This window comes from Neorhizobium puerariae, from assembly GCF_042429745.1.
In the GTDB taxonomy this organism is placed as follows: Bacteria; Pseudomonadota; Alphaproteobacteria; order Rhizobiales; family Rhizobiaceae; genus Neorhizobium; species Neorhizobium puerariae.
In genome coordinates this window covers 1-113,962 of record NZ_JBHMAA010000008.1, presented here as the reverse complement: position 1 = coordinate 113,962, position 113,962 = coordinate 1, and the positions used below count along the sequence as shown (strand labels likewise).

General features: G+C 62.8%; 102 protein-coding genes (1 of these 102 cut by a window edge). 65 read left to right on the top strand and 37 right to left on the bottom strand.

Annotation, left to right across the window (positions count from 1 at the left end; all coding sequences use genetic code 11):
- Both ACFFP0_RS05910 and ACFFP0_RS05905 read left to right on the top strand, forming a co-directional pair.
- Positions 1 to 17 carry the end of a LysR family transcriptional regulator gene (locus ACFFP0_RS05910; protein ID WP_377257594.1) on the top strand. The gene continues 877 nt to the left of window position 1, outside the view, so 17 of the gene's 894 nt are visible here — the last part of the coding sequence; the start codon falls outside the window, past its left edge; its stop codon occupies positions 15 to 17.
- Positions 18 to 91: 74 nt separating this feature from the next.
- A complete protein-coding gene (locus ACFFP0_RS05905) occupies positions 92 to 754 on the top strand; it encodes a TetR/AcrR family transcriptional regulator (protein ID WP_377257592.1) in 663 nt (220 codons plus the stop codon).
- Positions 755 to 815: 61 nt separating this feature from the next.
- On the opposite strand, the gene ACFFP0_RS05900 is transcribed toward ACFFP0_RS05905, so the two are convergent.
- Positions 816 to 1,571: a FadR/GntR family transcriptional regulator gene (locus ACFFP0_RS05900; RefSeq protein ID WP_377257590.1), complete on the bottom strand. Its 756-nt coding sequence runs from the start codon at positions 1,569 to 1,571 to the stop codon at positions 816 to 818.
- Positions 1,572 to 2,055: 484 nt separating this feature from the next.
- On the opposite strand from ACFFP0_RS05900, the gene ACFFP0_RS05895 reads away from it, so the two are divergent.
- From ACFFP0_RS05895 to ACFFP0_RS05860, 8 genes are all read left to right on the top strand, one after another.
- Positions 2,056 to 2,529, top strand: coding sequence for a RidA family protein (locus ACFFP0_RS05895; RefSeq protein WP_377257588.1), 474 nt, complete (start codon positions 2,056 to 2,058; stop codon positions 2,527 to 2,529).
- Positions 2,530 to 2,556: 27 nt separating this feature from the next.
- Positions 2,557 to 3,312: an amino acid ABC transporter ATP-binding protein gene (locus ACFFP0_RS05890; protein ID WP_377257586.1), complete on the top strand. Its 756-nt coding sequence runs from the start codon at positions 2,557 to 2,559 to the stop codon at positions 3,310 to 3,312.
- Between the two features lie 14 nt (positions 3,313 to 3,326).
- A complete protein-coding gene (locus ACFFP0_RS05885; protein ID WP_377257584.1) occupies positions 3,327 to 3,995 on the top strand; it encodes an amino acid ABC transporter permease in 669 nt (222 codons plus the stop codon).
- A gap of 9 nt (positions 3,996 to 4,004) precedes the next feature.
- Positions 4,005 to 4,655: an amino acid ABC transporter permease gene (locus ACFFP0_RS05880; RefSeq protein ID WP_377257582.1), complete on the top strand. Its 651-nt coding sequence runs from the start codon at positions 4,005 to 4,007 to the stop codon at positions 4,653 to 4,655.
- Between the two features lie 39 nt (positions 4,656 to 4,694).
- Complete coding sequence (locus ACFFP0_RS05875; protein ID WP_377257580.1) at positions 4,695 to 5,540, top strand: transporter substrate-binding domain-containing protein; 846 nt, start codon at positions 4,695 to 4,697, stop codon at positions 5,538 to 5,540.
- Between the two features lie 176 nt (positions 5,541 to 5,716).
- Positions 5,717 to 7,807: a hydantoinase/oxoprolinase family protein gene (locus ACFFP0_RS05870; RefSeq protein ID WP_377257578.1), complete on the top strand. Its 2,091-nt coding sequence runs from the start codon at positions 5,717 to 5,719 to the stop codon at positions 7,805 to 7,807.
- A gap of 14 nt (positions 7,808 to 7,821) precedes the next feature.
- A complete protein-coding gene (locus ACFFP0_RS05865; RefSeq protein ID WP_377257576.1) occupies positions 7,822 to 9,459 on the top strand; it encodes a hydantoinase B/oxoprolinase family protein in 1,638 nt (545 codons plus the stop codon).
- A gap of 75 nt (positions 9,460 to 9,534) precedes the next feature.
- On the top strand, positions 9,535 to 10,740 hold the full coding sequence (locus ACFFP0_RS05860; RefSeq protein ID WP_377257574.1) for a pyridoxal phosphate-dependent aminotransferase: 1,206 nt from the start codon (positions 9,535 to 9,537) through the stop codon (positions 10,738 to 10,740).
- A gap of 37 nt (positions 10,741 to 10,777) precedes the next feature.
- On the opposite strand, the gene ACFFP0_RS05855 is transcribed toward ACFFP0_RS05860, so the two are convergent.
- Complete coding sequence (locus ACFFP0_RS05855; protein WP_377257572.1) at positions 10,778 to 11,857, bottom strand: mandelate racemase/muconate lactonizing enzyme family protein; 1,080 nt, start codon at positions 11,855 to 11,857, stop codon at positions 10,778 to 10,780.
- An 8-nt stretch (positions 11,858 to 11,865) separates the two neighbouring features.
- Positions 11,866 to 12,684 carry an NAD-dependent epimerase/dehydratase family protein gene (locus tag ACFFP0_RS05850; RefSeq protein ID WP_377257570.1) on the bottom strand — a complete coding sequence of 273 codons (819 nt, stop codon included), beginning with the start codon at positions 12,682 to 12,684 and terminating at the stop codon, positions 11,866 to 11,868.
- Positions 12,685 to 12,951: 267 nt separating this feature from the next.
- On the opposite strand from ACFFP0_RS05850, the gene ACFFP0_RS05845 reads away from it, so the two are divergent.
- A complete protein-coding gene (locus ACFFP0_RS05845) occupies positions 12,952 to 14,538 on the top strand; it encodes an ABC transporter substrate-binding protein (RefSeq protein ID WP_377258718.1) in 1,587 nt (528 codons plus the stop codon).
- A gap of 185 nt (positions 14,539 to 14,723) precedes the next feature.
- Here the strand turns inward: ACFFP0_RS05845 and kdgD are convergent, their stop codons facing one another.
- Both kdgD and ACFFP0_RS05835 read right to left on the bottom strand, forming a co-directional pair.
- Positions 14,724 to 15,656: a 5-dehydro-4-deoxyglucarate dehydratase gene (kdgD, locus tag ACFFP0_RS05840; RefSeq protein ID WP_377258716.1), complete on the bottom strand. Its 933-nt coding sequence runs from the start codon at positions 15,654 to 15,656 to the stop codon at positions 14,724 to 14,726.
- Positions 15,657 to 15,748: 92 nt separating this feature from the next.
- Complete coding sequence (locus tag ACFFP0_RS05835; RefSeq protein WP_377257568.1) at positions 15,749 to 16,486, bottom strand: FadR/GntR family transcriptional regulator; 738 nt, start codon at positions 16,484 to 16,486, stop codon at positions 15,749 to 15,751.
- Between the two features lie 186 nt (positions 16,487 to 16,672).
- Here ACFFP0_RS05835 and ACFFP0_RS05830 point away from each other — a divergent pair, with 186 nt between their 5' ends.
- On the top strand, positions 16,673 to 17,473 hold the full coding sequence (locus ACFFP0_RS05830) for an NAD-dependent epimerase/dehydratase family protein (protein ID WP_377257566.1): 801 nt from the start codon (positions 16,673 to 16,675) through the stop codon (positions 17,471 to 17,473).
- 105 nt (positions 17,474 to 17,578) lie between these two features.
- Entirely contained in the window at positions 17,579 to 18,727 is a 1,149-nt protein-coding gene (locus tag ACFFP0_RS05825) for a mandelate racemase family protein (protein WP_377257564.1), read from the top strand.
- Between the two features lie 94 nt (positions 18,728 to 18,821).
- On the opposite strand, the gene ACFFP0_RS05820 is transcribed toward ACFFP0_RS05825, so the two are convergent.
- The 7 genes from ACFFP0_RS05820 to ACFFP0_RS05790 all read right to left on the bottom strand — a co-directional run bounded on the left by ACFFP0_RS05820 (position 18,822) and on the right by ACFFP0_RS05790 (position 25,856).
- Complete coding sequence (locus ACFFP0_RS05820) at positions 18,822 to 19,877, bottom strand: dienelactone hydrolase family protein (RefSeq protein WP_377257562.1); 1,056 nt, start codon at positions 19,875 to 19,877, stop codon at positions 18,822 to 18,824.
- Complete coding sequence (locus ACFFP0_RS05815; RefSeq protein WP_377257560.1) at positions 19,874 to 20,623, bottom strand: FadR/GntR family transcriptional regulator; 750 nt, start codon at positions 20,621 to 20,623, stop codon at positions 19,874 to 19,876. Before ACFFP0_RS05815 ends, ACFFP0_RS05820 begins: the two co-directional genes overlap by 4 nt.
- A gap of 33 nt (positions 20,624 to 20,656) precedes the next feature.
- Positions 20,657 to 21,415: an ABC transporter ATP-binding protein gene (locus ACFFP0_RS05810; protein WP_377257558.1), complete on the bottom strand. Its 759-nt coding sequence runs from the start codon at positions 21,413 to 21,415 to the stop codon at positions 20,657 to 20,659.
- Positions 21,412 to 22,254: an ABC transporter ATP-binding protein gene (locus ACFFP0_RS05805; protein WP_377257556.1), complete on the bottom strand. Its 843-nt coding sequence runs from the start codon at positions 22,252 to 22,254 to the stop codon at positions 21,412 to 21,414. The genes ACFFP0_RS05810 and ACFFP0_RS05805 overlap by 4 nt, the downstream gene beginning before the upstream one ends.
- Positions 22,255 to 22,265: 11 nt before the next feature.
- Positions 22,266 to 23,135: an ABC transporter permease gene (locus tag ACFFP0_RS05800; RefSeq protein WP_377258713.1), complete on the bottom strand. Its 870-nt coding sequence runs from the start codon at positions 23,133 to 23,135 to the stop codon at positions 22,266 to 22,268.
- Between the two features lie 37 nt (positions 23,136 to 23,172).
- Positions 23,173 to 24,189 (bottom strand): ABC transporter permease, encoded by a 1,017-nt coding sequence (locus ACFFP0_RS05795; RefSeq protein ID WP_377257554.1) that lies wholly within the window; start codon positions 24,187 to 24,189, stop codon positions 23,173 to 23,175.
- 62 nt (positions 24,190 to 24,251) lie between these two features.
- A complete protein-coding gene (locus ACFFP0_RS05790; protein ID WP_377257552.1) occupies positions 24,252 to 25,856 on the bottom strand; it encodes an ABC transporter substrate-binding protein in 1,605 nt (534 codons plus the stop codon).
- A gap of 341 nt (positions 25,857 to 26,197) precedes the next feature.
- Between ACFFP0_RS05790 and ACFFP0_RS05785 the strand changes: the two genes are divergently transcribed.
- From ACFFP0_RS05785 to ACFFP0_RS05720, 14 genes are all read left to right on the top strand, one after another.
- Positions 26,198 to 27,151, top strand: coding sequence for a helix-turn-helix domain-containing protein (locus tag ACFFP0_RS05785; protein ID WP_377257550.1), 954 nt, complete (start codon positions 26,198 to 26,200; stop codon positions 27,149 to 27,151).
- A 138-nt stretch (positions 27,152 to 27,289) separates the two neighbouring features.
- Entirely contained in the window at positions 27,290 to 28,798 is a 1,509-nt protein-coding gene (gene adh / locus ACFFP0_RS05780) for an aldehyde dehydrogenase (protein ID WP_377257548.1), read from the top strand.
- Between the two features lie 76 nt (positions 28,799 to 28,874).
- The gene (locus ACFFP0_RS05775; protein WP_377257546.1) at positions 28,875 to 29,252 is read left to right on the top strand and encodes a DUF779 domain-containing protein; all 378 of its coding nucleotides are present in this window, start codon (positions 28,875 to 28,877) and stop codon (positions 29,250 to 29,252) included.
- A gap of 295 nt (positions 29,253 to 29,547) precedes the next feature.
- Positions 29,548 to 30,321: an HpcH/HpaI aldolase family protein gene (locus ACFFP0_RS05770; protein WP_377257544.1), complete on the top strand. Its 774-nt coding sequence runs from the start codon at positions 29,548 to 29,550 to the stop codon at positions 30,319 to 30,321.
- 165 nt (positions 30,322 to 30,486) lie between these two features.
- The gene (locus ACFFP0_RS05765; protein ID WP_377257542.1) at positions 30,487 to 31,269 is read left to right on the top strand and encodes an SDR family oxidoreductase; all 783 of its coding nucleotides are present in this window, start codon (positions 30,487 to 30,489) and stop codon (positions 31,267 to 31,269) included.
- Complete coding sequence (locus ACFFP0_RS05760; protein ID WP_377257540.1) at positions 31,266 to 31,973, top strand: amino acid ABC transporter permease; 708 nt, start codon at positions 31,266 to 31,268, stop codon at positions 31,971 to 31,973. The genes ACFFP0_RS05765 and ACFFP0_RS05760 overlap by 4 nt, the downstream gene beginning before the upstream one ends.
- Positions 31,970 to 32,728 carry an amino acid ABC transporter permease gene (locus ACFFP0_RS05755; protein WP_377257538.1) on the top strand — a complete coding sequence of 253 codons (759 nt, stop codon included), beginning with the start codon at positions 31,970 to 31,972 and terminating at the stop codon, positions 32,726 to 32,728. The genes ACFFP0_RS05760 and ACFFP0_RS05755 overlap by 4 nt, the downstream gene beginning before the upstream one ends.
- Positions 32,725 to 33,492, top strand: a complete 768-nt coding sequence (locus ACFFP0_RS05750) for an amino acid ABC transporter ATP-binding protein (protein ID WP_377257536.1) — start codon at positions 32,725 to 32,727, stop codon at positions 33,490 to 33,492. The genes ACFFP0_RS05755 and ACFFP0_RS05750 overlap by 4 nt, the downstream gene beginning before the upstream one ends.
- Before the next feature lie 31 nt (positions 33,493 to 33,523).
- Entirely contained in the window at positions 33,524 to 34,357 is an 834-nt protein-coding gene (locus tag ACFFP0_RS05745; RefSeq protein ID WP_377257534.1) for an ABC transporter substrate-binding protein, read from the top strand.
- Positions 34,358 to 34,456: 99 nt separating this feature from the next.
- Complete coding sequence (locus ACFFP0_RS05740) at positions 34,457 to 35,131, top strand: 4-carboxy-4-hydroxy-2-oxoadipate aldolase/oxaloacetate decarboxylase (protein WP_377257532.1); 675 nt, start codon at positions 34,457 to 34,459, stop codon at positions 35,129 to 35,131.
- Positions 35,132 to 35,190: 59 nt separating this feature from the next.
- Positions 35,191 to 35,958 carry an SDR family oxidoreductase gene (locus ACFFP0_RS05735; protein WP_377257530.1) on the top strand — a complete coding sequence of 256 codons (768 nt, stop codon included), beginning with the start codon at positions 35,191 to 35,193 and terminating at the stop codon, positions 35,956 to 35,958.
- Position 35,959: 1 nt separating this feature from the next.
- Entirely contained in the window at positions 35,960 to 36,529 is a 570-nt protein-coding gene (locus tag ACFFP0_RS05730; protein ID WP_377257528.1) for a gluconokinase, read from the top strand.
- A gap of 18 nt (positions 36,530 to 36,547) precedes the next feature.
- A complete protein-coding gene (locus ACFFP0_RS05725) occupies positions 36,548 to 37,495 on the top strand; it encodes a 2-hydroxyacid dehydrogenase (RefSeq protein WP_377257526.1) in 948 nt (315 codons plus the stop codon).
- 9 nt (positions 37,496 to 37,504) lie between these two features.
- On the top strand, positions 37,505 to 38,536 hold the full coding sequence (locus tag ACFFP0_RS05720) for an L-idonate 5-dehydrogenase (protein ID WP_377257524.1): 1,032 nt from the start codon (positions 37,505 to 37,507) through the stop codon (positions 38,534 to 38,536).
- Between the two features lie 53 nt (positions 38,537 to 38,589).
- Here the strand turns inward: ACFFP0_RS05720 and ACFFP0_RS05715 are convergent, their stop codons facing one another.
- From ACFFP0_RS05715 to ACFFP0_RS05690, 6 genes are read right to left on the bottom strand one after another with little or no spacing between them, the layout of a single operon-like run.
- Positions 38,590 to 39,174, bottom strand: a complete 585-nt coding sequence (locus tag ACFFP0_RS05715; protein WP_377257522.1) for a TetR/AcrR family transcriptional regulator — start codon at positions 39,172 to 39,174, stop codon at positions 38,590 to 38,592.
- 28 nt (positions 39,175 to 39,202) lie between these two features.
- On the bottom strand, positions 39,203 to 40,261 hold the full coding sequence (locus ACFFP0_RS05710) for a ketopantoate reductase family protein (protein WP_377257520.1): 1,059 nt from the start codon (positions 40,259 to 40,261) through the stop codon (positions 39,203 to 39,205).
- A gap of 53 nt (positions 40,262 to 40,314) precedes the next feature.
- A complete protein-coding gene (locus ACFFP0_RS05705; RefSeq protein WP_377257518.1) occupies positions 40,315 to 41,634 on the bottom strand; it encodes an NtaA/DmoA family FMN-dependent monooxygenase in 1,320 nt (439 codons plus the stop codon).
- 20 nt (positions 41,635 to 41,654) lie between these two features.
- Positions 41,655 to 42,518, bottom strand: a complete 864-nt coding sequence (locus tag ACFFP0_RS05700; RefSeq protein WP_377257516.1) for an ABC transporter ATP-binding protein — start codon at positions 42,516 to 42,518, stop codon at positions 41,655 to 41,657.
- Positions 42,515 to 43,624 carry a FecCD family ABC transporter permease gene (locus ACFFP0_RS05695; RefSeq protein WP_377257514.1) on the bottom strand — a complete coding sequence of 370 codons (1,110 nt, stop codon included), beginning with the start codon at positions 43,622 to 43,624 and terminating at the stop codon, positions 42,515 to 42,517. Before ACFFP0_RS05695 ends, ACFFP0_RS05700 begins: the two co-directional genes overlap by 4 nt.
- A gap of 41 nt (positions 43,625 to 43,665) precedes the next feature.
- Complete coding sequence (locus ACFFP0_RS05690; protein WP_377257512.1) at positions 43,666 to 44,799, bottom strand: ABC transporter substrate-binding protein; 1,134 nt, start codon at positions 44,797 to 44,799, stop codon at positions 43,666 to 43,668.
- A 467-nt stretch (positions 44,800 to 45,266) separates the two neighbouring features.
- Here ACFFP0_RS05690 and ACFFP0_RS05685 point away from each other — a divergent pair, with 467 nt between their 5' ends.
- The 11 genes from ACFFP0_RS05685 (at position 45,267) to ACFFP0_RS05635 (ending at position 55,256) form a co-directional block, all read left to right on the top strand.
- Positions 45,267 to 46,187: a transporter substrate-binding domain-containing protein gene (locus ACFFP0_RS05685; RefSeq protein WP_377257510.1), complete on the top strand. Its 921-nt coding sequence runs from the start codon at positions 45,267 to 45,269 to the stop codon at positions 46,185 to 46,187.
- Positions 46,188 to 46,279: 92 nt separating this feature from the next.
- Complete coding sequence (locus ACFFP0_RS05680) at positions 46,280 to 47,428, top strand: CaiB/BaiF CoA transferase family protein (RefSeq protein WP_377257508.1); 1,149 nt, start codon at positions 46,280 to 46,282, stop codon at positions 47,426 to 47,428.
- Entirely contained in the window at positions 47,425 to 48,192 is a 768-nt protein-coding gene (locus ACFFP0_RS05675; protein ID WP_377257506.1) for an enoyl-CoA hydratase/isomerase family protein, read from the top strand. The genes ACFFP0_RS05680 and ACFFP0_RS05675 overlap by 4 nt, the downstream gene beginning before the upstream one ends.
- Positions 48,185 to 49,303: an aminotransferase class V-fold PLP-dependent enzyme gene (locus ACFFP0_RS05670; RefSeq protein WP_377257504.1), complete on the top strand. Its 1,119-nt coding sequence runs from the start codon at positions 48,185 to 48,187 to the stop codon at positions 49,301 to 49,303. The genes ACFFP0_RS05675 and ACFFP0_RS05670 overlap by 8 nt, the downstream gene beginning before the upstream one ends.
- Complete coding sequence (locus ACFFP0_RS05665; RefSeq protein WP_377257502.1) at positions 49,300 to 49,695, top strand: PaaI family thioesterase; 396 nt, start codon at positions 49,300 to 49,302, stop codon at positions 49,693 to 49,695. The genes ACFFP0_RS05670 and ACFFP0_RS05665 overlap by 4 nt, the downstream gene beginning before the upstream one ends.
- Before the next feature lie 29 nt (positions 49,696 to 49,724).
- A complete protein-coding gene (locus ACFFP0_RS05660; RefSeq protein ID WP_377257500.1) occupies positions 49,725 to 50,456 on the top strand; it encodes a helix-turn-helix transcriptional regulator in 732 nt (243 codons plus the stop codon).
- A 73-nt stretch (positions 50,457 to 50,529) separates the two neighbouring features.
- The gene (locus tag ACFFP0_RS05655) at positions 50,530 to 51,468 is read left to right on the top strand and encodes an amino acid ABC transporter permease (protein ID WP_377257497.1); all 939 of its coding nucleotides are present in this window, start codon (positions 50,530 to 50,532) and stop codon (positions 51,466 to 51,468) included.
- 1 nt (position 51,469) lies between these two features.
- Positions 51,470 to 52,270, top strand: a complete 801-nt coding sequence (locus ACFFP0_RS05650; protein WP_377257495.1) for an amino acid ABC transporter ATP-binding protein — start codon at positions 51,470 to 51,472, stop codon at positions 52,268 to 52,270.
- A gap of 3 nt (positions 52,271 to 52,273) precedes the next feature.
- Positions 52,274 to 53,272 (top strand): ABC transporter substrate-binding protein, encoded by a 999-nt coding sequence (locus ACFFP0_RS05645; protein WP_377257493.1) that lies wholly within the window; start codon positions 52,274 to 52,276, stop codon positions 53,270 to 53,272.
- Positions 53,273 to 53,297: 25 nt separating this feature from the next.
- A complete protein-coding gene (locus ACFFP0_RS05640) occupies positions 53,298 to 54,164 on the top strand; it encodes an ABC transporter substrate-binding protein (RefSeq protein WP_377257491.1) in 867 nt (288 codons plus the stop codon).
- A gap of 360 nt (positions 54,165 to 54,524) precedes the next feature.
- Complete coding sequence (locus ACFFP0_RS05635; RefSeq protein ID WP_377257489.1) at positions 54,525 to 55,256, top strand: hypothetical protein; 732 nt, start codon at positions 54,525 to 54,527, stop codon at positions 55,254 to 55,256.
- Positions 55,257 to 55,320: 64 nt separating this feature from the next.
- Here the strand turns inward: ACFFP0_RS05635 and ACFFP0_RS05630 are convergent, their stop codons facing one another.
- Positions 55,321 to 56,403, bottom strand: a complete 1,083-nt coding sequence (locus ACFFP0_RS05630) for a glycosyltransferase family 4 protein (protein ID WP_377257487.1) — start codon at positions 56,401 to 56,403, stop codon at positions 55,321 to 55,323.
- Between the two features lie 91 nt (positions 56,404 to 56,494).
- On the bottom strand, positions 56,495 to 57,835 hold the full coding sequence (locus ACFFP0_RS05625; RefSeq protein ID WP_377257485.1) for an NAD(P)-binding protein: 1,341 nt from the start codon (positions 57,833 to 57,835) through the stop codon (positions 56,495 to 56,497).
- 316 nt (positions 57,836 to 58,151) lie between these two features.
- On the opposite strand from ACFFP0_RS05625, the gene ACFFP0_RS05620 reads away from it, so the two are divergent.
- Positions 58,152 to 60,116 carry an HAD family hydrolase gene (locus ACFFP0_RS05620; protein ID WP_377257483.1) on the top strand — a complete coding sequence of 655 codons (1,965 nt, stop codon included), beginning with the start codon at positions 58,152 to 58,154 and terminating at the stop codon, positions 60,114 to 60,116.
- A gap of 225 nt (positions 60,117 to 60,341) precedes the next feature.
- Positions 60,342 to 61,781 carry a lipopolysaccharide biosynthesis protein gene (locus ACFFP0_RS05615; RefSeq protein WP_377257481.1) on the top strand — a complete coding sequence of 480 codons (1,440 nt, stop codon included), beginning with the start codon at positions 60,342 to 60,344 and terminating at the stop codon, positions 61,779 to 61,781.
- A gap of 10 nt (positions 61,782 to 61,791) precedes the next feature.
- On the opposite strand, the gene ACFFP0_RS05610 is transcribed toward ACFFP0_RS05615, so the two are convergent.
- The 4 genes from ACFFP0_RS05610 to ACFFP0_RS05595 all read right to left on the bottom strand — a co-directional run bounded on the left by ACFFP0_RS05610 (position 61,792) and on the right by ACFFP0_RS05595 (position 67,717).
- Positions 61,792 to 62,886 carry a glycosyltransferase family 2 protein gene (locus tag ACFFP0_RS05610; protein WP_377257479.1) on the bottom strand — a complete coding sequence of 365 codons (1,095 nt, stop codon included), beginning with the start codon at positions 62,884 to 62,886 and terminating at the stop codon, positions 61,792 to 61,794.
- On the bottom strand, positions 62,883 to 64,559 hold the full coding sequence (locus ACFFP0_RS05605; protein WP_377257477.1) for a Wzz/FepE/Etk N-terminal domain-containing protein: 1,677 nt from the start codon (positions 64,557 to 64,559) through the stop codon (positions 62,883 to 62,885). The genes ACFFP0_RS05610 and ACFFP0_RS05605 overlap by 4 nt, the downstream gene beginning before the upstream one ends.
- Positions 64,556 to 66,586 (bottom strand): glycosyltransferase, encoded by a 2,031-nt coding sequence (locus tag ACFFP0_RS05600; protein WP_377257475.1) that lies wholly within the window; start codon positions 66,584 to 66,586, stop codon positions 64,556 to 64,558. Before ACFFP0_RS05600 ends, ACFFP0_RS05605 begins: the two co-directional genes overlap by 4 nt.
- A gap of 408 nt (positions 66,587 to 66,994) precedes the next feature.
- The gene (locus ACFFP0_RS05595) at positions 66,995 to 67,717 is read right to left on the bottom strand and encodes a sugar transferase (protein ID WP_377257473.1); all 723 of its coding nucleotides are present in this window, start codon (positions 67,715 to 67,717) and stop codon (positions 66,995 to 66,997) included.
- Between the two features lie 322 nt (positions 67,718 to 68,039).
- Between ACFFP0_RS05595 and ACFFP0_RS05590 the strand changes: the two genes are divergently transcribed.
- From ACFFP0_RS05590 to ACFFP0_RS05570, 5 genes are all read left to right on the top strand, one after another.
- Complete coding sequence (locus ACFFP0_RS05590; protein ID WP_377258709.1) at positions 68,040 to 69,131, top strand: glycosyltransferase; 1,092 nt, start codon at positions 68,040 to 68,042, stop codon at positions 69,129 to 69,131.
- Positions 69,132 to 69,185: 54 nt separating this feature from the next.
- Positions 69,186 to 70,532 (top strand): polysaccharide biosynthesis/export family protein, encoded by a 1,347-nt coding sequence (locus ACFFP0_RS05585; protein ID WP_377257471.1) that lies wholly within the window; start codon positions 69,186 to 69,188, stop codon positions 70,530 to 70,532.
- A gap of 762 nt (positions 70,533 to 71,294) precedes the next feature.
- Complete coding sequence (locus tag ACFFP0_RS05580) at positions 71,295 to 71,987, top strand: class I SAM-dependent methyltransferase (RefSeq protein ID WP_377257469.1); 693 nt, start codon at positions 71,295 to 71,297, stop codon at positions 71,985 to 71,987.
- Between the two features lie 89 nt (positions 71,988 to 72,076).
- On the top strand, positions 72,077 to 73,204 hold the full coding sequence (locus tag ACFFP0_RS05575) for a glycosyltransferase (protein WP_377257467.1): 1,128 nt from the start codon (positions 72,077 to 72,079) through the stop codon (positions 73,202 to 73,204).
- Positions 73,205 to 73,393: 189 nt separating this feature from the next.
- On the top strand, positions 73,394 to 74,323 hold the full coding sequence (locus tag ACFFP0_RS05570) for a glycoside hydrolase family 16 protein (RefSeq protein ID WP_377257465.1): 930 nt from the start codon (positions 73,394 to 73,396) through the stop codon (positions 74,321 to 74,323).
- A gap of 4 nt (positions 74,324 to 74,327) precedes the next feature.
- On the opposite strand, the gene ACFFP0_RS05565 is transcribed toward ACFFP0_RS05570, so the two are convergent.
- Entirely contained in the window at positions 74,328 to 75,725 is a 1,398-nt protein-coding gene (locus tag ACFFP0_RS05565) for a hypothetical protein (RefSeq protein ID WP_377257463.1), read from the bottom strand.
- 394 nt (positions 75,726 to 76,119) lie between these two features.
- Between ACFFP0_RS05565 and panC the strand changes: the two genes are divergently transcribed.
- The 6 genes from panC (at position 76,120) to iolG (ending at position 82,371) form a co-directional block, all read left to right on the top strand.
- Positions 76,120 to 76,977, top strand: coding sequence for a pantoate--beta-alanine ligase (gene panC / locus ACFFP0_RS05560; protein WP_377257461.1), 858 nt, complete (start codon positions 76,120 to 76,122; stop codon positions 76,975 to 76,977).
- 13 nt (positions 76,978 to 76,990) lie between these two features.
- Positions 76,991 to 77,812, top strand: coding sequence for a 3-methyl-2-oxobutanoate hydroxymethyltransferase (panB, locus tag ACFFP0_RS05555; protein WP_377257459.1), 822 nt, complete (start codon positions 76,991 to 76,993; stop codon positions 77,810 to 77,812).
- 445 nt (positions 77,813 to 78,257) lie between these two features.
- Positions 78,258 to 79,205 carry a sugar ABC transporter substrate-binding protein gene (locus tag ACFFP0_RS05550; RefSeq protein WP_377257457.1) on the top strand — a complete coding sequence of 316 codons (948 nt, stop codon included), beginning with the start codon at positions 78,258 to 78,260 and terminating at the stop codon, positions 79,203 to 79,205.
- 108 nt (positions 79,206 to 79,313) lie between these two features.
- Complete coding sequence (locus ACFFP0_RS05545) at positions 79,314 to 80,459, top strand: ABC transporter permease (protein WP_377257455.1); 1,146 nt, start codon at positions 79,314 to 79,316, stop codon at positions 80,457 to 80,459.
- 3 nt (positions 80,460 to 80,462) lie between these two features.
- Positions 80,463 to 81,257, top strand: a complete 795-nt coding sequence (locus ACFFP0_RS05540) for an ATP-binding cassette domain-containing protein (protein WP_377257453.1) — start codon at positions 80,463 to 80,465, stop codon at positions 81,255 to 81,257.
- Positions 81,258 to 81,378: 121 nt separating this feature from the next.
- Positions 81,379 to 82,371, top strand: coding sequence for an inositol 2-dehydrogenase (gene iolG / locus ACFFP0_RS05535; RefSeq protein ID WP_377257451.1), 993 nt, complete (start codon positions 81,379 to 81,381; stop codon positions 82,369 to 82,371).
- 72 nt (positions 82,372 to 82,443) lie between these two features.
- Here iolG and ACFFP0_RS05530 read toward each other — a convergent pair whose 3' ends face one another.
- From ACFFP0_RS05530 to ACFFP0_RS05505, 6 genes are all read right to left on the bottom strand, one after another.
- Entirely contained in the window at positions 82,444 to 83,571 is a 1,128-nt protein-coding gene (locus ACFFP0_RS05530; protein ID WP_377257449.1) for a Gfo/Idh/MocA family protein, read from the bottom strand.
- A 48-nt stretch (positions 83,572 to 83,619) separates the two neighbouring features.
- The gene (gene iolB, locus ACFFP0_RS05525) at positions 83,620 to 84,429 is read right to left on the bottom strand and encodes a 5-deoxy-glucuronate isomerase (RefSeq protein ID WP_377257447.1); all 810 of its coding nucleotides are present in this window, start codon (positions 84,427 to 84,429) and stop codon (positions 83,620 to 83,622) included.
- Between the two features lie 37 nt (positions 84,430 to 84,466).
- On the bottom strand, positions 84,467 to 85,366 hold the full coding sequence (gene iolE / locus ACFFP0_RS05520; protein WP_377257445.1) for a myo-inosose-2 dehydratase: 900 nt from the start codon (positions 85,364 to 85,366) through the stop codon (positions 84,467 to 84,469).
- A 1-nt stretch (position 85,367) separates the two neighbouring features.
- The gene (gene iolD, locus ACFFP0_RS05515) at positions 85,368 to 87,191 is read right to left on the bottom strand and encodes a 3D-(3,5/4)-trihydroxycyclohexane-1,2-dione acylhydrolase (decyclizing) (RefSeq protein ID WP_377257443.1); all 1,824 of its coding nucleotides are present in this window, start codon (positions 87,189 to 87,191) and stop codon (positions 85,368 to 85,370) included.
- Positions 87,188 to 89,104 (bottom strand): bifunctional 5-dehydro-2-deoxygluconokinase/5-dehydro-2-deoxyphosphogluconate aldolase, encoded by a 1,917-nt coding sequence (locus ACFFP0_RS05510; RefSeq protein ID WP_377257441.1) that lies wholly within the window; start codon positions 89,102 to 89,104, stop codon positions 87,188 to 87,190. Before ACFFP0_RS05510 ends, iolD begins: the two co-directional genes overlap by 4 nt.
- 126 nt (positions 89,105 to 89,230) lie before the next feature.
- The gene (locus ACFFP0_RS05505) at positions 89,231 to 90,049 is read right to left on the bottom strand and encodes a MurR/RpiR family transcriptional regulator (protein ID WP_377257439.1); all 819 of its coding nucleotides are present in this window, start codon (positions 90,047 to 90,049) and stop codon (positions 89,231 to 89,233) included.
- A 257-nt stretch (positions 90,050 to 90,306) separates the two neighbouring features.
- On the opposite strand from ACFFP0_RS05505, the gene ACFFP0_RS05500 reads away from it, so the two are divergent.
- The gene (locus ACFFP0_RS05500) at positions 90,307 to 90,561 is read left to right on the top strand and encodes a DUF982 domain-containing protein (protein ID WP_377257437.1); all 255 of its coding nucleotides are present in this window, start codon (positions 90,307 to 90,309) and stop codon (positions 90,559 to 90,561) included.
- A gap of 256 nt (positions 90,562 to 90,817) precedes the next feature.
- Here ACFFP0_RS05500 and ACFFP0_RS05495 read toward each other — a convergent pair whose 3' ends face one another.
- Entirely contained in the window at positions 90,818 to 91,111 is a 294-nt protein-coding gene (locus ACFFP0_RS05495) for a hypothetical protein (protein WP_377257435.1), read from the bottom strand.
- Between the two features lie 173 nt (positions 91,112 to 91,284).
- A complete protein-coding gene (locus ACFFP0_RS05490) occupies positions 91,285 to 92,370 on the bottom strand; it encodes an EAL domain-containing protein (protein ID WP_377257433.1) in 1,086 nt (361 codons plus the stop codon).
- Between the two features lie 683 nt (positions 92,371 to 93,053).
- Between ACFFP0_RS05490 and ACFFP0_RS05485 the strand changes: the two genes are divergently transcribed.
- The 5 genes from ACFFP0_RS05485 (at position 93,054) to ACFFP0_RS05465 (ending at position 99,166) form a co-directional block, all read left to right on the top strand.
- A complete protein-coding gene (locus tag ACFFP0_RS05485) occupies positions 93,054 to 93,668 on the top strand; it encodes an outer membrane protein (RefSeq protein ID WP_377257431.1) in 615 nt (204 codons plus the stop codon).
- Positions 93,669 to 93,700: 32 nt separating this feature from the next.
- On the top strand, positions 93,701 to 94,888 hold the full coding sequence (locus ACFFP0_RS05480; RefSeq protein ID WP_377257429.1) for a Hint domain-containing protein: 1,188 nt from the start codon (positions 93,701 to 93,703) through the stop codon (positions 94,886 to 94,888).
- Between the two features lie 159 nt (positions 94,889 to 95,047).
- Positions 95,048 to 97,369, top strand: a complete 2,322-nt coding sequence (locus ACFFP0_RS05475) for a glycosyltransferase family 4 protein (protein WP_377257427.1) — start codon at positions 95,048 to 95,050, stop codon at positions 97,367 to 97,369.
- A gap of 55 nt (positions 97,370 to 97,424) precedes the next feature.
- A complete protein-coding gene (locus tag ACFFP0_RS05470; RefSeq protein ID WP_377257425.1) occupies positions 97,425 to 98,324 on the top strand; it encodes a hypothetical protein in 900 nt (299 codons plus the stop codon).
- Positions 98,324 to 99,166: a tetratricopeptide repeat protein gene (locus tag ACFFP0_RS05465; RefSeq protein ID WP_377257423.1), complete on the top strand. Its 843-nt coding sequence runs from the start codon at positions 98,324 to 98,326 to the stop codon at positions 99,164 to 99,166. Before ACFFP0_RS05470 ends, ACFFP0_RS05465 begins: the two co-directional genes overlap by 1 nt.
- Positions 99,167 to 99,205: 39 nt before the next feature.
- On the opposite strand, the gene ACFFP0_RS05460 is transcribed toward ACFFP0_RS05465, so the two are convergent.
- Entirely contained in the window at positions 99,206 to 100,399 is a 1,194-nt protein-coding gene (locus ACFFP0_RS05460; protein ID WP_377257421.1) for a KpsE/RkpR family capsule polysaccharide export protein, read from the bottom strand.
- A 175-nt stretch (positions 100,400 to 100,574) separates the two neighbouring features.
- Between ACFFP0_RS05460 and ACFFP0_RS05455 the strand changes: the two genes are divergently transcribed.
- Entirely contained in the window at positions 100,575 to 101,384 is an 810-nt protein-coding gene (locus tag ACFFP0_RS05455; protein WP_377257419.1) for an ABC transporter permease, read from the top strand.
- Between the two features lie 28 nt (positions 101,385 to 101,412).
- Here the strand turns inward: ACFFP0_RS05455 and ACFFP0_RS05450 are convergent, their stop codons facing one another.
- From ACFFP0_RS05450 to ACFFP0_RS05440, 3 genes are all read right to left on the bottom strand, one after another.
- Positions 101,413 to 102,513: a DUF6270 domain-containing protein gene (locus ACFFP0_RS05450; RefSeq protein WP_377257417.1), complete on the bottom strand. Its 1,101-nt coding sequence runs from the start codon at positions 102,511 to 102,513 to the stop codon at positions 101,413 to 101,415.
- An 82-nt stretch (positions 102,514 to 102,595) separates the two neighbouring features.
- The gene (locus ACFFP0_RS05445; RefSeq protein ID WP_377257415.1) at positions 102,596 to 103,648 is read right to left on the bottom strand and encodes an FkbM family methyltransferase; all 1,053 of its coding nucleotides are present in this window, start codon (positions 103,646 to 103,648) and stop codon (positions 102,596 to 102,598) included.
- A gap of 69 nt (positions 103,649 to 103,717) precedes the next feature.
- Positions 103,718 to 105,067 carry a glycosyltransferase family 4 protein gene (locus ACFFP0_RS05440; protein ID WP_377257413.1) on the bottom strand — a complete coding sequence of 450 codons (1,350 nt, stop codon included), beginning with the start codon at positions 105,065 to 105,067 and terminating at the stop codon, positions 103,718 to 103,720.
- Between the two features lie 489 nt (positions 105,068 to 105,556).
- Here ACFFP0_RS05440 and ACFFP0_RS05435 point away from each other — a divergent pair, with 489 nt between their 5' ends.
- The 7 genes from ACFFP0_RS05435 to ACFFP0_RS05405 all read left to right on the top strand — a co-directional run bounded on the left by ACFFP0_RS05435 (position 105,557) and on the right by ACFFP0_RS05405 (position 113,809).
- Positions 105,557 to 106,762 (top strand): KpsE/RkpR family capsule polysaccharide export protein, encoded by a 1,206-nt coding sequence (locus ACFFP0_RS05435; protein ID WP_377257411.1) that lies wholly within the window; start codon positions 105,557 to 105,559, stop codon positions 106,760 to 106,762.
- The gene (locus tag ACFFP0_RS05430; protein ID WP_377257409.1) at positions 106,759 to 107,490 is read left to right on the top strand and encodes an ABC transporter ATP-binding protein; all 732 of its coding nucleotides are present in this window, start codon (positions 106,759 to 106,761) and stop codon (positions 107,488 to 107,490) included. The genes ACFFP0_RS05435 and ACFFP0_RS05430 overlap by 4 nt, the downstream gene beginning before the upstream one ends.
- Before the next feature lie 726 nt (positions 107,491 to 108,216).
- Complete coding sequence (locus ACFFP0_RS05425) at positions 108,217 to 109,116, top strand: helix-turn-helix transcriptional regulator (protein WP_377257407.1); 900 nt, start codon at positions 108,217 to 108,219, stop codon at positions 109,114 to 109,116.
- Between the two features lie 115 nt (positions 109,117 to 109,231).
- Positions 109,232 to 110,356 (top strand): polysaccharide biosynthesis/export family protein, encoded by a 1,125-nt coding sequence (locus ACFFP0_RS05420; protein WP_377257405.1) that lies wholly within the window; start codon positions 109,232 to 109,234, stop codon positions 110,354 to 110,356.
- Positions 110,357 to 110,488: 132 nt separating this feature from the next.
- Complete coding sequence (locus ACFFP0_RS05415) at positions 110,489 to 111,352, top strand: FkbM family methyltransferase (protein WP_377257403.1); 864 nt, start codon at positions 110,489 to 110,491, stop codon at positions 111,350 to 111,352.
- Positions 111,353 to 111,391: 39 nt separating this feature from the next.
- Positions 111,392 to 112,726, top strand: coding sequence for a glycosyltransferase family 4 protein (locus ACFFP0_RS05410; RefSeq protein ID WP_377257401.1), 1,335 nt, complete (start codon positions 111,392 to 111,394; stop codon positions 112,724 to 112,726).
- Positions 112,727 to 112,750: 24 nt separating this feature from the next.
- Positions 112,751 to 113,809, top strand: coding sequence for a hypothetical protein (locus tag ACFFP0_RS05405; RefSeq protein WP_377257399.1), 1,059 nt, complete (start codon positions 112,751 to 112,753; stop codon positions 113,807 to 113,809).
- The last annotated feature ends 153 nt before the right edge of the window (positions 113,810 to 113,962 follow it).

Sequence of the window (113,962 nt, the reverse complement as noted above, 5' to 3'; positions counted from 1 at the left end):
CTCGCAAACAGGCGTAAGTGGAAACTGAGGCTTTACATATCTGGCACTCGGCGACACAATACCATTCACTAAGTGCCGAAGCGGTATTCTGATGAAGTTAGCACAGGACGATGCCCGTCTGGCGGTGTCCCGCCAGGCCGCCAAGCTCTTTCTGGAACGTGGTGTCGGCGGCACCAGCGGGGACGATATCGCTGAAGCCTCCGGCCTCTCCAAGAGGACGGTATGGCGGTATTTCCGCACCAAGGAAAGCTGTGTCGCGCCGCTCTTCGCCCTGTCGTGGAAACGGTTCGTCTCGGAATTGCAGCGCTGGCCGCGCGAGGTGTCGCTCGAGGCGCATCTCGTGGACGGTTTCGACCTCGGGAAGCAGTCGGAGGAGCAGATTGCCGACGCGATCCTGATCGTCAGACTGATCGCCGCTTTGCCCGATGAGCCCGATCTTCGCTCAATCTGGCTGCTGTCATACCACGATGGCGAAGAGCAGTTGATGACGGTCATCGCGGATCGGCTGGATCGTTCGCACAACGATTTCGACGTCCGCCTGTGCGCCGCCGCCGTGATGAGCGCGGTACGCACGATCGATGAGACGATCAGCCTTGCGGCGGTGCGCTACGGCCAGACCTTTACCAGCGAGGAAGTGCTTGCGCAGCTGTCGCGGGCCATCCGGTCGGTCAGCAACCTGCCTTTCTGCGATCCGGTCGTGCCGAAACCCTTCGGCGACGACATGTCCGCCGCCGGCGATCGGCATCCGTCATGACCGAAGGTCATCCGGCGCCATCGGACGGCTGACGATCCAGCTCGCGGCCAAGGCCGGCTCCTCACTCGTCCTTGGCGACGTTGCTGAGCGGCGATGCGCTGTCGTCCGAGAAGCCACGGTATCTCAGATGGCTTCGGTTCAGGTGGGCGCGCATGGCTTCCCTTGCCTGTTCGGAGTTTCCGGCGCTGATCGCCTCGCAGATGGCGCGGTGTTCCATGACGGTGTTCTGGATGTAGCCCGGCGTGATGAGAGCCGGATTGAGTTCCTTCGAAAACGCCGGCTGCGGCATGATCTTCAGGCTCATGAGGCTGAAGAACTCGATGAAGGCGCCGTTGTTCGTCGCTTCCGCGATCGAGCGATGGAAAACGAAATCCAGGTGGTCGAGCTTGCCCTCGTCGTCGAGCGAGGCCTCGAATTGCCGCGCGGCGTTCCAGATGTTCGATTCCTGGGCCCAGGACCGGCGTGTCGCCGCAAGCCCGGCCGCGTGCACCTCGAAGGCCATCCGCAGTTCGAGCAGGTCCATGAACGACGTCTTCAGCCTGGCGAGCGGCGCAAGCGCTGCCTCCGCCAGCTCGGATTCGTCCGTCCCGTCGACGGCCGGCCGGGGCAGTTCCCTGACGAACACGCCCACGCCATGGCGAGCCTCCACGATCCCGTCCGATCGCAGCGCGGACACGGCCTCCCGAATGACGGTGCGGCTCACGCCGAATTGCTGGGCGAGTTCGTTGAGCGAGCCGAGCTTGTGGCCGTCGGCCAGCTGGCCCTCGGCGATATGCGTCTTTAGGGCCTGTATCGTCCGGCCCGTCAATGTGTCCAAGGGTCACCCGTTCAACTAGCGCCGCCTTATCTCACTCCAGCGGTGTCTCATTGATAGGGATTCGCGGAGAGCATGACAAGATAGCATGACTTAAGCATGAGATGCTACCACTTGGTCGGAAATGGAAGATAGGAGAGTGTGCACTCCGGTAGTATCACTTGCGAGGAAAGCGGCTGCCGGCCTCTCCGAAATCGTCATTCCGGGCAGAAAATTTTTCGCAAACAACCGGGATTTTCTCTGATTTCCTTCATGCGATATTCGGATAAGTAGCTGAAATATATTAAGTAATCCTCCATTTTAGCTTCGTCTCCCGCCAAGAGGTACCATCTCTAATTTTCTTATTGACAAGAGATACTATTTCAATAATCTTTAGCCTCAGAAAAGTGAGGCAGGCGGGTTTCCGAGACGTAAATCGGATCTGGCAAATGGCTCCGGGAACAGTATTCGCGCGGGATTCCGCGCTCAAAATCAGGTGGATAACTCAATGGGTGTCGTCTCCGCGCGTCTCGCCGAGCTGGGCGTTGTCTTGCCGTCGGTCGCTGTGCCGTCGGGCAATTACGTTCCCTTCCGGCTTGTCGGGAATCTTCTCTACGTTTCCGGGCAGATTCCGAGGGTCGACGGCGTCGACCATTTCTTCGGCGTGGTGGGCGCGGACATATCGCCGGAGGACGGCTACAGGGCCGCGCGCCTCTGCGCACTCAATCTGGTGGCGCGGGTCCATGCCGCGCTCGAAGGCGATCTCGATCGCGTCGTCGCCTGCGTCCAGCTGCGCGGTTTCGTCAATGCGCCGCCGGACTTCCAGCGCCATCCCGCCGTGATCGACGGCGCATCCGATCTTCTGGTGGAGATTTTCGGCGAGAAGGGACGCCACGTCCGCACGGCGCTGGGGGTCGGCTCTCTTCCTCGCGGCGCATCGGTCGAGGTCGATGCCATTTTCGAAGTCGAACGGCAATTCTGACGTAACGCACGGCAGGGGAACTTAGAGATGAACGAGAACAACGTGCCGGAAAAAGCCATCGAGATGGTCGATGTCAACAAGTGGTATGGCCCGCTGCAGGTCCTCAAGGGTATCAATCTGAGCGTCGACCGCGGCGAACATATCGTCCTTTGCGGTCCGTCCGGCTCCGGCAAATCGACGCTGATACGCTGCATCAACCATCTGGAGGAGATCCAGCAGGGCGCGATCAACGTGAACGGGACGCGGCTCGGCCACAAGGGCGCCAATGCCGATCATGTCCGCCGCGATGTCGGCATGGTCTTCCAGCAGTTCAACCTCTTCCCGCATCTCACCGTCCTGGAGAACTGCATGCTCGCCCAGCGCAGGGTGCGCAAGGCCTCGGTCGCCGAGGCCAGGGAAAAGGCCATGCGGCATCTGCAGCGCGTGCACATCGCCGAGCAGGCGTCGAAATATCCGGCGCAGCTTTCCGGCGGCCAGCAGCAGCGCGTGGCGATCGCCCGCGCGCTCTGCATGGACCCGAAGATCATGCTCTTCGACGAGCCCACCTCGGCGCTCGACCCGGAAATGGTCAAGGAGGTCCTCGACACGATGATCTCGCTCGCCAACGACGGCATCACGATGATCTGCGTGACGCATGAGATGGGTTTCGCGCGGGCGGTCGCGCACCGCGTGATCTTCATGGATCGCGGGGAGATCATCGAAAGCGGCACTCCGGAAGCGTTTTTCGGAAACCCGAGCCACGAGCGCACCAGGGCTTTCCTCAGCCAGATTCTCAATCACTGAGGGGAGGGCGACCGATGCAATACACATTCGATTTCGGCCCGGTCGTCGCCGCCTGGCCGATGCTGCTCAGCGGCGCGGTCCAGACGCTGAAGATGTCGGCCGTCTCCATGGTCTTCGGCCTGTCGCTCGGCATCCTCTTCATGATGATGCGGATGAGCCGGATGAAGCCGCTTCGCATGCTGGCGATCGGCTATATCGAGCTGATCCGCAACACGCCCTTCCTGGTGCAGGTCTTCTTCATCTATTTCGGCATGCCGTCGCTCGGCATCCGGCTCGGCGGCGAGGAGGCGGCCGTCCTGGCCATGACGCTCAACTGCGCGGCCTACGCGGCCGAGATCGTCAGGGGCGGCGTCCAGTCTATCCGCCCGGGCCAGATCGAGGCGGGCAGGGCGCTCGGGCTGAACACGATCGACATCTATCGCTTCATCGTCTTCCGTCCGGCGATCCGGGCCGTTTATCCGGCGCTCTGCAGCCAGTTCATACTGATGATGCTCAATTCGAGCCTCGTCGCGTCCGTCTCGGCCGAGGAACTGACCTATGTCGCGCAGACGCTCGATGCGCAGACCTTCCGGAGCTTCGAAATCTACTTCGTGCTGGGAGCCATCTATCTCCTCCTGTCGCAGTTCTTCTCCATCGTCCTGCAGTTTGTCGGCAGGACATACTTCTCCTATCCGGCCAAGTGAGGCGATGCGATGATCCGTGAATTTGGTTTCGCAGAATTCCTCTTCCTGCTGGAAGGCGCGCGCTGGACGATCGTCCTGTCGCTGCTTGCATTCGTCTGCGGCGGCGCGCTGGGTCTTGCCGTGGCGCTGGGGCGCACGAGCAAGTGGCCCGTCCTGCGCGCGCTCCTGGCCGCCTATATCCAGGTGTTCCAGGGAACGCCGCTGCTGGTGCAGCTCTTCTTCGTCTATTTCGGCCTGCCGCTGCTCGGCATCCGCGTGGATATCTGGATCGCGCTGACCGTCGGCCTGTCGCTTCACACCAGCGCGTTCCTGGGCGAGATCTGGCGCGGCAGCATAGAGGCCGTGCCGCCGGGGCAGAGCGAGGCGGCGCGCGCGCTCGGCATCGGGTATTTCCACCGGATGATCGACGTGGTCCTGCCGCAGGCGTTCCGGATCGGCCTTCCCGCGACCATCGGCTTCCTGGTCAACCTGATAAAGGGCACGGCGCTGGCGGCCCTGCTCGGCCTCACCGAGCTTACCCGCTCGGGCCAACTGATGGCGAACATCACCTTTCAACCCCTGCAAGTCTACGGGGCGGTCGGGCTCGTATACTTCTTCATCTGCCTACCCCTGACCTACTTCAGCGCAAGAATCGAAAAGCGCCTCGGCGCCGGCCGATAAACACAAGAACGCATGACAAGACCAACCAGAGGTATAGACATGTTCAATTCGACATTGGCGAATTCCCGTTCGAAAATCCTGTCCGGGGTCACCGCAATACTGCTTGCCGCAACCGTTTTCGCCGGCGCGGCGCAAGCCGCCAGCCCCGGGGAGGTCAAGGCCAGGGGAAGCGCGGTCATCGGCGTGCAGATGGACCAGTTTCCGTGGGGTTTCATCGACCAGAACGGCAAGAATGACGGCTTCGACATCGAGATCGCCAGGCTGATCGCCTCCGAGCTCGGCGTCGAACCGAAGTTCGAGCGGATCACCGGCCAGAACCGCATCCCGCTTCTGGTCAACGGCAACGTCGATTTCCTGGTGCCGTCGATGACGATCACCGAGGAACGCGCCAAGGTCATCCAGTACGTCATTCCCTACTCCTCGAACGACATCACCGTCTGGGGAAAGAAGGAGGCTGCCATCAAGGGCAATGATGATCTCAACAAATACGTGATTGGTGTGAACCGCGGCAGTGCCTTTGAACCGTTGCTGGTCAAGGTCGCCCCGCCGAACACCCAGATCAAGCGCTTCGACGATGACGCGACGACGGTTCAGGCACTGCTGTCCGGGCAGGTCGACGCCATCCTGGGCAGCGTCACCTATGGCCTGGTGATCGACAAGACGGGGCATGGCGCCGAATACGAGCGCAAGTACAAGGTCGCGGACAATTTCCAGGGCATGGCCGTTCGCAAGGGCGACAAGGAAATGCTGGAATTCCTGACCGATTTCGTGAACCGCCGCACGGCGGACGGCACGCTGGATGCCATCTACAAGAAGTGGATCGGCGTCGACCGTCCGAAACTTCCCACGACGCTGCCGGGCGTCGATTTCACCGGCAAGCAATAACGCTGCCGCCCTGCGCGGCCGCTCAGGGCCGCCGCGCAGGGCACCAGGAACATCAACAACCGAAGAGCTTTTGCCTCCGCCCGGTCACGCGGGCGGAGACCGGCGGCGCACGTCGAAATGAAACCTTTCCCGGCGCAGTGCGACAACAGCTCGCTTATGGAGCATGAGTTAAGAAAATGGCGAAAGATGGCAAGCAAATCAGGGTAGGTGTCGATATCGGCGGGACCTTCACCGACGTTGCGATGGAGGTAGGCGTCACGCTCCATTCGATCAAAGTGCTGACCGATTATTCCTTTCCCGAAAACGCAATCGTCAAAGGGGTTCGCCAGGTCGCGGAGGTCGCGGGCGTCGACCTTTCCGAGATCGACACGATCATCCACGGCACCACGCTTGCCACCAATGCGCTGATCGAGCGCCGTGGTGCGAAGACCGCCTTCATCACCACCAGGGGCTTTCGCGACGTCATCGAGATGCGCACCGAAAGCCGTTTCGAGCAATACGATCTCGATATCGTCCTGCCGACCCCGCTCGTGCCGCGGGACGAGCGGTTCGTGCTCGACGAGCGCATCGGCGCCGACGGCTCGGTTCTGAAGGCGCTGGACCTTGCCGAGGTGGACGCGCTCTGCGACCGGATCGTCGCCGCCGGCTACGAAAGCGTCGCGATCGGCCTTATCCATTCCTATCTCAACGGCGCGCATGAAAAGACCGTCCGCCAGCGCCTGCTGGCGAAGAACCCGGATATCTCCGTTTCCATCTCGTCGGAAGTCTCACCGCAGATGCGCGAGTTCCAGCGGTTCAACACGGTTTGCGCCAATGCCTTCGTCAAGCCGCTGATGGCTTCGTATCTCAACCGTCTTGTCGGCCGGCTGGCGGACGAGGGGACGCGGTGCCCGGTCTTCATGATCCATTCCGGCGGCGGCATCATCAGCGTCGAAAGCGCAGTCGAGTTTCCGGTGCGCCTGCTTGAATCCGGCCCGGCGGGCGGCGCGATCTTCGCCGCCCACATCGCCAGCAGCTACGGGCTCGGCCAGGTCCTCTCCTACGACATGGGCGGAACCACGGCCAAGATCTGCCTGATCGAGGACCAGACCCCGAAGACCTCGAAAACGTTCGAAGTCGCCCGCACCTACCGGTTCAAGAAGGGCAGCGGCATGCCCATTTCCATTCCGGTCATCGAAATGGTGGAGATCGGCGCGGGCGGCGGCTCGATCGCCACCGTCGACAGCATGCGGCAGATCCGCGTCGGGCCGCATAGCGCGGGCTCCGAACCCGGACCGGCCTGCTACGGACGCGGCGGCCCGAACCCCACGGTCACGGACGCGGACCTCATCCTCGGGCGCCTCGACGCCGATGAATTCGCCGGCGGCGCCATGAAGCTCGATCGTCCGGCCTCCGACCGGGCCATGCAGCAGGATATCGCAGGCAGGCTCGATACGGATGTCGCGACGGCGGCCTATGGCCTCAGCGAGGTCGTGGACGAGAACATGAGCAACGCGGCCCGCATGCATGCCGTGGAGAATGGCAAGGAACTGTCCGAATTCACCATGATCGCCTTCGGCGGCGCGGCGCCCATCCATGCCGCGCGCCTTTGCGAAAAACTCGGCATGTCCGAACTTCTCATTCCGCCCGGCGCGGGCGTCGGCTCCGCCATTGGCTTCCTGCGGGCGCCTTTCGGCTTCGAGTCGGTGCGCAGCGCTTACAGCCGCCTCAGCCGGTTCGACGCGAAGGCGATCAACAGGACGATCGCCGATCTCATCGAGGAGGCCACGTCGTTCGTGCGGTCCGGAGCGCCGGATGCCCGCCCCGCGCTGGAATGCACCGCCTACATGCGTTACGTCGGCCAGGGCTGGGAAGTCCCCGTCGCCATCGACGTCCGCGAGTATGCGGATGCGGACGGGGCGCTGTTCCGCAGGCTGTTCGACGAGCGTTACGAGAACTTCTTCGGAAGGGTGATCGATGGCCTGGACGTCGAGATCGTGAGCTGGTCGCTGCGGGCGACGTCGAAGGTCGCCCCGCCGCGGAAGATCGGCAAGACGGGCAAGGGGGCTGTCGCCGCGATCCGCGGCAATCGCCAGATCTTCGACGTTCAGGAAGGGCGCTTCCAGAATGCGTCGGTCGTTTCGCGCCACGACATGAAGCCGGGCGACTGGATCGCCGGCCCCGCCGTCATCACCGAACGCGAGACCTCGACCATCATCACCGCGAGCCGCGAAGTCATCATGCAGGCCGACGGCTGCCTGCTCGTGCGTCTCAAGCAGGCCGCTTGAACGGAGGATTATCCATGAAAACCAATGCACTTTCCGACGTCCACATGCAGATCATGTGGAACCGGCTGATCTCCGTCGTGGAGGAACAGGCGGTAACGCTCATCCGCACCGCCTTCAGCACCAGCGTGCGCGAGTCGGGCGACCTATCGGCCGGGGTGTTCAACCGTGGCGGGAAGATGATCGCCCAGGCCGTGACGGGCACGCCCGGCCACGTCAACGCCATGGCCGAAGCCGTCGGGCACTTCATCCGCGACATCGGGCCGGAGAACATCTTCGAGGGCGATGTCTACATCACCAACGACCCCTGGAAGGGAACGGGCCATCTGCACGACTTCACCGTCGTGTCGCCGAGCTTTCGTGGCGGCGCGCTGATCGGTTACTTCGCCTGCACGGCGCATGTGGTCGATGTCGGCGGGCGCGGCTTCGGGCCTGACGCCAACGAGGTCTATGAGGAGGGCATCTTCGTCCCGATCATGAAGTTCGCCGAGCGCGGCAAGGTCAACAAGGATCTCGTCAACATCCTTCGCAACAACGTGCGGGAAAGCCATCAGGTCGTCGGCGACGTCTATTCGCTTGCCGCCTGCAACGAGATCGGCCACCGCCGGCTGATGGACATGATGGACGAGTTCGCCCTCTCCGACCTGGAGGCGCTGGCCGATTTCATCTTCAAGCGCAGCTACGACGCCACGCTGGAACGGCTGGCGGCGCTGCCCAAAGGCTCCTATTCCAATGTGATGCGCGTGGACGGCTATGGATCGCCGATCGACATCGCGGTGCGCCTCGATGTCGAGAGCGACCATATCCTGGCCGATTTCGAGGGAACCTCTCCGCCGAGCCCGAAGGGGATCAACTGCCCGCTGATCTATTCGGCGGCCTATGCCTGCTACGGCCTCAAGTGCTCGATTGCGCCTGAAATCCCCAACAACCACGCTTCGCTGCTGCCGTTCAGGGTCGTGGCGCCCGAGGACTGCATCCTGAACGCCCAGCATCCGGCTCCGGTTTCCGTCCGGCATGTGCTCGGCCATCTGGTTCCCGACGCGGTCCTAGGAGCCGTTCACAAGATGCTGCCCGGCCGGGTGCCTGCGGAAGGGGCCGGTGCGCTCTGGAACCTGCATGTCAGCGTGCGGCCGTTGCAGGGCGAAAAGGCCCCGGCGGACGGTGGCCAGCGCGCCGAGGTGCTGCTGTTCAACAGCGGCGGGGCCGGGGCTCGCTCCCATCTCGACGGCCTCAATGCCACGGCCTTCCCGAGCGGCGTGCACTCCATGTCCATCGAGGCGACCGAACATGTCGGCCCCGTCATCTACTGGCGGAAGGAGCTGCGGGACGGTTCCGGCGGGGCGGGCGAGTTCCGCGGCGGCCTTGGCCAGGTGGTGGAGATCTCGCCGACCGAAGGGCACGAGATGCATTTCAACGCGATGTTCGACCGGGTCCAGCATCCGGCGAGAGGCCGCAACGGCGGTGGCGACGGTGCGCCGGGCAGGGTGCTGCTCGATGACGGCACGGTCCTGTCGGCCAAGGGGCGCCAGCACGTTCCGGCCGGTCGCCGGCTCATCCTGGAGCTTCCGGGTGGCGGAGGCTACGGACCGGCGGAGAAACGGGACCCCGCCGCCGCGCAGCGCGACCGGGACTACGACTACGTCACGCAGAAATGATGCGCGAGGGCGGCGAGGCGACCTTGTCTCGCCCCGCCGTCCGCCGTGCCGGAAACAGCGTCGGGGAAGACCAGGATGAAGTTTGAGAACGTCAGGGCCGCGGGCATCAAGTCCTCGCCCAGCATGGCGATCGCCATGGCCGCCAGGAAACTGATGTCCGAAGGGAGGGACGTCATCGATCTCTCGCTCGGCGAGCCGGATTTCGAGCCACCGGCCCATGTCGCGGACGCCGCATGTGCGGCGATCCGCGCCGGCGGCATCCGCTACGGCGCGCCGGCGGGCATGGAAAGCCTGCGGCAGGCGATCGTGAAGAAGTTCAGGACGGAAAACCATCTGGACTACGGGCTCGACGAGGTGATGATCGCCAACGGTGCGAAGCAGATCCTGTTCGACGTCTTTCTTGCGACGCTCGAACCGGGCGACGACGTGATCGTCCCCACGCCGTGCTGGGTTTCCTACGGCGATATCGTGTCCCTGCATGGCGGCGTGCCCGTCTACGTCTCCTGCGGCCCGGAAACGGGCTTCAAGATCACGGCGGAACGGCTGGAAGCCGCGATCACGCCGAAAACCCGCTGGCTGATGCTGAATTCCCCGTCCAATCCCACCGGGGCGATCTACACGCGGGAGGAATACCGGGCGCTCGCCGCCGTGCTCGCCCGGCATCCGCAGGTGCTGGTCATCTCCGACGAGATCTACGAGCACATCCTTCTTCGCGACGTGCCGTTCATATCCTTCGCCGAGGCGTGCCCGGAACTGCGCGACCGCACGATGATCGTCAACGGCGTCTCGAAGGCATATGCCATGACGGGCTGGCGCGTCGGTTATGCGGCGGGTCCGAAAGCGCTGATCGCCGCGCTCAACAAGATGCAGTCGCAGAGCGTCACCTCGGTATCGCCGGTGGCGCAGGCGGCGGCGCTTGCCGCGCTGAGCGGGGATCAGGGCTTCGTGGGAGAGGCCGCGCGCACGTTCGCCCATCGCGCCAGGCTCGTCGTCGAAAGGCTGTCCCCGGTTCCCGACCTGGAGTTCACGGCGCCTGACGGTGCATTCTACGCGTTCATCGGCGTCAGCCGCCTGATCGGCAGGAAGACGCCGGCCGGTGCGGCACTGGCGGACGACAACGAGCTTGCGGCCTATCTGCTGAACGAATTCGGATTGTCGAGCGTTCCCGGCATGGCTTTCGCAGCCCCCGGCTTCATCAGGCTTTCGATTGCCGCTTCCGACCGGGCGCTGGAAGGAGCGTGCGAGAGACTGTCGGGGATGGTGCGGTCGATCCGGCCGTAGCGCCCGTTTCCGGGAGGCACCTCCGGGTGCGGCAGGATCAGAGCGCGTATTTCCGGATGGCCTGCCTGTCCAGGGCCATCCCCCAGCCGGGACGGTCGGGGATCGCGGCCTTGCCCTGCCGCAGCTCGATCCTCTCCTCGTAAAGCGGCGTGAACCACTCCAGGTATTCAAGGGAATGGGCGGTGGGCACATGCCCGAGAAGCTGAAGGCTCATTTCCGGAAAGAGGTGGGAGGAGACCGGCAGGTCGAAACTTGCCGCCAGGGCGCCGACCCGGGCGAATTCGGTGACACCGCCCACCCTCTGCAGGTCCGGCATCAGGATCGAGGCCGCGCCGGTTTCGATCATCCGCCGGAAGCCGTAGCGGGTATATTCGTTTTCGCCCGAGGCGACCGGCATCTTCAGCGCCTTTGCGACGCGGGCGGAATCCTCCAGCGCATGGGCCGGCACGGGCTCCTCGAACCAGGCGATGTCGTAGGGCGCAAGAGCCTCGCCGAGCCGGATGGCCTCGTCGACGCCGAGGACCTGGTTGGCGTCGACCATCAGGGCGATCTCGTTGCCGATCGCCGCCCGCACCGCCTGAACGCGGGGAACGTCGATATCGGCCTTGCCGGCGAGGCGCAGCTTCATCGCCTTGAATCCCTGTCCGGCGAAACCTTCCGCCTGCCGGGCCAGCGAGGCGATATCCTGCGTCAGCCACAGGCCGCCGCTGGCATAGGCGGGAATGCGCTCGCGGCATCTGCCGAGCATCGCGGATATGGAGGTCCCGGCACGGCGGCCCTTCAAATCCCACATCGCGCCGTCGACTGCGGAAATCCCCATGATCGAGACGCCGGTGAAGCCGATGAAGTTGATCCTGCGCCAGGCATCCTGCCAGAAGGCGCCGGTATCGTCGGGATCGCGTCCGACGACCGCATCGCGCAGGACATGCACCATGGCATCCAGCAGCTTCAGCTGCTCCGGGCGGATGGTGAATATCAGGTTCTCGCCGCAAAGGCCGTCGTCGGTCAGGAGGTCGACCACGAGGCAGGAGAAATTGTGAATGGTCGCGGTCGCATTGCCGAGCGGTTCTGCAAGGGGCAGGCTGACGGGGGTCGTGCGCAGATCGGTGATTTTCATGGGTGCCATTACCGGTTGATCGAGACGGAAAGCTGGTCGGTGTAGATCGGGTCGTCGACGAAACCGCCGCCCTGCCACTGCGCCTGCGACGAATCCCTGGCGGGAATGCCCGGATCGCGCTCCAGTTCCGCGCGGTAGATTTCCGCGCTGTCCTTCGGCGCCCATCCGAGATAGGCGGACGCTGAATTGTCCCACCATTTCGGCTGGTTGTCCGAGACACCCCAGATCGTCGGGCAGCCGAGATACGGCGCCTTGAAGACCCGTTCGGCAAGCGACGCCATGTCGTCGAAGCTCAGCCAGATCGACAGCATGCGCACCGTCGTGGGCTTCGGCCAGCAGGCGCCGACCCTGACGATCGCCGTCTCCTGCCCGAACTTGTGGAAATACATGCGGGCGAGACCTTCGCCGAAGCATTTCGAGACGCCATAGAGCCCGTCCGGCTTCACCGGATCGCCGACGCCGATGAACTGGTCCTGCCGGTAGAAGCCGATGGTGTGATTGGTGCTTGCGAAGAGGATGCGCGGCTTGCCGTGGCTGCGGGCCGCCTCGTAGAGATTGTGAAGGCCCTTGATGTTGCTTTCGAGAATGCGGGCGAAGGTGTTTTCCGAGGGAACCCCGCCGAGATGGATGATGCCGTCGCATCCTTCCACCATGCGCATGACGCCGTCCGTGTCGGCGAGGTCGCAGGGCCATGGCTCCTCGCGGGCGGCGGTCTCTCCCATGCCGGCGATGTCGGAGATGCGGACGATCTCCGCCAGATGGCCGAGCCGCTGCCGCAAGGCGGTTCCCATGTTACCGGCAGCGCCGGTGATCAGAAGCCGCTTCATCCGATTGTCCTCCCTGGCATGCAACGCTTGCGGCGTCATTTAGAGGGCATTGTTGACAGCAGTCAACTTATAATATGACAAGCTGCCTGAAATACGATGCCACCTCTCGCGACGAGTCCAATGTCGGAAGTAAATTGAAGCCGGAAGCCCAATGGCGTCGCTTGAATCGGTTGACGAAGATTGGGATTTAGGTCTTCATACAAGGCGACAGCTCATGTGACGTCATATGCACATGGCTGCTTTGATGGAGGAACCCCTATGAAATGGATGAAGCATGTGGCTCTGGCCACAGCGCTGACGCTGTCCGCGCCGATCGGCGTGCTCGCGGATACGCCTGCCGATCAGCTCGTGGTCGGGCTGAGCATGAACAATATCCTGACGCTGGACCCTGCGGCGATTTCCGGCCGCGAGGCGACCGGCGTCATCGCCAATCTCTACGACACGCTGGTCGAGCTCGATGCCATCGACAAGACCAAGGTCAATCCCGGCCTGGCGGGTTCCTGGACCGTCGCGGACGACGGCGCCGTGACCTTCACCCTGCGGGACGGTGCGAAGTTCTCGTCCGGCAATCCCGTGACCGCGGACGATGTCGTCTGGTCGATCAAGCGCAATATCGGCCTCGGCCTGGTCGGCGCCGGCGTATGGTCGTCGTTCGGCTACAAGGCCAACAATATCGATCAGTTCCTGAGCGCGGACGGCAACAGGATCACCATCAAGCCCGCCCAGCCGACGGACCCGCAACTGACGCTGGCGATCTTCGGCAAGCCTGACGCGAGCGCCATCATCGACAAGAAGACCGCGCTTGGCCACGAGGCCAACGGCGACCAGGGCGCGGCCTGGCTAAAGATCAATGCCGCCGGCTCCGGTGCCTTCAGCCTGACGCGCTGGTCCTCCAATGAAATGCTCATCCTGACCCGTTTCGACGATTATTGGGGCGAAAAGCCCAGGATGAAGCGGGTGATCTATCGCCACATGCCGGAATCGCAGACCAAGCGGCTGATGCTGGAAAAGGGCGACGTCGACGTGGCGATCGGCCTTTCCGTCCCGGACATCGCCGCGCTGAGCAAGAATCCCGAAGTCGAGGTCCAGAGCACGCCGAGCTCCGGCTTCTACTTCCTCGCCATGAGCATGAAGGACGAAAAGTTCAAGAACCCGGACGTCCGCCTCGCGGTCCGTTACCTCGTCGACTATGACGGCATCAACAAGACCATCATGCCGAACTACGGCACCAGGCGCCTGCGCCCGGTTGCCGAAGGCGTCATCGGAAGCCTGCCCGATCCGGACTACAAGGTCGATGTGGCCAAGGCCAAGGAGCTTCTCGCCAAGGCGGGGTATCCGGACGGTTTCCCGGTCAGGCTGCTGACGCTGAACGAGCCGCCCTTCACGGATACCGCAACCGCGATCCAGGCGACGCTCGCGCAGGCCGGCATCAAGGCCGAGATCGTGCAAGGGGCGGGCGACCAGATCTACGGCCCGATGCGCGAACGCAAGTTCGAGATGATCGTCGGCCGCGGCGGCGGCGGGCAGGAGCCGCATCCGCACTCCAACCTCCGCGCGCTCGTCATCAACCCGAACAATGCCGACGACGCCAAGCTCAGCGGCATCATCGGATGGCGCACGTCCTTCTATGACGCGCAGCTGAACGACATGTCCGGCAAGGCCCTGGTCGAGCGGGACAAGGCCAGGCAGAAGGCGATGTACGAGGACATCCAGCGGCGCTACGAGGAACTGGTGCCCGCCCTGCAGCCGATCTCGGCCGTGGTCGACAGCGTCGTCTACCGCGCGGATATCAAGGGATATCAGAACCACTACGGCTGGACCGTCCGCCTGCGCAGCGTGTCCAAGCAGCGATAAGCCGAACGAGGCTTGCCGCGATCGGGCGATATCCGCCCCATGTCGGTTCAGGCATATCCGTCAGGAAGAGCGCCCGCGACAGTGTCGCGGGCGTTTTGCCTGAAAGGCCGGGCAGGCCGATGCCATGAAAAAAGCCGGCAGGGCGACCTGCCGGCTTTCGTGGTTTGCGTGGCCGGACGGCCAGCCTATTCGGCGGCCTGCGACCTCGGGGCGTCGGCGCGATAGGGCTCGCAGAGGGCCGCGAGCATCCGGACCTCGTCGGCGGTCAGGTCGGTCAAGGGCGCGCGGACCTGGCCTGCGTCGAAGCCCATCAGCCGGACGCCGGCCTTGACGGCGGAGACGGCATAACCCTTCTGACGGTTGCGGATTTCCATGAACGGATAGAAGAAATCGATCAGGATACGGTTCGTGGTGGCCGTGTCGCCCGCGCGCAGCGCCTTGTAGAACGTCTGGGCAAGCGCGGGGACGAAGTTGAAGACGGCGGAGGAATAGGTCGTCACGCCGGCTCCCAGATAGGCGTCGGCGAACAGTTCGGCCGTCGGCATGCCGCCGAGATAGGTGAGGCGGTCGCCCATCGTCGCGGTGATCTTGCGCACGAGGGCGATGTCGCCGGAGCCGTCCTTGAAGCCCACCAGATTGGGGCAGGCGTCGCACAGGCGGGCGAGCGTCTCGGCGGAAAGGATCGAATTGTCGCGGTTGTAGACCATGACGCCGATGGAGACGGACTGGCAGACCGTCTTGATATGCTGGTAAAGCCCTTCCTGGCTGGCGTCCATCAGATAGTGCGGCAGCAGCAGCAAGCCGTCGGCGCCGGCCTTCTCGGCCGATTTCGCGATCGAAACGGCGATACGCGTGCCGTAGCCGCAGCCGGATACGATCGGCGTGCTGCCGGCCGCGGCCTTGGCGGCCGCGACGATTTCGGGAACCTCCGACGGCTCGAGCGAGAAGAATTCCCCGGTGCCGCCCGCCGCGAAGAGGACCGAGGCGTCGAAGCCGGCCAGCCAGCCGACATGCGCTTCATAGGCCTTGCGGTTGAAGAGGCCATCCTTGCCGAACGGGGTCACGGGGAAAGACAAGAGGCCGGCGCCGAGCGCGCGCTTCAGTTCATTTGGGTCCATAGACACGGGCATTCCTCCAGGTTGATCTTCCCGGAGGATAGGATGTCATATTATGACAGTCAATACTTATATTATCTCTTCGCCGGAAAAGCTCACGAGCGCCGCATGAGCGCCCGGTATCGCTGCTGGCTTCCCTTCAGGTGGGTCCGCATCGCCTCGCGTGCCGCCGAATCATCTCCTTCGGCGATCGCCCTGGCGATATCGGCGTGTTCCCTCTGGATCTGCGCCAGGTATTCCGCGGGGGAGATGTCCACGTCGTCGTCCTGCAGGAGCGAGCGCGGGATCATCTGCTGGCCGATGGCTTCGAGGAGTTCCCGGAAGCGGGGATTGTTGGTGGCGTCGGCTATAGCCAGATGGAAAGCGCGATCGTTTTCGACCGTCGACGACCCGGCCGCGATCTGCCGGTTCATGGTGTCGAGACATTCGAAGATCAGCTCCTGCTGCGCGGGAGAGGAGCGGCCCGCGGCCAGCCCGGCCGCCTCGATCTCGATGGCGGCGCGCACTTCCAGCATCTCGATAATCGAGGACACGCGGTTGGAATCGACGCTGCGGAAGCCTTTCTGCAGTCCGGCCTGGGGCGCCAGAACGAAGACGCCGACGCCGTGGCGCACCTCCACGAGCCCGTCCGCGCGAAGCGACGCGATCGCCTCGCGGATGACGGTGCGGCTGACCTGATATTGCTGGGTCAGGCCGCTCTCGCTGGCGAGCTTGTCGCCCGGCTTCAGATCACCCCTTGCGATGGCGCTGCGCAGGCGTTGGCCGACCGTGTCGACGAGATTGCGTCCCCTGCGCGAACGCGCCTCCAGAGTCGTGTGATCTGATGGTTTCAAAATCGGCGTTCTCCAGCCTTTGCATTGGTTTTCCGCCACTTACAGGGGTAAAGTCGGCCCGGCTTGTCAAGGACCCGGCAAGAAATTTATTGACGCCCGCAATGAGCCTTATAGTATGACATCGGCTATGAGATATGACAACGTACGAGCCGATGGCGCTGCCGCCGGCCCGGTTATGAGGGAAGAATGCTCAGGAAACTTCTTTTGACGGGGGCTGCCGGCGGCGTCGGCCGGGCCATTCGCCCGATGCTGGGCGAGATCGCCGAACATGTGGTGATCTCGGACATAGGCGAGATCACCGATGTCGGTTCGAAGGAGACCTTTATCCGCTGCGATCTGGCGGACGCCGCCGGTGTTTCGAAGCTGTTCGACGGTGTCGACGGGGTTATTCATCTCGGCGGAATTTCGGTCGAGAAGAAGTTCGACCTTATTTTGCAGGGCAATATCGTCGGCCTCTACAATCTCTACGAAGCGGCCCGCCACAACGGCATGCCGCGCATCGTCTTCGCGAGTTCCAACCATGTGGTCGGCTACTACCGGCGCGACGAGCGGCTGGACAATACGGTGGTCCCGAAGCCCGATTCCCTTTACGGCGCCTCGAAAGTCTTCGGCGAAGCGATCGCCAGCCTCTATTTCGAGAAGTTCGGGCAGGAGACGCTGTCGGTGCGCATCGGCTCGTGCTTCGAGAAGCCGGCCAATACGCGCATGCTGGCGACCTGGCTCAGCTATCGGGACTTCTTCTCCCTGTGCGGTCGCGCCTTCGCCGCCCCCCGGATCGCCCACACGATCGTCTATGGCGCGTCTGCCAATGACGAGCAATGGTGGGACAACGGCAATGCCGCTTTCCTCGGGTGGAAGCCGCAGGACAGCTCCGCGAGGTGGCGCGTCGAGGTCGAGGCCGCCGCCGGCAGGGAAAACCCCGCCGATCCCGCGGTGATCTACCAGGGAGGCGGCTTCGCCTCCGCAGGTCATCCGGACGACGCCTGACCGGCGGAACGATCCAGGGCCCGGGAATTGCGCCCGACCGTCAGCGGCCGGGTCATACCATGAATTGGCGGGGATCTGCTTCCCGCTTCTGACAGGAGGAATTTTGTGAAGATCGTAGACGTCAATGTGCGGGTGTTCTCCCATACCACCCGCCGTCATCAGGACAGCGCCGGCCACGCGCATCCCGGCCCGCCGCACAAGGTCAACCTGGCGCTGCTGACGATCGTCGACGACGATGGCGCGGAAGGCTATTGCTTCGCCCCGCCGGAAATCGTGCGGCCGCACGTCATCGACAAGTTCGTGAAGAAGGTGCTGATCGGCGAAGATCCCTTCGCGCGCGAGAGGCTCTGGCAGGATCTCGCCCACTGGCAGCGCGGCAGCGCGGCCCAGTTGACGGATCGCACCCTCGCCATCGTCGATTGCGCGCTCTGGGACCTCGCTGGCCGCAAGCTGAACATGCCGGTCCACAAGCTGATCGGCAGCTACCGCGAGAAGATCCCGGCCTATGGTTCGATCATGTGCGGCGACGAGTTGGAAAACGGCCTTGCGACGCCCGAAGACTACGGCCGGTTCGCGCAGAAGCTGGTGAAGCGCGGCTACAAGGGCATCAAGCTGCACACCTGGATGCCGCCGGTTTCCTGGGCGCCGGACGTCAGGATGGACCTGAAGGCCTGCGCTGCCGTGCGCGAGGCGGTCGGCCCGGATATCCATCTGATGATCGACGCTTTCCACTGGTATTCGCGCACGGATGCGCTGCTGCTCGGCAAGGGGCTGGAGAAGCTCGGTTTCGACTGGATCGAGGAGCCGATGGACGAGCAGAGCTCCGCCTCCTACGCCTGGCTTGCGGAAAACCTCGACATTCCGGTTCTGGGGCCGGAGAGTGCCGCCGGCAAGCATTTCAACCGTGCGGAATGGATCACGTCGAAGGCCTGCGACATCCTTCGCACCGGCGTGCATGACGTCGGCGGCATCGGGCCTGCGATGAAATGTATGCATCTGGCGGAATCCTTCGGCATGCATTGCGAGATCCACGGCAACGGTGCGCCGAACCTCATCGTGGCGGCCTGCAGCAAGAATGCGCACTGGTACGAGCGCGGCCTCCTGCACCCGTTCCTCGAATACGACGACGGCTTCGAATATCTGAATGCCCTCGTCGACCCGATGGACGAGAACGGCTACGTCCACATCTCCGACAAGCCGGGTCTCGGCGAGGATATCAACTTCGACTTCATCAACGCCAACCTCGTCGGCTGAGACCGGCGCGAAGGCTTGCCCTGCGCGGGATGCTGAAAAATATGCGGGCGGGTTTCGACAGAAACCCGCCCGGTTTTCTTGACAGGGCCGGATTTCAGATGATGCGGTCGAGCCAGTCGATCGCGTAGTCCTGCTGTTCGACCGGGAAACAATGGGCATCCGGCCACAGCCGCGTCTCGATCCGGTCGAAAGCGCCCGCAGCGCTCCAGATATCCTGGATCTGGTGAAAGGCTTCCGTGGCGACGGGCTCGGGAAAATGCCGGTCCTGCCTGCCGCTGAAGAAGAAGGCGTGTTTCGGCGCGGCGAGACCCGCGAAATGCGGATAGTCCAGCTTGCCGGCGATCTGCGGATGCAGCATGCAGAAGGCCGACTGGCCGCGAAGCTGGTTGTTGCCGGGGCGCATGAGCCCGGACAGCGTGCCCATCCAGCCGCCCGCGACGCAGGCCTTCACATCGTCCGACAGCGCGGCGACCTGCCAGGAGCGCGAACCGCCCATGGAAAACCCGAGGCTTGCCACCCGGTCCGGGTCGATGCCCGGCAATTGCTTCAGGTAGCGCAGGGCTTCGAGATCCTCGACAAGCAGGACCGATGCAAGCGAAACGCCGAACTGCATGAGGTTGGCCGCCAGCGCCTGCTGCGCCTCGTAACCGTTTCCCTGCCGGCTTCCCCAGCCAAGCGCGTCGGCGCAGAGCACGGTATAGCCGCGCCGCACAAGCTCGTTTCCGACATGGCGCCCGCCATAGAGCTTTGCGGTCCATTGTTCGACGTCGGACAGGACAGCGGAGGTCTCGCCGGGACGGCGGATCATCTTTTCCTTGCCGATCGAGAAGAACGAGCCGTGATCGTGCAGCAGAAGAACCGCCGGCGTCGGGACGGCCGTATCGGGACGGAGCAGATAGGCGGCGGTGGTTTCACCGTTCGAGAAGCCGAGTTCGAGCTGCTGGCCGATGCAGCCGTCGTCCGTCCATTCCGATATCATGGACGCGGAGGCGGGGGCTGGGCTCGCGATACCGAGCGCGTCACGCACCTTCTCGCGGATGCGCTTCTTCCAGTCGGCAAAACTGCCGGCGGCCGGATCGAAATTCCATGCGAAGGAGAGGTTGTCGCGCAGCCTGACCGTCAGGCTGGCCATGTTTTCCGGGTCGATCATTTGTCGTATCGCAGTCTTTCCACCATCCGGTCGCGGCTGTCGCTCAGGTGCTTGCGCATGGCGGCGCGGGCGCCGTCGGCATCGCGGGCCTCGATCGCCTGCAGCACGGCGCGGTGCTCGTCGTTGACGCGCCCCAGATGGCCTGAGAACATCGCGTCGCTGATGTCGTTGGTCTGGACCCGCATGCGCGGCATCAGGGTTTCGCCGAGATAGCTGAAGATCCGGTAGAAATGTTCGTTCTGGCTGGCCGAGGCCACCGCGCAGTGGAAATCGAAATCCGCCTGCGTGTCCCTGCTCGCGTGCCGGATCGCTGTATCCATCGCCGCGCATGCCTGCCGGATCGCCTCGAGGTCGGCCTCCGTGCGCCGGTGCGCCGCAAGCGCGGCCGCTTCCGATTCGATGCCGATGCGCAGTTCCAGCCCCTTGACGATTTCCTCGACGGCGACGAGGCTTTCCTCGCTGAGCCGGAAGGGAGTGACGCCGGCATCCTGCCGGACGAAGGCGCCGATGCCGTGATGGATCGATATGAGGCCGCTGGCCCGCAGATTGGCGATCGCCTCCCGCACCACGGTCCTGCTGACGCCGAATTCGTCGATCAGCGCCTTTTCGGTCGGGAGTTTCGCGCCTTTCGGATACTCGCCGACCCTGATGCGTTCGGCGACCGTGCGCACGAGCTGCGAACTCAGGGTCTCCCGGCGACGCCAGCCGGCGGACGGCGAGACGGAGTTTTCGGCTTCGGCCGTCATGGCGATACCTCCCTGCCGTCGGATACGAAGGCGTTAAACGGCGTGGTCGTATTCGAGGCTTGCCTGAATGAGCTCGCGGGCATAGGGGTCCTTCGCTTCTCCGGTTGCCAGAACGTCGCGGCTCATGACCTCGACCAAGCGGCCATGCTGCATGACGGCCAGCCGCTCGCACATATGGTCTATCACGGCAAGGTCGTGAGAGACGAAGAGATAGGTGAGATTGCGCTTGGCGCGCAGGTCCGCCAGCAGGTTGAGCACCTCCGCCTGCACCGAAACGTCGAGCGCCGAGGTCGGCTCGTCAAGGAGAAGGATGCGCGGTTCCAGAATGAGGGCGCGGGCGATGGCGACGCGCTGCCGCTGGCCGCCCGACAGCTCGTGCGGATAGCGCGACAGGAAGGCGGGATTGAGCCCGACGTCGATCAGCGCGCGCTCCATGCGCTCGACCTGGCGGTCCATGCGATGGATGCGGAGCGGTTCCTGAAGCGCCGTGCGGATCGACTGCCGCGGATGCAGCGACCCGTAGGGGTCCTGGAAGACCATCTGCACGGTACGGCAGTATTCGGCGAAGGGCATGTCCTTGACCGAGCGTCCTTCGAGCTCGATGTCGCCCTCCCAGAGATTGAGAAGGCGGGCGATGCACCGCAGGATCGTCGACTTGCCGGAGCCGGACTCGCCGACCAGGCCGAAGGATTCGCCCGATTCCACGGAGAAGCAGACATCGCCGAGAATGCGTTTCTTGGCCGAGCCGTAACCGAGGTCGATCGACAGATTGCGGACGTTGATGGCGTTCATGCGCGCACCTCTTTGATGTCGCGGTTCAGGACCGGAAGCGGCTTGCGGCTGCCGCCGATATGCGGCTGGGCGGCGAGCAGGCCTTGCGTATAGGGATGCGTGCAGTTCTTCATGTCGCGGGCGGCGTGCTCCTCGACGACCTCGCCGGAGCGCATGACCATGACGCGATCGCAGAAATTGCGCACCAGGTTGAGGTCGTGGCTGATCATGATCAGGCCGATGCCCTTGTTGATGACCAGTTCGTTGAGAATGTTCAGCACCTGCATGCGCACGGTCACGTCGAGCGCCGAGGTCGGTTCGTCGGCGATGATGATCTGTGGTTCGGGGATCAGCATCATGGCGATCATGATGCGCTGGCCCATGCCGCCCGAGACCTCGTGCGGATAAAGGCCGAAGACCCGTTCGGGATCGCGGATCTTCACCGCTTCCAGCATTTCGAGCGTCTTCTGTCTGGCGGCCTGCGCGGAGGCCCTGGTGTGGACCCGATAGGCTTCGGCGATCTGGTCGCCGACCCGGTGGACGGGGTTGAGCGAGAATTTCGGGTCCTGCAGGATCATGGAGATGCGCCGTCCGCGGATGGCGAGCATCTGCCTTTCGGTTGCCGCCAGCAGGTCGGTTCCTGCGAAATCCATGCGGTCGGCGTCGATCCTCGCTGTCGGCAGGAGCTTCAGCAGCGCCCGGCCGATGGTCGACTTGCCGGAGCCGGATTCGCCGACGATGCCGAGCCTTTCGCGGCCGAGATCGAACGAGACGCCCTTGACGACCGTATTGTACGTCTTGCCGCTGCGATAGCTGACGCGGAGATTTTCGACGTGGAGAAGGGGTGCCTGGTTTTCCATGACCGAAGATCCTAGCGCTGTTTCGGGTCGAGCGCGTCGCGCAGCCCGTCGCCCAGAAGGTTGAAGGCGAGGCTGACGAGCAGGATGGCCCCGCCGGGGAAGGCGACCAGCCACCAGTTGTCCAGCATGTAGCGCCGGCCGGTGGCGATCATCGCACCCCATTCGGGAAGCGGCGGCTGTGCGCCGAGCCCGAGGAAGCCGAGACCGGCCGCCGTCAGGATGACGGTCGCCATGCTGAGCGTGACGCGGACCAGGACGGAGGGGAGGCACATCGGCATGATGGACTTGACGATGATGCGAAGCGGCGAGGCCCCCTGCATGCGCGATGCGGAGATATAGTCCGCGCCGCGGAAGGTCAGCGTTTCGGCGCGCGCCAGCCGGGCGATCGGCGGCCAGGTGGTCAGCCCGATGGCGATGATCGCGTTTTCGAGGCCGGCGCCGAGCGCCGCCACGAAGGCGAGCGAGAGGATGAGGCTCGGGAAGGACAGGAATATGTCCGTGATGCGCATCATGATCGTATCGTACCAGCCGCCGAAATAACCCGCCGTGGTTCCGACGATGAGGCCGATCGGCCCGACGATGACGGACACGATGGTGATGATCGTGAGGCTGATGCGCGTGCCGTAGATGATGCGGCTCAGGATATCGCGGCCGAGTTCGTCCGTGCCGAACCAGTGCTCGGCGCCCGGCGGCCGGAGAGTGTTGGAGAGATTGACGATGTTCGGATCGTAGGGCGCGATCAGCGGCGCGACGATCGCCGTCAGGAGCAGGATCGTGATGACGACGAGGCCGAAACCCGAGGAAGGGTTGCCAAGCAGTTCAAGGATGACCGCCGCCAGGCGGCGAAGCGTCGAATTTTGATTTGAGCGAGAGCCGAGCATAGCCGCGTCCTGCATATCGAGAGATTTCGCTGTCATGTCACCGCGTCCTCGGATCGAAGATCTTGTAGAGCGCATCGGAAAGCAGATTGAGCGCGATGAAGATGACGCCGACGAGAAGCACGCAGGTCATCACCGCGTTCATGTCGCCGATCAGCATGTTGTTGGTGATGTATTGGCCGAAGCCGGGCCAGGAGAACACCGTCTCGATGAGGACGGCGCCTTCGAGCAGGCTGCCATAGGCGAGCGCGACGATCGTCACGAGCTGCACGCGGATATTGGCGAAGGCGTGATGCCAGATCGTCCGGCCTTTCGAGAGGCCCTTGACGCGCGCCGTGGTGATATATTCCTGGTTCAGCTGGTCCAGCATGAAGCTGCGGGTCATGCGGGTGATATAGGCCATCGACGAATAGCCGAGGATGCTGGCCGGCAGGAGCAGGTGGTTGATGGCGTCCCGGAAGACCTCCCAGTCTCCGGCCAGCACGGAATCGATCAGCAGGAAACCCGTCGTTTCCGGCACGAGGCCGATATAATAATCGGATATGCGGCCGCCGCCGCCGACCAGATCGAGAGCCGCGTAGAAGATGATCAGGCCGATCATGCCCGTCCAGAAGATCGGCATCGAATGTCCGACCAGGGTCAGGAAACGGATGATGTGGTCGACCGGCCTGTTGCGGCGGACCGCGGCGAGAATGCCGAGCGGGACGCCGAGCCCCGCGCCGACGATGATCGCGAAGGTGGCGAGCTCGATCGTCGCCGGCATCACATGCAGGATGTCGTTGATGACCGGCTGGCCGGTGCGGATGGAAACGCCGAAATCGCCGTGCAGCAGGTCGTTCACGTAGCGGAAGAACTGCTGGTAGAGGGGAAGGTTCGCGCCTATCCGCTCCGCGACCATCTCATAGGTGGCCTGGTCGGCTTCTTCGCCGACGATGGCCCGCACCGGGTCGACCGGCATCAGTCGTCCGATACAGAAGGTCAGGATCAGCAGGCCGGCGAGAGTTGCCAATATGGTGCCGGACTGCCTCGCGAAAGCAGTAAGACGCTCATTGTTCATCGGGGATACCTCGGTAAGCGTATCGTGCCTGCCGCAGCGCCCCGCGCCGCGGCAGCCGGCGATTATCGTTCTTTCGTGACGGTGCGCAGTTGCGTCGACCAGGACGGGTTGAGCTGCAGCCCCTTGATGTCGGCGCTATAGGCCACGCTGTCGACGACCTCGGAGAAGGGCTGGATGGCGGGCACCATCTGCTCGTAATAGGTCTGGATGTCCTGGTATTCCCTGACCTGCTTGTCCTTGTCGGTTTCCACGAGGGCCTCGTCGATCATCCTGTTGATCTTCTCGTCGTAGAAGGACGTGCGCCAGCCCTGGAAATTGGTCAGCTTTGCCTGATCCGCATTGTCGGGATTGTAGACAATGGCGCGAAGGTTGGAATCGGGATGCGGGAGCTGGCCGCCGCCGCCGCGGCCGACGAGAAGCTCATATTTGCGCTCCCGCATCGCGCCGTAGATCTGGTCGCCCGAGCCGGTGATGATCTCCGCCTTGATGCCGCCCTGGGCAAGCGTGGCCTGGATGGCCGTCGCGGCATTCATGAAGGGAACGTCGGAGATGGCGCGGAGCGTCGTCGAAAATCCGTCCGGATAACCGGCTTCCGCGAGCAGGGCCTTGGCTTTCGCCACGTCCAGCCTGTAGCCCGCGTCGGGAAGCGCGCCGAAAATGCCGTTCGGGATCGGGCGGTCGCGCAGCTTGCCGAAATAGGGCAGCACGCTGTCGTTCAGGCCCTGGTAGTCGATCAGATAACGAAGCGCCTCGCGGACCTTCGGATTCTGGAATTTCTCGTCCTTCATCGAAACGGCGAGGTAATAGAACCCGCTGCCGCCATTGGTTTGGACGGTCACGTCCTTGTTGGCTTCGAGCGCCTTCAGGTCGGCCGCGGACATCGAGTAGGCGATGTCGATATCACCCTTTTCGAGCATCAGCCGCTGGCTCTGCGATTCGGCGAGATGCCGCATCATGATGCGGCGCATCGCGGGCTTCTCGCCCCAGTATTTCGGATTCTGCTCCAGCGTGACGCGCTCGTTCGACTGCCATTGGCCGAGCATGAACGGGCCGGAGCCGGCGGAATTGGTGGTCAGCCAGGCGGTGCCCATGTCGCCGCCCTTGTCGTGTTCCTGGACTGCCTTGCTGTCCAGGATCGAGCCGGGGCCGACGATGCCGAGCGTCTGGATGATGATCTGCGGATCGACCTTCTTCGGCAGCGTGATGACGACCGTGTGCCCGTCGGGGGCGGTGAAGCTCGCATCGGCATTCGCCGCCGAGAAGCCATGCGTCTTCAGGAAGGACGCCTGGGCGAGGTTGAGCTTCATCAGCCTCTTGAGCGACCAGACGACATCGGCCGACGTGACCGGATTGCCGGAGGCGAAGGTCGCGCCGGTGCGAAGCTTGAAGGTGATTGCCGTATTGTCGGCGCTGACGGTCCAGCTTTCCGCGATCTGCGGGTTCACCTGGGAGCGCGTGACGGCGTCGAGCGACACAAGGTTGTCATATATGTTGGTGAGAACCTGTACGGTTTCTTTTCCCGTGATCGCAGCGGGGTCGAGCGTCAGGATATTGTTCATCGAAAAGCCGACCACCAGCATGTTCGGCGGAGTTTCCGCCTTTGCCGGCTGGGCAAACAGCGCAAATCCGATTGCAATTGGCGCAAGCGCCTTCAGAAATGGCTTCATGAAGCTTTCCTCCCATTGGCCGCCCAGTGTCCTCGCCCGGCAGCAGTTCAAGTCACAATAGAGATATGACGTCGTATGAGAGGTGTCAATCGGCTTGAGCGCCCCGGTCCCGGATTTGATCGGCCCCCGATGCCCTCGTGGGGCCGCCGGAAGTTCAACGGCGAAGGCGTTCCTTCAGGTCCCGGCCCGGCGGGCGTCCTGCCTTCGCTCCGGGGGCGCTGGGGGATCGTGGGCGCCTGCGCTCTCCGACCATCGTCGGAAGGAAAGGCCGGATGAAGACGATTGCCATGCGGGGCTTTTTTAGAGACAATTAAAGTGAGGTGTTCGGTGGGAGGAGCCAGATGCACGAGCATTCCGCGCATGCGGATCAGGTGTATGCGTCCGCGCAGTCCGCGGCGGCGAGTTCTCCGGTCGTCGCCTCGTGGCGGCGCTGCATGACTATGCACCGCCTTGCCCCGGAAGAGAAGCGGCTGCCCGTCCGCCTGACGGAACAGGAATACAGAAACGCCCGGGAACAGTCCGAGAGGCTGGTCGCCGACGCGACCGACGAGCTCGACCGCCTCTTCCTCACCGTCGGCAAGGCCGGTTGCTGCCTGCTCCTGACGGACCGGGACGGCATCGCGCTGGAACGGCGTGGTGCTGCGGGCGACGACAAGGAATTCGGCGATCTCGGCCTGTGGACGGGTTCGGTATGGACCGAGGCGAGCATCGGCACGAACGGCATCGGCACGGCGATCGCCGACGAACGATCGGTGGCGATCATTCGCGACCAGCATTTCTTCTGCTCCAATATCAACCTGAGCTGCACGACGGCGCCTATCCGCGACCACCGCGGCCAGCTGGCCGGTGCGCTCGACGTGTCTACCTGCCGCGAGGACATCAACGATGTGACGCTGTCGATCCTCTCCCAGACTGTGCGGGACGCGGCGATGCGGATCGAGCTCAATCTTTTCCGCAGCGCGTTCGCCGGCGCGCGCTTCGTGCTGGTTCCGACCGAGAGCGGGGCGAGCTCGGCGCTTCTCGCCGTTGACAGGAACGACATCGTGCTCGGCGCGACCAGGGCGGCGCGGCTGGCGCTGAAGCTCGACGACCGGCGTATCGCGGCCGGGCTTCCCGCTTCGGACGCGCTTCACGAAAGCCACAGGGGCGCCCGGGAAAATCTTCTCGAAGCGGAACGGGCGGCTCTTTTGAGGGCGCTTTCGCGCGCCCACGGCAATGTTTCGCAGGCGGCGATCGCGCTCGGCATGAGCCGCGCTACCCTGCATCGCAAGATGAAGAAGTTCGATCTGCATTAGCGGATCGCGTGTGTCGCAGTTTTGCGACAGTGTGCACTGCGGTATGACCGCGCGCCACTGTTGCCGCCCGCCAAAGATGTTCAGATTTCCTCCCACACGGGTTCCGCTATCGGACCCGCCAATCCAAGGGAGGATTTCATGCTGCATCAGAAAATCGTCGAATCCCCGTTCAAGCTGAAATATGGCAACTATATCGGCGGCGAATGGCGGGAGCCCATCGGCGGCAAGTATTTCGACAACCTGACGCCGATCACCGGCGGCAAGATCTGCGAGATTCCGCGTTCCGACGAAAAGGATGTCAACGCGGCGCTCGATGCCGCGCATGCCGCGAAGGAAAAATGGGGCAGGACCTCTGCCGCCGACCGCTCCAACATCCTGATGAAGATCGCCCAGCGGATGGAGGACAAGCTGGAGGTGCTGGCCCAGGCGGAGACCTGGGACAACGGCAAGCCGATCCGCGAGACCATGGCTGCCGACATCCCGCTCGCGATCGACCATTTCCGCTATTTCGCCGCCTGCATCCGCGCCCAGGAAGGCTCGATCGGCGAGGTCGACCACGACACGGTCGCCTACCATTTCCATGAGCCCCTCGGCGTCGTCGGCCAGATCATTCCCTGGAACTTCCCGATCCTGATGGCCGCCTGGAAGCTGGCGCCGGCACTTGCCGCCGGCAATTGCGTGGTTCTCAAGCCGGCCGAGCAGACGCCCGCCTCGATCCTCGTCTGGGCCGAGGTGGTCGGCGATCTCCTGCCGCCGGGCGTGCTCAACATCGTCAACGGCTTCGGCCTGGAAGCGGGCAAGCCGCTCGCCACCAGCCCGCGGATCGCCAAGATCGCCTTCACCGGCGAGACCTCGACGGGCCGGCTGATCATGCAATATGCCAGCCAGAACCTCATTCCCGTCACGCTGGAACTCGGCGGCAAGTCGCCGAACATCTTCTTCGCCGACGTGATGGCGGAAGACGACGACTTCCTCGACAAGGCTCTGGAAGGCTTTGCGATGTTCGCGCTCAACCAGGGCGAGGTCTGCACCTGCCCGAGCCGAGCCCTCGTCCAGGAATCGATCTACGATCGCTTCATGGAAAAGGCGGTCAAGCGCGTGCAGTCGATCAAGCAGGGCAACCCGCTCGATCTGGAGACGATGATCGGCGCGCAGGCTTCCGGCGAGCAGCTGGAGAAGATCCTGTCCTATCTCGATATCGGCAGGCAGGAAGGCGCCGAGGTTCTGACCGGCGGCGGGCGCAACGACCTCGGCGGGGAACTGGCGGGCGGTTACTACGTCAAGCCGACCGTCTTCCGTGGCCACAACAAGATGCGCATCTTCCAGGAGGAGATCTTCGGCCCGGTGGTCGCCGTGACGACCTTCAAGGACGAGAAGGAAGCGCTGGAGATCGCCAACGACACGCTCTACGGTCTCGGCGCCGGTGTGTGGACGCGTGACGGAAGCCGCGCCTACCGCTTCGGCCGTGACATTCAGGCGGGCCGCGTCTGGACGAACTGCTACCATGCCTATCCGGCGCATGCGGCCTTTGGCGGCTACAAGCAGTCCGGCATCGGCCGTGAGACGCACAAGATGATGCTCGACCATTACCAGCAGACCAAGAACATGCTGGTGAGCTACAGCCCGAAGGCGCTCGGCTTCTTCTGAGATATCCTCCCAACCACGCCACGAGGGCTCCCGGCTGCGACCGGGGGCCTTCACGTTTGGAGGAGGGAAGACGCTCATGGACGAGACAGGCGGCGAACCAAGGGTGCTGGCGACCGACAAGGCGCTTGCCCTCATTCGGGAGATTCAGAAGGATCATCCCGACATCCTGTTCCATCAATCCGGCGGATGCTGCGACGGCTCCTCGCCGATGTGTTATCCGGCCGATGAATTCCGGGTCGGCGAAACGGATGTCAAGCTCGGCGAGATCGGCGGCGTTCCGGTCTATATCAGCGGCAGCCAGTTCGCGGTCTGGAAGCACACGCAGCTCATCATCGACGTGGTGCCGGGGCGCGGCGGGATGTTCTCGCTCGACAACGGGCGGGAACGGCGCTTCCTGACCCGTTCCCGCCTCTTCGGCGGCGGAGAGGCGTGCGCCATACCATCCGTCCCGTAGGGGACGCGCCATGGATGGCGGGGCCGGATCACGACGGGCGGCCCCGTCCGACGGCGGGCCATGACTGCGCCATCGCCTGAAACATCAATCGTTTCTATGGCAATTTGAAAAATCATGTATTGGACCTGCGCCTCGCGCCTGCCGTATCTTTGCCGGCACGAAACGCCCGGCTGAAGAAGACCGGCGGGCTGGAGGAGGAGCGAATGCCGCATTTGGCTCGGGTGGGACTGCAATACAGGGTGACCGGATTCACGGTGCCGGCCTTCGCCGGCGACGCCGCCGGGAAATCCGTGGCATGAACAGATATCCGCAGATACAGGAAATCCGTGGCAAACTGGCGCGCGGCGAGGCGTCCGTCGGAAGCTGGATGCAGATCCCGGACAGCTCGGTCGCCGAGATCCTCGGACGCGCCGGCTACGACTGGGTGGCCGTCGACCTTGAACACGGCACGATGGGAAGCAGGGTATTGCCCGATCTCTTCAGGGCGATCGAACTGGGTGGCGCCTTGCCTCTTGCGCGTGTCGCCGAAGGATCGGCCAGGGACTGCAAACGCGCGCTCGACGCGGGTGCAGGCGGCGTCATCCTGCCTATGATCGAGACGGCCGCGCAGCTTCGCAACCTGGTTTCCGCCTGCGCCTGGCCGCCGGCGGGGACGCGCGGGGTCGGGTTTTCACGCGCCAATCTGTTCGGGAAGGATTTCGACCGATACAGGGACGGGGAGGCGAGGGCGCCGCTCGTCGTGGCGATGATCGAGCACATCAACGCGGTGGCCGACCTTGACGGGATACTCTCCGTGCCCGGGCTGGATGCGATCTTCATCGGGCCTTACGACCTTTCGGCATCCATGGGGCTGATCGGCGAATTCGATCATCCGGATTTCAAGGCGACGATCGACGGGATCTGCGCCCGCGCCCGCGCCGCCCGGGTTCCCCACGGCCAGCATGTCGTGGCCCCGTCCCCGGGCCTCCTGAGCGCAAGCGTTCAGGCGGGGCACCAGTTCATCGCCTATTCCATGGACGCCGTCTTCCTGACGAATTCGGTTCAGCGGCCCGTCACCGCCTCGCCCTGACCGCTCCGGGACATCGACCGGCGGGTGCCGGGTTTCCGGTTGCCGAAGCGCCGATCGCCGGACGCGGCCGGGTCCATAAAAGTTGCTTATTACTCCAAAAAAAATCGGTCTTAGGCAAGCGGCGGAAGCTTCACTAATGTCTGGGTCAACAATAAGGGGCGCGAAATGCCATTCTCAGACTACAAGACCGCACTCGTCACCGGCGCATCCTCCGGAATCGGCGCCGCCGTGGTGGAGCGCCTTCGCCGCGAAAACATCGAGGTCCACGCGGTCGCGCGAAGCGCCGATGCGCTGCAGCGGCTGGCGGAACGCACGGGCTGCATCGCCCACGCGATCGACGTGACCGACCGGCCCGCATTGGCAAGGCTCGCGAGCGACGTGGAATTCGACATTCTCGTCAACAATGCAGGCGTCGACAGGCCGAAGAAGTTCCTGGAGGCTGAGGAGGGCGACATCGATCTTCTGGTCGATGTCAATCTTCGGGCCGTCCTGCACATCTGCCGCCTGATCGTGCCCGGCATGGTGGCGCGGGACCGCGGCCATGTCATCAACATATCCTCCATCGCCGGCAACTATAATTTCGGCGGGAACTCGACCTATCACGCCACCAAGGCGGGCGTGGCCATGCTGTCCAACCAGCTGCGGCTCGATTCGTTCGGAAAACGGGTCAGGGTGACGGAAATCTGCCCCGGCCGCGTCGCGACGGATATCTTCAACCACGTCCACGGCAACGATCCGAGCGTGCGCGAGAGATTTATCGACGGCTTTGAACTGCCCCAGCCATCCGATATCGCCGACGCCATCGCTTTCGCGATCGCGGCACCCGTCGCGATGAACATCGGGCATATGGAGATCACGCCGACGCTTCAGGTCATGGGCGGGCTGCAGACGGCCAAGCCGCAGTCTCCCTACGTGCCGGGCGGCGGCCCCGGGGGGCAGGCGAGGTGAGCGGTTTCGACCTTTCGGCCATCCTGCGAAACCCGGACTACATCTCGATGCTCCTGCACGGCGTCGAGATGACGTTCATCATCTATGCCGGTTCATGGCTGCTGGCGATGTCGCTGGCGCTCGTCCTGCTCGGCATTCGCCTCTCGCCGTTTCGCTTCGGCGATCCGATCGTTGCCGCCTACGTCTCCTATCATCGCAACGTGCCGACGCTGGTGCAGCTCATGTTGTGGTATTTCGGCATCTTCACGCTGATGCCGGGCGGGCTGGCGTCCTGGCTCTCCGCCCACAATGCCGAAGCGGTCTTCGCCGTGATCGGCCTCGGGCTTTGCCAGGCGGCCTATTTCAGCGAGGACCTGCGTTCGGGCGTGCGCTCGATCAGTCCCGGCCAGATGGAGGCGGCGCGCGCGCTTGGCCACAGCTACGTTTCGGCCATGCGCTTCGTCGTCATGCCCCAGGGCGTCCGGAATGCCTTGCCGCCGCTGATCAATCACAGCACCTCGCTGTTCAAGAACAGCAGCCTCGGCGTCCTGATCGGCGCGCCGGAACTGACGCATGCCATCAAGGAAATCGAGAACCTCAGTTTCCGGACCTTCGAAGTCTATCTCGTCGGCACGGTCCTCTATCTGTTCTTCTCGCTGCTGATCATGGGCATCGGCGCCTACCTGTCGATGCGCGCCGACCCGGTCGGGAGGGCGCGCGCATGATCCACGACATGTTCGCGATCATCCAGGACTACTGGCTCCTGCTTCTGATCGGCCAGTATCCGAACGGGCCTCTCGGCGGCCTGGCGAACACGCTGATCCTTTCGGCGCTGAGCATCGCGCTTGCCTTTCCCGTCAGCATCCTGCTCGCGCTGGCCCGGCTTTCGAAATGGCGTTTGCTGCGCTGGCCGGTGACTGCCCTCGTCTACTTCACCCGGGGCGTCCCGCTGCTCATGCTCATCCTGTGGAGCTATTTCCTCGTGCCGCTGATGACCGGCGCCGACGTGCCGAGCTTCATCACCATGCTGACGACGCTCGTGGTCTACCAGGGGGCCTTTCTCAGCGAAGTCGTGCGTGCCGGCATCGTCGCCCTCGGACCCGGCCAGATGGATGCGGCGCGCGCGCTCGGCCACGGCTATCTCGGCGCCATGCGCTACGTCATCCTGCCGCAGGCGCTCTACAACATGATCCCGAGCATCATTTCGACATTCGTCTCGACGATCAAGGATACGACGCTCGGATATGTGATCAACGTGCCGGACCTCACCTTTGCGGCAAGCCAGGTCAACAACCAGCTCCTGACGCAGCCGTTCCAGGTCTTCCTCATCCTGGCGATCGTCTACTACGTCATCTGCTGGTCGCTGACGCATGCCGCGAACCTCATCGAGTGGCGCATCGCCCGCCGCCGCGCCGGTTCCCGCGGGGTCGATCCCGCCGCTGTGCCGGTTCCAGCCAAAATCATCACGGAGCAGCTATGACCCAGTCAGTTCCAGCGCCCCAGGACGCGCGGACGATCCAGCTTTCGCAGGTCTTCAAGAGCTATGGCGACTATCCGGTTCTGAAGGACATCAACGCGCATGTGGCGCGCGGCGAGGTCGTGGTCATCTGCGGGCCGTCCGGCTCGGGAAAGTCCACGCTCATCCGCACCATCAATCGCCTCGAGGAGATCAGCAGCGGTTCGATCACGCTGGACGGGCGGAACATCCATGCGCCGATGCGCACGAAGGAACTGAACGCCCTCAGAAGCCGGATCGGCTTCGTGTTCCAGAACTTCAACCTCTTTCCGCATCTGTCGGTCGTCGAGAACGTCTCCATGTCGCCGGTCCGGGTGAAGGGCGTGGCGCCGGATGTCGCGCATGACAAGGCGCTCAAGCTTCTCGACCGGGTGGGGCTTGCGGACAAGGCGGGAGCCTATCCGGCTCAGCTGTCGGGCGGCCAGCAGCAGCGCGTCGCGATCGCCCGCGCGCTTGCCATGGAGCCGCCGGTGATGCTGTTCGACGAGCCGACCAGCGCGCTCGATCCGGAAATGGTCGGCGAGGTGCTGACGGTCATGAAAAGCCTCGCGGCCGAAGGCATGACCATGCTCTGCGTCACCCATGAGATGGGCTTCGCCCGCGAGGTGGCCGACCGCATCTGGTTCATCGATGCGGGGCAAATCCTCGAAACCGCGACGCCGGAGGCGTTTTTCAAGAATCCACAGCATCCCCGTGCCCAGCGGTTCCTCGCCGACCTGCGGCACTAGGCAACATCAAAAGAAACCAAGGAGAACAGCAATGAACTGGAAATGCATCATCCTTGCGGCCTCGCTCGCCGCCGCCGCGACATCGCAGGCAAACGCGGATCAGCTTGACACCATCATGTCGAACAAGACGCTGCGCTGCGCCACCTTCGCCGACGTTCCGCCGTTCGCATCGCCCGATCCGAAGACGCGCGAAATGGCGGGCTTCGACGTGGACCTCTGCAATGCGATCGCCAAGGAACTCGGCGTGAAGGCCGAGATCAAGCCGGTCTCGGTCGAGGCGCGCGTTCCGGAAGTCAAGCTCGGCCGCGTCGATGTCGCCGTCGCCAATCTTGCATATACCCTGAGCCGCGCCGAACAGATCCAGTTCAGCGATCCCTATTACCTTGCCAAGGAGATGCTGATCGTTCCCGCGGACGATCCCGGCACCAAGAAGTCCGACTACGTGGGCCAGCGCATCGCTTCCAGCAAGGGGTCCACGTCCGAGCTGTCTGTCAAGCTCAACAAGTCCGAACCGCTGACATTCCAGGATACCGCCTCGGCCTATCTCGCCGTCCAGCAGGGCAAGGCGCGCGGCATCGTCGGAAACACCATGACGATGACCAAGTTCGTCAACGAATCCAAGACCAGGGGCAAGGAGATGCGGATGATCGAAGAGCCGATGCTCTTCCAGCCGATCGGCATCGGCATGGCCAAGGACAATCCGGCGCTGACCGCCAAGATCAACGAGGTGCTGCGCAAGCTCGACACGGCCGGCGAGATCAACAGGATCTGGGACAAGTGGCTTGGCCCGAACACCGAGTACAAGATGACCCGTACCGACAAGGTCGTGCCGCTCTCGGAGCTGAAGTTCGAGCCGATCCCCTGACCGGCCGGGGTCACCCGAAACACCAATCCTGACCGCACAACATCAATGCGTGCTGGCGGCGAGACGTGCTCGCCGTCGGTCCAACCATGGGAGGCATCCATGATCCATATAAAAGACATCGCCGAACGGCCGGCCAAGGCCGATATCGAAGCTCTTTCCAAGTTCTCGCCTGCGACGATCCATGAGGCGCAGGGGCGCCGCGGGGCGCTGTCTTCCCGCCTCAAGCCGGTGGACTATCGCATGAAGCTGTGCGGCCCGGCATTCACGGTGAAATGCGCGCCCCGCGACAACATCATGCTCCAGCTCGCCATCAACTACGCCAAGCCCGGCGACATCATCGTCGTATCGGCCGGCGAATACGAAGAGGCCGGGTCCTTCGGCGACGTGCTTGCCAATGCCTGCCTTGCAAAGGGCATCGGCGGTCTCGTGACCGATACCGGCGTGCGTGACACCCTGCAGCTGCGGGAACTGGGCTTTCCGGTCTTCTCGCTGAGCGTCTGCATCAAAGGGACGGTCAAGGAGACCATCGCGGCTGTCAACGATCCGGTCATCGTCGGCGGAGAGATCATCAATCCCGGCGATATCGTCGTCGGCGACGCGGATGGACTGGTGGTCGTCCGCCGCGCGGAGGCGCAGGACGCGGCAAGGCTTTCGCAGGCCCGCGAGGATGCCGAGGCCGGTTATATCGAAGCCTACAAGCAGGGCAGGTCGGTGATCGAAGTCAGCAAGCTGGAACCGGTGCTGAAGGCGAAGGGCCTCGTGGTCGACATCTGAAGTCCGGCCAGGATCGCCCGGTAGGGCTTCATCCATTCTCTTTGCCGAAGGAGGTTCAATTGCCGTTTTCGTTGTTTGATTTGTCAGGGCGGCGTGCGCTGGTTACGGGATCGTCGCAGGGGATTGGGTTTGCGCTTGCGGCCGGTCTTGCGGCTCACGGCGCGGAGGTGGTGCTGAACGGCCGGGACCGGGTGAAGCTGGATGCGGCCGTCCGGCAGCTGGCGGATGCGGGCGCGACGGTGTCGGCGTCGGACTTCGACGTGACGGACGCCGAGGCCGTGAAGCGGGGCGTGGATGCGATCGAGGCGGGGATTGGCCCGATCGACATCCTGATCAACAATGCCGGCATGCAGTTCCGCACGCCGCTGGAGGACTTTCCGGCCGACCGCTGGGAGCAACTGCTGAAGACCAACATCTCCAGCGTCTTCTATGTGGGCCAGGCCGTTGCCCGGCATATGATCGGCCGCGGCCGCGGCAAGATCGTCAACATCGCCTCGGTGCAGAGCGAGCTCGCCCGGCCCGGCATCGCGCCCTACACGGCGACCAAGGGCGCGGTGAAGAACCTGACGCGCGGCATGGCGACGGACTGGGCGAAGTACGGCCTGCAGATCAATGCGCTGGCCCCCGGCTACTTCAGGACGCCGCTCAACCAGGCGCTGGTCGACAGCGTGGAGTTTTCCGCGTGGCTTGAGAAGCGCACGCCGGCAGGCCGCTGGGGCGATGTGGAGGAACTGGTCGGCGCGGCCGTGTTCCTGTCGGGCAAGGCTTCCTCCTTCGTGAACGGACACACGCTTTATGTCGACGGCGGCATCACAACCTCCCTGTAGTATGGCTCCCTTCAGGACGGCGGAGCGTCCGGGTCCGCTGGTGGTGATGGGGGTCTCCGGCTGCGGCAAGACCTCGATCGGCAAGCTGCTCGCGTCGGGGCTCGGCTATCGCTTCATCGAGGGCGACAGCCGGCATCCTCAGGCGAATGTCGAGAAGATGCGGGGCGGCATCCCGCTCACCGACGCCGACCGCTGGCCCTGGCTGGAAACGCTCGGGGCGGAACTGGCGGAATACGAAGGCACGGTCGTTTCCTGCTCCGCCCTGAAGCGCGCCTATCGCGATCTTCTCCGCAGGAAGGCCGGCCGGCCCGTGACCTTCGTGTTCCTGCAGGGCGACCGGGCCCTGCTCGCCGCCCGCATGGCGGGGCGCCGCCACGAATACATGCCGCTGTCGCTGCTGGACAGCCAGCTGGCGACACTGGAGCTGCCGGATCGGGAGCGCGACGTGGTGACGATCGAGATCGACCAGCCGCCGGAGCGGATCGTGTCGCTGGCCATCACCCGGATCGCGGCCCTGGCCTGCCGCCCGGCCCTGACGAAGCCGGGCGAGCCGGCCGAACCGACTGAATAAGAGATGACTGGAGGAAACATGAGCAAGCCCGACATTCTGCTGATCGGCCCGTATCCGGAATGGGATCTGGTCGAACTGGAAGCGCGATACAACGTCCTGAAACTCTACGAGGCCGCCGACCGCGATGCCTTCCTGGGCGAGCATGGCGCCACCATCCGGGGTATCGCCACGCGCGGCGAGCTCGGCGCTTCCGCCGACCTGATCGGCAGGCTGCCGAAGCTCGAGGTGGTCTCCGTCTATGGGGTCGGCTACGATGCGGTCGATCTGGGCGCCTGCCGTGAACGCGGCATCCGCGTCACCAACACGCCGGACGTGCTGACCAACGACGTGGCCGATCTCGGCGTGGCGATGATGCTGGTGCAGTCGCGCGGCATGATCGGCGCCGAGGCCTGGGTGAGGGACGGCAGCTGGGCCGCAAAGGGGCTCTACCCGCTGAAGCGGCGCGTCTGGGGCCGCAAGGCCGGCGTGCTCGGCCTCGGCCGCATCGGCTACGAGGTGGCCAGGCGCCTGAAGGGCTTCGACATGGACATCGCCTATAGCGACGTCGCCGCAAAGCCCTATGCCGACGGCATGACCTTCATCGCCGATCCGGTCGAACTCGCCCGGCATTCCGACTTCCTGTTCGTGACGCTCGCGGCTTCGGCCGCGACCCGCCATATCGTCTCGAAGGACGTGATCGCGGCGCTCGGGCCGGAAGGCATGCTGATCAACATCTCGCGCGCGTCGAATATCGACGAGGAGGCCCTGCTTGAGGCGCTGGAAAGCGGCGCGCTGGGGTCGGCGGCGCTCGATGTCTTCGAAGGCGAGCCGAAGCTCGATCCGCGTTTCCTGTCCCTCGGCAACGTGCTGGTGCAGCCGCACCACGCATCGGGCACGATCGAGACCCGCAAGGCGATGGGCAAGCTCGTCCGCGACAATCTCGCCGCCCATTTTGCGGGCGACGCCCTTCCCACTCCCGTTCTCTGAGGTCATCCCATGAAAGCCGTCGTCATCCACGCCGCCAAGGATCTGCGCATCGAGGAACGGGAGGCCGGAAGCCCCGGCCCGGGACAGGTGGAGATCGCCATCGAGGCGGGCGGCATCTGCGGCTCCGACCTGCATTACTACAATCACGGCGGCTTCGGCACGGTGCGGGTGCGTGAGCCGATGATCCTCGGCCACGAGGTGGCCGGCACGGTGAAGGCGCTGGGGACAAGCGTTTCAGGCCTTGCGGTCGGCGACCGGGTGGCGGTTTCGCCGAGCCGGCCCTGCAACGCCTGCGACTACTGCCTGAAGGGCCAGCAGAACCATTGCCTGAACATGCGCTTCTACGGCTCGGCGATGCCGATGCCGCATATCCAGGGGGCGTTCCGCCAGCGCCTGGTCGCGGAGGCCTGGCAATGCCACAGGGTCGCCGACGGCATCTCGATCAACGAGGCGGCAATGGCCGAGCCGTTCGCGGTGACGCTGCACGGCGTGGCGCGGGCGGGGGCCCTGACCGGCAAGCGTGTGCTGGTCACCGGCTGCGGCCCGATCGGCGCATTGGCGATCATCGCGGCCCGCGCCCATGGCGCCCGCGAGATCGTCGCCACCGACGTGATGGACGCGGTTCTTGAAAAAGCCCTCGACGTCGGCGCCGACCGGGTCATCAACGTCGCGAACAGCCCGGAACAGCTTTCCGCCTATTCGGCCGGCAAGGGATACTTCGACGTGCAGTTCGAGGCGTCCGGCAACGAGCGGGCCGTGCGCTCCGGCCTCGAAGCCCTCAGGCCACGCTCCACGCTCGTCCAGCTCGGGCTCGGCGGCGACGTCTCCATCCCGCAGAACATGGTGGTCGCCAAGGAAATCGAGATGAAGGGCACCTTCCGCTTTCATGAGGAGTTCGGGCTAGCCGTCGACCTCATCAACAACCGCCGCGTCGACCTCAAACCCCTCCTCACCGACATCTTCCCCCTCCAGGACGCCGTCATCGCATTCAAAACCGCAGCAGACCGTTCTCGCTCTATGAAAGTCCAACTCGCGTTCTGACCTGAAGCGTGCAGCGCGATGCTGGCGCGCGACTGCTTACCGGCCGTCCCCGGCTACTGTGCCGTTTCTCCGATCGGAGCAGATGCCCGGACGGCGACATCGAAGACGGAAAGCGCGCAGTCGCGCGCCACGAGCACCGCGGCCGGGTCTCGGCTGACGGCGACGGTCGCCAATGCCCCTTCGTAGAGCAGGGAGAGATGCGCGGCGGGCTGTTCGGACGTGGCGCCGGCGCGCTCCATGACGGAGCGGAAGATGTCGCGCACGGCGTTCTTGTGTTCGCGGGCCACCGAAACCACGCGCTCGGAATCGCCATGTTCGGCCACGGCCAGCGCGAAGGCGCAGCCCCGGAATTCCTGGCTGTCGGCCTTTTCGAACAATCGCTCGAAGATCAGGGCTATCTGGCCGCGCGGGTCCGAGACGTTGGCCATCACCTCCCTGAGCTGGAGAATGACACGCTCGTGTCGCTGCGTCAGATAGGCCGCGACAAGATGATCCTTGGAGGGAAAATGCCGGTAGAGCGTCGCCTTGGCGACATTCGCCTCCTCGACAATGCGGTCTATGCCGACGGCACGAATGCCTTCCCTGTAGAACAAAGCGCCGGCGGTCGTCAGGATCTGCTCGGATATCGGTATTCTCATCGGTATTGGTCCGGATGCCTTTGCATGTTCACCGCCGGATATTCCTGTCCGGAGTTCGTTCGGTATCGATTGAGGTGGGATAGGGGGAAGAAGCAAGGGGATTTTCGGCTAGCGAGCGCAGACTGTCGAATGGAAGGAGCGCCGGGAGGCCGCGCTTTCGCGCCGCCAGCCCGGCTATCTGCTGGGCGGCCTCGTTATAGGGTGCCGCGATTCCATGCAGCCGCCCCAGAAATACGATCTCTCCGTTGAGATAGTCGACCTCGCTCGAGGCGCCGCGCGTGAAACTCTGCCACGTCGATTGCTGGCCCGGCCGGATGCCGGAATTTTCCGCAACCCTCCAGTTCGCGATGCTGACGGCACGTTCTGAAGGGGATGCAAGCGAATAGCCCGCGGCGGTGAGAACGGCTTTCGCCTCCTCGACGAGCGCCACGCCGAAGGCGGTCCGCGCCTCTTCCGCACCGTCGAAGAGTTCCAGCACGTTGCGGACGTTGTGGAGAAGCTTCGCGGCCTTCCAGCGCCGTATGTCGTCGGTGGTTTCGGCGATATAGTCGGAACGGCCGAGGTCGGCGGCAAGACGCTCCGCGACCGCGTCCGAGCCATGCGGATAACGGCCAATGGTGACGACGGCCACCTGGGGATCGCCGCCGACCACGACCTTGCCCGTCTCGGTAAAGCGGGCCGGTGTCAGGATGCTGGCGCCATAGACGTTGGCGAAGGTTCTGAGCGCGATCGCTTCCGTCGCCAGCCCGTTCTGGAAAGTGACCAGCGGCAGCCTCGATGCCGTGAGCACCCCGGAACCGTCCACGGGATGCCAGGCCCAGAAGGCGAGCGCCTCGGCGGCATCCTGCGACTTCACGGTGAGGAGCAGGATATCGTCTTTTTTCAGCGGCGGCGGTTCTGCCGTGTCGAAGGCCTTCAGCCCGATCTGCCGTGTTCCCGCCGGACGCTGATAGGTCAGGCCGTGGTCGATGATGTGTCTTATCTGCGCGCCCCTGCCCACAAGCGCATAGTCGACGCCCGACAATTCGAACTGGGCGGCAAGGCTTGCGCCGACGGCGCCCGCCCCGATGATGATGTATCGTGTCATACCCGTCTTCCCGGAATGGCGTTCAATCGTTCCTTCCGACCATCGCGGCCCTTTCAGAGCCCGAGGTTCTGCCGCAGCGTTTCATGTTGGTAGTCCCGGTGGAAGATCCCCCGTTTCTGAAGTTCCGGAATAAGGTGTTCCGTCAGTGCGGACAGGCCCAGCTCGTATTTGAGGGTGAAGGCGAGGAAATTGAAGCCATCGGTCGCGCCGCGCTCGTATCGGTCCTGAAGCTGGTCGGCGATGTTCTCGACCGAACCGATCGGAAACCAATGCCCGGCGCCGCTGGAATGGTAGATGATCAGGTCGCGTACGGTGCGCACCTTGCCGCTTTCGATGAGGTCCCGGAAGACACCGAAGCGGGAGCGGCGGCCCTGCACATCGGCCGTCTGGGGCAGGTCGGCAATGGGGATCGGGGCATCGAGACCGATGCCCTCGAAATCGATGCCGCCGAACTGGCCGGCCAGCGATTTGCGTCCCTCCTCGAAGTCGATCTCTTCGATGATCTTTCGCCAGAACCGGTGCGCCTCCTCATCCGTCGAGCCGATGACAGGCGCGACGCCGGGCAGGATCTTGACGGAATCGGGCGAACGTCCGAAGGAGGATGCACGCTCCTTGAAATCCCTGTAGATCTCGATGGACGGCTCCGTCTCGGTGAGGCCGGTCGTGAAGATGACGTCGGCAATGCGCGCGCCGAGCCGCCGGCCCTCCGTGGATGTGCCGGCCTGGGCGAGGATCGGTCTGTCCTGCGGGCTGCGGGAGACGTTGAGCGGACCCTGGACCTTGAAATGATCGCTGATCCAGTCGATCCGGTGGACTTTCCCGGCATCGACCGATTGGCGTCCGCGATGATCGTAGGTGACGGCGTCCGCCTCCCAGCTTTCCCAAAGTGCCTGAACCACCCCGGCGAATTCCTCCGCGATCGCGTAGCGGTCGTCATGCGCCGGTAGCGGTTTGCCGAAATTCTTCTCCCCCGCCGACGACGTCACCAGGTTCCAGCCGGCCCGGCCGCGCGAGATGTGATCGAGTGAAAGGACCTGGCGGGCGAGATTGTATGGCTCCGTGAACGAGGTTGAAATGGAGCCTATCAGACCGATCCGCGACGTTCTGGCGGCCAGCGCGCTCAGCATCGTGACCGGCTCGAGACCGGGTTTGGGCGCCGTTTCGCTGGTGGTGAGCGCATCGGCCAGGAAGATCGTGTGGATCTTGCCGCGTTCCGCCTGCTGCGCCTGCTCGATGTAGACGTCGATGTCGAGCAGGTTGTCGGTGGGTCCATTGGTTCCGGGCTTCTTGGCTTGTCCCGTTCCTCCGAGAAGCAGGCCCAATACCAATCCCGGGCCGCGCTCGCTTCGGCGGCTCCCCCATTTGTTCGTCATGTCGGATATCCTCGAAATGGTCAGGCCGTGTAACGGCCCTGAAGCTCCAGTTGTCCTGCGTCCGGATTGACCGCAGGGGCCGGCGGAAACGGCACCGGCCGGTGATGCGTCTCGTCGTGCTCCGAAAGGGGATGCACCTGGACGAAGCCTTTGTAGGCGGAGAGTTCCACGTCGACGCCATAGACCCGCTTGATCAGTTCGGGTGAATACACATCGGCGGGTCGCCCCTCGGCGATCACCTCGCCGTCGTGAAGGAAGACGACGCGATCGGTGAAGCGGGCCGCCTGGTTGAGGTCGTGAATGGCGATGACCGCGGCGACGTTTTTCTTCCGCGTGATCTGGCGCGCGACGTTCAGCGTCTGCCATTGGTAGCGGATGTCGAGCGCGCTGGTCGGTTCGTCGAGAAGCAGGATTTCCGGGTCCTGGGCCAAGGCGCGGGCGATCAGCACACGTTGCCCCTGGCCGCCGGACAATTCGGTCACGGACCGGTCGCCGAGCTGGTCGAGACCGAGCAGGCTCATGGCCGTTTCGACGTGATCCCAGTCCTCTTCCCGCGGGCGCGTGCCAAAATAGGGCGTACGTCCGAGGAGAACGGCCTCCCTGATGTCAAGTCCGAAGGAAAGGCCGATGGACTGCGGCACATAGGCGACGATCTTGGCAAGCTCACGCCGGGGAAGCCCCGCGAGATCGGTCGTTCCGTTCCAGGTAATGGTGCCGCCCGTCTGTTGGTTGATGCCGGCAATGGTCTTGATCAGGGTGGATTTTCCCGAGCCGTTGGAGCCCAGAAGCCCAACCAGCTCGCCTTTGCCGACCTGAAGGGTGGCGCCTTTGACGACGTCTCTCTTTCCATAACCGACGACGAGGGAGTCAATCTTGAGGGTCATTCGATCGCCTTTTGCCGAGTGAGGATCAGATAGAGAAAGATGGGGGCGCCAACCAACGCGTCGATGATGCCGACCGGGATGACGCCGGGAGAGATGACCAGCCTGCCGACGGCATCGGAGACCACCAGCAGCAGAGCGCCGATGATGGCCGAGAAGCTGATCAGGAAGCGGTGATTGGCCCCGACCACCAGCCTCGCGATATGGGGGGCGACCAGGCCGACGAAGCCGATGATGCCCGTGAACGCGATGGTGACGGCCGTCAGCGTCGCCGCGATGGCGATGGTCTCCAGGCGCACCCTGGAGACCGCCACGCCGAGGCTTTTCGCGGAATCGTCGCCGGCGAAGGCGATGGCATTCAACGCGCTGCTGCGAAAACGGATATAGGGAAACGTCAGCCCCAGCAAAGCGAGCAGCACGAGCACCTGATACCAGGCCGAATTGTTGACGGAGCCCCAGGTCCAGCGGACGATGGCCGCCAGTATCTCGTCCTCGGCGAAATACTGGATGCAGGCGGTAAGCGCTCCGAACAATTGCGAAAGCGCGATCCCGACCAGGATCAACGTCGTGGCGTTCAGGTTGCGCGTTGAAGCGAGCGAAAGGACCAGAGCCGTGTTGAGGAAGGAGAACAGCAGCGCGCCGACGACAAGCGATATGGCCGCGCTGCCGGCGGTCGCGCCGAACAGGACGATGGCGAGCGAGGCGCCGAAGGCGGCGGCCGGCGCGATGCCGAGCGTATAGGGGCTGACGAGAGGGTTGCGAAGCAATCCCTGGAACAATGTCCCCGCGACGGCGAGCGCCGCCCCGCCGAGGATGGCCAGCGCGATCCGGGGCACGCGCAGCTCCCAGATGATGTTCTGGATCTGCATCGTCGCCCGGTCGGGGGCGGGGGTCGCGGTAATCTTGGCCCAGAATGTTTCAAGCACATGCGTGAGGGTTGCTCCCGACGTGCCGATCTGAATGCCGATGAGTGCCGTGACGGCCACGGCCACGACGCCCAGGGCAATCGCCCAGTTCTGGAAGGCATAGCGGTCGCGGGAGTGCCGAAGCTCGCCCGGCTGTTTGCCGCGGAGACCGGCGGGATATGCATCAGTCCGTGTCGAATTCATTGTTTTCCTCAACAATCGACGTCTTGGGTTCCGGCTTTCAGCTATCCGCCGAGCTTGTAGAGATAGTCGGAGGCGGGTTTTGCCTTCACGCCCTGGGGTTCCAGCCATCTGGCGAAATACGTGTCGAGATCGACATCGGCGAGACGGTCCGGGTAAAGCCATTTGGCGACGACCAGCGCGCCGAGCTGTTTGCCGAGCGCCGAATAGAGAAAATTGTTGAAGATGAAGACGTTCTTGTCCTGGACGGCCTTGACCGAACCCCATCCTGGACGGCCGGCGATGCGCTGCGCCTGTTCGGCGAGCTGCGCCTTGTCCCAGGGCTGGTAGCCGGAAGCCTGTCCGTCGACGCCGTTGTGGATGATCACCTCGGGATTGCGGTTGATGATCTCGACGGGATCGATCGTGTAGGTATGGACCGAAGCGCTGCCGCTATTGCCGATCTTGATGTCCCCGAAGATGTTCTGGCCGCCCCCGAGCACGATCGTGTCATGCCAGCCCGAGCCGGGGACGGATGTCACGAAATCCGCATTGTTCTCGAAATAGACGGTTTTCGGCTCGGTGCCTTTCAGGCGCTCCGTCAGTATCTTCTCGATATCGTCATAGAGCTGCGCCAGCGCGGCGGCTCCTTTCTCGGCGCCGAAAATCCTGCCGACATTCGGCAGCTGCGCGCGCAGGACCTTGGGGTCCCAGGTGCTGACCACGACGACCTGGATGCCGAAAGGCTTGAGTTTCTCGACGGCATCCTGCCAGGGCGAGTTGCGGCGGGCGAAGAAGACCTCCGCGCCCGATGTCGCGATGGTTTCCCAATTCGGTCCGTTGAAGTTGCCGGCATCCGGCACCTTTGCAAATTCCGCGAAATATTCCCGGTTGGCCGCATTCTTGTTGGGATCTGCGGTCTGATCGACCGCCACGATGGTGTCGCCCGCGCCGATCGCCCGGACGATTTCCGTTTGATACCAAAGGTCCGGGTAAACGGCCTTGACCGGCACCGGCAGGGTTATCTCCCGGCCCAGCTCGTCGGTGATCGTGATCGTCTTGCGTTCGTCGGATGCGGCATAACCTTTGCCGACGAGCGGATTGCCGGACAACGGAAAGCCAAGAGCCAAGGTCGCGGCGACAAGAAGCGCCGCCTTCATTCCGGGCGCGCGCCCTATGCCGTATTTCTTCCTGTGCATGGATGTCATCTCGTCTTCGTGGGCTGGGAAATATCCGAGATACGGGCCGGCACCTCTTCCTGCATCGGTCGGTCCGTCGAACTCTGCGAGAGGTTAGGGGACGGAGATAGGCTCAGAAAGACAGGTCTTTCTTTTTATATAGATTTAGTAGAAAATTATCCCAGCGCGGGATAGGGATGCAAATGCGGAAGGCGCTGCGTGGTTTGCTGGTATTTGTGGCGTGTAGCGCCGGCATTTCGGAGCGGTGATGGGCAAAGACAAGCCGTCACGGCTCCTTCATGAGGATCGCAATTCCAAAAGGGCGTTTTAAGAACGATTCTTATTCCAAATTTTTACATTTCGGAAAAATCCATACAAATTCTGTTTGATTAATTTCTCAAATTGTCGAAACTAATATTGTCCGCGTTGAATTGTGCGGTCCAGGCACCGCCGAGGCGCATTCCCCTATTTCTTATGGAGTTCTCAACGTGCTGATACCTATGAAAGCATTTCGCAGGACGATCGCAGCGTATATTGCATTCGCACTGGCACCCCTTCTTGTGGCGGGTGCCGCAGGCGCGGAGCCGCTTGTCGACCTGACGAAGCAGACGCAGTTGCAGCCCGGGTTCGAGAAAAATCAGGAGGTTCATTCCCTCCTGCCCGAGGCGATCCGTAAAGCCGGCGAGATCAACGTCGCCCTGGCCGTCGGCATCGCTCCGGTCAATTTTCCGGGTGAAAAACCCGGGGAGGTGCGTGGCCTGACGGCGGATCTCGTCACCGGGCTCGAACAGGTCCTGGGGATCAAGTTCAAGACCACCATCTTCCCGAACACGGCGTCGCAACTGCTGGCGCTGGAGTCCGGCCAGGTCGACCTGACCGTGTCGACCAATGGCGATACGCTGGAGCGCCAGAAGTCCTTCACCTTCGTCGACTACATTCTGTCGACCAACTCCATCGTTGTCGCCAAGGGCAATCCGCTCGGCATCGCCAAGGCGCTCGACGTCTGTGGCAAGGTCTACGGCGAGGTCAAGGGATCGTTCTCCGTCTATGGAACGTTCGAGAAGGTGTGCAAGGGCGCGGGCCTGCCGACGCCGACGCTTTCGTCGTTCGACGATGCGCCGTCGATGATGCTGAGCCTCGCATCCGGCCGCGTCAATGCCTATGCCGGCAGCACCTTCAACACGATCTATCAGCAGTCCCAGGGCGTGCCGGTGGAAGATGTTCCCCTTCCGGAAGCCGGCGAGCTTCTGCTCGGCATGACAGTGGCCAGGAACGACCAGCCGATCGCCGATGCCGTCAATGCGGCCCTGCAGGTGCTGGTGAAGAACGGCTATTACAAGCAGGCATTGGAGCACTGGGGGCTTGGCGCCTACGCCATCCAGCCCGGCGTCAATCTCGCCGCCAAGTAAGCCGGCACCGGTCAGCCCGCGGAGGCGTCGTGCGCCTCCGCGATCCCCAGTCACAGTGAGGCAAAGCTTTGTCCAGGCTCTCTTCCGCCCCCTTGGCGGGAATCACCGTCATCGATTTTTCCCGGCTCATCGCCGGCCCCTGTGCCACTGACCTGCTGGCCGGCCTGGGCGCCCGGGTGATCAAGGTCGAGGGTCCCGAAGGAGACCCGATGCGCCTCACGAGATCGAAGGAAGCCGGCGGTGGCTCCACCGCGCCGACCTTTTCCGCTTTCAATGCACTCAAGGAAACTATCGTTCTCGACCTCAAGAATGCGGATGACCTCGCATTCGCCCGTCGTCTTTGCCGGCGGGCCGACGTGGTGGTGGAGGCCTTCCGGCCCGGCGTGATGGACCGGCTGGGCCTCGGCGCCGCGGCCTTGCGGACCGAAAATCCGGCGCTCGTCTATGCCTCGCTCTCTGCCTTTGGCGCGGAGGGGCCGGACAGGGCGCGCGGCGGCGTGGACATCGTGCTTCAGGCGGAAACGGGGCTGATGTCGGTCACGGGCGATGCGGAGCAGGAGCCGACCAAGGTTGGCGTGCCGGTCGTCGATGCGGCGAGCGGCATGATGCTGGCGAGCGGAATCCTGGCTGCGCTGGTCGGCCGTGCGCGTACCGGGCGCGGCGAAACCATCAGCACGTCCATGCTCGATGTCGGCATATTCCTGCAAGCCCAGCAATATGCGGAATTCCTTGCATCGGACATCGTTCCGCCCCGCGTCGGCAACCGGGCGGCCTATGCGGCCCCGGCGGACGTCTATTCGGCCGCCGATGGCAAGCTGGTGCTTTCGGCGCATATCGCGCCCCATTGGGTCAAGCTGTGCGCCATTCTCGGCCGTGAGGAATGGCTCGGCGATCCGCGTTTCGTGACGGTCAAGGAACGGGTGGAAAACCGGGCCGCGCTGAACGCGGCCATCGCCGAGGTTTTGGCCACGGCGCCTGTCGGGCACTGGCTGGCGCAGTTCGATGCCGCAGGCATCACCGCCGGGCGCGTGATGGACTATCGCGAGGTCATCGGCACACCACAGGTCGAGGCCAACGGAACGGTGATCGAGGCCCTGGACGTGGACGGATCGCCGTTGCGCATCATCCGTTCTCCACTGCGGTTCGGGGATTTCGACGACCGGTCCCTGCAACGCCGCGTGCATGGGCTTGGCGAGGACGGCGCCGCCATCCGAGCCGAATTTGCGGAGCAGGACCAGTGACCGATCTGCTGACGGAACTCCACGACGGCATCGCCACGCTGACCTTCAATCGTCCCGAACGGCGCAACGCGATGTCGCTCGGCCTGATGCGGGAATTCGATGCGGCGCTGCGATCGGCGGCAGACGACGATTTGGTCCGGGTCGTGGTCATCGCCGGCGCCGGCGGCAAGGCCTTCGGCGCCGGTCTCGACATCAAGGAAGCGCCGACATTGTCGGCCGGGGAACAGGCCGAGCAGCATGGGCTCTACGAGGGGCTGCAGCAAATGCTCGCGGATTTTCCCAAGCCGGTCGTGGCTGCGATCGAAGGCGTCGCCGCCGGCGGGTCGCTGCAGATGGCGCTCCACGCGGACCTCATCGTGGTGGCGCAGGGAGCACGGATCGGCATGCCGGAACTGAGCGCCGGGCGTCCGTGCATCATGGGCAGTTTCCTCCTTGACCGCAGCATCGGACCCGGCCTCACGGCCCGGCTGGTCCTCGGGCAGGATTGGCTGGATGCCGACGGCGCGGTGGCTTGCGGGCTCGCCGCGCTCGCCGTGCCGCAGGGCGGCGCGTTGGACGCGGCGCGGACCTATGCCGCCAGACTGGCAAATACGGCTCCCAAGGCGCTGGCGGCAACCCTTGCCTGGCTGCGGGTGCTGCGCAACGGTGGCGGCCGTAGCCTCGCGGAGGCCATCGCCCATGCCGACACCATCCTGCCGGAGAGTGCGGCCAATGACGAGGCCACGACGGCCAGCGCACGTTTTTCGCGAGGCGCGCATGCGTGAGAGACAGACCATACGGGCGGATCTCCCGGCACTTGCGCGGCTCACCTATCTCAACACGGGCACGGCGGGGCCTCTGCCGGTAGCCGTGGCCGATGCCATGCACGATGCGCTGAAGGAAGACGTGGAGCGCGGCCGCATCTCGGGAAGGCGTTATGCGAAGATCGACGCCATGCTGGCGACGCTGCGCGAGACGCTGGCCGGGTTGTTCGGCGCAGCACCTAATGAGGTGGTCCTGACCAGCGGCACGGTCGATGGTCTGGAGATCGTGCTCGACCGGATCTCCCTGTCACCCGGCCAGCGCGTCGTGACCACCGATCTGGAACATCCGGCGGCGCTGGACCTGCTTCACCACTGGGCGGCACGCCGCAGCGTCGACGTCGTGGCAGTGGGCATAGCCGGCCGCCCGGATGAAGAAGCGATCCGGATACTGGCGGACGCGCTGGAAACCCGCGCCGGCCTGCTGCTTGTGTCGCATGTCGGCTGGGCGAGCGGACGTGTCCTGCCCATCGCCGGGCTGGCGGCGCGGGCGCGGAAGGCAGGCGTGCCGATCCTCGTCGATGGCGCGCAGGCGGCGGGTTCCATCGACATCGATTTCGCCGCGCTCGGCGTGGATTTCTACGCGCTTCCCGGACAGAAGTGGCTGCTCGGACCGGAAGGCACCGGCGTGCTGCTTGTGGCGCGGGGCAGCCTGGAGCGTCTGGCAGGCCATGGCCCCGTACCGGAGGCCGCGATCACGTTCGAGCGCGGCGCAAAATCCAAACAGCTTTGGGCCGGGCTGGCCGCGGCGCTGGCCTGGCGGACGGTCCAGGGAGATCATCGCGAACTGCTGGCGGCCGGGCGGGAGATGGCTGCCGGTCTGCGTCGTGAACTGGCGAAGCTGCCCGGGGTGAGCGTCGCCACACCGGCGCACGCCGCCGGGCTGGTGGCGTTCTCGCTGGCCGGCCATGATCCAGCGGATGTCGTGGCTGCGCTGGGCGCGCGGCGGATCGCCGTGCGCGACATTCCCGGCACCGATCTGATCCGGGCGTCCTGCGCGTTTTTCACAACGCCGGACGACATCGCGGCATTGACAGGGACAATCGTGGCACTGGCGTCGGAGGCTGCCCAATGACCGAACCTCCCCAATTTCCCCCGCTTGCGGAGCACATGGGGATCGAGACCGTCGAGGCGGGGATCGAGCGATACGTGACCCGCATGCCGGTCGCTCCCAACCGGCAGCCCTTCGGCATCCTGGCGGGCGGCGCGTCGGCGATGCTGGCCGAAAGCACCGCGTCCCGCGCAGCCATGCTGCACGCCCGGAAATCCGGCCGCATCGCGGTCGGCGTGGAAATCAATGCGACGCACCACGTTTCGGTCAGGGACGGCTATGTCGTGGCGACCGCGCGGGCGGCGCATCTGGGCCAAACCAGCGCCTCCTATGAAATTGTTGTTGAAACAGAGGATGGTAGACGAGTTTGTACAGCACGCGCACTATGTCTCCTTATCGAGCCGCGTCATGGCTGACGTGGAGTCTCAGATGAGGAGTGTGTTTCATGCTGGCCGCCCCACAGGTAACCGAGCCATACGAGTTGCATCCGTCGCTGGCTTTGGCTGCAGCGATGGTCGACGGGCTCGCGGCAACATTCGGGCCCAGGTCGGAAGTGCTCGTACACGATCTTTCCCGAGCCCCGAATTCCATCGTGGCGCTGGCAGGCAGCCTGACCGGCCGCAAGGTTGGCGGCCCGACGACCGACTTCCTGCTCGGCAAGATCAGGCGAGGCGATTTCACCGATTCTCTCAACTACATGTCGACGACGGAGGATGGCCGCACGATCCGGGCCTCGACGATGTTCATTCGCGAGGGGGAGAAGGTCCTGGGTTGCCTGTGCGTCAATCTGGACGTGACCGAGTGGCGCCACCTCAGCGCCTTTGCCGAATGGCAGTTGAGCGGGGTCTATGCCCGCGCCGTGGACCTGCCGCAATTGCTGCCGCCGGCGGCGGGATCGGGCGAGGAGAGTTATCCCGGCGACGTGGATGCCCTGCGCAAACAGCTGGTGGCGCGCGCGATCGAGGAAATAGGGGTGCCGCCCGACATGATGCACCGCAAGCACAAGATCGCCGTGGTGGAGCGGCTGGAACGCGAGGGCTTCTTCATTCTGCGCGAGTCGGTGCAGCAGCTGGCCAGCGCGCTTTCCGTCACCCGGCACTCTGTCTACAACTATCTCAACGAAGTGCGTTCGTCCGGGAACAGCGTATCGGATTCGCAGAGCACGGAGCGCTCGTAAGGCCTGAACGCCGCGCCCGTTCGCATCCGCCTGCTCCCGCCTTGCCTGCATCAGCCATCTGCACGGGGGCGCCATGACCAGTTCACAGGTATCGAAGAGCGATCATGAGGAGATCACCGGCCCGCTGAAACCGCGCCGCCATCCCTGGCGGTTCGTCGTCGGCCTGCTGGTGGTGGCCCTGCTGGCCGATCTGCTCTGGAGCATCATAGCCAATCCCCGTTTCCAGTGGCCCGTGGTGGCGCAGTATTTCACCTCGCAGGCCATTCTGCTCGGCGTCTGGTCGACGATCTGGCTGACCGCGGTGACCATGGTGCTCGGCACCCTGCTGGGAACGCTGATCGCCGTCGCCAGGCTTTCGCAGAACCCCGTGCTGCAGGCCGTCAGCTGGGGCTACGTCTGGTTCTTCAGGTCCGTGCCGCTCCTCGTCCTGATCCTGTTCACCTTCAACATCGCCTATCTGGTGCCGGAGGTCAGCCTGGGGCTGCCTTTCCTGCCGCCCCTGTTTTCGGCGCCGACCAACTCCCTGGTCACTCCGGTCGGCGCGGCAATCGTCGCCCTGACCCTTCACGAAGCGGCCTACGCCTCGGAAACCGTCCGCGGCGGCATACTGGGGGTCGACCAGGGGCAGTTCGAAGCTGCCTCCGCGCTCGGGATCGGGCGCCGCCGTCAGATGGTCCGCATCATCATCCCCCAGGCCATGCGCTCGATCGTGCCCACGTTCGGAAACCAGCTCATCGGCTTGCTGAAGGGGACGTCGATGGTCAGCATCATCGCGGTCAGCGACCTGCTTTATTCGGCCCAGTCGGTCTACAACCGCACCTTCCAGATCGTCCCGCTGCTGATCGTCGCCACGCTCTGGTATCTGGTCATGACGACGCTGCTCACCTGGCTGCAGGCGAATATCGAGCGCTATTTCGCGAAGGGAGCCGTGCGCAATCGCGCGCCGTCGCTGCTTTCCCGGCTGCGCAATGGCGAGCCGGCCCGGCCGGGTCCAACCGTTGGAGAAAGCTGATATGGCGAACGATATTGCCGATCCGGCAGCATCCCCATTGGTCCGCATCCGGAAGCTGACGAAACGTTTCGACACGCTCAGCGTGCTGAACGGCCTCGATCTGAACGTCCTGCGAGGCGAGGTGGTCGCGCTGATCGGCCCTTCGGGTTCCGGTAAAAGCACCTTCCTGCGCTGCATCAACCGGCTGGAAATCTACCAGCGCGGCCGTATCGAGGTCGACGGGGTGCTGATCGGCTATCGCGAATGCGAGACCTCCCGGGGGCTGGAACTTCGTGAATTGTCCGAGGCGGAAATCAACCGCCAGCGCGCCGACATCGGCATGGTGTTCCAGAACTTCAACCTGTTCCCGCATCTGACCGTCATGGAGAACATCGTCGAGGCGCCCATCCACGTCCGGCGGCGCTCACGCGCGGAAGCCGAGGAAACCGCCCGCTCGCTGCTCGCGCGCGTCGGACTGGCGGGCAGGGCCTCGGCCTATCCCAGGGAGCTCTCCGGCGGCCAGCAGCAACGGGTCGCCATCGCCCGTGCGCTTGCCATGCAGCCCAAGCTGATGCTCTTCGATGAACCGACATCCGCGTTGGACCCCGAGCTTGTCGGGGAGGTGCTGTCGGTGATGACCGATCTGGCGGCCGGCGGAATGACCATGATCGTGGTCACGCACGAATGGGGTTTCGCGCGCGAGGTGGCCGACCGCGTGGTCTTTCTCGAAGGCGGGAACATCATCGAGCAGGGGCCGCCGGAACAGCTCTTCACGCAACCGGAAACGGCGCGCATGCGCGCTTTCCTCGACAAGGTGCTCTAGGCCATGACCTCCGTTGCCATCGATACGCTCTGGTACACGCGCTGCCCGGTTCCCAGCGCCAGCGGCATCGCCATCAGCCACGGCACCATCGTGGTCGAATACGCGCCGGACGGCATTGCCGTGCGGCCGATAACCGAGGCCGTTCACTCCGACCGCGAGGCGCATTTCAGCCATGCGATGCCGGCGCTTTTTCGCGAGGGAGGCAATGTGCCCGCGCTTGCCGCGAAGGCTTCCGGCGGCCGCACCGTCCTGCTCGGCCTGACCTTCGTGCCGGAATTCCAGGCCATCGCCGTGCTGCCGGATTCGCCCTTTCGGGAGCTCGCGGAACTGGCGGGGCGACGGCTCATCCTGCCGGACCATGGCGAAGGCCGGGTGGACTTCTTTCGGGCCATGAGCTTGCGCGGTTACCATAACGCTTTCGCGCAGTCGGGACTGTCGCTCTCCGGCTGCGAGACGATTGCGGTCCCGCGTCCGAAGGCTGTCATGGGCGACAAGTCGCTGGACAGTTACGCCTGGGAGGTGGAGGCGCTGCAGGCCGGACGCGGCGACGCGATCTCCGTCAAGGGTGCGCTGGGCGCGGATCTGGTGCTGTCCGGCGCCGTCCGGCCCATCTGGACCGTCGATACGGCGGGTCCAAGAGAACCGCAGATCAACAACGGCACGCCGCGCACTATAACCGTCAGCGCCGAACTGGCGGAAGAGCGGCCCGATCTCGTGGTGCGCTATCTCAAGACGTTGTTCCGCGCTGCCGAGTGGGGAAGGCGGCATCCCCGCGACGTCGTTTCGATCGTCAGCGGCGAGACCGGCGCCACCCCCGCCGGCGTGGAACATGCCTATGGAGCACAGGTCGCGGCCAATCTCCGCCCCTCCCTTGCCCCCGCGCTTCTCGACCATCTCGAAGACCAGAAGCGGTTCCTTCTGAGCCATGGTTTCATCGAGCGGGATTTTGCGCTCGGCAGTTGGATAGCACCCGAATTCCTGGATCGGGCGCTGGACGAATAAGCCAGGAAAACCAAGGAGAAAAGCGATGTCACTCACCATTGGTACGCATCCCAACAATCTCGCCACATGGATACTCAGCAACGTGCCGGAGCTGCAGTACGGCCTAGCCGAGGCCGCCGGCGGGCTGGATTTCATTCGCTACGTGGATGGCCGCGAAACCGCGCCGCTGCTGCGGGCAGGTTCCATCCAGGTGGGTGCCACGGGCAGTACCCCGCCGATCGTCGCCCAGTCGGCGGGCGACACCATCGTCTATCTCGGCCGCTCGCGCGAGCATCCCGAGCATGGCGGCGTGATCGTTCCCGCCGGCTCGCCGATCCGGCAGCTTGGCGACCTCAAGGGACGCTCGATCGCCTTCACCGTCGGTTCCTGGCAGACGCACGCCTTTTCGGAAATCCTCGACCGTTCCGGCGCCGCCCCGGCCGAAATCAAGGTCATCGACATTCCCGCCGTCGCCACGGCAGCAGACGTGCTCGCCAGCGGAGCCGATGCGTGGCTCATTCATGATCCGCTTCTGGCCGCGGTGGAAGAGAAGACGCCTGGCACCCGCATCGTCGCAACCGTCGCCGAACTTGTTCCCAACCGCTCCGTCTTCTGGGGCGATCGGCGTTACGCCAGCGAAAATCCGGGCGTCATCTCGGCCCTGGTCAAGGCCCTGGATGACACCGAGCGCTGGGCCGCGGCAAATCCGGATGCCGCTGCGGACCTGCTGACCGGCAGCGGGCGGAGCGACAGCGCCGAGAAATGGCGAAACGCGCTTGCCCATCGGCCCTGGGGCGTCGGCGCCGTGGATGAGGCATTCCTCGACGAACAGCAGCGGGCCGCCGACCTGTTTTTCCGCTACGGCGTCGTCAACAGCGCCGTGCGCGTGCGGGATGCCGTCATCGCGCATTGACCGGCTTGCGGGCGCCCACGGCTGGATGAAGCCACTCCGCGAAAGCGGAGTGGCCGTCATGGAAACGGGAAAAGGAGCCTTCGCACCGGCGGGGTGCGCAAATAGCCGGGCTGCCCGAAACAGTATTCGATGCCTGCGGCAAATCTATCCGGGAAGATCGATATTAAAAATAAATGCGCGGGAAATATTATGGCTGGAAGACGCATGTCGTTCCGTGGTAATTATTTCGCGGTGGGTCAAGCGGGTGACGTGCTTCGTTGACCACGGCTATTCTGCATCCAGACAGCGCCTGAAATCATTCCAGAGACAGCATCATGTACTCAGTCGGATAGGATTCGGCTTTTGATATGGAGGCCTGCCATGTCTTCGCTCGTCAATGCAAAATCGTGGCTATCCAATTTGTCGGACGGTGATGTGGAGGGGATCGCTCGCCGGATCGACGCCGAAGGCATATATTGCGCGCCCGGCTTTCTCTCGAACGACGATCTTTCCCACATGCGCGACTTTGTCGCCGCAGCCATCGAACGAGGCGGTCATCAGACGGTTTCGCTCAAGCGTGACGAACTGGCCGGCTCCAGCCTGGACGATCTGGCGAATTCCGCCGAATTCAGGCAGCTCTTTTCCCGCCTTTACACCATCGGCCTGCGGCGGCCGGCGCCGGATGTGCATTTTTACCAGATCCTGCGTTGCCTCACGGGCAAGAGCGTATCCAGGCATTCCCTGATGTTTCACTACGATTCCTATGTCATCACCGCGCTCATTCCGGTGGAGATACCGGTGGAGGGCAAGCGCGGCGATTTCCTGATCATTCCCAACACCCGGGGAATCCGCTCGAACTATCTCTTCAATCTCGCGGACAAGGTCATCGTCGACAATGCGCTGACGCAGCGGATTCTGCGTACGCGGGCATCCGGCGGGAAGCGGATCAAGCGGGTCGCCATGGTTCCCGGAAATCTCTACCTGTTCTGGGGGTATCGCAGCATTCACACGAACGAGCCCGTCGACGAAGGGGCGGTGCGGGCAACCGCCCTGTTTCACTACGCCGATCCGCATGCGGACAGCTATCTGAAACGCCAGCTCGGCCGTAGCTGACGATCCCGGTTTGTCGTGTGTGATGGCGCTTCTTGAACGGCCGTCGCGGCGCGCGGATAGCCCGTCAGGCCATGACGGAGGTGGTTACGAAGCTGCCTGAAATGGCGGAAAGATAGACATCCATGGTTTCGCGGGCGACGCGATCGATCGCCATGTTCTCGATGCGGAACTGGCTTTTGCCTCGCCACATCCTGATGCGCTCGGGATCTGCAAGGAGGCTGGAGAGAGCCTCGGCCAGCGCGGACGGATTGCAGGGCGGAACCAGGATGCCCGCCTCGCCGAATTCCAGCAGTTGCGGGATGCCGTCGACCTGCGTGCCGATCACGGCGCAACCCGCCTCGCGCGCTTCCGAAAGAACGAGCGGCGCGGGATCGGCGTGCGAGGGCAGGACGAAGATGTCGGCCCCCAGCATGTAGGGGAAGGGGTCTTCGAGCGCGCCGACGAAGGTGATGGCGTCCCCGCAGCCGGTTTCGGCGGCGATCTGGCGATAGTCGGCCTCCATGGGCCCGCCTCCGGCGACATAGAGGTGGACGTCCGGATGCCTGTCGTGGGTAATGCGAAAGGCTTCCAGCAGGTCGGGGAGGCCCTTTCGGGGGTGAAGGCCGCCGACGAAAAGGATATTCGGCTTCGACAGTTTCACGGGCGTGCGGTCGCGGCCCTCGAAGCGCGCCGAACCGATCGTCCCGTTGAGGACGACACGGAGCTTGGAGGCCGGTATGCCGCGTCGCCGCATCGATGCCCCGACTGCTTCGCTCACGGCGATGACGCGGGTTCCGAGCCCCATGAGTATGGCGCTTTTTTCAAATTCGTTGTGTACCGTGGTGATGAGCGGAATCCCCTTCAGCCGACAGACCGGAAAGGACAGGACCGCGCTCGTCATCATGTGCGCATGCACGATATCGGGTCGCCAATCGCGAACGTGAGCCCGCAACGCCCACAGCGACTTCAGCAGCTTCAGCGGTTTTCTTTCGTGATCGAGGAAGGTCGTGCTGACATTGTACTTGCCCAGGAGGGCGTCGAAGTCGCCACCGCCGCTTGCCACGCAAACCTGATGGCCCAGCTTGGCCTGGGCACAGGCAAGATCGACAGCCGCGTGAACGTGACCGTTCAAGCGGTTGGTGTGGTTGAGGATATGCAAGATTCGCATCGTTTGTCCCACATGGTTGTGAAGGCAGACTTGCTTCGGGCACTGCCCATCGGGCCTGGTCCCGGACGACGGGGCCGGGTTGCTTGCTGGATTAGTGTGTCTCCCGCTTGAACCCGAGGGCGGTTTCGGCGTCGATGGTGGAGACGCGCGCCGTTGGTTGATAGTTGAAGGCGCCATGGCGTCCGAAGGACTCGATCCCGAACGTGCCAAGCCGCTTGATGGCTTCCGCCGCATGCTGGGCGGCCCCCCGGCGATAGATCGGGTAGGCATTGGTGAGGATCTGGCCGCCTTCGAGCTTGAGGTCGCCATCGAACAGCCCGTTTGCCCGGACATGGTCCCGGAAGTCGGCCTCGGCCTTCTCGATCGACCCTCCAACCTGGTCGGCGAGCACTTCGGCCGCAAAATACTCCCGTTCGTTGGCCCGGCCGTAGAAATCCGAATAGACGGTCAGCCGTTTCCAGGCACCGTCATGGGAAAAATTGTAGATGATGGATTGCAGGAACCCGCGCGCTCCCGAAAAGCTGAAATACAGGGTGATCAACGTGATCGTTTCGAGCGGCTGCCGCCGTTCCATCGCGCACAGGGTCTCGGCCTGTTCGATCGGGATGGTGGAGATCAGGCGGCGCGTGGCCAGAACGCGATCGCCGACCTTCAGGTGAAACAGATCCTGTATCTTTTCGATGGCGTTCATTTTCACGCCGAGTTCGAACCTCACGCCACGCTGTTCGAGGCGTTCCGTGGCGAGCCTATAGAGGGAGGCAAAGCCCGCCTTCGGCCGTGCGAGCTGCCTGTTCGACGGCGCGGCCGGCTTCGGCTTGGAGAGACGGCGCACGAGATTGGGCAGGGACGCATGTTCGCTGATCCACAGCATGCGCTTCCGGGCCAGGTCGATGTCGATCTGTTCGGGAGCGATCCCGTAAAAACGTTTCATGTAGGACTCGAGTCCCGAACGCCAGAGCAGGCGCGCGCCGATCCAATAGCGCGCAAATTCCTTCGCGTTGCGCATCCCGCGCTGGAACAGGCGGGCGTAGAGGACGGAGGCGAGGATGCGGATGATCTCCGCGGCGCCGGCCCGGACGATGTCGTCCCGCATCGAGATCGGATAGTCGGTGATCATGCCCTGGGGGTTCAGTCTTCCCCAGCTCGGCTCTATCGGGACGTATAGGGACAGTAATTCCGGAAAATGTGTAAGAAGAGGGGAGTCGTCCTGGAATATGAGGCTGCCTATATCGAACGTATATCCTTGCGACGACCAATCGATATGATTGCCGCCCACATGGTCATATTCGTCGACGACAAGTATGTGGGATTGCCCCTGGCCGGTGAGGATTGATGCCGAGACGAGACCGCTCACGCCGGCGCCGAGAACGATCGCGTCATATTCCTCGATTGCCGTGATCTGTTGCAGGTTCTGGAGGTATGCGTCATTCATCAATTCCCCCATAAAGTGTCACAATAGAGGAAGAGTATACTCTATTCGATTGAAAGTCGATGCCTTCATTTATTCTAATTTATGTCCAAAGATACGTCTTTTTGATTACATTTTGTTCAGGGAGGGCATAATCCGAAAGTTAATTTCCACTTGATGTAAATTAAGCATATTTGGTATGCTGTATTGGTAAGTGCGTTTGTGACTTGTTGCATGAAGTGTAACGCACGGGCGGTGAGGCATGATCTGCGCAGTTCGGATCGTTGTTCCGGATGCTATCGATCAGCGAACGGGTTGAGTGATTGCGAGGGAGTATTTGATGCTGCGGCGAGGCTTCGACGAGCTCAGGAGATCTCTCGACAATATCAATCTCATCACGACGGATGTCTTCGATACGCTCCTGCTGCGGCATGGCCTGTCGCAGCGTTCACGGCTTGTCGCGGGGGAGGATCAGTTCGCCCGTTTCCTGCGGGGGCAAGGGTCCGCGATCCGCCCGGACGAGCTTGTCCGGGCGCGGCTGCTCGCGGAAAGGTTTGCCTACAGGGCATTGAACATGGAAGGCGGGCCGGGCGAGGTTCGGCTGGTCGACGTGATCGGCCGCCAGCTTGCCATCCTCGGCCTGTCGGAGTCCCTTGTCGAAAAGCGTCTGGCGATCGAGCTCGCGATCGAAAAACGGGCGCTTTTCGCCAACGGTGAACTGGCGATGCTGCTGAGATGCCATCGCCAGGCCGGAATTCGGGTCGTCGCCGTCAGCGATACGGGGCTGCCGGGAGAAAAGGTCGCTGAACTGATCGACTATTTTCATGGCCCCGGCCTCGTGGACAGGATCTATTCCAGCGCCGATCTGGGCGCGAGCAAGCGCCAGGGCGAGCTGTTTTCCCGCGTGCTGGAAGCCGAAGGCGTTCCGGCGTCGCGCACCTTGCATATCGGCGACGATCCTGTCGCCGATTGCCTCGTGCCCGGCAGGATGGGAATAAAGACGGTGCATCTTCCCAAGAGTTCCGCCAAGCGCCTCCTTTCCCGTGCGGACGGAGCGGCGACGGAGGCGATGCGGAGGATCAGGCACCACTCCATCCGGAGCCGTCAGGTAAGGCCGGCTGCAAACGATCAGGTTTCCTTCGGCAGGGCCGTCTTCGGGCCGATCGTTGCGGAATTCTGCCTGTTCCTATGGCTCTATTGCCAGCAGGTCAGAAGCGAGGACTCGACGCTGCTCTTCTGCGCCAGGGGCGGCATTGGTATCAGGGAGGCTTTCGAGCGGCTTCTTCTGTCTCTCGGGCTGCCGCTGCCGCTCCGGCGGGAGAATGTCCTGATTTCGCGGCTTGTTGCGGCACGCTCGGCAGTGGTGACCAGAAGCCCGGTCGTGCTCGACGAACTCGGCCGCGAATTCAAGGGCGCCAGTTTCGCAGCCGTGGCGAGCGCGCTCGGCGGGCGCTCCTACGATTTGCCGGCGGCGTGGCGGCAGGCCTTCGAGCCGAGCCGTTTTTTCGCCATGCTGGACACGGATGCGGGCCGCGCCGTCGGTGACGACATTCGCGCGCAGAACGATCTTTTCAAGATCCACCTGCAGCAGATATCGGGAAACGCGAGGCGGATCATCCTCTGCGATACCGGTCTTTACGGCAGCACCCAAAGGCTGCTGGCCGCCGGTCTCCCGGACCGCGGTTTTGAAACGGTGCAGTTTGCGCGCTGCAACTACAAGGGCCTGAGCGAGGACCATTTTCCGAAAGTTGCGGGCCTCGTCGTGGAAGACCGGCTCTACAATCCCTTCAAGGTAAGGACGGTGGTCCTGCGTTACTGGCAGATCATCGAAAGCCTGTTCGAACCGGCCATTCCCTCCGTCAGGCAACTGGGCATGGCGGAGAACGGCGCCGTCGTCGGAAATTCGGGCGACATTCGTTACGGTAGGCTCGATCCGGCGCGGGGCAATCCGCTTCTGGCCGGCGCGCTGCAATATATCGACGATCTGTCCGGCGGAGCGGAGGCCCTGCGCGATGCCGACCGGGCATGGTCGAAGCTCAAGCAGGCGATCACCAATCCCAGCGAAGCGGACATGATCGCGCTGGGCGTCGGTCCCCGGTCGGTCGATTTCGGCCGGTCCGATGTCGTCCATATCGTCTCCCAGGCGGAACAGGCCGGCGTCAGGCAAAAGCTCATGTCGGTGAAATCCCAGCTATGGCGCGAAGGCGCGATTGCACGGGATTTCCCGCGGTTGAAGCCGGCCCTGCTGGGCGCCATCGAAATGGCGCATGTCCTTCGGGGCGTCTCCGCCCGTCTGCATCGTTGACGCGGGGAGACAGTCCGGAAGCCAATATGATCGTGGTTGGAGGAGCCGCCGATCCTGAAACGGCACATTCGCGTGGGGGAGGGACCTTACGGTGCTTTCCAGACATGCGATCGTCGATCGCGCCGATGGGGGGAGATTTCCGCAGCGGGCACCTTGCAAGCCGCAGGCGCCCCGCAGTTCAAGGTCACGGCCTGGGGTGCAGGCCGAAACGGGGCTCAGGACTCAATGCTAGCGTTAGCCGCTCTCAAAGGAGCCAGTTGGCTCGTCTTCTCCCGATTTATCGGCCGTATCATCGACTTCTTCAATCTGCTCATTCTGGCGCGTCTTCTGGTGCCGGCCGATTTCGGCCTAGCCGCCCTGGCCATGGCGCTGGTCGTCGTCATCGACACCGTCCTTGAAGTCCCGGTGACGCAGGCGCTTGTGCGGCTGAACGCGATCGACAGGAGCCATCTCGATACGGGCTTCACGCTCGGCGTCCTCAGAAGCGCGGTCATCGCGCTGGTTTTCCTGGTCGCTGCCTGGCCCTATGCGCTGTTCAACGGCGATTCCGCCCTCATTCCGCTGATCTCGGTTCTGGCCCTCGGCCCGATCGCAAAGGGGTTCATCAGTCCGGCGCTCGTTCATTTCGCCCGGGATCTCAACTTCCGCCCGACGTTCCTGGTTGAAACGATAGGCAAGGCCTGCGCTTTCATAGCCGCGGTCGTCACCGTGCTTTCGGGTGGGGCATACTGGGCGATCGTCGCCAATTTCGTCGTGACATCCGTCATCGCGACCGCCGTATCCTATGTGCTGGCGCCCTATCGGCCGAGGCTCTCGCTGAAACGCCTGTCCGATTTCGCGGGTTTCATCGGCTGGTTCAGCTCGGCCCAGCTGATCTCGGCGCTGAACTGGCAATACGACCGTTTCCTCATCGGCGCGGCGGGCGACAAGACGATGCTTGGACGTTATGCGGTTGCCAGCGATGTCGCCGTCATTCCCACGCAAAGCATCATTGGTCCGGCGCTGCAGCCGGTGATGGCCGCCTTTTCGCAGATCAGCTCGAATGCCGAGCGAATGCGGGTGGCGTTCCTCAAGGCGACCCGGTTCGCGATGGTCATCTCGGTTCCCGTCTGCGTCGGGATTTCGCTCACCGCGGATCTGGTCACGGATATCCTGCTCGGTTCCCAATGGAGCGACGCGGCTCCCTATCTCAGCCTGCTTGCGATTTCGGTCATTCCGATCCCGTATTTCCAGACACTCTACTCGGCCAGCCTCGCGCTCGACAGGCCGGACATCATCTTCCGCCTCAACGCGATCGACCTCTGCCTGCGGATCGTCCTGATCACATTAGGATTTTACCTCTTCTCGGTCGCCGGCGCGAGCGTCGCGCGGATTCTGCTGTCCTTCATGATGTTCGCCCTCTACCTGGCCGAGGCGCGGAAACTGCTGGCGCTGGGACTTGGGATGCAGTTGAGGAACATATGGAAGGTCGCCTTCGCGGCCCTCGTCATGGCGGTCTGCGTGCTCTGGCTGCGAGCGGAACTTTCGGCTTCCGGCTGGTACGACATATTCCAGCTCGCCGCAGCCGGCGGCATGGGGGCCGCGATCTATGTGGGAACGCTTCTGGTTCTCGGCATGCGCCTCGAAATGGGGGGTGGCCGGCTTGAACTGGTCGACCGGAGATAGGAGGGTCCCGTCAGATCAGGGCCTGGAGAAGACCCAGCGGCGAACGCTTTCCCGCGTCCAGCCGGTATGCAAGGCCTCGACGGGCCCGCTCCTTGGGGAGCATGCTGGTCATGAGAAAGAAAGCCGTTATGACCGCCTTGGTCCTGGCGGGATAATATTCGCGCCATAACACCGTCAGCAGTCGAAGCAGGCTTTGCACGGATATCCGCTCACCTTCGGCAACGGCAAGATAGAAACGGCGTTCCAGGTAGAAATAGGCCTGCTCGGGAACGACGAGCTCCCCGGCGAACCCGTATGTCTCGACGATCTGGCGCAGGTGTCCCATCCGGTCCACGAACCGCCGCAGATCTCGGCGCAGGGATTGGGAATTCAGCTCGGTTCCGAGGCCGGAATCGTTGCGGTCGTGCACGCGATAGAGACCCAGCGGCTGCGACAGGCTGACCACGTCCCCCATGAACGGAGCCGCAAACAGGATGACGCCGTCGACCGCCTTGTCGTATTCGGCCCCCTCCAGGAGATGGCAGACATCCCGCCGGAAGACGTTGCCGGATGTTGGAGGCGTCGTATAGACGCCCGTCTGCAGCACCCGCCTGACAAGCTGGCGGCCACGGAAAGCATCCAGTTCGGGAACCGGACCGCTGATGATGTTGCCGTCGCCGTCCATGCGCTTCAGCGGGAACTGAAGTTTGGCGACGCTGTCGTCGAGATTGGCGATGATCGCTTCGAGCGAGCCGGGCAGAAGTTCATCGTCGGCATCGAGAAACAGCACGAAGGGCGACAAGGTGTGGTGAAGGCCGTGCAGACATGCCTTTCTCTGACCGCCGTTGTCGACGCGGAGCGCCCTTGCGCCGGTGCTGCCGATCACTTCCCATGAGCCGTCGGTGGAACCGTCGTCGACGACCAGAAGTTCGCAGTCCTCGCGGTGCTGCGACTGGACGCTGCGGATCGCCCGGTCGACATATTGGGAATAGTTCCAGCAGGTTATGACGACCGAAAGCTTCGGAGGGATGCCGGCCGGTTCGGGACCGGCATGTTCGCTCCGGCTCCTTTCCGGAGCCGGCGAACCCGGGTTGGCCGAGGCGCCCTGGTCCATGCTCCCGGTCATAGTCTTGCCCTGTTGATCACCGTGCCGATCACATTGGCGCCGGCACGTCTTAGTTGCTGATGCGCGTCCTTGACCTCCTCGGTGGTCGTTCTGCCCGCTCTTGCGACGAGGAGCACGGCGTCTGCGTGAAAAGTCAGGGCCAGCGCGTCCATCGAAGTGTTGAGGGCGGGAAGATCGAGGACGACATCCCCCTTCATGCGGGCCGCCTCGAGGATGCGCAGAACGCGCGGATGGCGGAAATCCGCGAAGATATTCGTATGCAGGTCCTTCGAATGGATCGGCAGGATCGCTATCCCGTCGAAATCCTCGAACGGCAGATGGTCGGCATAGGCGCCGGAAATCGCCGCATCCGCCAGGGAGGCGGACGGCCGGTTTCCATAATCGTTCTGTATCTCGGTTTCCGACTGGAAAAACGTGACATGGCGGCCGCTGCGGCTCAGCAGTTGCGCAAGGCTGAGGCAGAGCGTCGAGACGCCGATGCCCTGCGTCGCCCCGACAAGCGCGATGACGATGTTGCGCTCTCTGCGCTGCGATGCGCAGGCGATGTCGATCGAGGTCCGCAGGTCGCGGATCGCCGCCGCATAGCGGCTGAGCGACTGGCTATCCATCCGCCAGGCCAGCCCGGTCTTCTCTCCCGCATCCGGCACCCGCGCCAGGCAGGGAATTCCCGTATCCTGCGACAGGTCCCGGGCATTGCGCACCTTGCGGTCGAAGGCGACGCCGAGCGCGATCGTCGACATTCCGCATAGCAGGCCCAGAAGGCCGCCAAGCGCGGTGATGAGCGACGACCGCGGACTCGACGGGCTGAGCGGGGGCAGGGCGGCGCCGATGATCCGGGCGTCCGCATCCGGCGTGGGGATGGTCGGCAGCGTGCCGCTCTTCATCGCCTCCTGCGCCGCGTTGACCTGGGCCGCAAGCGCGTCCAGACGCCCCTGCAGCGTTTCCGTGCCGGCCCTTGCCATCTGCTCCTTGAAGGCGACCGATTGCAGGATGTAGCCGGATACGATCGCGTTGGCGACCCTGGCGGGACGTTCCGGATTGGACGAGGCATATCCGATTTCAACGACATAGGACTGGCCGACGCGTCGCGCGTCGATCCTCCTGACGAAATTCGAGAAAGCTGTCCGCCGCGCGCTGTCGTTCATTCCGGCAATCGTATTGTCCGCCACTTCGAGGGGGGAGCGCGAGGTCTTGTCGATGGACTTCAGGCCGCTGTCCATCAGGGTCCGAAGCAGATCCTGTGTGCGCGACAGGAAAAGCCTGATGGCGCCCGGAGGCTGCGGACCGAGTTCGGGATCGTCATAGAGGCTGAGGCTCTCGAACACCGCCGAAAGAAGGCGCTCGGAGCGAATGATCTGCAATTCGCTCTCGGCGCTGTTCAGGTCGAGGCTGGGTTGCGCGCCGACGTCATGACCGCTGAATATGCCTTGCCGGGGTTCAAGCAGAAGGGTTGCGGTCGCATCGTAGATGCGGGGCAGGGATTGCGCATACAGGGCGGCGAGTATGAGCCCGGTCGCCGTGCATGCGATCAGCCTGGCCTTGTGCTGCCAGGCGAGCGCACTCACCAGCCGCAGGAGAGCGATCGGTCCATCTCCGGCATTGTCCGCCGGAACGCCTTCCAGGCGCCAGAGCCGGGAGGCACGTTCAAGAGGGCCGGGACTGTTAAACGTCATTTTGTCTTACCTCCGGCTAGGCCGCCCAACTTGCTGATGATTGATAGTGACGCCGCCCGCTCGGGCTCCAGGCGCCCGCGCAGCACATCGGCTATGCCGATCAGGTTGCCTTTCACCCGGCCGCGCCTGTCGATGAACGGTTCCGGCCAGAGAAGCCTGCCGAAATTGCTGACCATGTTGCGGAAAACCTGGTCTGCGACCTGCCTGAGCGTCATGGTGCCCTTGCGCAGCATGTAAAGCGGGTTGACGATCTGGGAATAACCTAGGCGCTCGCCGCTCACCCGGCCGCTCTTGACGCCCATATGCACGCCGGACGCCTCGTCGGACTTGACGAAGCGCCCGCCTCGTTTGGCGAGGCTCGCGGCGAAGTCCCGATCTTCCAGCCAGCCATACAGGACCAGGCGCTCGTCGAAACGCGCCTCGCCGATGGCGGAAACGCGGAATGCCATGTTGCAGCCATAGGGGCTGTAGGGATCGTGCCATCTCGATCCGCCCGCCGCCGCCGCGTCCAATAGCCGCAGGGCATCCTCGAACGTTATGCCGGGACCTTTGATCCCGTCGGCGATCACGCGCCCGGTAAAGCCGACGAGCCGGGCTTCGTCGCGAAACGCCATCGCGGCCGCGGAGAGCCAGTTCTCGTCCGCGACGAAATCGTCGTCGAAGAACACCACCAAATCCGTGCCGGCAGGCAGGTTCGCGAGTGCCTTGTTGCGTTGGGCCGCAAGCCCCGGCTGGCCGGTGATGACCGTGACCCGGGGATCGTCGGCCAGCTCGCCCGCATCCGAAATCTCGACGCAGGAGACGATGAGAGCTTCCGGATCGACCGTTTGCGTCGCGAGGAGATGGCGGACGGTCGCCGTGACCACGCCGGGCCGGCCACGCGTCGCGATGACGACGGCGGTCCTAAGGGCGGCAGGCGCTGCCTGCTTGCGGGCAACCGGCTGCGCGGCAGGACGGTCGAGCAGTTCCAGATAACCCGCCGCCGACTTGGACCAGGAAAAGTTTCGGACCTGTTCGAAGCCGCGGTCGCGCAGTTCGCCCGCCAGTGACCGGGAGTCCTGAAGCGTCCGGACGTGGTTTACCCATTCCGTGGGCTCGAACGGAGAGGCCAGCAAGGCAGCATCGCCGCACACTTCCGGCATGCTGGCGCAGTGGGATGATATCACCGGGCAGCCCCAGGCCATCGCCTCGACGATGGGAAGCCCGAAGCCTTCCGTCAGGGACGGGAAGACCAGACATAGGGCATTCTGCAGCAGGTATGCGAGATCGTCGTCCGAAACCCTTCCAAGCAGCCGGACATTCGGCCGTTGCTCCAGAAGGCCGGGGCTGAATATTCCCGCGTCGCCGCCGGCAACGACGATATCTATCTGCCGTTCGTCCAGGGCCCCGGCGGCTTTGATGAGGAGCCCAAGGTTCTTGTGCTGGGCGCGTGAACCGAGCGCCAGGACGAATTGCCGGTTTCTCGACCTGACGTCGTTGACGACCGGCGGCGCGATCTGGGCCATTGCGGGGTCCCATTCGAGCGCATGTTCATGCCCGTTTGGAAGAACGGCGATCTCCTCCAGCCGGACGGGCAGGTGACGCGCAAGCTGGCGCGCGGAAGCATGGGAAACGGTGGCGATCCGGCTCGACCGCCGCGCCAGAAGCGGCTGCAGATGCGAATAGACCGCACGAAAGGACCGGCTGTAGCTTTCCGGCGCCGAGAAGATGTTGGCATCATGGATGCAGACGATCTGGTCCGTCTTCAGGGCGGGCGCCGTATTGCAGAGATTGAGCAGGGTGCCTTGCGATTGCCCCGGAAGCACAAGCTGTTCCCAGGCGTGGCCGCCGAAAAGGCCGGACCGAACGAGCGGAATATGGTCGAAGCCAGGATCGGGGCATCCGGGCGGCGCGAGGATCGGTATCCGCGCGTCTTCCCCGAGGGTCCGATCGAGCGCCTTCACGACATTGAAGGCATAACGCTGAACGCCCGTGGCATTCTGCGTCAGAAAGCGGCCATTGATCGCGAATTCCGTCGTCGGGCTCATGCTCTTCCTCTCCAGCGGTTCGGGAGCGGAGCGATGCGGAACTTACGCCTTGTACCGGTTGCCGGGGTGAAATCGGGCTGAGATTGCCGAGGGGAGCCGGTGCGGGCAGGGGCGGGAAATCCGCATTGGCGGGCGCGGTCGGACACGGCTGAGCGATCTCGCCGGATTTCGATAGCGCCGGTACATTTCCTCAAGTCCTGATCCGGCTTGCCATGGACATGCTGCAAATTGTTCCGCTCCTCTGATGAGAATGCTGCATTGGCCCTGTTCGGGCCCTTCCCTGCGCCGGCCAAGCAACCCGGCTCGATCCCGGCAGGATGAAGGGGAGGTCCGCCAGCAGGCTTCTGCGAACCCCGATCCTTTGCACCGACCCTCCAAAGGCGCGGTGCCGCGCGCCGGATGCCGGGTCTAGTAGCTGCCGTGAGCCCGCAGGACGGCGGGAATGGTCTTGGCCATGATGACGATGTCGCCCCAGAGGCTTTGTTCGTAGACATAGCGGACATCGAGCTCGACGCGCTTGGCGTAGCTTATGTCGTTGCGGCCGCTGACCTGCCAAAGCCCCGTCAATCCCGGGCGAACCCGGATGTAATCGACAAAATTGGTTCCGTAGAGTTCCGCCTCGCTGGGGACGATCGGACGGGGGCCGACAAGGCTCATGTGCCCAAGGATTACATTCAAAAGTTGCGGAATTTCGTCAATGCTGCTTTTGCGAAGCAGCGCGCCGAAAGGGGTTATGCGAGGATCGTTCCTCAGCTTGCGGGTGGCGCCCCATTCCTCCCTTTCGGACGGATTGGTTGCAAGATAGCGGACGAGAACCTCGTCGGCATTGGTGACCATCGTCCTGAATTTCAGGCATGGAAACATCACCCCGTGCTTACCGATACGGCGGTGGGCAATAAAGATCGGCCTGCCCTGGACGATCAGCAGCAGCGCCATGATCATCACGATCATCGGCAGCAGAACCGCCAGTCCGATCAAGGAGATGGACGCGTCGAACACGTATTTCATATACCCGGAGAGACGTTGGGACGCCTCCTTGCCGGCTTCCGGGAAACGGGTTGATTGTTCGTCTCCGCGAACACGTCCCCCGTCAATCGCATCAAAATTACCACTGATATTGATGTTACTCATCTGCGTGCTCCGTACTCCAATAAAAGACGACTCGGTATGGGCAGATATTTCAAAGCGGCATGCATAGTTAGGTTAACAACTGGCAAATCATTTGACAATATATTTATTGCGGTGCAGTATAGGGGAATGAAATGTGAATGAGCGGGAGTATCTGCGGGACCGCGCCTGATCGAGCGATCGGGCCGTAGATAAATAAACGTTATTTTTTCTTAATTGAAAGAAAAAATAAAAGAATGTTCCCGCCGATCGCCGATATCATGTAGTAAAGGTTGTTTTCGGTGTTCCAATGCGCGTAGCAATCATTCATTATTGGCTGGTGGGAATGCGGGGCGGCGAAAAGGTTCTGGAAGCCCTTTGCAAGATTTATCCAAACGCCGACATCTATACGCATGTATATGATCCGTCGGTAATATCCGCCGACATCAAGAAGCACCACATTTATACAACTTTTATTGACTCGCTTCCCTATGCCCGGCGGATGTACAAAAGGTATCTGCCCCTGATGCCGATGGCTTTGGAGCAGCTCAATCTCAGTGACTACGATCTCGTCATCAGTAGTGAATCCGGCCCTTCCAAGGGAATCATCCCGACTTCACCGGCGCAGCACATCTGTTACTGTCATTCGCCGATGAGATATATTTGGAATATGTATAATAAATACTATGAAAGCTCGGGAAGGCTGACGCGGATGATGATGCCGCCGCTGGCGCATTATTTGCGGACCTGGGACGTCGGAACCGCAAGCCGTGTCGACAATTTCGTGGCGAATTCGGCGACGGTTGCCCAGAGGATCAAGAGCTACTATCGGCGGGAGGCGCAGATCATCTATCCGCCGGTCGATACGAACGCCTTTCGGCCAGCGCAGGCGTCCGAGCTCGAAGACTACTATCTGATGGTGGGAGAGCTGGTCAGCTACAAGCGGCCCGACCTTGCGGTCGAAGCATTCAACCGGATGAAGGCGAAGCTGGTGGTGATCGGTGGCGGCGAAATGCTTGACCACCTGCGAAAAATCGCCGGGCCGACGGTGAGGATTATGGGGTCCCAGCCGTTCGAGGCCCTGAAATATCACTATGCCCGCTGCAGGGCGCTCGTATTTCCCGGCGAGGAGGATTTCGGGATCGTGCCGGTCGAGGCCATGGCCAGCGGCCGTCCGGTGATCGCCTACGGTCGCGGCGGAGCGACGGAAACGGTCGTGGCGGGCAAGACAGGGGTCTTCTTTTCGATCCAGTCCGTCGAGGCGGTCATCGATGCCGTGGAACGGCTCGAGCGCATGGATTTCAATCCTGCCGATGCGGTGGCGAGGGCGGCGGAGTTCCGGACCGCAAATTTTATCGAGAAATTCAGGTCTTTCGCCAACCAGGTGACCGCGACGGAACCGGTTTGGGATGAGCCCAGAAGCGTCCAGATAGCCTAGGAACAAGGCCCCCCGGCCTCGGCACCTCAGCGAAGCAACACGGAGTGTAAGAATATGCTTTCAGACGCCGTCGCATGGCTTCGTGGCTTGGCCGGTGCGCCTGTCGCAGGTCTTCGGCCGGGGCTCCTTTCCGGGATGGGATCTTCCGTCGTTCTCCTGCTTTCATTGCTGCTGATGGTTTCGGCGGCCCGGGCCGACGATTATACGCTGGGGCCTCAGGATGTGCTGAGAATCCGCGTTTTCGAGTGGCGGCCGAGCGCCGGCGTCGCATTCGAATGGGTGCCCCTGACGGGCGAGTTCGCGGTCTCGGCGGCGGGAAGCCTGTCGCTGCCGATCATCGGCACCGTTCCCGTGGCCGGCAAGACGCTGGAACAGGTGTCCGATATCATCGGCGAACAGCTTCAGAAACAGGTGGGGCTCCAGAAGCGGCCGAACGCGTCCGTGGAGATTTCCGCCTACCGGCCCTTCTTCGTGACCGGACTGGTGGCCAGCCCGGGCAAGTACAATTACATTCCCGGCCTCACGGTGATGCAGGCGCTCAGCATGGCGGGCGGTGTGGGGCAGGCCGATCCGAACATGATCGGTTTTCAGCGCGAGGCGCTCGTCAGCCGCGGAGACCTCCGCGAACTGGATATCGCGCGTCTTGGGCTGCTGGCGCGGCAGGCGCGTGTCGACGCCTTCCTGAAAAACGAGGCCAAGATCGCTTTCCCGCCGGATTTGAAGGCGCGCGCCGATCTGCCTGTGGTGGCGCGGATGATGCAGGACGAACAGGCCCTGCTGGATACGCGCCTGCGCTCGCTGGAAACGGAAGTGAACGCCCTTGCACAGGCCCGGGTGCTTGCGGCCAACCAGCTGGACGTGCTGAAATCGAAGGAGGCATCCCTTACGAAGCAGATCGATCTGGCGACCAAAGATCTCAGCTCGGTCAACAAGCTGGTCTCCCAGGGGTTGTCGCTGTCCTCCCGCCAACTGGGCGCAAACCAGAATGTTGCGGACCTGGAAAGCCGGAATCTCGATGTTTCGCTGGCGATCGTGAAGACGCAGCAGGATCTTGCGAAACTGGATCAGGACGTCGCCGACGTGCGGGAAAAATACAGGGCCGCGGCACTGACCGAGGCCGCCGACTTGCGTGATCGCCTTGCCGCCAACACGGAGAAGGCGAAAACGGCGCGCGCCCTGCTGACGAATATCGAAACACATGCTCCGGCAGCGCTTGCGGCCGAGGTGGCGGAGGATGCTCCGGCATTCGTAACCACCGTCAACCGCAGCGTCGGCGGAGCAATGAAGACCATGGTCGTGAACGACAACGATCCTATTGCCCCGGGTGATGTCATCCGTGTGAAGCGGCGGGAAAGCATGTCTGCGGCACAAACGGGGGGGATGCCTTCCGGAACACAGTGATCCCCCATCGAGCCTGATTGCGGCCTCTTCCAAAAAAGTAATAAAATTCGGCTTGCGTGGAACATTCCGCGCATGATAATATTTTGGTTGTCTAAATATTGGCAATGCAACTAGGTCAAAGGGCGTTTATGACGTGGGCTTTGGTCATCTCATTCATTATCGGCGCCATATGTGCAATCCGATTGCCTGTTCTGATCTTCACTTTGCTTGTCGTTCTGGTGGTTTTTGTTTTTGCGATTGTTCGAATTAGTGTCGGGTATTCTGTCTCCGACACCTTGATTTGGTCGTTTTTGCTTGCGTCGACGCTTGAAGCTGGGTGTGTTACTGTGCACGGCCTGTTCTATTTTCTCTACATCCGGAAGCGGGCGAGCGAAAAGAAACAGTCTCACCTGGAAGCGAAGTCGAAATATTGATCAGTCCGCGCCCGAAACGAGCGCGCATGGGACGTGCCGCTTTTCCGAGCAGCTCATAAGAGCTTTCCGAAAATATATGTCGTTTGAGGTCGACGGCCCGGCGCTTGCCGGACGGATGTCGGCCTGGTCCGGATCGGTTGGCGAGACGTCCGCCGCCGGGGGCGGTCGTCATGCGGATCGACTTTTCATGGGCGGATCGAACAAGGTTCGGTTTGCTGATGAAGCGATCTCCGAAACTTCAATATTTTGTCAGAAATACATATTTTTCATTTCAAAGTTGATTTTTATCTGGACAATACTTCAATCACATGGAAACCTTCGGTTCAGTCCAATTGAAGGGTAGCCCGTCATGAAGGAAATCTATGAGGGTAATCTGTATGCCGAACGTAACCCTACATGGCATGAAGAGGACTCTCCTTGGAAAGCCAAGCATATCGAAGGCATAATTCGTAAGAACGGCCTTTCCTTCCAGACAATTTGCGAAGTCGGGTGTGGAACCGGCGAGATATTGCTCAATCTCGAAAGGTCGTTCCCCCAGGCTCGATTGTTCGGATACGAAATCTCCCCCCATGCCTACGAGCGGGCGCGAAAAAAGGAAACGGACGCTGTCACCTTCCATCTCAAGGATCTGCTTGAGGAGGATTCAGGTGTTTTCGATGTGCTCGTCATCGCGGATGTCATCGAGCATGTCGAGGATTACATAAAGTTCCTGAAGGACCTCAAGCCCCACGGCAGGTACAAGGTTTTCCATATCCCGCTCGATCTTTCGGTGCAGTCCGTGTTTCGCGCGTGGCCGATCATGGGCCTGCGGGCCAACGTCGGCCATCTGCATTATTTCTTCAAGGACACGGCGCTCGCGACGCTGGAAGCCTGCGGCTACAAGATCATCGATCACCAGTATACCGCGAGCCGTCTCGAACTGCCCAATCAGGCCATCAGCAGCCATCTCATGAAACTGCCCCGGCGCGCGCTCTATTCGGTCAACCCGGATTTCGCGGTGCGGCTTCTTGGCGGTTATTCCCTGCTCGTGCTTGCGGAATAGGGGCATCGTTCCTCGAAAATCGATCGGGAGGTCGCGCAATATATCGTTGAGACATGTTGAAGGGGTGAAGTTGTATGCGAGTAACAACCATGCCGGTCTCCGAAGAAAAGCCGTTCAGGAAAACCCTGAAGATCCTCTATGTTCAGCCGGGAACGAATGCCTTTGCCGGCATAGAGAGGGTCGTGGATACGATATGTTCCGACCTGGCCGAGAAATATGCGGATGATTTCGAGATCGACGTTCTCTACACGTCCGTCCACAGGAACAGGCCCCCCGAAACTCCGAAATACACGGCGATCGACAGGGTGGCGTCGAGCAAGATCGAACTGATGCGCATATTGCGCAACGTCATCAGCAGCAAGGACTATAGTCTGGTCGTCGTTCCGCAGATCGAGCCGACGGTGATCTGCATGGTCTCCTGCATTGGAATGCGCCGCAAATTCGCGGTTCACCTTCACGGCAATCCGCGTCTTGAGCGGACCCACATCAAGGCGAAGCTCCTTTTCCTTTTGATGAAGACCGTTTTTCTGCCGCGGGTGGCGTCGGTCTTCGGAACCTCGCCGCGGCAGCTCGAGGCTTTCAGGAACATGTTCAAGAGCCGGAGGCCGCAATACTGGGTGCCCAATCCGGTCCGCAAATTCGAGATCGCCGGGGCGGGCGCGCCGCGCGGGAATGATCGTGTCACCTTCGTCAATGTCGGGCGCTTCTCGTTCCAGAAGGGGCAGGACATATTGCTCGCCGCCTTTGCCGAACTGCGCAAGGTCCGCAGCAATGTCGAGTTGAAGATCGTGGGTTACGGCGAGGGCGAGGCGGTCCTGCGCCGGGAGATCGCGCGCCTGGGTCTGCAGGATGCCGTCAGCCTGGAACACCACCCCGACAATCCGCAGCCTGCCCTGATGGCCAGCGATGTCTACGTCTCGACTTCCCGCTGGGAGGGGTGGTCGCTCGCGATCTGCGAGGCGCTTCGTTTCGGTTTGCCGGTGATTTCGACCGATTGTGAATTCGGCCCGAGCGACATTCTCGTCGACAGCCGGCTGGGCCGTCTCGTGCCCGTGGACAGCCGGGAGGGGCTTGTCCGCGCGATGATATATTATTGCGATCATCTTGCCGTGGAGCAGGCGCATGCCGGTTTCAGGCAGGAATTCATCGACTGCTACAGCGCGGAACGCGTCGTGGACGTTCACGCCAAGGCCTTGCGCAATGCGGTGAATGCCTAGGTTCGCCGGACGTGCTCTGGGTCGAGGCCCGGTGAATTCAGGGCGGTTCAGGAAGCCGGCCCGCCGGGCGGGCCTCTGCGCATACGTCCCGAATGTTCGGGGAGATATCCGGAAAACGGGGCGCTGGATGCATGTCGCAGGCGATCCCATGCCATGCGTTTCGAACCATGACGGATATGGAGGTGGATCATGACGTCTCTGTTGTCTCGCCGCAATTTCGTGATCGGCTCGGCGGTCTCGGCCGGTATCGCCGGCGGCCTTGCATACCGATCTTCGGCCTCCATGGAGCCCGCGGACCCGGCGAGCGGCCTGCAACTCGTTTTCGAGGACAGGTTCGGGTCGCTGGACTGGTCGGTCTGGAATGCCGGACCGAAGGCGACCACCTTCGATACCGGTTTCTACGGCCGCGCGGCATTTGCAAGGGATACCGGCGAGGAAGGGTTCAATCCCTATTCCATCGTCGATGACGCGAATGCCGGCGATGGCAAGGCCCTTCAGATCGCCGTGAAATTCATCGGGCAGACGATGAACGTCCCGAACTATTACGGCAACACGCATCCGGAATTTCAATGGATATCCGGCAACATCCAGACGGCACGGCACGATGGGACCGTGACCAGGGGGTGGAGGCGGGGCTATTTCGAAGCGAGAATGTTGTTTCCGAAGCATCCGCTGACCTGGCCCGCCTTCTGGATGATGAACGGGCGCAGCATACTGTTTCCGCAGACCAGCCTCGAGATCGACGTCGTGGAGCACAAGGGCTTCGAGCCGACCACATACGGCGCCTATCTGCATGAATGGGGCCAGCCCGGCGAGCACCATGAAGGCACCGGCGTACCGACGCCGGTCGATATGACAGGGGCCTATTGCCGATACGGAGTGCTCGTCACCGACACGCATTGCACGCCCTATTTCGAGCGTCGGCCGGTCATCGATACGAAAACCGGAATGCCGGCCAAATGGGAGATCACACGTTCCGCCGAACTGGATGCCAACGGGGACGTCTTCTGGCCGCTTCTGACGCTCGCGCTGCGTTCCGATGTCCCCTATCCGCAGCCGCTGGCCGAACAGGATGAACTTGCCTCCATGCGGGTGGATTATCTTCAGGTCTATGCCTGACGGATTACGAAGCGGATATCACACGGGGAGAGGGGGAATGCAGTTCCTCCGTTTCCGGCTGGGCACTCGCCAGTCCGGCCAGCACGAAGAAGAGCAGGCCGAGATCCACGGTCGGCCCCGCCACCAGGGCGCCGACCAGCAGGCACAGGCTGCCGTTGCGGGCCGATAGCTGCACGTCCGAGACATAGCTTCGGGGAGGGCCGTGCAGCTTCCTGAAGGCCGAAAACGCAAAGAGGAGGAAAAAGACGGTGCCCGGCACTCCGACATTGGAAAGAAGCGCGAAGACGAAGCTCGACGTGCGCGCCGTGCCGAGGCCCACGCCCAATCCGAAGGAGTCCAGGAAATTCTGAAACCCGTGAAGGTTCCATGATCCGCGCTCGGCAGCCGAGGAGGAGGTGGATTTGCTCAGAAGCAGCAGGTCCACGTAGTTATAAATCTGCCGGTAGAGCGTTTCGTCCAGGCTGATGACCAGCGCCACCAGAACGATCAGCGGCGGCGCGAACAGGACGACGCTCGAACTGCCCCACGTTCCGGAACGTCCGCCGCTGCGCAGGACCGCCGTCACGTAGAGGAGGAGGAAGCAGAGCGGCAGGGCGAAAAGCCCGGTGGAGGAGGTGGAGCGGATCAGCAGGATGACGGAGAGGATGAAAAGCGGTCCTGTCCATTTGGAATCCCGGCCGCAGAGCCACATCGTCCCCATGAAGCCGACGGGCGCGAGACTCATGCCCGCAAAGGCCGATGCCTCCGGCCACGATCCGACGATGCGTTTGACCCCGGCAACCATGTCGTCGTCGTGAAATGTGTATTGGGCGTTGCGAATGAAGAGGAACAGGTCCTGCGCGCCTGTCCCGTAGGTCAGCAGGTCGAGTACGGCAAAGGCCGCATTGGCGAAGGTAAACGAGATGATCCCGATCGTGATCGCCCGGAAACCGGCCTTGGTCGAGCCGATGGCGATGATCAGCAGGAAGGTGAGAAGATCCGCCGTCAGATATATCGCCTGCGTGAAGTTGCTGGAAACCGGGCCGAGAGGAACCGCCCCTCCGGTGGAAGGGTATTCGGAGGCGCCGAGGGGAATGATGTCGGTCATCCGCGCGAGAAGGCGGGGGGCGAAGAAGCCCGTCACCGCTCCGTAGACGAGCAGGCAGGCCAGCCAGAAACCCGCCTGCGGAAACCTGAGCGCGTTGAACGCGACCGCCGATTGCTTTCGGAAGGAGAGGGTGGTGATCGCAAGGAAGGCGAGGAAGAGATGGGCAGGCTGGATGTTTGAGGAGCCGATCAGGATCGCGGCCGCGGCCCCCAGCACGGACAGGGTCACGAAGACAATGACGCTTGTTTGATATCCCGAGAACAGACAATAGAGGCCGACTGCGAGCGTGAAGATTCCGATCGGTTCCAAACTCATGGAATGATACCTGCTTAAACTCGAACCGAAGTTCCGGGGAGAGTGGCTTTCCTTCCGCATTGTCTCTTCGCGCCGAAGATTTTTATAGATTTCCCGAAGTATAAGCGAAGTGCAAGTCAAATCTGGCGTGACGTTTTATTGGTCCTGAAGTTTTCCCCCTCGCATGCCGGAACGTCTTCACCTTGGCGTCGTGCGCGGTATCGACCGTGAAGGATCGCGGGGCGGTAAAGCCCCGCCCACTCTCCGTTGTCCGCCGGATGGTTGATGCGAACCGGTCGGTCTGCGGTCCCGCATGGGCCATGCTAATCGTTATTAATGCCGATGATGCGTTGACACCCGGTGGAATACCTCTCTATCCAGACCGCCAGCAGATCCGCGAGCCGAGGGAGGGGTGATGCGCATTGTCCGGACGATCGATGAGCTGCGGGATAGCCTGCGACAGCCTGGAACGCCGTCCAGGCGGGTGGGGTTCGTCCCCACCATGGGCTATCTGCATGCCGGCCATATGGAGCTCGTCTCGCGTGCGCGTGCGGAAAACGACATCGTCGTGGCGTCGATCTTCGTCAACCCGTTGCAGTTCGGCGCCAACGAGGACTTGGGCAGATATCCGCGCGACCTGCCGCGCGACAGCGCCATGCTGGAGGCCGGCGGGGTCGATATCCTGTTCGCCCCGGGTGTCGAGGACATGTATCCTCGGCCCATGCTGACCGTCGTCGATGTCCCCGATCTGGGGCGCGAGCTTGAGGGCGCGGTGCGGCCGGGCCATTTTGCCGGGGTCGCGACGGTCGTCTGCAAGCTGTTCAACATCGTCCAGCCTCAGGCGGCCTATTTCGGCGAGAAGGATTACCAGCAGGTCGTCATCATCCGGCGAATGGTCGAAGACCTCGCGATTCCGGTCCAGGTCATCGCCGTTCCGACCGTTCGGGATGCCGACGGGCTGGCCCTGTCTTCGCGCAACGTCTATCTTTCCGAGGTGGAGCGGCGTGCCGCGACCATCGTGCCGCATACGCTCGCCGAAGCGGAGCGGCTCGTGCGATCGGGCGAGACCGATCCGGTCAGGCTTGAGGAATTGCTGCGCGAATTCATCGGCCGGGAACCGCTGGCGAATGCGGAAGTCGTTGCGGTCAGGGATGCTTCCACCTTGCAGGCGGTCACGTCGATAGACGGGCCGGTGGTCGTCGCCCTGTTCGTCCGCGTCGGTTCCACCCGGCTGCTCGACAACAGGGTCATCGGCCGCCAGGGCGCGCAGTGAAAGAGAGACGTCGATGAGTGTTCCCGCAAAGCAAGGGCGTCTCACGCCGAAGCGCATCCGCTCGATGAAGGGCGGACAGCCGATCGTCTGCCTGACTGCGTACACGACGCCGATGGCGCGTCTGCTCGACGCCCATTGCGACCTGCTGCTGGTCGGGGATTCGCTCGGCATGGTCCTCTACGGCATGGAAACGACCGTTTCGGTCACGCTCGACATGATGATTGCCCATGGAAAAGCGGTGATGCGAGGCGTCGGCAACGCCTGCGTCGTCGTCGACATGCCTTTCGGCACCTACCAGGAATCCAGGGAAGTCGCGTTTCGGAACGCCGTACGCATCCTTCAGGAAACGGGATGCGACGCGGTGAAGCTTGAGGGTGGAGAGGAAATGGCCGAGACGATCGCCTTTCTGGCGGCGCGGGGCATTCCCGTTCTCGGCCATATCGGCCTGATGCCCCAGCAGGTCCACACGGCCGGAGGTTATCGTTCCGTGGGGCATTCGGACGAGGAATCCGCAACGATCCGTCGCGACGCAAGCGCCATCGGAAGTTCCGGCGCATTCGCGGTCGTCATCGAAGGAACGGTCGAGACGCTTGCCCGGGAACTGACCGCGCTGGTGGACGTGCCCACCATCGGCATCGGGGCGTCATCGGCATGTGACGGGCAGATCCTGGTCTCCGACGACATGCTGGGCCTCTTCAACGATTTCACGCCGCGCTTCGTGAAGCGGTATGACGAGCTGGGCCAGCGGGTTCATAAGGCGGCGGAAAGTTATGCACGCGACGTGCGCGCCCGCCAGTTCCCCGCGCCGGAGCATACTTTCAAGCGCCGCTTCTGACCTCACCCATGGACAATGCCGCGGTTCGCCCGGCGCCCAGCATGCCCCGTCGCGCACGGCTACAGGCCCGCGCGCCATTTGATCTGCCGGAAAACAGGCGGACAGGCCCCCTCCTATGAAACACCGACGCTTTCTGCCGCTTCGCCGTGGCGGCCGACGTTGCGGGCGCCAGAACCACCGGGGCGCGCAAGAATTCCGCAAACCCGTCTCCATGCCCTGTCGCTGTCATCCGGCCGTTTCCATTCCCGTCTCTGGAAAACAGAATTTTAATTCCAAATTGCACATTTATGGAATTATCGCTTGATTCTTGCCGCATTTCGGCTAGGCTTCGATCGTTCGCTACCGGCATGCAATGGGAGTTGCGGCCGGTAACAGGGAGGCAAATCATTTATCGAGCCTGACATATGTCCACTCGTGGGCGAGGGGCTCCTATTGGGAGGATGACATGAATTATGGATTTCGGTCCCTCATGGCCGGGGCGGCACTTCTGGGCGCGACGCTCGGCTTCGTCGGCGCCGCCGCGGCTGCGGATGTGCGCATCGTCGCCGTCACTCATGGCCAGGCCAACGACCCGTTCTGGTCGGTCGTCAAGAACGGCGTGAGCGCCGCAGCCAAGGACATGGGCGCCAGCGTCGATTATCGCGCGCCGGAAACCTTCGACATGGTGGCCATGAGCCAGTTGATCGACGCCGCCGTCAACCAGAAGCCCGCGGGCCTGATCGTCTCCATTCCGGATGCGTCGGCGCTCGGCCCGTCCATCAAGAAAGCGGTCGCGGCCGGCATTCCGGTCATCTCGATCAATTCCGGCTCCGACGTTTCGAAGGAACTCGGCGCTCTTCTGCATGTCGGCCAGGAGGAATATGCGGCCGGCAAGGCTGCGGGTGAGAAGCTCAAGGAGCTTGGCGGCAAGAAAGGCATCTGCGTCAACCAGGAAGTCGGCAATGTCTCCCTCGACCAGCGCTGCAAGGGCTTTGGCGACGGTTTCGGCGGATCGGTGACCGTACTGCCGGTCAGCAACGACCCGACCGAGGTGCGCGCCAAGGTCAAGGCGGCGCTGAGTGCCGATACGGCCATCGATACGGTGATGGCGCTCGGCGCGAGCACGGCCGGCGAACCTTCGCTGGCGGCCGTGGAGGATGCGGGCCGGGCCGGCAAGGTCCATGTCGCGACCTTCGATCTTTCCGCCGATTTCCTGAAAGCCGTTTCCGCCGGCAAGGCGGCGTTCGCGATCGACCAGCAGCAGTTCCTGCAGGGGTATCTCCCGGTCGTCTTCCTGGCCAACTACGCCAAGTTCGGCCTGATCCCGAGCGGCAATGTGCCATCCGGCCCGAACCTCATCACCAAGGAGAAGGCGGCCCAGGTGGTCGAGCTTTCCGCGAAGGGTATTCGCTGATCTGAATATGAAGGAAATCCCCGTCGTCGCGTCCTCCCCGGAGTTCCGGGGAGGATAGCGGAGCATGCGATACGTGCTCGGCGGTAAATCGGATTGCATGGAGGAAACATGGCGACGTTAGAGCACAAGGCTTCCGTGGCGCCGGAGCAGACGGTTTCTGCGGCACCCAAGGCAGATGAACGCATGAGACAGGTGAGCCTGGCGACGCAGATCATGCGCCGGCCGGAGCTTGGAGCCGTGGCCGGCCTCGTGCTGGTCGTGATCTTCTTTTTCCTGACGGCGGATCGTTCCATGTTCACGCTTGCCGGCGCGATGACGATCCTGGCGCCGGCCTCCCAGCTTGGCATACTTGCGATTGCCGCGGCTCTGCTGATGATCGGCGGCGAATTCGATCTTTCCATCGGCTCGATGGTCGCTTTCGCAGGCCTCGTCTTCGGCGTCCTGCTCATCAATTTCGGCCAGCCGCTTTCCATCGCCATTCTTCTCACGCTGCTGTTTTCCGGCGTGGTCGGGGCCGTCAACGGCCAGATCGTGATCCGTACGCGCCTGCCGTCCTTCATCGTGACGCTGGCCTTTCTCTTCATTCTCCGCGGCCTGACCCTCGTCGGCCTGAAATGGGCGACCGGCGGCTCGACGCAGCTTCGCGGCATTTCCTCGGCGGTCGCGGACAGCCCCCTCCTGCACCTGTTCTCCGGGCAGGCCTTCGAGGGCTTCTTCCTCTGGCTTGCCCGGAACGGCGTGATCGAGACCTTCGACAACGGCCTGCCCAAGGTGACCGGCGTTCCTGTATCGGTCATCTGGTTCATTGCGCTCGCCCTGCTGGCCACCTGGGTCCTGCTGCGCACCCGCACCGGCAACTGGATCTTTGCCGCGGGCGGCGATCCGAATGCCGCCCGTAACTCCGGTGTGCCTGTCAACCGCGTCAAGACCAGCCTCTTCGCCCTCACGGCCTGCGCCGCGGCGCTCGTCGCCATCATCACGGTGCTCGATGCCGGCTCGACGGATGCCCGGCGCGGCTTCCAGAAGGAGTTCGAAGCCATCATCGCGGCGGTCATCGGCGGCTGCCTGCTGACGGGGGGCTACGGATCGGCGATCGGCGCTTTCTTCGGCGCGGTCATCTTCGGGCTGGTTTCCATCGGCCTGACCTATACGAGGTTCGATTCCGACTGGTTCCAGGTCTTCCTCGGCTCGATGCTGCTGCTTGCCGTCCTCTTCAACAATTTCATCCGCCGCCGCGTGACAGGGGAGCGCTGAGCCATGGCCGCCACTGCAGCAAGAACTCCGATCATCGAAGTCAGGGACATCGTCAAGCACTACGGCTCGATCATCGCGCTCAACGGGGTTTCCATAGAGGTCTCGGCTGGCGAGGTGCTCTGCCTGCTGGGCGACAACGGCGCGGGCAAGTCGACGCTGATCAAGATGCTGTCCGGCGCGGTGCGGCCGACGAGCGGCGAGTTTCTCGTCGAGGGCCAGCCCGTCGATTTCGTGAGCCCGCGCGATGCGCTGGATGCGGGCATCGCGACGGTGTTCCAGGATCTCGCGATGATCCCGCTGATGTCGATCACCCGGAATTTCTTCATGGGGCGGGAGCCCGTCAGCGGGTTCTGGCCCTTCCGCCACATCGACATGAAACATTGCAACGCCGTCACCCGTGACGAGATGCACAAGATCGGCATCGACATTCGCGACCCCAACCAGGCGGTCGGGACGCTTTCCGGCGGCGAGCGCCAATGCGTCGCCATCGCGCGGGCGGTTTATTTCGGTGCGAAGGTGCTCATTCTCGACGAGCCCACCTCCGCGCTCGGCGTCGCGCAGACCTCGATGGTGTTGAAATATATCCATCAGGTCCAGCAAAAGGGACTTGGCGTGATCTTCATCACCCATAATGTTCGCCACGCCTATGCCGTCGGCGACCGGTTCACGGTGCTCAACCGCGGCCAGACGCTCGGAACCTTCTCGAAATCCGAGATATCCATGGAAGAGGTGCAGAACCTGATGGCCGGCGGCAAGGAGCTGCAGACCCTTTCGGCGGATCTGAACGGCACGATTTGAGCATTTTCGCGCAAGCTGTCTTTTGAAGGCGGCAGATGCCGGCCCGGGGAGGCATGGCTTCCGCGCTGCCTTTGCGGTTTGGGATTTCCAGTCAATATCTTGAGAAAATGGAGCCAATGACATGATCAGGTTTGGAGTGCTCGGCGCGGGGCGCATCGGCAAGGTGCATTCGGCCACTATCGCCGCCAACCCGAAGGCGAAGCTTGTCTATATCGCCGACGCCGTTCCGGCCGCTGCGGAACAGCTTGCCGCGCAGACCGGCGCAGCGGCGGCAGGCGTCGAGGATATCATCAGGTCGGCCGATATCGACGCCGTTCTCATCGCGACTCCGACGCCGAGCCATGCCGATCTGATAGAGGCGGCGTCGAAGGCCGGCAAGGCCATCCTCTGCGAAAAGCCGGTCTCGCTCTCCGTCGGCCGGATCAACGCGTGCCTCGATACCGTGGCGAAGAACAGGTCGACGCTGATGATCGGCTTCAACCGTCGCTTCGATCCCAATTTCGCAAGCGTCGAAGCTCGCCTTCGCCGTGGCGATGTCGGCGATATCGAGATCGTCACGATCACCAGCCGCGATCCGGCCCCGCCGCCGGCGGAATACGTCAAGACCTCGGGCGGTCTCTTCCGCGACATGATGATCCATGACTTCGACATGGCCCGCTTCCTCATGGGCGAGGAATTCGTCGTGGTGAATGCGCTCGGTTCCTCGCTGGTCGACAAGGCGATCGGCGCCGAGGGTGATGTCGACACCGCCGCGGTGCAGATGCAGACGGCTTCCGGCCGGATCGCCGTCATCACCAATTCCCGCCGGGCCACCTATGGCTACGACCAGCGTATCGAGGTGCATGGCGCGAGGGGCATGCTTTCGGCCCGCAACATCCAGGCGACCAGCGTCGAACTCGCCAATGCCGACGGCATCACGGGCGATCCGGTGCAGCACTTCTTCATCGAGCGTTATGCGCTCGCCTATGCCAACGAGATCAATGCTTTCATCGATGCGGTCGATGCCGGCAACACCTCGCCGCATCCGAGCGGTTTCGACGGCCTCCAGGCCCAGAAGCTCGCCGATGCCGCAACCACGAGCTGGCAGACCGGCAAGCCGGTAACCGTCTCCTGAGGGGATGAAGAAACGCAGACAAAAGAAAGGCCGCTCGACGCGGCCTTTTTCGTTTCAATCTTCCGGTCCGTTTCAGTCTTCCAGCTCCGAAACGGAAACCCACCGGCGCTCGTTGAAGGCGCGCGCCATGGCGTGAACGCTCCGTTCCATGCGCAGGCCATCCTCGAAATCGATGAGATGCGCCTTTTCGCCACCGATCGCGGCGATCAGTTCCCGGCACTCGATGGTCTTGAGATCGTTGAAACCGAGGCCGTGGCCGGGGGCGGGGACGAAGCGGTCATAGGGCCGGTGGTGCGGCGCGGTCAGCACCGTGCGGAAGCCCTGCTCTTCCGCCCGTCCGTCGGCGAGATAGAGCTGGAATTCGTTCATCCGCTCCTGATCGTAGAGAATGGAGCCCCGGGAGCCGAAGATCTGCAGCGCGATACGGCCCTTGCGGCCCCAGGCGGAGCGGTTGGCCATCAGCACGGCCGAGATTCCACCCTGAAGCTTGAACAGCGTGCTGGCGATATCGTGGTTCTCGACCTGCCGCGCTCCGCCCTCTTTCAGCGGCCGCGTCGCGTAGGGTTTCACCATGTCGGTGACGACGCTCTCCACATGGCCGAACAGGGCAAAGAGCAGCGACAGCGGGTGGACGGCGAAATCGTCAAGCGCGCCATAACCGGAAGAGGCTTCGCTTTTCCAGTAGAAGGGCGCCGCCGGATCGGCCATGAAATCCTCGTCCATTTCGGCGCGGACATGGTTGGCGGTGCCGATGGCGCCTTCATCCAGAAGGCGGCGGATATGGCGGATCACCGGATTCTGGATGTAGTTGTAGCCCATGGCCGAAACGCGCCCGGCCCGCCGCGCGGCATCGCGCATCCCCACGGCGTCCTGGAAATGCGGAGCCATCGGCTTTTCGCACCATACATGCTTGCCGGCTTCAAGCGCGGCGATCGCCATTTCCGGATGAAAGGCGTTGGGCGTCGTGACGGAAACGACATCGATTTCCGGATCGTTCAGAAGATCGCGCCAGTTGCCGGTCGAACGTGAAAAGCCGAGCTCCCGTGCCTTTTCCGCCGCGAGCCCGGCATTGACCTCGGCGAGCGTGACGAGACGCGGCCGCGCCACGTCGCCGAAGACGCTGGCGACATTGTTCCAGGCGAGCGCATGGCACTTGCCCATGTAACCGGTGCCGATAAGGCCGACGCCGAGACCCTTCATGTTTGCCTCCCGAGAATGGTGTGTTCAGATAAACGATGGCCGGAATTGTCAGGGATTGTCGCGCCTGAAGATCCAGTCGTGATCGGGGTGGTTCCTGAAGCGCCACTTGCGGATCGGCCCGGCCATCACGTTGAGATAGTACATCTCGTAGCCATAGGGCGCGCCGCAGGGGTGATGGCCCTTCGGCACCAGGACGAGATCGCCGTCGGCAACGGCCATGGTTTCGTCCAGGGAGCCATCCTCGGTGAAGACGCGCTGGAAGCCGAACCCCTGGGCCGGGTTCAGGCGGTGATAATAGGTCTCTTCCAGATAAGTCATGTCGGGAAAGTTGTCTGCGTCGTGCCGGTGCGGCGGGTAGGAGGACCAGTGGCCCGAGGGCGTGAAGACCTCGGTGACGAGCAGGCTGTCCGCCACGTCGCGCTCCTCCATGGCGATCGCATGGATGTATCGCGTGTTGGTGCCCTTGCCCCGTTCGGCGAGGCTGATGCCTTCCGGGCCGATCACCCGGGCCTCGCGGCCCGGCTTGCCGGGGGCGGTGCAGAGGGCCAATGTGCATTCGGTCGTTGCCGTCGCCGTCCACGAAGAACCCGCCGGCACATAGATGCAATGCGGCGGCTTGCGTTCGAAGACGTTCATTCGTTCGCCGAGTTCGCCGAAATTCCTGTCGCCTCCGGAAATTTCCGCCTTGCCTTCGACAAGGACGAGGATGACCTCCGTGTTTCCGGTCGCTTCCCGCGCCATTTCCCCCGGCTTCAGACGGTAGAGCCCGAAGCCGACATAACCCCAGCCCGCGTCCTTGGGCGTCACGTCATGAACCTTGCCGGTTTCGGCTACCGGTTTGCGCAGCAAATTCGGCATATCGATCTCCCGTGGTTTCCAGCCCGCACCACCCGCGTTACGCCTTGTCCAGTCCGGTGGCCTTCGCCATGGCCTTCAGCGATTTCAGCCCAAGGCTCTGGTATTCGAAGGGGTTGCGGACATCGGGGTCCTGTTCGGCCTCGATCACCAGCCAGCCTCGGTAGCCGTGGTCGGCGGCGGTTTTCAGAACGGGCGGGAAGTCCACGCCGCCTTCCGTATCACCGGGCACGGTGAACACGCCACGGCGCACGCCTTCGAGGAAAGAGAGGTTCTCGTCGCGAACCTGTTTTGCAATGACCGGACGCACGTTCTTGGCATGGATGTGCCCGACGCGGTGCATGTGCTTCCTGGCCAGCCGTTCCGGATCGCCGCCGCCGAACAGGCAGTGGCCGGTGTCGAGCAGCAGTTTCGCATGCGGGCCGGTGTTTTCCATCAACCGGTCGATTTCGTCCTCGCTTTCGACGATCGTGCCCATGTGATGATGGTAGACCAGCGCGATGCCCTGGTCCGCCGCATATTTCGCCAGTTCCTCGACACCGGCGCCGAAACTTTTCCATGCTCCGCCGGCAAGCCTCGGCCGCTCGTTGACCGGCCTGACATCGTCGCCGTGGATGGCGTTCGAGGTTTCGCAGACGATGATGACCGCCGAACCCATCGCTTTCAGAAGATCGAGCGCCGGCTGCATGGCAGCCTTCTCTTCCCCGATCGGATTGGTCAGGAGGTTCAGCGAGTGCCACCCGGAAACATAGCGCAGGCCGCGCGGTTCCAGGACCGCCTTCAGAGCCGCGGGCTCCTGCGGAAACTTGTGCCCCTTTTCGATGCCGTCGAAGCCGATCTTCGCGGTTTCGTCCAGGCATCGGTCGAGGCTGATATGGGCGCCGAGCGTGCGGTCGTCGTCATTGGACCAGGCGATCGGGTTGGTTCCGTAAAGGATCATCTTACTGTCTTTCCTTGAGCGCGGCCTCGTACCGGGCGCGAGCTGCGTTGACCTCATCGCGGTCGGAGACTTCCGGGACAGCCACGTCCCACCAGTAGCCGCCGGCATCCGGCGTGGGATAGGGATCGGTTTCGATGACGATGACCGTTGGCCTCGTTGCCTCGCGGGCCGCGGCAAGAGCGTCTTCCAGCCCGGCTATATTGGCCACCTTGCGGGCTTCCGCGCCCATGGCGGCCGCATGGGCGGCGAAGTCGATTTCCGGAGGATTGATGTGGGACGTGTGGGCGTAGAGATTGTTGAACTCGGCGCCGCCCGTGCCCATCTGCAGGCGGTTGATGCAGCCGTAGCCCCGGTTGTCGGTGATCACGACGGTGATCTTCACGCCCAGCGCGCAGGCCGTCACCAGTTCCGAGTTCATCATCATGTAGGAGCCGTCGCCGACCATGACGACGACGTCGCGTTCCGGCTCGGCCATCTTGATGCCCATGCCGCCGGCGATCTCGTATCCCATGCAGGAGAAGCCGTATTCCATGTGATAGGAGAGCGGCAGCTTCGCCTTCCAGAGCTGGTGCAATTCGCCCGGCATGGTGCCGGCGGCGCACATGACGACCGTGTTGTCGCGCGCGGCCCGCTGCACGGCGCCGATGACCTGCATGTCGGTGGGCAGGCTGTTGGTATCCTCCGGCGCGGCGGTGACGGCGTCCGCCCTGGCGAACCATTCCGCCTTGAGACCCTCAGGTGGCGCTGCGAAGCGATGCGCGCCCAGCGCTTCGGAGATCAGCTCCAGGCCGACCCTCGCATCCGACACCAGCGGCATGGCGTCGTGCTTGGCGCTGTCATGGGGCTGGACATTCAAGGTCAGGATTTTCCGGCCCGGGTTCCTGAACAGCGCCCAGGAACCGGTCGTGAAATCCTGAAAGCGGGTGCCGACGCCGATCACCAGGTCGGCATTCTCGCAGACGGCATTGGCGCTCGCCGCGCCCGTCACGCCCACGGGGCCGAAGTTGAGGGGATCGTCCCAGGGAAGGGCGGACTTTCCGGCCTGCGTCTCCACCACCGGAATCCGGTGTTTTTCGGCAAAGGATTTCAGCGCGCCGGTCGCGTCGGAGAAATGCACGCCGCCGCCGGCGACGATGACCGGGTTCCTCGCCGCCCTGATCGCCGACACGGCCCTTTCCAGCTCGTGCTCGTCCGGGCGGGGGCGGCGGACATGCCAGACCTTCGGCTCGAAGAAGCTTTCCGGATAGTCATGGGCTTCCGCCTGCGTGTCCTGGCAGAAGGCCAGGGTCACGGGGCCGCAATCGGCCGGGTCCGTCATCGTCCGGAAGGCGCGGGGAAGGGCGGTCAGCAGGTGTTCCGGCCGGGAGATGCGGTCGAAATAGCGGCTTACCGGCCGGAAGCAGTCGTTGACCGACATGATGCCGTCGCCGAAGTCTTCCAGTTGCTGCAGCACCGGGTCCGGCCCGCGATTGGCGAAGACGTCGCCGGGCAGCAGCAGCACGGGCAGGCGATTGACATGGGCCAACGCCGCCGCCGTGACCATGTTGGTTGCGCCGGGGCCGATGGAGGAGGTGACGGCCATGGCGCGGCGGCGGCGAAGCTGCTTGGAATAGGCGATGGCAGCATGGGCCATGGATTGTTCGTTCTGGCCGCGCCAGGTCGGCAGCACGTCGCGCGCCGCATGGAGAGCCTCGCCGAGGCCGGCGACGTTGCCGTGGCCGAAGATGGCCCATACGCCGGCGATGAAGGGCACGCCTTCCGGCGTCAACTGATTGGCGAGATAACGCGTCAGGGCCTGAGCGGCCGTCAGTCTGATGGTTTTCACGCGGCTTCTCCTCTTGCGGCGCGGGCTTCGTCCCAGATGCGGCACAGGTTGCGATACCGCTGCGCCATGTCCTCCACCGCCTCGTCATCGCCGATCGCGCCGGAAAGCCATTTGCGGGCGGCCTCGCCGAAGATGGTGCGCCCGACGGCGAAACCCTTCACCAGATCGAACCCGGCCGCCATGCGGAAGCTTTCCGAAAGTTCCGCTTCCGGTGCGTCGAGGCCCAGAACGACGATGCCGCGCGTATAGGGATCGTTGCGGGAGATCGCTTCGCACGCCTTTGCCCAGGGGGCCTTCGATGTCATGGGCTCGAGCTTCCACCAGTCCGGGTAGACGCCGATGTCGTAGAAGCGCTGGATGATCCGGGCTGCGGTATCGTCGGTGGTGGGCGCCACCTTGGAGGGGATGATTTCGAGCAGCATTTCCAGCCGGTTGCGGCGCGCCGCCGAAAACAGCCGTTTTACCACCGCCTCCTGCTCCGCCTTCATGGCCGGTTCGTCGTCCGGATGACAGAAGCAGAGAACCTTGACGACGTTTTCGAGCGGCCATTCGGACAGGCCGCCGAAATCGGGGCCGAGTTCGGGCTCCAGCGTCAGTGGGCGGGAGCCCGGCCATTCCGCCGGGCGGCCGATCCAGAGGCCGCTCCCGGCGGCCTGATAAAGCGCGTCGCGACCGAGCCGCCCGTCGCAGAGGATGCCGTAGCCTTCCCGGCCGGAAGAGACCTGGAGGGCTGCCTGGAGGCAGAGCTTCTTGAAATGGCCGATGCGGCTGTGGGAAACGCCGGCTTCATTGCACATGGCCTCAAGCTGCATGCGATGATCGAAGGCGAAGACGCGCATGACCGGCCAGTCGCGATCGCGATTGGTCGACCAGTGCACCTGCTCCAGCGCTTCGTCCTTTCGCAGCGCCCTGTTGCGAATGCCGGTCCTGAAGAAATATTGCAGCTCCTCCCAGCTCGGATAGGCAGGCGTGCAGCCGTGACGCGACACCGCGAAGGCGCCGCAGGCATTGGCGTATTTCAGGGCCGCCGGCCAGTCCTCGCCCGTCAGCCAGCCTTTCAAAAGCCCGGACATGAAGCCGTCGCCGGCACCCAGTACATTGAAAACCTCGATCGGAAAACCCTGCCCCGTCCGGCCTTCGTCCAGGCTGCCGGGGATATCGCCTTCGAAGACCACGGCGCCCATCGGGCCGCGCTTGCACACCAGCGTTGCCTTCGAAACCTTCCGGATCGCGCGCAGCGCCTCGACCGTATCGGCCGTGCCGCCGGCAATGTGGAATTCCTCCTCGGTGCCGACGATGAGATCGAACAGATGGAGCGTCGATTGCAGCTTGGACGTCACCGCGGCGGATTCGATATACCGGCTTTCGCCGTCGCCATGCCCCGCCAGTCCCCAGAGGTTGGGCCGGTAGTCGATATCCAGCGCCGTTCGCGCGCCATGGTCGCGTGCCAGCGCCAAGGCCTTCAGTACCGCAGCCTCGGTGTTCGGGTGGGAGAGATGCGTGCCGGTGACGCAGACGCAGCGGGTTTCGGCGATGAAGGCCGGGTCTATGTCGTCCTCGCAGAGCGCCATGTCCGCACAGTTTTCCCGGTAGAAGATGAGGGGGAACTGGTGCTCGTCGCGAATGCCCAGGATGACCAGCGCGGTCAGCCGCGCCGGGTCGGTCCTCACGCCGCGCACGTCGACGCCCTCGCGGACAAGTTGCTCGCGAATGAAACGGCCCATATGCTCGTCGCCGACGCGGGTGATCAGTGCCGATTTGAGGCCGAGCCGGGCCGTTCCCGCAGCGATGTTGGTGGGGGAGCCGCCGATATACTTGTTGAACGAGGCCATCTCCTCGAGACGGCCTCCCACCTGGGCGCCGTACAGATCAACCGATGACCGGCCGATCGTGATCAGGTCCAAAGATTTCAAATCCGCCTCCCTGCCGAAGCGGGGATGGCAATGTCCACCGCTTCTTCAGCCGGGGCCAAGCCGGCCGTTTGTCTCCTCACAGAAATGGACTGTAAATTCTATTTTGTAGAATTTCAATATTTTTGTTCACATCCCTGCTCGTGCGGTTCCGACGGCAACCGAAAGGCTGATGGCAAGGCAGAGCGTCGCGGACAGGGAGCGAAACGCGCCGAAATCGACTTCCGAAACGGAAAGCGTGATGGCGTTGAACCTCCGCAAGGGGCTGACGATCGTATCCGTCACGGCGACGATCGGTATGCCCCGGGCGGCGACGCCTTCCACGAGTTCGATCGTCTCCGCGGAATAGGGTGAAAACGTGATCGCCAGCAGGGCGTCGCCGGCTCGTATCGCGTGATTGTTGTCGATCTGGCCGACGGCGCTGTGCAGCATGGCCGGGACTTCCATCTTTTCCAGCGCATAGGCGATGTAGCTCGCCACCGGAAAGGACCGCCTGAGCCCAATGATGTGGACCATCCGCGCATCGGCGAGCGTTTTCACGGCCTCCCCGAGGGCCTGCTGGTCCACCGTCTTCAGGAGCCCTTCCAGCGAGGTGCGCCCGGCTTCGACGAATTCCGCCAGCAGGGCGGAAGGGCTGCCTTCCTCCCTTTCGCGCAGGTGCTGGATGCGGGTGGAATAATCCGGCCATCCGCCCGCGTAGGAATCCCTGAAAAGCTTCTGCATTTCGGAAAAGCCGGAAAACCCCAGGATCTGGCAGAAGCGCATGAAAGCGGACGGCTGCACGCCGGCGCCTTCCGCCATTTCCGCGACCGTTGAGACGGCGATGCGGTCCTTGTTGGCGGCAACGTAGTCGGCACATTGCCGCAATCTCTTCGGTAAGGTGGCGGATACTTCCAGCAGTCTTTCATCGAAAGCGCTCACCGTTGCAGGTGGACCGGCTTCCCGCATGTTGATTCCTCAGGATAGCTAAAAAATTTTCATCGAAACCTACCAAAATGGAATGGATAATCCAAATCCGTTTTATCTGCCATGCGGCGGCGGAAAGCCGGGAACGGAACCGTCCGGGCTTCCGAAACGTTGGCGGCAAAAGTGTCTCACCTGCGAGCGGTCGTGGCTCCCCGTCCGCAGGCCTTCGCTTCTGCGGCGTCTTCCGGCATGGTTATTGCAGTGTTGCTAATGCTGCAGTGCGACGGAGACGAAACGTCATGAAATCGAACAGCTTGCACCAATTTCGGCCGGTTGGATTGGTCATGCATGACCTAGGCCAGTACAGGGTCGTGCACTCGGTCGAGGAAACGGCGGAAGTGCTTCTGCGAGAATGGCCGGCTGACGATGGCGAGGATTTTTGCGAGGCGGTCAAGACCTGCTTCGAGGGCATGCATGATAAAGCCACCCCGGATGCGGTCCGCGCCGCGCTTATCAAGGCGGCCCGCGAGGTCAACGTCATGGTGATCGAATAGCCAAGGCCATCGCGCACCAGTCCTCTGAAGCAGGACTGGTGCGCGATGGCCTTCGGCAGCGAGGCGAGTCATCGCCTCCGCACACCGGCCCCATCCGCCCACGAGCCGCCAGCATCATGGGCAGCGGCCGGGTGGCTGGCGCAGTGCACCGCAAAATATCCAAGTCCATGCACCGGACGGGCACGATCTCCCGTCCGGGCACACGAACCCACGCCTTGCTTCAGGCCATGTTGCGCTGTTTTCCGAAAGCCGGATTTCAGGCTTTCTTGAAAACCTTGTTGATGATCAGGCCGACGACGATCTGGACCACGAGACCGGCAACGCCGCCGCCGACAAGCTGGCCGGCGAGTGAAGCGATGTCGACGCCTCCGGCAGCCGCGCCTCCGGCACCGATAAGGGAGCCGAGGATGGAGCCGCCGCCGACTCCACCGACTGCGCCGGCTATGAGGTTGCCGATCTGGCCGAGATCGGAATCCTTGAGAATTTTTCCACCTGCGGTTCCGCCAACTGCGCCGCCGATGACCTGGGCAATGATCGCACTGATATCCATGGTTCCCTCCCCGTGAAAAAGGTACAGACCGAGATTACACCATCGGGAACAATTTCCAAGTGTGCCGGATGCGAATCCCGGCGACCGGTTCCCTGAACGGTTTTATCCGTCCCCGATGAGATGCCTTGCCGTGTCGGATAGCCGAGGCCGGCATTCCGATTACGCATTCCGGGTTATTTCGAGACGGCGCCGGCGACGCAGGCCGGCTTTCCGAAAAAATACCCCTGGAACCACCTTGCGCCTGCCGCAAGCGCAACCTGAAGGTCGGCTTCGGTCTCGACGCCCTCGACGACGACTTCGCCGGCAAAGGCATTTGCAAGAATGATCATGTGACCGAGCAGATAGGCATCGTCCGGATCGGCCGGACGCAGGAATGAGCGGTCGATCTTGATGATGTCCAGGCGGCTCAGGCGGGCAAAGGAGATGGTGCTGAAGCCCGCTCCGAAGTCGTCCATGGCGACGCGTGCGCCGGTTGCCCCGATCGCCGCCACGAAGGTAACGGCCCTGTCGATGCTCGGCAGTCGTGCCGTTTCCGTGATTTCGACCACGAGACGTTTCGCCAGGCCGGGGACAAGCGCCAGTTCCGACAGAAGCGAATTCCACCAAAGGTCTTTCGTTACGGAGAGCGCGGAGATGTTGCATCCCAGTACATCGAAAGGGCGGCGTTTCAGCTCCGCCACCACCCGGTGGACGACCTGCCTGTCGAAAGCGCGCGTCAGGCCGAGCCGTTCCATCGCGGCCAGCCATGCGGCCGGCATCATCAGGCGTCCGCCGGCATCGGTCAGCCGGAGAAGGCATTCCCGATAGAGCGTGTCCGACGGTCCCGATGAGCCGGAGATCGTCTGTTCGGCGAAATGTGTCCTGCCCTGTGTCATCGCGGCATAGGCGGCCGCCACCGCCCGCATGTCCGATCTGTATTGGATGACATCCAGTCCGAGGGGCAGTTCGCCCCAGCCTTCCGGCCGGCCGGCGCCGCAATGCAGGCCTACGATGATCGCCGTGCCACCAATCTCGACAGGCTCAAGCGCCGCAGCGCAGATCGTGGCCTCGAGTTCATCCCACGCGTCGCCGTCATCCTCGCGAAGCCAGACCGAAACACCCCAATGCTCCGTGGTCACCTGCCATCTGTCGGCCGCGGGCGCCGTTTCGAAGCGGCGCCAGATTTCGTGAAGAACGCGCCCCGCAACGCCTTCGGAATATGCGGCCGCGATGTGAGGCAGGTTCTCAATGCTGATCTTCAGTAGTCCGTGCGGATGCATCAGGCGATACTCCGCGCTTTCCAGCCCAGGTAGCCGCCCACTGTCATGGCCGCCAGCACGGCGATACCGATATCGAAATACCCTGCGAGAAGAGAGCCCATGCCGGCGCCCATCAGCCCCGCTGCGCAGAGACCCAGGCCATGGGAGGCCGGACCTTCGTCGGCCTGCGGATTTCGGTCCGCGCCGGCTTGATATCGCCTCCCTACGCCCCCTTGTGCGAAAGGCTGCCTATCCGCGACCTCATCCCCCGCAGGCCTGGAATGATCTGCGGAACGTCCCGACTTCTCCCGGCCAACCGCCATTGTGGGCTCCTTGATCCCATCGCTCGTCGATCGTGCTGGAATGCCTCTCGTTCTGTCGACTCGGAAGCGCACGATATGAAAGTGCAGGCATCGCTTCATTCAGAAACTATGGCAGTCCTAGAGTATAGATGACGTTTATATTCAATACAGAATGCGACACGAATATACAAATAAAGCAACTTTTGCTTAGAAAATTATTTTGATTCTGAATTTACATGGATAAATGTGGATATATTATGGAGATGGCTAATTTATCCGGAGTAGGGGCCGCTCATGAAACTTTTCTTGGAGGGATATTAAGTGTTTAAAACGCGCATTGCCGCAGCTCTTGTTTTGGCAATAGGTGCAGCGGGGGAAGGCTATGCCGCAGATCTCGCGAGGGTGAGCCCTCCCTCGGAGCCGCCTGTCGTCCAGTCGGCATTTTCCTGGACGGGCTTCTATCTCGGCGCGAATGTCGGGGGGGGCTTTGCCGGTGACGACAGCGTGGGCATGCATTCAGGGGATGCCCATCTCGGCGATTTCGGCTCGGTAGACGTTTCCGGTTTCGCCGGCGGCGGGCAGATCGGCTACAATTTCCAGTTCGACAACAACTGGGTCATCGGTCTCGAAGCCGACTTCCAGGGAGCGGACATCAGCGATTCCGTGTCGGAGGGCGGCATCCGCACGTCTTCGAAGATCGACTGGTACGGCACCGTCCGGCCCCGCGTGGGCTACGCCCTCGACCGCACGCTGATCTACGGCACAGGCGGTCTTGCCTACGGGCATATCGACTACAAGGCTTCCGTGGGTGGCGTCAAAGCCATCGATGACGACAAGACCAAGGTGGGCTGGGTTCTCGGCGCCGGCGTGGAACATGCGTTCACGGACCACCTGACTGCGAAGGTCGAATACCAGTACGTGAACTTCGACCATTTCAATGCAGGGGATTCCGCGCTCTGGACCAAGGCAACCCCTGATTTCCACAGCATTCGGGTAGGTCTGAACTACAAGTTCTGACAACCGGATCGTCTTAGAGAGAGGATAATACCATGGCTTTGATTAATCTTGATCTCCTTGACCAGGGCACGACGGTCATCGACTCCAGCAACTGGGACAGCACCGACACGCTGCAGCTTTCGCTCGTTTCCAGCGGCACGCTGGTTGTCGACGGCGTCGACGTCAACCTGACCAGCATCGTCGGTGGCGGCCTGCTGTCGAATACGACGATCCAGGCGATCAACGGAGCGAACGTCGTCATCGACTCGGGTCTTGCGGGCGTCCAGGCAGGCTCGAGCTTCACCTATTCCATCGGTGCGAATTCCAGCGTCGAAGTGCAGGCGAGCGCGCTCAACCTCGGCCTCCTGAACGGCGTTACCGTGGATTTCGCCAATTCCGGCGGCACTGGCCTCTTCACCTACGACTCGGGCCTGATCAACCTGAACCTTTCGGCTCCGCCGAGCGTGATCAATGTCGGCGCGGGCGACCGGGTCGAGGTTGTCGGCTCCAACTATGTCGGGCAGATCGGAAGCGTGGTGACGTTCTATTCCGATCCGCTGCACCTCTTCCCGGTAGGCTCCTATTCGATCCCGGACGGCGTCACCTACAACTATGATGGCGGCACGGATACGCTGACCTTCACCAGCTGCTTCCTGCGCGGCACCTATATCCGGACCCCGGAAGGGGAAGTTCCGGTCGAGGACCTGCGGGTCGGTGATCTCGTCGTTACCTACAACGGCGAGGGCGTATCGGAGATCAAGTGGGTTGGCCGCCGCATGCTCGATCCGAAGGCGCTCGACAAGCCGCGCGACACGATGCCGATCCGCATCAAGGCCGGCGCGATCGCCCAGAATGCTCCGGAGCGGGACCTGCTCGTTTCTCCGGACCATTGCATGTTCTTCGAGGATTCGCTCATTCCGGCGAAATTCCTGGTCAATGGCACCACCATTACCCAGGAGACGATGCTGACGCCGTTCGAATATTTCCATATCGAACTGGATCGCCACAACATCATCCTCGCCGAAGGCGCCCTCACCGAAACCTATCTCGATCTCGGCGGCCGTGTGGCTTTCCTTGAGCCGGGCGTCCTGCGCTTCGGCGCTCTGACGGCAACGCGCTCCTGGAACGACTGGTGCTACCCGCCCGTCTATGCCGGTGCGGTTCTCGAAAAGGTACGCCACTCCCTTACCCAGCGCGCGGCGGAGCTGGGATATGTCGTCGAAGAGGCCAAGGCTTCCTGAAGGGCGGCACGAGGAAGGGGTGGACGGCGCAAGCCGCCCACCTCGCTTCCGGCCTCGGCTGGACAGCAACGGTGAATACCGACACTTCCTCGTCCGCAGCTCCGTGCTGCGGGCAAGGCGTCTTCTGTTTTAGAGATGGTAACGGCTTTGGAGTAGTGTATGCACGTCGATGCAATCGTGTCGCCCTTTACGCTCGATGCGGGGGACATCGATGAAAAATTACTTATCAAGAGATTTTCAGGGAAAACGATATTCTTCGATGGCGTATTCAAGGGCGACTACAGCCTCGCCATCGTCAACCGCCATCTGGCCCAGGCGCTGATCGCGCTCGGAACGAACCTCGTCTGCTACACGGCGGAGGAGGACTGGCAGACGGACGCCCGTCTCGACGCGGTGCCGGACATCAAGCGCCGGATGCGTGAAGATTATCCCGCCGGGGAACAGTTCGACATCCACCTGCGGAACACATGGCCACCCGCGACCCATGACATGGTGGGAAAGGTGAACGCCTATGTGGGGTTCGCATGGGAGGAGCTTGAATTTCCCCAATACCTGGTGGACCGCTTCAACCGCGACCTGGACCTCGTCATGGTCACGGCGAACTTCGTCAGCGATGCGTTCGTGCAGTCGGGCGTGACGATCCCGGTCGAGGTCATCGGCAATGGCTGCGACCATGTGAGTGTTCCCGCCGATCCGGCCTCACGGCCGTCGCAGGAGCATCAGCGCAAGCGCATCCTTCACGTTTCCTCCTGCTTCGCGCGCAAGGGCATCGATGTCCTCGTCGAGGCGTTCCTGCGCAGCTTCCGGGCGGACGAACCGGTGGAACTGGTCATCAAGACCTTTCCGAACCCGGACAACATACTGGAGGCCGTGCTGGCGGAGAAACGGGAGCGGCTTCCCGGCGCCCCGCCGATCACCGTCATCAACCGCTATTACGACGACGATCAGCTTCTGGCGCTCTATCGATCCGCCGCCATGGTCGTCGCGCCCAGCCGGGGGGAGGGATTCGGTCTGCCTCTTGCCGAAGCGATGCGGCTCGGCATTCCGGTCGTGACCACCAATTACAGCGGGCAACTTGATTTCTGCCGCCCCGACACGGCCTGGCTGGTCGACTGCCACATGGCGGCGTCGCGCGCGCATGTCGCCGGTTCCTTCAGCCTTTGGGCCGAGCCGTCCCTGGAGCATCTCGGTTCGCAGATGCGCGCCGTGCTCCACCAGCCGGAAGAGGCCGAGGCTCGTTGCCAGCAGGCGCAGAAGCTGCTGGCCGCCCATTTCACCTGGTCCGGTGTCGCCCGCCGCGTGCTGGCGGCTCTCGCCAAGCCGGCCCCTGTCGTCGTCGCCCGGCCGAAGCAGAGCTGGAGCATCGACCTCATCTCCTCGTGGCAGCAGCAATGCGGCATCGCCACGTATTCCGAGCATCTTTATGCCACGCCGGCCTTCGCGGGCAGGCTCGATCACGTCTTCGCACGGCGGATCATGAACGATGAGTTGCCGGAAGCGCCCGGGCACAAGGACGCTGCCGCTCCCCGGGGCCTTTCGCGGCTTTGGGGATACGATCTGGTCTCGCTGAAGCGGCTTGCCGGAAAGCTTGACCAGGGACGTGCGGATGTCCTGTGGATGCAGCATCATCCGGGGCATTTCTCCACCCCCGACATGGAGCTGCTGGCGCAGGTGCTGCCCTCGACCGGACACAGGGCGCGCGCCCTGACGATGCACAGCGTCAAGGAGGCGCTACGCGGCGGTTCCCTGCAATGGACGAAAGCCTTCGACACCGTGTTCGTGCATTCGTCGGAAGACGCGGGCGCCCTTTCGGCCGCCGGGCATCCCAACCCGGTCGTGATCCCGCACGGTATTCTTCCCGAGCCGACGGATGCGCCCGCGCTGGACCCTTCGTCGTTCACGATCGGCTCCTTCGGCTTTCTGATGCCGCACAAGAATATCGACCGGCTCGTGCTCGCCTTTGCCGAAGCACGCTCCTACGAGCCGAGGCTGCGGCTGAAGCTGCTCAATTGCATGGTGCCGAACGACGAATCCCGGGCGGCGCGTACGACGGTCGAAAACCTGATCGATTATCTGGGGCTGTCGGATCACGTAACCGCGCGTTTCGACTTCATTCCGGAGGACGAACTGCGGCGCGAACTCGTCACCTGTGACCTGCTGGCCTTCCTCTATGGTCATTCGACGGAGACGGCGACCGGCGCGGCGCGCATCGCCATGAGCGTGAACCGGCCGATGCTTTGCTCGCGTTCCACGGTGCTGCGGGATATGTGGCCCATCAGCCATGTGGTGAAGAGCGCCGACGTGGAGTGCATCGCGGAAGCGTTCGCGAGCCTCTCCCAGAATTCACAATTGTTGCACATGCGCGATGCCGACCGCCGAAAGACGGCGCAATGGTACTCGTATCCGCGTGTGGCCGAACGGCATGTAATAGCGATCGAACAGATATTAGGGGGTAATGTTGACCGTCGCCGAGTTGCATAGACAGACTTTCGAGGCACTGCCGAGGGACGTATTCTCTTTGCCAGCGGAATCCTTCGTGGATGCCTGGGCAAAGGCATTGGACCTGACGGAAAGCGAGCTTTCCCAGGACGACCGGCATTCTCTTGCCAATGCGATCCGCGAGGGAACGAACCGGTTGCGGGTGGTCGATGCGTTGAAGGCGCGTCGCCCCGTCCCGGTCGCCTTGGGCAGCCGCTCGGTCCTGCACGCCATCCAGCGGGAGCCGGACCAGTTCGCCATACTGGAGAATTTCACGCGCTTCGCACCGGACGACGATGCGGCATTCCTTCGCTACAGCTTTTCGCGCATATGCGGTCGTGAACCGAACTCGGCCGAACGCCTCGGGCTGGAATTCGATCTCAGGCGCGGGGTGGCCACCCGCGCCAAGGTCGTGAAGAAGATCATCGCCATCGCGCGCCGGAACGGACAAACCGCTTTCTGGGATACCCTGCTGCCGAGAGACGAAGACGATCTGCGGGAGAGCATCGACCCTTCCAGCGCCCGCATCATGCCGGCAGGGCTGCTGATCAACACGGAAGGGCTGGCGACCGCGATTTTCGTGCGCGAGGTCGAGAATGTCGGCTGGATGATCGGTCCCGATCTCCTGTGCCAGCCGCTGCGGGTCACCGACAAGGGATGGAATGTCCAGCCCGGCTGGCTGTTGACGGGTCCCAAACGCAGCTTCGCGGAAGGCACCTGGCTGCTGGATCTCGATCTTGTTCAGCCGGCGAATGCCAGGCTCGACGTGGAGATCGTTGCCAATTCCGGTCTGGATTTCCTGCAGCATCTGACGATAGCCGGGCCGTTCTCCGGTGCGCTCTGCGTCAATATCAGGCCCGAGCACCGGTTCATCGAATTGCGCATCCGGATACATGAGCGTTCGGCCGAGGATTCCTGGCTGCGTCCCCGCAACATTTCCCTGCGGCAGGCGTCATGATGCGGGAGTTTCGTCTGACCTCTCCGCTCCTGTGGTCCGGCCGTCGGGCCGATGAGACCGCGGAACTTCCGCCACCGGCCCATGCGCTTGCCGCGGCCGATGCCGCCCGGGATCGTCAAGACTGGGCGAATGCGGTGCTTTATTATCGCCAGGCGCTGAAACAGGACCCCCTGCGCATCGACCTCTTCGTCCAGCTTGGTCACGCCTGCAAGGAACTGGGCGATTTCGACGCCGCCCTGGAAGCCTACCAGCAGTTCCTGGACAAGCAGCCGCACGATCCCGATATCCACCTGCAGTTCGGGCACCTGCACAATCGGATGGGCGATCTCGAAATTGCATTCAAGTGGTATTGCCGCGCGCAGGCATTGGCGCCCGCCGATCCGGAAGTGAACCATCATTTCTCGACCGCCGGCCTGCGTTTCTCCCGTATCAAGGTGGAGCGCAAGCGCGAAGAGGCGCTGGATCTTGTCAGGACCGGACGCTGGCAGGTGGCGCGCGAGCTGCTGCGGGAACTGGTGACGGTCGATGGGGAAATCGATCTGATCGCCATCTATGCGAATGTGACGAAGGAAACCGGCGCATTCGAAGAGGCCTTGCAGCTCTACGACGACTATCGCAGCTATGCGCAGGCGAACGACCAGAAATCCCTTATCGACGTGGAGATACAGATCGGTCATCTCTACAAGGCGATGGGCGATTTCCGTTCCGCCCTGCAACATTACATCCGTGCCCGGGACGTGGAATTCGAACTCTACGGCCACATCGCACCGGATTCCGCCTGCGAGCGGGAAATCCGTGCCTGCATGGCCGAAATCTACACCTGCTTCTGGCAGGCCGCCTGAGAATGCCCCGCGGTCCTTCCGCGGGGCATATCTTCATCTTCAGCCGTTGTCGTGATCGCGAACGGCCGTCACCAGCAGCCAGCCGACCAGATAGGCGAAGGACATGACGAGGAAGGTGATGAAGATGTTCTTCAGAGCCAAGGGCAGTTCCGCCTCGTCCGGCAGATGCGACGGCACGACGACCTCCAGGTAGAGTTGCTGCCGCCGCGCATCGGATCGCGCGACATCAAGCGCATCGAGAGCCGAAACGAGAGCCTTGTCGGCGAATTCCCGCATCAGGACGAGGCTTTCGTAATCGGCGATGCGCGGGGCGATGGAGTTGTCGGAGCCGACCATCTTCCGGCGCTCGGTTTCGATCTGCCGCTCCAGGGCGGCGATCTGGCTGGTCATGAACGGGATCGAATTGCTGTTGGGCGCCGTCTCGCGCATTTCCGCGAGGCGCGCGCGCATGGCGGCCAGCTCGGCCGACAGCTGGCCGATGAGTTCGACCATCGAGGTGGAGCTGGCGTTCGGATCGATCATCAGCTCCTTGTTGCGGAAGGCCGTAATGCTCTTCTGTGCCTCGAGCATCCGCTGTTCCGCCTGGCGCACCTCGTTGCCGGCGAACTCGACGGCGTCATTGTGCGCACGCTCGTTCATGCGCTGCAGGAGGCTTTCGCTGAGAGCGAGCAGCGTCTGGTTGAGGCTGTAGGCGTCCGTTGCATGAAAGGCGGTGGTGCGCAGCAGGGTGATGCCGGTCGTGTCGTTGTGGATGACGGAGATGCGGTCGGAGTAGTAGCGGTAGAGCTCCTCCTCGCTGTTGTTCTCCCAGAAACGGGGGAACCGCATCAGCCAGTCGGCGTCGGAGCTTCCGAAAATTCCGCGCACAGGAAGCCGGTCGCCGAGCTCCTTGAGAGCCTGTCTCGAGCGCATGTATTCCTGCACGGAAAATGTATCGTCCTGCGAACGGGTTATTCCGCTGTTCTGCAGCAGGGAGCCGAAGGCGTTCGACGACGGCGGCGCCGCCATTCTGACCACGAAGGACGATTCCGACACGAAGATCGGGGCGGCCAGGAAGGCGTAGTAGAAGCTGGCGAATGCCACCGGCACTCCCACGACGGTGAGGAAGACAGCCAGCCGTCCGGGGCGTTTCCGGCCCTTTCCCGCCCCGGCCTGCCCGGGAGCCAGCCGGGCTATCTCGCGGCCTACCGCCTGCCAGTCCCGCGCCTTTATCTTTTCAACCATCTGCGCCATGGCGGCACCTTTCCTGTGGTTTGCCGGCTGGCGAGCCGGTCCTTGCCGGCCGGACCCGCTCGCCGGATGCGGTTATTGTCCAAAACTGACGCAAAGAAGATTGAGCGGGAGTCCGCCGCCGGTATCGTGGGACGATGCCGTCTCCACGGCCGAACCGAAAAGGAGAGCCTCCCGCATGAACACGAAGTATGGCGCTACGGGCGGCTTTATGCAATTCATGGTTGGGCTTAGAATTCAGGCGCGCGTGCTCGGCGCGCTCATCATGCGCGAGGTGCTGGCGCGCTATGGCCGGGAAAACCTCGGTTTCCTGTGGCTCATCGTCGAACCCATGATCCTCACAGGCGGCGTCATGGCCATGTGGTCCCTGATGAAGCATGAGTCGCACGGACTCGTCATCGTCGCGTTCGCCTTGAGCGGATATATGCCGCTGACCCTCTGGCGGCATGTGACGTCTCACTCCGTCTCCTGCCTGCGCCAGAACCTGCCGCTGATGTACCATCGCCAGATCCGCCTGCACGATGCGCTCATCGCCCGCGCGCTCATGGAAATCGGTGGCATCACCGCGGCTCTGGTCATCACCTATGTCATCGTCCGGCTGCTGGGATTTATCGAGCCCTACCGCGATCTGGGGCTGATCTTCGCCGGGTGGATGTTCACGGCCTGGTTCGCCTTTGCCGTGGGGCTGATCTTCGCCGCGGCATCGGAACGGTTCGAGTTCGCCGACAAGCTCGTCCAGCCGTTCCAGTATCTCATGCTTCCCGTCTCGGGCATGTTCTTCATGGTCGCCTGGCTGCCCGGCGAAGCGCGGGAACTGGCGCTCTACGTGCCCCTCGTTCATTGCTTCGAGCTGTTCCGGGCCGGGATATTCGGCGACACGCTCAAGACCTATTACGACATCGGGTATCTCTTCAAAGCATGCCTGTTCACGACCGCCGCGGGCCTCTACTTCGTCAACGAGGCGCGCCACCATGTGAAGTTCGAATGACGCGCCACGGAGCGCAGATCCGCTTGAACTAGGGTTGCCGCACATAATGCTTGACCTGGTTCTGGAACTCGGTGGAGCGCAGCAGCGTATTGCGCAATTCCCTGCGATCGGCCATGGCGTAGTGGTTCAGGAAAGTCATCGCCGATTCCGGTTCCCGCCCCAGTATCCATCGGAAGGCTGCGACGACATCCTGTGAGTCGACCGGATCGCGGAAATAACGGTCGGCAGGCCCCTTGAGCTTCGCAAACAGGAAGGGCAGGGCGCCGTGCAGGATGTCGAGGCCGAAACGTCGCAGGTTCGGATCGGAGGACGAGGCCGCTCCGGTAAAGGCATCCATGAGGCCGGAATAATGGCTGAGCGTCGCGACCGGATCGCCGGAGCGGGGCAGTTTCCTGAAACCTCCGTTGGCATGGAAAAGCCTGGCCGTCTCCTGCCAGACCTTTGGTGAGTAGTGCATCGGAGCGGGGCCATAGGCTGACGAATCGTCCGAATAGGGCGTAACGAGAGGCATCAGAACCCGGCTGTTTTCGATGCGTGGCAGGCAGAAATCGATCAGCATGCGGCAGATGGGGTAGCGCATCTGCCAGCGGCAGAAGTCCATCATGTAATCGTTCTTGTTGATGAGGATTCCCTCGTATTCGGACGTGGGAGGGACATCGAGGAAGATCACCTCCGTTTTCGGCATTTCACGCGACAGGAAGCTGCAGAATTTCGCCAGCGGACCGATGACGAGCTTCCAGAATTCCTGATTGCCGAAAGGTATGATCTCAAAGAGGCCGAATGCGTCGCGCTGTATCGCTGCGTTCGATTCCAGCAGTTCGTATGGCACTGTCAGCAGACTGCCCTTGTAGCGCATCAAGGAGGCGCGCGAGGCACGGGTGAAGTCGATGACGAGCGTATCCGGATTGGCGGCCTTGAGCCGCTCGCGAAAACCGCGCTTGGCCTCGAACAGCAATTTCTTTCTGATCCGCTCGGGCCATTCGTCTATTCCTTCAAGCGCGACATTGCTGTCGTCCATGAAGCTTGCGACGTTTATCCCGTAGCAGAAGAAAGCCGGCTTGCTTTCGGGGAAGGCATATTTCACGAATTCTTCGCTGGGACATGAACCGTAATAGGCGACAATGCTCATGCTTTTGACCCGTTCTTTCCGACGATTGCGTTCAAATCAATGATCCTCTGATCCGTGAGCGGTCCGGTGCAGGATGGCCGGTTCAGTTCGTCGTTTCCTTGAGGCGGACCGGCTTGCCGCGCGGGCGCTCCAGCTCGATGCCGAGAGGCCTGAAACGTTCGTTTACCTGCCTCATGCGATCCCTGTGGACAGCCAGAATGTTCGCGACCGCCCCGCCGGGAAAGTCGGCGTCCAGCGCTTCGGCCGTCGCCACGGGTTTCAGGCTGCGGTTGGCACAGTTCCAGACGCTATAGCCCAATCCCTGCAGCTTCCGATGGATGGTCCCGGGCGTTGTCTTCGACAGGACGTTGAGCATGTTGCGGTTGATCTCCATCAACAGCGTCGGTCTGTGCCTGGCGAGGGTCCGGGCGGCTCCATCCAGGAAAAGTCCTTCGGCGCCCTGGATATCCACCTTCAATGCATCCGGACGCAGATCGCCGATGACGCGGTCGAGGGTTTCCACCTCCGTCACCCGCTCGGCATGATCGTCGGCGGCTGTGGCGATCAGCCTTGTCGCGCCGGCATTGATGCTTTCCTCGGCATTGCTGAGCTGCATCCGGCCCGACGCGTCGGCGAGCGCCAGCCGGCGGACCTCGATCCGGTCGCCGAAACCGTTCTCCGCGATCGAACGCTCGAAAAGGCTGTGGAGCTTCGGCAGGGGTTCGAATGCCAGGACCTTGCCGCGGAAGGAAGGACGGGCGGCAACGGAGAGCGAATAATAGCCGACATTGCCGCCGACATCGATGAAATGGCCGTCATCCGGCACAACCGATCTGATGAGGTCGACGTCGAACTTCTCGTATTCGCCGCTCATGATGCCGAAGGAGATGTGGTACTGCCGGAGATCGAGATACAGCTTGAAATTGTTCCTGGTTTCAAAAAGAACCACGATCGGTTTCGGCACGAAGTTGTTGAAGAGAAGATCGCCGTGGCGCTGGTGGAATTCCGCCGAGGAGAGGAAGCGTCTGCGATGTTCATCCAGTGGAATATCTGCAAGTTGCAGGAGATTGCGGCCGATGGCTTCCTTTTCGTTCTTGTTCAGCGAACGGCCCAGAATGAATTTGTAGCAATTTTCAATGTCGTAATAGCTTGTCACTGTGCTGATCCCTCAGACCTTCCGGCAGATTGTTTTTGGCATGCGGCACGGAGTTCGCCGTGCCGGCGATCAAGACATGGCATTGTTCGGTATTGCGAAGCCTCGCTGGGGCATCCGCTGGGCCGCATAACGGCGGGCGGCGACATCGTTCTCGATCAGAGCTTCCAGATCGTTGAAATGGGCCTCCCAGCGATGGATCACGCCTGCTGCGGAGAGGCGTCGGGGGGAGGCGGCGACGGCATCGATCGCTTCACGCCAGCTGCGCCCGTCGAGGGGGTCCAGAAGGATCGCTCCGTTGCCGGCGGCTTCGCGATGTGACGGAATATTGGAGGCGATGACCGGCGTATTGAGGGCAAGCGCTTCCGTGACCGGCATGCCGTAGCCTTCCACGAAGGATGGGGAAAGCAGCGCGGCGGCGCCGCCAAGCAACCGCGCCAGCGCAGCGTCTCCAAGTCCGGGAACTTCGATGACGAGGCCCGGCAGGGCGCGGCAGCGTTCGAGCATCGCGAGAATCTGGCTGTTCTCCCAGCCTCTTTTCCCGACGATCACGAGCCGCGGAGCCCGGGAGCCGTCGCGCTCTGCCAGATATTGCCACAGATGAAGCAGCAGCAGGTGGTTCTTGCGCGGCTCGATCGTGCCGACGACCACGAAATAGGGGGTCTCCGGGCCTGGCAGGTCCTGCGGGGCGTCAAGGAAGCATTCCTCGACACCGGGAGGAAGGACGGCGATGGAGGGCTGGCGCAGGTTTTCCTCCTGCGCGAACGTATGGAGATCGCGCGCCGTCACCTGTGAATTGCACAGGATGAGCGCCGCATGGTTGAGCACCGTTTCCATCCTGCTGCGATGACGCCGGGGTTCATGGGGCCGAACGTATTCCGGATGCGACAGCGGAATGAGGTCGTGCACGTAGAAAATGCCCTTGCGGCCACGCTCACGGAGCCAGGAGAAAGCGGACGTCCTGTCGAGACGGCTGTGAGAGACGTGTATCAATGAAGCATTGCTGGGAACGCTCAGCCGGTCGAAGAGGCCGCCTGCAATCAGGCGCGCGCTCCGCCGCAACCGCTTCAGCGAGATTCTGCTCGCCGTTTCCTCTTTTGCCGCATGCCAGACAGCCTTGCCGTCGATGGCCGCGAAGATCTGCTCCAGGAGGGCCGCCTGCGAGGGCGACAGCTCCGTCGTCGCCCAGCGGCGGTTGACGGCCGAGATCAGCCTGTCGGCCCGGCTGGTTCCCACAGGGACCGCTCCGCGGTAGCCGGTCTCGATGAACCAGGAGGATTGCGGCAATTGCGAGCCGTTTCCCCGCTTCCGCCGCTCGTTCAGCCAGGTCGCGTAGTGGAGCGCATAACGGTCGATGCCGGTGGGTGTCGAATAATGTTCCCGTTCGACGAGACGGGAAATATCCATCACGATTGCATTCATTGCGGCCTTCCGCGCTCCGCATCCCGTGTGCAGGGGGAAAACGGGCCAAACGGAATCCGCCGCATAAGCGCAGCCCTTCCCGACATGATGATCCGGCTGCCGGATGACTGAAGGCCGCCGCGCACGGCGAAAGCCATGCGCTCATATGGGTTGGCAAGCATGTCGCCGCCGTCCAAGACACCTTCGAACATTCCGAGTTCCCTGAAACCGCAACAAAAGAGCAGGGGTTGCACCAATTGCATTTATTGCGACGATATTTGTCTGTTTCTATACAGATAGCGTCATTGAAGTATATATTGCGACAATTTTCGAATATGTTTGTGTTTTTTGAAAAATATATTTGACTTTCTTTTGTCGATTGCAAATCTTGCTGTGTTTCGCCCTCTCTCGGTCGAGGTTTTACATCCGTGGCTCGATGCCGAAATGGAAATTTCCGCAGGGATGCGGCGAGATAGGGAGCGGAAACCGCAATTGTACTGGTAGCCTCTGATGAGCCGCATTGAGAACAACAGGGAATTCACCGATTTCGTCACCCTGATAAGCTTGCGTTCCCTGGACAAGGCGCCGGGCGAGCAGGCTGCTTCATGGAGACGGGCGTTGCGATGGCTTCGCGGCAATCTCCTCCTGTTGTTGATGGTCGTGCTGCCGGGACTGGCCGCAGGCGGCTACTATGCCTTCATCAGCGCCGACCAGTACGTCTCCGAAACGCAGTTCGTGGTGCGGAGCCCCAATCGCAATGCGACGGGATTGCTGAGCGGCTTGCTGCAAAGCACAGGCTTCGTCCGCGCGCAGGACGACAGCTATATCGTCAGCGAGTTCATGTTGTCGCGGGCGGCCGTGGACCAGCTGGTGGAGCATAACGCGCTGAAGGACATCCTGTCGCGCTCCGAAGCGGATTTCCTGACGCGTTTTCCGCTGCCCTGGGGCGAGGAGAACAATGAGGATCTCTTCCGGCACTACCTGCGCTTCGTGAAGGTTCAGACCGACAGCGGCAGCGGCGTAAGCACGTTGGAGGTGCGGGCCTTCCGCGCGGAAGATGCGCGCGATCTGGCCCAGGCCCTCCTTCAGCACGCCGAGGAACTCATCAACCGGCTCAACGACCGGGCAAGGCAGGATGCCATCGGCTATGCGCAGGTCGAGATGAAGGACAGCGAAGGACAGCTTGCCCTTCTGCAGGGCCGCCTGACGGAATTCCGGAACCGGGAAGCGCTTGTCGACCCGACCAAGCAGTCGGCCACGGCCCTCGACCTGATCGCGCGGCTTTCCGACGAGGTGGCTGCCAACAAGGCGCGTCTGATGGCTCTCGACGAGCAGGCGCCGCGCAGCCCGCAGAGAGAAGCCTTGCGGGCGCGGATCGAAGCCGTGGAGAGGCAGATCGGCAATGAACGGTCCCGAATCGTCGGGAGCGACAGCTCCATGGCTCCAAGGATCGCCCAATACGAACAACTGCTTCTGGAACGGGAAATGGCGGCCAAGATGCTGACATCCGCAACGACTTCGCTGGAAAACGCCAAGATCGATGCCCAGCGCCAGCAGCTTTACCTGGAACGCATCGCCGATCCGAACCTGCCCGACCATCCGCTGTATCCGAAGCGCATACTGTCGTTCCTGATGTTTCTCGCCATGTGCGGAGCGGCCTACTGGATCGTGCGTCTTTGGATAGCCCAGGTTATGGAGCACGCGGCATCCCAATGAACGATATTCCCGCAAGCCTTGCCCAGTTCCCGCCCGCTCCGGTGTCGGCCGCGAAGTCCGGCGCGCTGGAAGCCGAAGGGGGCATCATCGTCTCCAATCTCGTCAAGGAGTATCCGGTTCACGGGCGGATGCGGCGCGTGCTGGACGGGATCAGCTTCAAGGTCGGGCGCGGCGAGAAAATCGCGGTCCTCGGCCACAATGGTGCAGGCAAGTCGACGCTGGTTCGCCTGCTGGCGGGCATCGAGGAGCCCACCTCCGGCAAGATCGTGCGGACCATGTCCATGTCGTGGCCGATCGCGCTGAGCGGCGGTTTCAGTGGGTCGATGACGGGTTTCGACTGCATGCGGTTCCTGTGCCGCATCTATGACAAGTCGTTCGAAGAGGTTCGCGAATCTGTGGAGACCTTCAGCGAACTGGGCAGATATCTGCGCATGCCCATCAGGACCTATTCGTCCGGCATGCACGCCCGGCTTGCCTTCGGCATGTCGCTGGCCATCGATTTCGACTGCTATCTCATCGATGAGGTGATCGCCGTCGGCGACAGGCGGTTCCAGGTCCGGTCGTTCGAGGAGCTCTTCGTCAAGCGAAAGGATCGTTCGATGATCATCGTGGGGCACAATCTCAATGTGATCGGCGATCTCTGCACGTCGGCGCTGGTGCTGCGAAACGGTCGCGGCCGTGTGTTCGATAATGTTGAACAAGCTTTCAGCATCTACGCCACATTGTAAGCATTCCCTCGCCCCTCCATCCGGCAAGTTTAATTGATCCAAAAAAGGTCAATCCTGTTTTGCGCCTCCAGACGCGATCCTTGTCTATATTGCCGCTGAACAGGGGATTAACTGCGGTGCGTACGCATGGGGTGTTCGTGTACGCGTAGAGCTATAATTCAAAAGCATGGATATACAGTATTCCGTCGCGCCTCTTGAGTGTGCCAGGCGGTTTCTCATCGTCCAGCACCCGGCGACAGAACTTTCAATCCCGGATTTGTCTCTTCGGCGCCCACGGGAAATACAACCAAAAGAAGAAAATCACTCTTTCCCCATGGATGTGGGAAAGGATGTCGGAATTTGTCTTTTGTTAATTACAAATTGTAGTTGCTGGGGGAAACCCACTTGGATGCAATCTGTATAACGGTGTCATTATTTGTACTGTCAAAGCAGAGCGCGCATGCTAATTCAGCAATAAATTATGGAAGTTAAGCTACTTGGTATATTGCGTATGAGGTTGTCGGGGAGGCTGCGCATATGACTTGGCCGCGACAGCATAGGCGGTATCTGACCTATTCGAAAATTTGTTGGCGGCGATGAAGATGCTGCAACGTCAGATTTCAGTCAGGATGGCACATGGTTCAATTGGGGAGAATTGCCGAACAGTGCGTCAGCGGCTTTGAGGCGTATTCGCGCGATGCGATTGTTCGTAATCTTGAGGTCTTTGAGCCGGGCTGGAGATGGACGGTGCCCCAGGATGATAGTGGGGACTACTCATTCAAGATGGACCGGCAGCCTGTCGAGGCGGCATCCATAGTCAGTGCCGAGCACTCCGCTCGCCTCGAGGCGGTCGTCAAGCGCGACGTGCCTCGTGTCAGCATCATGTTTCTGCTCGCGGGTGGCCTCGAAGTGCAGAGCAGGCGATCCCGCAAGGTCCAGCGTGTGGCGGCAAACCAGGTCGCAAGCATCGATGAGTCTGCCGGGAACCGGATCAGCATCCAGTCGCGGAGTTCGTGGTTCTCGCTGCGGATACCGACGACCATGCTGCGTGAGCATTTCGAGGAGCTGACGGGTGCGCCTTACGTGCAGGAATTCGCCCTCCCGCCGATCAATTTCCGTCAGGGCGACGCCCAGGGCCTCTATCAGACTCTCCGGCAGGCGGAGAAGGACCTGAAGCTCGCCCGTCCCGCCGAAAGGGTGATGCTGGCGAAGGCCTACAAGCAGCTCGTCCTCGCCAAGCTGTTTGCGAAGCTTCCGCACAATCTGGCGGACGCCTTCGGCCGGGCGGCGCTCAAGGAGGCGCCGCGGCAGCTTTTGAAGGCGGAGGCTTTCATGAGGGACAATCTTCGCAATGCGGTCATGCTGGAGGACGTGGCCAATGCGGCCGGCTGCAGTTCCCGGGCGTTGCAGAGGATGTTCCGGATCTATCGCGGAGATACGCCGATGGGCATATTGTGCAACTACCGGCTCGCCGCGGCCCATGGCGCCATCAAGGGCGGCCAGGCGGAGAGCATAACCGATCTGGCCATGAGCCTGCAGTTCTCGAATCCCGGACGATTCTCCGTCCTCTACAAAAGCGCATATGGCTTGAGCCCTTCGTCCAACCTCCGTTTTGCGCGCGGACACCGGGATGAGGTCGGAACCTGACACACGGTCAGGCCGACGTTTCCGCTTAGTTCTTCTCAGTGACCTATCAGGATAGGCGATGCAGTTGTTGTTTGTTGTCTTGTGTATTGTCGCCTCCCTTCTAACAGGTTGCGCGTTGCCGGCGGCTGGTCCGAAAACCGCCGTCGTTCTGGAGGAAGCGAAAATCAGTGCGGGCGGCAAGGCGCCGGCTTTCGCCATGGTCGATGTCACGTCGCAGGCGCAGGTCAGGAACGTGGCGCGCCCGAAGCCGAGCCTTGCGGCTCATTTCGGCGAAGGCGCCCGTGATCCGGGCCTTCGCATTGCGGTGGGCGACGTGGTTTCGGTCAGCCTCTGGGAGGCGCCGCCCGGCACGCTTTTCGGCGCGACCGCCACCACGGCGGGGCAACAGCAGGCATCCGGCGGTTCCGTCACCATTCCGCAGCAGGTCGTCAACAGCGACAGGACGATTGCGGTGCCCTATGTCGGCCGCGTCGTCGTGGCCGGCCGGACGCCTGCGGAAGTCGAACGCTCGGTGGTTTCCTCGCTGGCCGGCAAGGCGGTGATGCCGCAGGCCCTGGTGACGGTCCAGCAGAGCACGGCCAACACGGTCACGGTTACGGGCGAGGTCGCAGGCGGTGCCCGCGTGTCGCTGTCGCCGGCCGGGGATCGCCTGCTCGATGCGGTTGCCGCAGCCGGAGGATTGCGTGCGAGCGTGAACGAAAGCGTCGTATATCTGACGCGGCGGGGGACGACGCTCGACATCCCCTTCGCGTCGATCGTCCGCAATCCGCGCGAGAACGTCCGGCTGCGTCCGGGCGACGTGGTGACGGTCGTCCAGGAACCGAGGACCTATACGGTCCTGGGTGCAACCGGCCAGAACGCCGAGGTGCAGTTCAGCTCCACGCGTGTCACCATGGCCAATGCACTGGCGCGTGCCGGCGGATTGCTCGACAACCGCGCCGATGCGGCCGGCGTATTCCTTCTTCGCTATGAGCCGCGTGCCGTCGCAAGCCGTGTCGTGCCTCCCGGAAATCCGGTTCTGCAAAGATCCGATCCGGTGCCGGTCGTCTACCGCTTCAACCTGAAGAGTGCGACGACATTGCTCGCAATGCAGGATTTCGACATCCAGCCGCGCGACATCGTCTATGTCTCCAATGCATCCGGAATCGATCTGCAGAAGTTCCTTGCCCTGTTCCAGGGGATCAGCGGACCTGCGCTTTCCGCCACATCTGTCGGCATAGCCGCGGCAACAGCGAATTGATGCGAATGGAGGCCAGGTTGCGGAAAACATCAATTGAGAACGGCAAAGCATGCAGCGGAGCCAAGGGGGAACACAGAGATGACCACGGGCCTGCTGCCTGCCTGGGGCAGGCGATTGCGGTGGAGGTCTGACGTGAGTTCTTCCACCCTGCTTCATCTCCACGAGCTCATGGCCTTCGACCGGTATCAGGCGGAGGCCGCCATCCTGCAGCGTGTGACGAGCGCCTATCTCGGGGATCATACGGCCCTGGTCCGCGTGCTCGGCCGCTACAAGCTCTATATCGACACGCGCGACAGGGGGTTTGGCTCGCATATCCTGCTGGATGGTTTCTGGGAGATCTGGCTGACGCTCTTCTGCGCCCGCAATGTGAAGCGCGGCATGACCGTCGTCGATGTCGGCGCGAATTTCGGATACTATTCCGTTCTTCTGGCCGAACTCGCGGGGGAGGAGGGGCGACTCTTCGCGGTCGAGCCGAATCCCCATGCGGCGGACATGCTGGGCCGCAGCATCGAGATCAACGGGCTTTCGGGGCGGACGCGGATCGAGCGGGCGGCCCTCGGCCGTTCCGCGGAAGGCTGGGCGCCGCTTTACGTCCCGCATAGCGAGCCGAAGAACGCACTGATCGTTCCCGAAGGTTTCACCGCCGATGCCGGGCAGGGAAAGATCGTCAGGGTTCCCGTCACGACACTCGACAGGCTTGGTTCCGCATCCCGGCGCATCGACTTCATCAAGATCGATGCGGAGGGTGCCGAAGAAGCCATATTCGAGGGAATGCAGGAAACGATCACCCGCCACCAGCCCGTCATCGTCGTCGAGTTCAACGCCGCGCGTTATGCCGATCCGGGCGGTTTCATCGACCGGCTCACGGCCGTCTACGGAACGCTCCGGCGTCTCGATTTCAGCGGCAAGGCCGTTCCCGTCCAGCGGAGCGATCTCCTGTCCATATATGCCGATGACGATTGCCTTCTGGTCCTTTCCCGTGACGAGCCGGCCTGAGACGGTATCGGGTAGCCAGCAAGCCTAGGAGCAAGCACCATGTCCCGGACGATCCTGTACGATGGGCTCAACCTGTCGCTGAAGAAGGGAACCGGCGTCGCCACCTATGCCCGGAGCCTGCTCACGACCGCTCGTGCGCTCGGTTATCATACGGGCGTCGTCTACGGCATCCAGAGCAACATCCCGCGCGACCCGATGTTGCGGGAGATCGTTCTCTTCGACGACAATGCGCAACAGGAAGGGGGCAGCGCCCTCTCCATGACAAAGCGCTGGCTGAGACGTCGCATCGCCGCTCCGTTCGGTATCAGGCCCGTTCCCATCCCCCTGAACGGAACGGTCATCCTGAAGTCGCTCAAGGCGCAGATCGGCGATGCCGAATCCCTCTATGCCGCCAGCGATCTCTTCAGCCTTTCCCGCCGGCACTTCAAGCGCTACGGCGGCAGGCTCACCATGAGCTTCGAAAAGCAGCCGGATCTTCTGCACTGCACCTATCCCATGCCGCTCGCGGCCAGGAAGGCGCTGAATATCTATACGATCCACGATCTCGTTCCGCTGAGGCTGCCCTACCTGACGGAAGACGACAAGCGTTATCATTACAGGATGTTGCGCGCGCTGGTGCGGAAGGCCGACCACATCGTGACGGTGTCCGAGACCTCCCGTGCCGACATCATCAACGTGCTCGGCGTGGAGGAAAAGCGCGTCAGCAACATCTACCAGGCCGTTCATGTGCCGCAGGCACTGCGTGAAAAACCGGAAGACATGGTGGCGGACGAACTGGCCGGTATCTTCCGGCTGGACTGGAAGAAGTATTTCCTCTTCTTCGGGGCGTTCGAGCCGAAGAAGAATATCTCGCGCCTGGTCGACGCCTATCTGTCGGCGAAGGTGGACCTGCCGCTTATCATCGTCGGCGCGCCGGGCTGGAAGGGGGCTGAAACCCAGCAGCTCATCGAGGAGGAGCGGTTCCGCTTCTATCTGCGAGAGAGGGACAGGATCATCCCGCAGCGCCGTATCCAGCGGTTCGATTTCGTATCCTACCCCATGCTCGTAAGCCTCATAAGAGGGGCGCGAGCCGTCGTTTTCCCTTCTCTTTATGAGGGGTTCGGCCTGCCCGTCCTTGAATCGATGCAGCTCGGCACCCCGGTCCTCAGTTCGACGGAAGGGTCGATTCCCGAAATAGCCGGCAAAGGGGCGCTGCTCATCGATCCATACAGCACGGACGACATGCGCAAAGCCCTCCACAGTCTCGCGAACGACGACGACCTCTGCCTCGAACTATCCCGGGCTGGACCGGCGCAGGCGGCCCGCTTCTCCGTCGATCGCTATCAGAAGAGGGTAGGAACGCTCTATGATTCCCTTTTCCGGGGATCGTTCTGAAACCATGACGCAGGGAGTCTCATCATGACCATTCTTTGCGGTTTCGGCATGCCGGGGGTGATGTCGTCCTGGGGGTTCGCTGCGCTGCATGCGGTGGCGCGCGAGGTCTTTGGGGACTATGCGGTCATATCCGCAGATACGATCGAGGACCTCCGGCAGTTCGTCCAGAACCGGGAGAAAAAGCACGCGCTCCTCGTTTCCCAGTTTCCGGAGGCGAAGCTGTCGGAACTGATCATGCGGATGAACGTGCCGTTCCTGCTTTTCCTCGAGAACCCCGTGGACGCGGTATCCTATCTCGCCCGGTCCACCGATCAGCAGGATCTCGCCCTGGTCAGGGCGGTCTCGGCAAGCCTTGCCTGCCTTGAACCGTTCGCCACGGCGCCTGCCGCGCTCGTCATGCGCCGGAACGACGTCAGGGGGACGGGCGGCATCGACTGGCTCCTGCAGCGGATAGACCAGCACTACGGCATTGGCCTCACCGTCGGTCAGATGACGTCGGCCCTGCAGCATATCGGATTGGCGGTGTCGGGCGAGGCGAGGCCGCTGGCGCCGCCGAAGCTTGAAGAGGCGGCCGCGGCGATCATCGCGGGATATATGCCGCCGCTGGGAAATGGCGCCGAGCTCGATCCGTCCCTGCGCGAGGCGGCCGAGAAGATCCTGCTGCCGCTGGAACTGGGGCGCTCCGAAAAACCTGCGCGATCCGTTTCATGGCCGGCCTGGACGTTCTTTTCGGGCGACCGGCCAGGGGATTGTCTGACAGACGAGACGATCGATCTTACGGGTGGCGCTCGCTGCCTCGTCTATGGCCCCTATTTCCATCTTCCCGCTGGCTGCTGGGATGTCAGGCTGCTTTTCGACGTCGAGGAGGACTGCTATGGCCAGGTGTTTTCGATCGAGGTTCACTCGTCGGACCTGCTCGCCAGGCTTCGGGTCTGCCCACAGGGCGTCGGCTCGTTCGAGGCGGTCATCCCCGTGGAGATCGTGGAGCCCAGGTCGGCAATCGAGGTCCGGGTCCTGATGGATGGCGGTGCGATCGAGGGCCGTCTTTCGCGCTGGTCGGCCGATTGGCGCCGGGCCGCATGATTTTTCCCTTCATATTCGGTAGTACGGCATGAAATTCGGAACGAGTGGACTACGTGGGCTTGTTGAGGATCTGGAGGGGCGTGCGACGTCGCTTTATACGGGGGCGTTTGCGCGGCATCTTCTGGAGACGGGTGCGGCGGGTCCGGGCAGTCC

What these genes read in the sequence shown, in the direction of transcription:
- ACFFP0_RS05655 (WP_377257497.1), top strand. Translation starts at nt 50,530, where the DNA reads ATGACCAGTTCACAGGTATCGAAGAGCGATCATGAGGAGATCACCGGC.
- ACFFP0_RS05590 (WP_377258709.1), top strand. Translation starts at nt 68,040, where the DNA reads ATGCGGGGCGGCGAAAAGGTTCTGGAAGCCCTTTGCAAGATTTATCCA.
- ACFFP0_RS05605 (WP_377257477.1), bottom strand. Translation starts at nt 64,559, where the DNA reads ATGACGTTTAACAGTCCCGGCCCTCTTGAACGTGCCTCCCGGCTCTGG.
- iolE (WP_377257445.1), bottom strand. Translation starts at nt 85,366, where the DNA reads ATGATCCTTTACGGAACCAACCCGATCGCCTGGTCCAATGACGACGAC.
- adh (WP_377257548.1), top strand. Translation starts at nt 27,290, where the DNA reads ATGCTGCATCAGAAAATCGTCGAATCCCCGTTCAAGCTGAAATATGGC.
- ACFFP0_RS05785 (WP_377257550.1), top strand. Translation starts at nt 26,198, where the DNA reads ATGCACGAGCATTCCGCGCATGCGGATCAGGTGTATGCGTCCGCGCAG.
- ACFFP0_RS05565 (WP_377257463.1), bottom strand. Translation starts at nt 75,725, where the DNA reads ATGAGTTTGGAACCGATCGGAATCTTCACGCTCGCAGTCGGCCTCTAT.
- ACFFP0_RS05830 (WP_377257566.1), top strand. Translation starts at nt 16,673, where the DNA reads ATGCTCAGGAAACTTCTTTTGACGGGGGCTGCCGGCGGCGTCGGCCGG.
- ACFFP0_RS05630 (WP_377257487.1), bottom strand. Translation starts at nt 56,403, where the DNA reads ATGCGAATCTTGCATATCCTCAACCACACCAACCGCTTGAACGGTCAC.
- ACFFP0_RS05540 (WP_377257453.1), top strand. Translation starts at nt 80,463, where the DNA reads ATGGCCGCCACTGCAGCAAGAACTCCGATCATCGAAGTCAGGGACATC.
- ACFFP0_RS05740 (WP_377257532.1), top strand. Translation starts at nt 34,457, where the DNA reads ATGATCCATATAAAAGACATCGCCGAACGGCCGGCCAAGGCCGATATC.
- ACFFP0_RS05890 (WP_377257586.1), top strand. Translation starts at nt 2,557, where the DNA reads ATGAACGAGAACAACGTGCCGGAAAAAGCCATCGAGATGGTCGATGTC.
- ACFFP0_RS05755 (WP_377257538.1), top strand. Translation starts at nt 31,970, where the DNA reads ATGATCCACGACATGTTCGCGATCATCCAGGACTACTGGCTCCTGCTT.
- ACFFP0_RS05865 (WP_377257576.1), top strand. Translation starts at nt 7,822, where the DNA reads ATGAAAACCAATGCACTTTCCGACGTCCACATGCAGATCATGTGGAAC.
- ACFFP0_RS05790 (WP_377257552.1), bottom strand. Translation starts at nt 25,856, where the DNA reads ATGAAGCCATTTCTGAAGGCGCTTGCGCCAATTGCAATCGGATTTGCG.
- ACFFP0_RS05625 (WP_377257485.1), bottom strand. Translation starts at nt 57,835, where the DNA reads ATGAATGACGCATACCTCCAGAACCTGCAACAGATCACGGCAATCGAG.
- ACFFP0_RS05775 (WP_377257546.1), top strand. Translation starts at nt 28,875, where the DNA reads ATGGACGAGACAGGCGGCGAACCAAGGGTGCTGGCGACCGACAAGGCG.
- ACFFP0_RS05505 (WP_377257439.1), bottom strand. Translation starts at nt 90,049, where the DNA reads ATGCGGGAAGCCGGTCCACCTGCAACGGTGAGCGCTTTCGATGAAAGA.
- ACFFP0_RS05615 (WP_377257481.1), top strand. Translation starts at nt 60,342, where the DNA reads ATGCTAGCGTTAGCCGCTCTCAAAGGAGCCAGTTGGCTCGTCTTCTCC.
- ACFFP0_RS05430 (WP_377257409.1), top strand. Translation starts at nt 106,759, where the DNA reads ATGAACGATATTCCCGCAAGCCTTGCCCAGTTCCCGCCCGCTCCGGTG.
- ACFFP0_RS05705 (WP_377257518.1), bottom strand. Translation starts at nt 41,634, where the DNA reads ATGACGAACAAATGGGGGAGCCGCCGAAGCGAGCGCGGCCCGGGATTG.
- ACFFP0_RS05690 (WP_377257512.1), bottom strand. Translation starts at nt 44,799, where the DNA reads ATGCACAGGAAGAAATACGGCATAGGGCGCGCGCCCGGAATGAAGGCG.
- ACFFP0_RS05765 (WP_377257542.1), top strand. Translation starts at nt 30,487, where the DNA reads ATGCCATTCTCAGACTACAAGACCGCACTCGTCACCGGCGCATCCTCC.
- panC (WP_377257461.1), top strand. Translation starts at nt 76,120, where the DNA reads ATGCGCATTGTCCGGACGATCGATGAGCTGCGGGATAGCCTGCGACAG.
- ACFFP0_RS05885 (WP_377257584.1), top strand. Translation starts at nt 3,327, where the DNA reads ATGCAATACACATTCGATTTCGGCCCGGTCGTCGCCGCCTGGCCGATG.
- ACFFP0_RS05860 (WP_377257574.1), top strand. Translation starts at nt 9,535, where the DNA reads ATGAAGTTTGAGAACGTCAGGGCCGCGGGCATCAAGTCCTCGCCCAGC.
- ACFFP0_RS05875 (WP_377257580.1), top strand. Translation starts at nt 4,695, where the DNA reads ATGTTCAATTCGACATTGGCGAATTCCCGTTCGAAAATCCTGTCCGGG.
- ACFFP0_RS05770 (WP_377257544.1), top strand. Translation starts at nt 29,548, where the DNA reads ATGAACAGATATCCGCAGATACAGGAAATCCGTGGCAAACTGGCGCGC.
- ACFFP0_RS05480 (WP_377257429.1), top strand. Translation starts at nt 93,701, where the DNA reads ATGGCTTTGATTAATCTTGATCTCCTTGACCAGGGCACGACGGTCATC.
- iolB (WP_377257447.1), bottom strand. Translation starts at nt 84,429, where the DNA reads ATGCCGAATTTGCTGCGCAAACCGGTAGCCGAAACCGGCAAGGTTCAT.
- panB (WP_377257459.1), top strand. Translation starts at nt 76,991, where the DNA reads ATGAGTGTTCCCGCAAAGCAAGGGCGTCTCACGCCGAAGCGCATCCGC.
- ACFFP0_RS05475 (WP_377257427.1), top strand. Translation starts at nt 95,048, where the DNA reads ATGCACGTCGATGCAATCGTGTCGCCCTTTACGCTCGATGCGGGGGAC.
- ACFFP0_RS05645 (WP_377257493.1), top strand. Translation starts at nt 52,274, where the DNA reads ATGACCTCCGTTGCCATCGATACGCTCTGGTACACGCGCTGCCCGGTT.
- ACFFP0_RS05800 (WP_377258713.1), bottom strand. Translation starts at nt 23,135, where the DNA reads ATGCTCGGCTCTCGCTCAAATCAAAATTCGACGCTTCGCCGCCTGGCG.
- ACFFP0_RS05440 (WP_377257413.1), bottom strand. Translation starts at nt 105,067, where the DNA reads ATGAATGCAATCGTGATGGATATTTCCCGTCTCGTCGAACGGGAACAT.
- ACFFP0_RS05650 (WP_377257495.1), top strand. Translation starts at nt 51,470, where the DNA reads ATGGCGAACGATATTGCCGATCCGGCAGCATCCCCATTGGTCCGCATC.
- ACFFP0_RS05575 (WP_377257467.1), top strand. Translation starts at nt 72,077, where the DNA reads ATGCCGGTCTCCGAAGAAAAGCCGTTCAGGAAAACCCTGAAGATCCTC.
- ACFFP0_RS05545 (WP_377257455.1), top strand. Translation starts at nt 79,314, where the DNA reads ATGGCGACGTTAGAGCACAAGGCTTCCGTGGCGCCGGAGCAGACGGTT.
- ACFFP0_RS05670 (WP_377257504.1), top strand. Translation starts at nt 48,185, where the DNA reads ATGCGTGAGAGACAGACCATACGGGCGGATCTCCCGGCACTTGCGCGG.
- ACFFP0_RS05410 (WP_377257401.1), top strand. Translation starts at nt 111,392, where the DNA reads ATGTCCCGGACGATCCTGTACGATGGGCTCAACCTGTCGCTGAAGAAG.
- ACFFP0_RS05710 (WP_377257520.1), bottom strand. Translation starts at nt 40,261, where the DNA reads ATGACACGATACATCATCATCGGGGCGGGCGCCGTCGGCGCAAGCCTT.
- ACFFP0_RS05610 (WP_377257479.1), bottom strand. Translation starts at nt 62,886, where the DNA reads ATGACCGGGAGCATGGACCAGGGCGCCTCGGCCAACCCGGGTTCGCCG.
- ACFFP0_RS05405 (WP_377257399.1), top strand. Translation starts at nt 112,751, where the DNA reads ATGACCATTCTTTGCGGTTTCGGCATGCCGGGGGTGATGTCGTCCTGG.
- ACFFP0_RS05720 (WP_377257524.1), top strand. Translation starts at nt 37,505, where the DNA reads ATGAAAGCCGTCGTCATCCACGCCGCCAAGGATCTGCGCATCGAGGAA.
- ACFFP0_RS05795 (WP_377257554.1), bottom strand. Translation starts at nt 24,189, where the DNA reads ATGAACAATGAGCGTCTTACTGCTTTCGCGAGGCAGTCCGGCACCATA.
- ACFFP0_RS05810 (WP_377257558.1), bottom strand. Translation starts at nt 21,415, where the DNA reads ATGAACGCCATCAACGTCCGCAATCTGTCGATCGACCTCGGTTACGGC.
- ACFFP0_RS05550 (WP_377257457.1), top strand. Translation starts at nt 78,258, where the DNA reads ATGAATTATGGATTTCGGTCCCTCATGGCCGGGGCGGCACTTCTGGGC.
- ACFFP0_RS05635 (WP_377257489.1), top strand. Translation starts at nt 54,525, where the DNA reads ATGTCTTCGCTCGTCAATGCAAAATCGTGGCTATCCAATTTGTCGGAC.
- ACFFP0_RS05620 (WP_377257483.1), top strand. Translation starts at nt 58,152, where the DNA reads ATGCTGCGGCGAGGCTTCGACGAGCTCAGGAGATCTCTCGACAATATC.
- ACFFP0_RS05600 (WP_377257475.1), bottom strand. Translation starts at nt 66,586, where the DNA reads ATGAGCCCGACGACGGAATTCGCGATCAATGGCCGCTTTCTGACGCAG.
- ACFFP0_RS05895 (WP_377257588.1), top strand. Translation starts at nt 2,056, where the DNA reads ATGGGTGTCGTCTCCGCGCGTCTCGCCGAGCTGGGCGTTGTCTTGCCG.
- kdgD (WP_377258716.1), bottom strand. Translation starts at nt 15,656, where the DNA reads ATGGACCCAAATGAACTGAAGCGCGCGCTCGGCGCCGGCCTCTTGTCT.
- ACFFP0_RS05845 (WP_377258718.1), top strand. Translation starts at nt 12,952, where the DNA reads ATGAAGCATGTGGCTCTGGCCACAGCGCTGACGCTGTCCGCGCCGATC.
- ACFFP0_RS05855 (WP_377257572.1), bottom strand. Translation starts at nt 11,857, where the DNA reads ATGAAAATCACCGATCTGCGCACGACCCCCGTCAGCCTGCCCCTTGCA.
- ACFFP0_RS05455 (WP_377257419.1), top strand. Translation starts at nt 100,575, where the DNA reads ATGAACACGAAGTATGGCGCTACGGGCGGCTTTATGCAATTCATGGTT.
- ACFFP0_RS05640 (WP_377257491.1), top strand. Translation starts at nt 53,298, where the DNA reads ATGTCACTCACCATTGGTACGCATCCCAACAATCTCGCCACATGGATA.
- ACFFP0_RS05585 (WP_377257471.1), top strand. Translation starts at nt 69,186, where the DNA reads ATGCTTTCAGACGCCGTCGCATGGCTTCGTGGCTTGGCCGGTGCGCCT.
- ACFFP0_RS05745 (WP_377257534.1), top strand. Translation starts at nt 33,524, where the DNA reads ATGAACTGGAAATGCATCATCCTTGCGGCCTCGCTCGCCGCCGCCGCG.
- ACFFP0_RS05435 (WP_377257411.1), top strand. Translation starts at nt 105,557, where the DNA reads ATGAGCCGCATTGAGAACAACAGGGAATTCACCGATTTCGTCACCCTG.
- ACFFP0_RS05495 (WP_377257435.1), bottom strand. Translation starts at nt 91,111, where the DNA reads ATGGATATCAGTGCGATCATTGCCCAGGTCATCGGCGGCGCAGTTGGC.
- ACFFP0_RS05665 (WP_377257502.1), top strand. Translation starts at nt 49,300, where the DNA reads ATGACCGAACCTCCCCAATTTCCCCCGCTTGCGGAGCACATGGGGATC.
- ACFFP0_RS05880 (WP_377257582.1), top strand. Translation starts at nt 4,005, where the DNA reads ATGATCCGTGAATTTGGTTTCGCAGAATTCCTCTTCCTGCTGGAAGGC.
- ACFFP0_RS05695 (WP_377257514.1), bottom strand. Translation starts at nt 43,624, where the DNA reads ATGAATTCGACACGGACTGATGCATATCCCGCCGGTCTCCGCGGCAAA.
- ACFFP0_RS05905 (WP_377257592.1), top strand. Translation starts at nt 92, where the DNA reads ATGAAGTTAGCACAGGACGATGCCCGTCTGGCGGTGTCCCGCCAGGCC.
- ACFFP0_RS05450 (WP_377257417.1), bottom strand. Translation starts at nt 102,513, where the DNA reads ATGAGCATTGTCGCCTATTACGGTTCATGTCCCAGCGAAGAATTCGTG.
- ACFFP0_RS05660 (WP_377257500.1), top strand. Translation starts at nt 49,725, where the DNA reads ATGCTGGCCGCCCCACAGGTAACCGAGCCATACGAGTTGCATCCGTCG.
- ACFFP0_RS05500 (WP_377257437.1), top strand. Translation starts at nt 90,307, where the DNA reads ATGAAATCGAACAGCTTGCACCAATTTCGGCCGGTTGGATTGGTCATG.
- ACFFP0_RS05700 (WP_377257516.1), bottom strand. Translation starts at nt 42,518, where the DNA reads ATGACCCTCAAGATTGACTCCCTCGTCGTCGGTTATGGAAAGAGAGAC.
- ACFFP0_RS05725 (WP_377257526.1), top strand. Translation starts at nt 36,548, where the DNA reads ATGAGCAAGCCCGACATTCTGCTGATCGGCCCGTATCCGGAATGGGAT.
- ACFFP0_RS05715 (WP_377257522.1), bottom strand. Translation starts at nt 39,174, where the DNA reads ATGAGAATACCGATATCCGAGCAGATCCTGACGACCGCCGGCGCTTTG.
- ACFFP0_RS05530 (WP_377257449.1), bottom strand. Translation starts at nt 83,571, where the DNA reads ATGAAGGGTCTCGGCGTCGGCCTTATCGGCACCGGTTACATGGGCAAG.
- ACFFP0_RS05570 (WP_377257465.1), top strand. Translation starts at nt 73,394, where the DNA reads ATGACGTCTCTGTTGTCTCGCCGCAATTTCGTGATCGGCTCGGCGGTC.
- ACFFP0_RS05490 (WP_377257433.1), bottom strand. Translation starts at nt 92,370, where the DNA reads ATGCATCCGCACGGACTACTGAAGATCAGCATTGAGAACCTGCCTCAC.
- ACFFP0_RS05750 (WP_377257536.1), top strand. Translation starts at nt 32,725, where the DNA reads ATGACCCAGTCAGTTCCAGCGCCCCAGGACGCGCGGACGATCCAGCTT.
- ACFFP0_RS05815 (WP_377257560.1), bottom strand. Translation starts at nt 20,623, where the DNA reads ATGACGGCCGAAGCCGAAAACTCCGTCTCGCCGTCCGCCGGCTGGCGT.
- ACFFP0_RS05730 (WP_377257528.1), top strand. Translation starts at nt 35,960, where the DNA reads ATGGCTCCCTTCAGGACGGCGGAGCGTCCGGGTCCGCTGGTGGTGATG.
- ACFFP0_RS05850 (WP_377257570.1), bottom strand. Translation starts at nt 12,684, where the DNA reads ATGAAGCGGCTTCTGATCACCGGCGCTGCCGGTAACATGGGAACCGCC.
- ACFFP0_RS05595 (WP_377257473.1), bottom strand. Translation starts at nt 67,717, where the DNA reads ATGAGTAACATCAATATCAGTGGTAATTTTGATGCGATTGACGGGGGA.
- ACFFP0_RS05465 (WP_377257423.1), top strand. Translation starts at nt 98,324, where the DNA reads ATGCGGGAGTTTCGTCTGACCTCTCCGCTCCTGTGGTCCGGCCGTCGG.
- ACFFP0_RS05805 (WP_377257556.1), bottom strand. Translation starts at nt 22,254, where the DNA reads ATGGAAAACCAGGCACCCCTTCTCCACGTCGAAAATCTCCGCGTCAGC.
- ACFFP0_RS05820 (WP_377257562.1), bottom strand. Translation starts at nt 19,877, where the DNA reads ATGATCGACCCGGAAAACATGGCCAGCCTGACGGTCAGGCTGCGCGAC.
- iolG (WP_377257451.1), top strand. Translation starts at nt 81,379, where the DNA reads ATGATCAGGTTTGGAGTGCTCGGCGCGGGGCGCATCGGCAAGGTGCAT.
- ACFFP0_RS05460 (WP_377257421.1), bottom strand. Translation starts at nt 100,399, where the DNA reads ATGGCGCAGATGGTTGAAAAGATAAAGGCGCGGGACTGGCAGGCGGTA.
- ACFFP0_RS05870 (WP_377257578.1), top strand. Translation starts at nt 5,717, where the DNA reads ATGGCGAAAGATGGCAAGCAAATCAGGGTAGGTGTCGATATCGGCGGG.
- ACFFP0_RS05580 (WP_377257469.1), top strand. Translation starts at nt 71,295, where the DNA reads ATGAAGGAAATCTATGAGGGTAATCTGTATGCCGAACGTAACCCTACA.